The 114,740-nt window shown below is 41.3% G+C and carries 112 protein-coding genes, 3 tRNA genes and 1 pseudogene (2 of these 116 cut by a window edge); 61 read left to right on the forward strand and 55 right to left on the reverse strand.

The genetic code is table 11. From position 1 onward, the window contains the following. Window positions 1–157 carry the 3' portion of an inorganic phosphate transporter gene (locus FTT70_RS01110; protein WP_136144404.1) on the forward strand. 1,460 nt of this gene lie to the left of the window's left edge, so only the last 157 of its 1,617 coding nucleotides appear in the window; the start codon falls outside the window, past its left edge; it ends in the stop codon at window positions 155–157. 125 nt (window positions 158–282) lie between these two features. Here the strand turns inward: FTT70_RS01110 and FTT70_RS01115 are convergent, their stop codons facing one another. From FTT70_RS01115 to FTT70_RS01125, 3 genes are all read right to left on the reverse strand, one after another. After that, complete coding sequence (locus FTT70_RS01115; protein ID WP_136144403.1) at window positions 283–1,830, reverse strand: hypothetical protein; 1,548 nt, start codon at window positions 1,828–1,830, stop codon at window positions 283–285. Between the two features lie 252 nt (window positions 1,831–2,082). Next, entirely contained in the window at window positions 2,083–2,277 is a 195-nt protein-coding gene (locus tag FTT70_RS01120; protein ID WP_004972042.1) for a hypothetical protein, read from the reverse strand. A gap of 317 nt (window positions 2,278–2,594) precedes the next feature. Beyond that, window positions 2,595–3,212: a rhomboid family intramembrane serine protease gene (locus FTT70_RS01125; RefSeq protein ID WP_004972041.1), complete on the reverse strand. Its 618-nt coding sequence runs from the start codon at window positions 3,210–3,212 to the stop codon at window positions 2,595–2,597. A 157-nt stretch (window positions 3,213–3,369) separates the two neighbouring features. Here FTT70_RS01125 and nfuA point away from each other — a divergent pair, with 157 nt between their 5' ends. Next, window positions 3,370–4,008 carry a Fe-S biogenesis protein NfuA gene (gene nfuA, locus FTT70_RS01130; protein ID WP_096900978.1) on the forward strand — a complete coding sequence of 213 codons (639 nt, stop codon included), beginning with the start codon at window positions 3,370–3,372 and terminating at the stop codon, window positions 4,006–4,008. Between the two features lie 73 nt (window positions 4,009–4,081). Here nfuA and FTT70_RS01135 read toward each other — a convergent pair whose 3' ends face one another. Both FTT70_RS01135 and FTT70_RS01140 read right to left on the reverse strand, forming a co-directional pair. Further along, complete coding sequence (locus FTT70_RS01135; RefSeq protein ID WP_131261614.1) at window positions 4,082–5,095, reverse strand: hypothetical protein; 1,014 nt, start codon at window positions 5,093–5,095, stop codon at window positions 4,082–4,084. An 18-nt stretch (window positions 5,096–5,113) separates the two neighbouring features. Next, entirely contained in the window at window positions 5,114–6,175 is a 1,062-nt protein-coding gene (locus FTT70_RS01140; protein ID WP_180168188.1) for an alpha/beta fold hydrolase, read from the reverse strand. A 299-nt stretch (window positions 6,176–6,474) separates the two neighbouring features. On the opposite strand from FTT70_RS01140, the gene FTT70_RS01145 reads away from it, so the two are divergent. Then, window positions 6,475–7,089: a carbonic anhydrase gene (locus FTT70_RS01145; RefSeq protein ID WP_004972031.1), complete on the forward strand. Its 615-nt coding sequence runs from the start codon at window positions 6,475–6,477 to the stop codon at window positions 7,087–7,089. A gap of 39 nt (window positions 7,090–7,128) precedes the next feature. Here the strand turns inward: FTT70_RS01145 and FTT70_RS01150 are convergent, their stop codons facing one another. After that, window positions 7,129–7,758 (reverse strand): arylesterase, encoded by a 630-nt coding sequence (locus FTT70_RS01150; protein WP_004972029.1) that lies wholly within the window; start codon window positions 7,756–7,758, stop codon window positions 7,129–7,131. A 12-nt stretch (window positions 7,759–7,770) separates the two neighbouring features. Here FTT70_RS01150 and FTT70_RS01155 point away from each other — a divergent pair, with 12 nt between their 5' ends. Together FTT70_RS01155 and FTT70_RS01160 are read left to right on the forward strand one after the other, a co-directional pair. Next, window positions 7,771–8,520 carry an ABC transporter ATP-binding protein gene (locus FTT70_RS01155; RefSeq protein WP_004972026.1) on the forward strand — a complete coding sequence of 250 codons (750 nt, stop codon included), beginning with the start codon at window positions 7,771–7,773 and terminating at the stop codon, window positions 8,518–8,520. 1 nt (window position 8,521) lies between these two features. Beyond that, the gene (locus FTT70_RS01160; RefSeq protein ID WP_004972024.1) at window positions 8,522–11,011 is read left to right on the forward strand and encodes an ABC transporter permease; all 2,490 of its coding nucleotides are present in this window, start codon (window positions 8,522–8,524) and stop codon (window positions 11,009–11,011) included. 46 nt (window positions 11,012–11,057) lie between these two features. Here FTT70_RS01160 and FTT70_RS01165 read toward each other — a convergent pair whose 3' ends face one another. After that, complete coding sequence (locus tag FTT70_RS01165) at window positions 11,058–11,873, reverse strand: rhomboid family intramembrane serine protease (protein WP_096900974.1); 816 nt, start codon at window positions 11,871–11,873, stop codon at window positions 11,058–11,060. 76 nt (window positions 11,874–11,949) lie between these two features. On the opposite strand from FTT70_RS01165, the gene mtgA reads away from it, so the two are divergent. Together mtgA and ppk1 are read left to right on the forward strand one after the other, a co-directional pair. Beyond that, window positions 11,950–12,624 carry a monofunctional biosynthetic peptidoglycan transglycosylase gene (gene mtgA / locus FTT70_RS01170; RefSeq protein ID WP_004972019.1) on the forward strand — a complete coding sequence of 225 codons (675 nt, stop codon included), beginning with the start codon at window positions 11,950–11,952 and terminating at the stop codon, window positions 12,622–12,624. Window positions 12,625–12,757: 133 nt separating this feature from the next. Continuing rightward, a complete protein-coding gene (gene ppk1 / locus FTT70_RS01175; RefSeq protein WP_096900973.1) occupies window positions 12,758–14,839 on the forward strand; it encodes a polyphosphate kinase 1 in 2,082 nt (693 codons plus the stop codon). A gap of 121 nt (window positions 14,840–14,960) precedes the next feature. Here ppk1 and FTT70_RS01180 read toward each other — a convergent pair whose 3' ends face one another. The 5 genes from FTT70_RS01180 to rubA form a co-directional block, all read right to left on the reverse strand. Beyond that, window positions 14,961–15,596: a LuxR C-terminal-related transcriptional regulator gene (locus tag FTT70_RS01180; RefSeq protein ID WP_096900972.1), complete on the reverse strand. Its 636-nt coding sequence runs from the start codon at window positions 15,594–15,596 to the stop codon at window positions 14,961–14,963. A gap of 364 nt (window positions 15,597–15,960) precedes the next feature. Beyond that, entirely contained in the window at window positions 15,961–16,866 is a 906-nt protein-coding gene (gene oxyR, locus FTT70_RS01185; RefSeq protein ID WP_180168189.1) for a LysR family transcriptional regulator OxyR, read from the reverse strand. Between the two features lie 13 nt (window positions 16,867–16,879). After that, complete coding sequence (locus FTT70_RS01190) at window positions 16,880–17,818, reverse strand: alpha/beta fold hydrolase (protein WP_154320942.1); 939 nt, start codon at window positions 17,816–17,818, stop codon at window positions 16,880–16,882. 56 nt (window positions 17,819–17,874) lie between these two features. Then, entirely contained in the window at window positions 17,875–19,053 is a 1,179-nt protein-coding gene (locus tag FTT70_RS01195; RefSeq protein WP_096900969.1) for an FAD-dependent oxidoreductase, read from the reverse strand. 72 nt (window positions 19,054–19,125) lie between these two features. After that, entirely contained in the window at window positions 19,126–19,290 is a 165-nt protein-coding gene (rubA, locus tag FTT70_RS01200) for a rubredoxin RubA (RefSeq protein ID WP_004972007.1), read from the reverse strand. A gap of 484 nt (window positions 19,291–19,774) precedes the next feature. Between rubA and FTT70_RS01205 the strand changes: the two genes are divergently transcribed. Continuing rightward, on the forward strand, window positions 19,775–20,317 hold the full coding sequence (locus FTT70_RS01205; protein WP_004972003.1) for an adenine phosphoribosyltransferase: 543 nt from the start codon (window positions 19,775–19,777) through the stop codon (window positions 20,315–20,317). A 110-nt stretch (window positions 20,318–20,427) separates the two neighbouring features. Here the strand turns inward: FTT70_RS01205 and FTT70_RS01210 are convergent, their stop codons facing one another. Next, window positions 20,428–20,934, reverse strand: coding sequence for a YqiA/YcfP family alpha/beta fold hydrolase (locus FTT70_RS01210; protein WP_026438299.1), 507 nt, complete (start codon window positions 20,932–20,934; stop codon window positions 20,428–20,430). Between the two features lie 316 nt (window positions 20,935–21,250). Between FTT70_RS01210 and lysS the strand changes: the two genes are divergently transcribed. Next, the gene (gene lysS / locus FTT70_RS01215) at window positions 21,251–22,777 is read left to right on the forward strand and encodes a lysine--tRNA ligase (RefSeq protein ID WP_096900968.1); all 1,527 of its coding nucleotides are present in this window, start codon (window positions 21,251–21,253) and stop codon (window positions 22,775–22,777) included. A gap of 73 nt (window positions 22,778–22,850) precedes the next feature. Here the strand turns inward: lysS and FTT70_RS01220 are convergent, their stop codons facing one another. From FTT70_RS01220 to FTT70_RS01230, 3 genes are all read right to left on the reverse strand, one after another. Continuing rightward, window positions 22,851–23,132, reverse strand: a complete 282-nt coding sequence (locus FTT70_RS01220) for a HigA family addiction module antitoxin (RefSeq protein ID WP_004971994.1) — start codon at window positions 23,130–23,132, stop codon at window positions 22,851–22,853. Then, a complete protein-coding gene (locus FTT70_RS01225; protein ID WP_096900967.1) occupies window positions 23,129–23,437 on the reverse strand; it encodes a type II toxin-antitoxin system RelE/ParE family toxin in 309 nt (102 codons plus the stop codon). Before FTT70_RS01225 ends, FTT70_RS01220 begins: the two co-directional genes overlap by 4 nt. Window positions 23,438–23,563: 126 nt before the next feature. Further along, window positions 23,564–24,094 (reverse strand): hypothetical protein, encoded by a 531-nt coding sequence (locus FTT70_RS01230; protein WP_096900966.1) that lies wholly within the window; start codon window positions 24,092–24,094, stop codon window positions 23,564–23,566. A 354-nt stretch (window positions 24,095–24,448) separates the two neighbouring features. Between FTT70_RS01230 and cysD the strand changes: the two genes are divergently transcribed. Together cysD and cysN are read left to right on the forward strand one after the other, a co-directional pair. Further along, entirely contained in the window at window positions 24,449–25,357 is a 909-nt protein-coding gene (cysD, locus tag FTT70_RS01235; protein ID WP_026438300.1) for a sulfate adenylyltransferase subunit CysD, read from the forward strand. Between the two features lie 144 nt (window positions 25,358–25,501). After that, on the forward strand, window positions 25,502–27,118 hold the full coding sequence (gene cysN, locus FTT70_RS01240; RefSeq protein WP_096900965.1) for a sulfate adenylyltransferase subunit CysN: 1,617 nt from the start codon (window positions 25,502–25,504) through the stop codon (window positions 27,116–27,118). Window positions 27,119–27,219: 101 nt separating this feature from the next. Here the strand turns inward: cysN and FTT70_RS01245 are convergent, their stop codons facing one another. Continuing rightward, window positions 27,220–27,687 (reverse strand): GNAT family N-acetyltransferase, encoded by a 468-nt coding sequence (locus FTT70_RS01245; protein ID WP_131261606.1) that lies wholly within the window; start codon window positions 27,685–27,687, stop codon window positions 27,220–27,222. A 281-nt stretch (window positions 27,688–27,968) separates the two neighbouring features. On the opposite strand from FTT70_RS01245, the gene FTT70_RS01250 reads away from it, so the two are divergent. From FTT70_RS01250 to FTT70_RS01270, 5 genes are all read left to right on the forward strand, one after another. Next, entirely contained in the window at window positions 27,969–28,445 is a 477-nt protein-coding gene (locus FTT70_RS01250; RefSeq protein ID WP_180168190.1) for a hypothetical protein, read from the forward strand. A 157-nt stretch (window positions 28,446–28,602) separates the two neighbouring features. Further along, entirely contained in the window at window positions 28,603–29,181 is a 579-nt protein-coding gene (gene pnuC, locus FTT70_RS01255) for a nicotinamide riboside transporter PnuC (protein WP_004971981.1), read from the forward strand. Between the two features lie 12 nt (window positions 29,182–29,193). Continuing rightward, the gene (locus tag FTT70_RS01260) at window positions 29,194–29,478 is read left to right on the forward strand and encodes a hypothetical protein (protein WP_096900962.1); all 285 of its coding nucleotides are present in this window, start codon (window positions 29,194–29,196) and stop codon (window positions 29,476–29,478) included. A gap of 165 nt (window positions 29,479–29,643) precedes the next feature. Beyond that, window positions 29,644–30,141 carry a DUF2505 family protein gene (locus FTT70_RS01265; RefSeq protein WP_004971978.1) on the forward strand — a complete coding sequence of 166 codons (498 nt, stop codon included), beginning with the start codon at window positions 29,644–29,646 and terminating at the stop codon, window positions 30,139–30,141. A gap of 258 nt (window positions 30,142–30,399) precedes the next feature. Continuing rightward, a complete protein-coding gene (locus FTT70_RS01270) occupies window positions 30,400–30,819 on the forward strand; it encodes a DsrE family protein (protein WP_004971976.1) in 420 nt (139 codons plus the stop codon). A 60-nt stretch (window positions 30,820–30,879) separates the two neighbouring features. On the opposite strand, the gene mobR is transcribed toward FTT70_RS01270, so the two are convergent. Beyond that, window positions 30,880–32,553, reverse strand: a complete 1,674-nt coding sequence (mobR, locus tag FTT70_RS01275; protein WP_180168191.1) for a phenol degradation transcriptional regulator MobR — start codon at window positions 32,551–32,553, stop codon at window positions 30,880–30,882. Between the two features lie 417 nt (window positions 32,554–32,970). Here mobR and FTT70_RS01280 point away from each other — a divergent pair, with 417 nt between their 5' ends. The 9 genes from FTT70_RS01280 (at window position 32,971) to FTT70_RS01320 (ending at window position 41,216) form a co-directional block, all read left to right on the forward strand. Beyond that, window positions 32,971–33,264: a phenol hydroxylase subunit gene (locus FTT70_RS01280; RefSeq protein WP_004971972.1), complete on the forward strand. Its 294-nt coding sequence runs from the start codon at window positions 32,971–32,973 to the stop codon at window positions 33,262–33,264. Between the two features lie 19 nt (window positions 33,265–33,283). Beyond that, window positions 33,284–34,288 carry an aromatic/alkene monooxygenase hydroxylase subunit beta gene (locus FTT70_RS01285; RefSeq protein WP_004971970.1) on the forward strand — a complete coding sequence of 335 codons (1,005 nt, stop codon included), beginning with the start codon at window positions 33,284–33,286 and terminating at the stop codon, window positions 34,286–34,288. Between the two features lie 11 nt (window positions 34,289–34,299). Continuing rightward, window positions 34,300–34,566, forward strand: a complete 267-nt coding sequence (locus tag FTT70_RS01290) for an MmoB/DmpM family protein (protein WP_004971969.1) — start codon at window positions 34,300–34,302, stop codon at window positions 34,564–34,566. A 92-nt stretch (window positions 34,567–34,658) separates the two neighbouring features. Then, on the forward strand, window positions 34,659–36,185 hold the full coding sequence (locus tag FTT70_RS01295) for an aromatic/alkene/methane monooxygenase hydroxylase/oxygenase subunit alpha (RefSeq protein WP_004971966.1): 1,527 nt from the start codon (window positions 34,659–34,661) through the stop codon (window positions 36,183–36,185). 117 nt (window positions 36,186–36,302) lie between these two features. Beyond that, the gene (locus FTT70_RS01300) at window positions 36,303–36,665 is read left to right on the forward strand and encodes a phenol hydroxylase subunit P4 (RefSeq protein WP_104853300.1); all 363 of its coding nucleotides are present in this window, start codon (window positions 36,303–36,305) and stop codon (window positions 36,663–36,665) included. A gap of 68 nt (window positions 36,666–36,733) precedes the next feature. Then, a complete protein-coding gene (locus tag FTT70_RS01305; RefSeq protein WP_180168192.1) occupies window positions 36,734–37,795 on the forward strand; it encodes an NADH:ubiquinone reductase (Na(+)-transporting) subunit F in 1,062 nt (353 codons plus the stop codon). Window positions 37,796–37,942: 147 nt separating this feature from the next. After that, window positions 37,943–38,863: a catechol 1,2-dioxygenase gene (gene catA, locus FTT70_RS01310; protein WP_180168193.1), complete on the forward strand. Its 921-nt coding sequence runs from the start codon at window positions 37,943–37,945 to the stop codon at window positions 38,861–38,863. A 158-nt stretch (window positions 38,864–39,021) separates the two neighbouring features. Then, window positions 39,022–39,894: a transporter gene (locus FTT70_RS01315; protein WP_180168194.1), complete on the forward strand. Its 873-nt coding sequence runs from the start codon at window positions 39,022–39,024 to the stop codon at window positions 39,892–39,894. Window positions 39,895–40,145: 251 nt separating this feature from the next. After that, the gene (locus tag FTT70_RS01320) at window positions 40,146–41,216 is read left to right on the forward strand and encodes an ArsO family NAD(P)H-dependent flavin-containing monooxygenase (protein ID WP_373685732.1); all 1,071 of its coding nucleotides are present in this window, start codon (window positions 40,146–40,148) and stop codon (window positions 41,214–41,216) included. Between the two features lie 139 nt (window positions 41,217–41,355). Here FTT70_RS01320 and FTT70_RS01325 read toward each other — a convergent pair whose 3' ends face one another. Together FTT70_RS01325 and FTT70_RS01330 are read right to left on the reverse strand one after the other, a co-directional pair. After that, the gene (locus FTT70_RS01325) at window positions 41,356–42,048 is read right to left on the reverse strand and encodes a pirin family protein (RefSeq protein ID WP_180168196.1); all 693 of its coding nucleotides are present in this window, start codon (window positions 42,046–42,048) and stop codon (window positions 41,356–41,358) included. A 204-nt stretch (window positions 42,049–42,252) separates the two neighbouring features. Further along, window positions 42,253–43,500 (reverse strand): L,D-transpeptidase family protein, encoded by a 1,248-nt coding sequence (locus FTT70_RS01330; RefSeq protein ID WP_026438156.1) that lies wholly within the window; start codon window positions 43,498–43,500, stop codon window positions 42,253–42,255. 80 nt (window positions 43,501–43,580) lie between these two features. Between FTT70_RS01330 and FTT70_RS01335 the strand changes: the two genes are divergently transcribed. From FTT70_RS01335 to FTT70_RS01360, 6 genes are all read left to right on the forward strand, one after another. Continuing rightward, entirely contained in the window at window positions 43,581–43,733 is a 153-nt protein-coding gene (locus FTT70_RS01335) for a hypothetical protein (RefSeq protein ID WP_180168197.1), read from the forward strand. Window positions 43,734–43,772: 39 nt separating this feature from the next. After that, window positions 43,773–44,843, forward strand: coding sequence for a uroporphyrinogen decarboxylase (gene hemE / locus FTT70_RS01340; RefSeq protein ID WP_180168198.1), 1,071 nt, complete (start codon window positions 43,773–43,775; stop codon window positions 44,841–44,843). A 76-nt stretch (window positions 44,844–44,919) separates the two neighbouring features. Then, window positions 44,920–45,753, forward strand: a complete 834-nt coding sequence (locus FTT70_RS01345) for a DUF817 family protein (RefSeq protein ID WP_180168284.1) — start codon at window positions 44,920–44,922, stop codon at window positions 45,751–45,753. Window positions 45,754–45,908: 155 nt separating this feature from the next. Then, window positions 45,909–46,379, forward strand: coding sequence for a DUF3015 family protein (locus tag FTT70_RS01350; RefSeq protein WP_168417733.1), 471 nt, complete (start codon window positions 45,909–45,911; stop codon window positions 46,377–46,379). Between the two features lie 95 nt (window positions 46,380–46,474). Beyond that, window positions 46,475–48,424, forward strand: a complete 1,950-nt coding sequence (locus FTT70_RS01355) for a DUF4105 domain-containing protein (RefSeq protein WP_180168199.1) — start codon at window positions 46,475–46,477, stop codon at window positions 48,422–48,424. Between the two features lie 105 nt (window positions 48,425–48,529). Beyond that, on the forward strand, window positions 48,530–49,885 hold the full coding sequence (locus tag FTT70_RS01360; protein ID WP_096900955.1) for a diguanylate cyclase: 1,356 nt from the start codon (window positions 48,530–48,532) through the stop codon (window positions 49,883–49,885). Window positions 49,886–49,983: 98 nt separating this feature from the next. Here the strand turns inward: FTT70_RS01360 and folE are convergent, their stop codons facing one another. Together folE and FTT70_RS01370 are read right to left on the reverse strand one after the other, a co-directional pair. Continuing rightward, entirely contained in the window at window positions 49,984–50,532 is a 549-nt protein-coding gene (folE, locus tag FTT70_RS01365) for a GTP cyclohydrolase I FolE (protein ID WP_171062567.1), read from the reverse strand. Window positions 50,533–50,625: 93 nt separating this feature from the next. Next, window positions 50,626–51,315, reverse strand: a complete 690-nt coding sequence (locus FTT70_RS01370) for a Smr/MutS family protein (protein WP_178318577.1) — start codon at window positions 51,313–51,315, stop codon at window positions 50,626–50,628. A gap of 85 nt (window positions 51,316–51,400) precedes the next feature. On the opposite strand from FTT70_RS01370, the gene FTT70_RS01375 reads away from it, so the two are divergent. Then, window positions 51,401–52,912 carry an HNH endonuclease domain-containing protein gene (locus FTT70_RS01375; RefSeq protein WP_178318578.1) on the forward strand — a complete coding sequence of 504 codons (1,512 nt, stop codon included), beginning with the start codon at window positions 51,401–51,403 and terminating at the stop codon, window positions 52,910–52,912. 48 nt (window positions 52,913–52,960) lie between these two features. On the opposite strand, the gene trpC is transcribed toward FTT70_RS01375, so the two are convergent. From trpC to FTT70_RS01390, 3 genes are read right to left on the reverse strand one after another with little or no spacing between them, the layout of a single operon-like run. Continuing rightward, a complete protein-coding gene (trpC, locus tag FTT70_RS01380; RefSeq protein ID WP_180060795.1) occupies window positions 52,961–53,764 on the reverse strand; it encodes an indole-3-glycerol phosphate synthase TrpC in 804 nt (267 codons plus the stop codon). A gap of 21 nt (window positions 53,765–53,785) precedes the next feature. Further along, window positions 53,786–54,832 (reverse strand): anthranilate phosphoribosyltransferase, encoded by a 1,047-nt coding sequence (gene trpD / locus FTT70_RS01385; protein WP_004971918.1) that lies wholly within the window; start codon window positions 54,830–54,832, stop codon window positions 53,786–53,788. Between the two features lie 17 nt (window positions 54,833–54,849). Continuing rightward, complete coding sequence (locus FTT70_RS01390) at window positions 54,850–55,434, reverse strand: aminodeoxychorismate/anthranilate synthase component II (RefSeq protein WP_218952753.1); 585 nt, start codon at window positions 55,432–55,434, stop codon at window positions 54,850–54,852. An 894-nt stretch (window positions 55,435–56,328) separates the two neighbouring features. Between FTT70_RS01390 and glnA the strand changes: the two genes are divergently transcribed. The 3 genes from glnA (at window position 56,329) to ubiA (ending at window position 59,333) form a co-directional block, all read left to right on the forward strand. Next, entirely contained in the window at window positions 56,329–57,744 is a 1,416-nt protein-coding gene (gene glnA, locus FTT70_RS01395; protein WP_179994655.1) for a type I glutamate--ammonia ligase, read from the forward strand. A gap of 207 nt (window positions 57,745–57,951) precedes the next feature. Beyond that, the gene (locus FTT70_RS01400; protein WP_004971911.1) at window positions 57,952–58,440 is read left to right on the forward strand and encodes a chorismate lyase; all 489 of its coding nucleotides are present in this window, start codon (window positions 57,952–57,954) and stop codon (window positions 58,438–58,440) included. A 14-nt stretch (window positions 58,441–58,454) separates the two neighbouring features. Beyond that, window positions 58,455–59,333 carry a 4-hydroxybenzoate octaprenyltransferase gene (ubiA, locus tag FTT70_RS01405; protein WP_178318581.1) on the forward strand — a complete coding sequence of 293 codons (879 nt, stop codon included), beginning with the start codon at window positions 58,455–58,457 and terminating at the stop codon, window positions 59,331–59,333. A 107-nt stretch (window positions 59,334–59,440) separates the two neighbouring features. Here ubiA and FTT70_RS01410 read toward each other — a convergent pair whose 3' ends face one another. Beyond that, window positions 59,441–60,313, reverse strand: coding sequence for a LysR family transcriptional regulator (locus FTT70_RS01410; protein WP_180168200.1), 873 nt, complete (start codon window positions 60,311–60,313; stop codon window positions 59,441–59,443). A 224-nt stretch (window positions 60,314–60,537) separates the two neighbouring features. Here FTT70_RS01410 and FTT70_RS01415 point away from each other — a divergent pair. Together FTT70_RS01415 and FTT70_RS01420 are read left to right on the forward strand one after the other, a co-directional pair. Then, a pseudogene (locus FTT70_RS01415) lies at window positions 60,538–62,283 on the forward strand (FAD-dependent monooxygenase). A 196-nt stretch (window positions 62,284–62,479) separates the two neighbouring features. Next, a complete protein-coding gene (locus FTT70_RS01420; protein ID WP_096900950.1) occupies window positions 62,480–62,737 on the forward strand; it encodes a hypothetical protein in 258 nt (85 codons plus the stop codon). A gap of 16 nt (window positions 62,738–62,753) precedes the next feature. On the opposite strand, the gene FTT70_RS01425 is transcribed toward FTT70_RS01420, so the two are convergent. The 7 genes from FTT70_RS01425 to FTT70_RS01455 all read right to left on the reverse strand — a co-directional run bounded on the left by FTT70_RS01425 (window position 62,754) and on the right by FTT70_RS01455 (window position 65,859). Then, on the reverse strand, window positions 62,754–63,197 hold the full coding sequence (locus FTT70_RS01425) for a DUF2726 domain-containing protein (RefSeq protein WP_004971902.1): 444 nt from the start codon (window positions 63,195–63,197) through the stop codon (window positions 62,754–62,756). A gap of 78 nt (window positions 63,198–63,275) precedes the next feature. Further along, window positions 63,276–63,351 (reverse strand) — tRNA-Asn (locus FTT70_RS01430). Window positions 63,352–63,468: 117 nt separating this feature from the next. Further along, a complete protein-coding gene (locus FTT70_RS01435; protein ID WP_004971899.1) occupies window positions 63,469–63,771 on the reverse strand; it encodes a hypothetical protein in 303 nt (100 codons plus the stop codon). A gap of 217 nt (window positions 63,772–63,988) precedes the next feature. After that, window positions 63,989–64,064, reverse strand: a tRNA-Asn gene (locus tag FTT70_RS01440). Between the two features lie 6 nt (window positions 64,065–64,070). Beyond that, window positions 64,071–64,146: transfer RNA gene (locus FTT70_RS01445), tRNA-Asn, on the reverse strand. Window positions 64,147–64,292: 146 nt separating this feature from the next. After that, window positions 64,293–64,919, reverse strand: coding sequence for a superoxide dismutase (locus FTT70_RS01450; RefSeq protein WP_026438302.1), 627 nt, complete (start codon window positions 64,917–64,919; stop codon window positions 64,293–64,295). A gap of 181 nt (window positions 64,920–65,100) precedes the next feature. Further along, entirely contained in the window at window positions 65,101–65,859 is a 759-nt protein-coding gene (locus FTT70_RS01455) for a Nif3-like dinuclear metal center hexameric protein (protein WP_004971895.1), read from the reverse strand. A gap of 167 nt (window positions 65,860–66,026) precedes the next feature. On the opposite strand from FTT70_RS01455, the gene FTT70_RS01460 reads away from it, so the two are divergent. Continuing rightward, entirely contained in the window at window positions 66,027–67,205 is a 1,179-nt protein-coding gene (locus FTT70_RS01460) for a trypsin-like peptidase domain-containing protein (RefSeq protein WP_004971893.1), read from the forward strand. 350 nt (window positions 67,206–67,555) lie between these two features. Here FTT70_RS01460 and FTT70_RS01465 read toward each other — a convergent pair whose 3' ends face one another. The 3 genes from FTT70_RS01465 to FTT70_RS01475 form a co-directional block, all read right to left on the reverse strand. Then, the gene (locus FTT70_RS01465; RefSeq protein ID WP_180168201.1) at window positions 67,556–68,542 is read right to left on the reverse strand and encodes a Tim44 domain-containing protein; all 987 of its coding nucleotides are present in this window, start codon (window positions 68,540–68,542) and stop codon (window positions 67,556–67,558) included. 115 nt (window positions 68,543–68,657) lie between these two features. Beyond that, window positions 68,658–70,049, reverse strand: a complete 1,392-nt coding sequence (radA, locus tag FTT70_RS01470; RefSeq protein ID WP_104853204.1) for a DNA repair protein RadA — start codon at window positions 70,047–70,049, stop codon at window positions 68,658–68,660. A gap of 149 nt (window positions 70,050–70,198) precedes the next feature. Continuing rightward, window positions 70,199–71,554 carry a sodium:alanine symporter family protein gene (locus tag FTT70_RS01475; protein ID WP_096900947.1) on the reverse strand — a complete coding sequence of 452 codons (1,356 nt, stop codon included), beginning with the start codon at window positions 71,552–71,554 and terminating at the stop codon, window positions 70,199–70,201. A gap of 359 nt (window positions 71,555–71,913) precedes the next feature. Here FTT70_RS01475 and FTT70_RS01480 point away from each other — a divergent pair, with 359 nt between their 5' ends. The 10 genes from FTT70_RS01480 (at window position 71,914) to FTT70_RS01525 (ending at window position 82,727) form a co-directional block, all read left to right on the forward strand. Further along, window positions 71,914–72,153: a lipoprotein gene (locus tag FTT70_RS01480; protein WP_004971884.1), complete on the forward strand. Its 240-nt coding sequence runs from the start codon at window positions 71,914–71,916 to the stop codon at window positions 72,151–72,153. Between the two features lie 25 nt (window positions 72,154–72,178). Further along, entirely contained in the window at window positions 72,179–73,423 is a 1,245-nt protein-coding gene (lysA, locus tag FTT70_RS01485; RefSeq protein WP_180168202.1) for a diaminopimelate decarboxylase, read from the forward strand. A 12-nt stretch (window positions 73,424–73,435) separates the two neighbouring features. After that, window positions 73,436–74,281: a diaminopimelate epimerase gene (dapF, locus tag FTT70_RS01490; protein ID WP_168460183.1), complete on the forward strand. Its 846-nt coding sequence runs from the start codon at window positions 73,436–73,438 to the stop codon at window positions 74,279–74,281. Window positions 74,282–74,412: 131 nt separating this feature from the next. Next, window positions 74,413–75,039 carry an alpha/beta fold hydrolase gene (locus FTT70_RS01495; RefSeq protein WP_180168203.1) on the forward strand — a complete coding sequence of 209 codons (627 nt, stop codon included), beginning with the start codon at window positions 74,413–74,415 and terminating at the stop codon, window positions 75,037–75,039. Then, window positions 75,039–75,953 (forward strand): site-specific tyrosine recombinase/integron integrase, encoded by a 915-nt coding sequence (gene xerA, locus FTT70_RS01500; RefSeq protein WP_180168204.1) that lies wholly within the window; start codon window positions 75,039–75,041, stop codon window positions 75,951–75,953. Before FTT70_RS01495 ends, xerA begins: the two co-directional genes overlap by 1 nt. A 282-nt stretch (window positions 75,954–76,235) precedes the next feature. After that, window positions 76,236–76,607 (forward strand): hypothetical protein, encoded by a 372-nt coding sequence (locus FTT70_RS01505; RefSeq protein WP_096901040.1) that lies wholly within the window; start codon window positions 76,236–76,238, stop codon window positions 76,605–76,607. Between the two features lie 546 nt (window positions 76,608–77,153). Continuing rightward, window positions 77,154–77,903: an electron transfer flavoprotein subunit beta/FixA family protein gene (locus FTT70_RS01510; protein ID WP_096901145.1), complete on the forward strand. Its 750-nt coding sequence runs from the start codon at window positions 77,154–77,156 to the stop codon at window positions 77,901–77,903. An 18-nt stretch (window positions 77,904–77,921) separates the two neighbouring features. After that, on the forward strand, window positions 77,922–78,854 hold the full coding sequence (locus FTT70_RS01515; protein ID WP_131261593.1) for an electron transfer flavoprotein subunit alpha/FixB family protein: 933 nt from the start codon (window positions 77,922–77,924) through the stop codon (window positions 78,852–78,854). Between the two features lie 403 nt (window positions 78,855–79,257). Continuing rightward, a complete protein-coding gene (gyrA, locus tag FTT70_RS01520; protein WP_180168205.1) occupies window positions 79,258–82,233 on the forward strand; it encodes a DNA gyrase subunit A in 2,976 nt (991 codons plus the stop codon). 68 nt (window positions 82,234–82,301) lie between these two features. After that, on the forward strand, window positions 82,302–82,727 hold the full coding sequence (locus FTT70_RS01525; RefSeq protein WP_096901142.1) for a DUF3887 domain-containing protein: 426 nt from the start codon (window positions 82,302–82,304) through the stop codon (window positions 82,725–82,727). Window positions 82,728–82,754: 27 nt separating this feature from the next. On the opposite strand, the gene FTT70_RS01530 is transcribed toward FTT70_RS01525, so the two are convergent. The 7 genes from FTT70_RS01530 to FTT70_RS01565 form a co-directional block, all read right to left on the reverse strand. Next, window positions 82,755–83,855 (reverse strand): ABC transporter permease, encoded by a 1,101-nt coding sequence (locus tag FTT70_RS01530; protein ID WP_096901141.1) that lies wholly within the window; start codon window positions 83,853–83,855, stop codon window positions 82,755–82,757. Next, on the reverse strand, window positions 83,852–84,982 hold the full coding sequence (locus FTT70_RS01535) for an ABC transporter permease (protein ID WP_004971855.1): 1,131 nt from the start codon (window positions 84,980–84,982) through the stop codon (window positions 83,852–83,854). Before FTT70_RS01535 ends, FTT70_RS01530 begins: the two co-directional genes overlap by 4 nt. After that, window positions 84,982–86,112 carry an HlyD family secretion protein gene (locus FTT70_RS01540; RefSeq protein WP_131261183.1) on the reverse strand — a complete coding sequence of 377 codons (1,131 nt, stop codon included), beginning with the start codon at window positions 86,110–86,112 and terminating at the stop codon, window positions 84,982–84,984. Before FTT70_RS01540 ends, FTT70_RS01535 begins: the two co-directional genes overlap by 1 nt. Before the next feature lie 11 nt (window positions 86,113–86,123). Continuing rightward, a complete protein-coding gene (locus FTT70_RS01545; protein ID WP_004971852.1) occupies window positions 86,124–87,605 on the reverse strand; it encodes a TolC family protein in 1,482 nt (493 codons plus the stop codon). 398 nt (window positions 87,606–88,003) lie between these two features. Beyond that, window positions 88,004–88,817, reverse strand: a protein-coding gene (locus FTT70_RS01555; protein WP_180168206.1) for an IS5 family transposase whose coding sequence is annotated in 2 segments (ribosomal slippage) — window positions 88,004–88,429 and window positions 88,431–88,817 — 813 coding nt in all. Because the reading frame shifts where the segments join, the coding sequence is not laid out codon by codon here. Next, window positions 88,807–89,121 carry a hypothetical protein gene (locus tag FTT70_RS01560; RefSeq protein ID WP_035310653.1) on the reverse strand — a complete coding sequence of 105 codons (315 nt, stop codon included), beginning with the start codon at window positions 89,119–89,121 and terminating at the stop codon, window positions 88,807–88,809. The genes FTT70_RS01555 and FTT70_RS01560 overlap by 11 nt, the downstream gene beginning before the upstream one ends. Before the next feature lie 255 nt (window positions 89,122–89,376). Beyond that, a complete protein-coding gene (locus FTT70_RS01565) occupies window positions 89,377–89,820 on the reverse strand; it encodes a hypothetical protein (RefSeq protein WP_131261181.1) in 444 nt (147 codons plus the stop codon). 255 nt (window positions 89,821–90,075) lie between these two features. On the opposite strand from FTT70_RS01565, the gene serC reads away from it, so the two are divergent. Next, window positions 90,076–91,155 carry a 3-phosphoserine/phosphohydroxythreonine transaminase gene (gene serC, locus FTT70_RS01570; protein ID WP_004971842.1) on the forward strand — a complete coding sequence of 360 codons (1,080 nt, stop codon included), beginning with the start codon at window positions 90,076–90,078 and terminating at the stop codon, window positions 91,153–91,155. A gap of 95 nt (window positions 91,156–91,250) precedes the next feature. Here the strand turns inward: serC and FTT70_RS01575 are convergent, their stop codons facing one another. After that, entirely contained in the window at window positions 91,251–91,391 is a 141-nt protein-coding gene (locus tag FTT70_RS01575; protein ID WP_004971840.1) for a hypothetical protein, read from the reverse strand. Window positions 91,392–91,880: 489 nt separating this feature from the next. After that, window positions 91,881–92,813 (reverse strand): hypothetical protein, encoded by a 933-nt coding sequence (locus FTT70_RS01580; RefSeq protein WP_019837949.1) that lies wholly within the window; start codon window positions 92,811–92,813, stop codon window positions 91,881–91,883. Between the two features lie 239 nt (window positions 92,814–93,052). On the opposite strand from FTT70_RS01580, the gene FTT70_RS01585 reads away from it, so the two are divergent. Continuing rightward, window positions 93,053–93,520: a YaiI/YqxD family protein gene (locus tag FTT70_RS01585; RefSeq protein WP_004971836.1), complete on the forward strand. Its 468-nt coding sequence runs from the start codon at window positions 93,053–93,055 to the stop codon at window positions 93,518–93,520. Window positions 93,521–93,532: 12 nt separating this feature from the next. Further along, window positions 93,533–94,444 (forward strand): DMT family transporter, encoded by a 912-nt coding sequence (locus FTT70_RS01590; protein WP_104853213.1) that lies wholly within the window; start codon window positions 93,533–93,535, stop codon window positions 94,442–94,444. A 76-nt stretch (window positions 94,445–94,520) separates the two neighbouring features. Here FTT70_RS01590 and FTT70_RS01595 read toward each other — a convergent pair whose 3' ends face one another. Further along, a complete protein-coding gene (locus FTT70_RS01595; RefSeq protein ID WP_004971830.1) occupies window positions 94,521–95,084 on the reverse strand; it encodes a PilZ domain-containing protein in 564 nt (187 codons plus the stop codon). Between the two features lie 25 nt (window positions 95,085–95,109). Between FTT70_RS01595 and FTT70_RS01600 the strand changes: the two genes are divergently transcribed. From FTT70_RS01600 to FTT70_RS01610, 3 genes are all read left to right on the forward strand, one after another. Continuing rightward, window positions 95,110–96,345 (forward strand): lipoprotein-releasing ABC transporter permease subunit, encoded by a 1,236-nt coding sequence (locus tag FTT70_RS01600; protein WP_004971828.1) that lies wholly within the window; start codon window positions 95,110–95,112, stop codon window positions 96,343–96,345. After that, window positions 96,338–97,021, forward strand: a complete 684-nt coding sequence (gene lolD, locus FTT70_RS01605) for a lipoprotein-releasing ABC transporter ATP-binding protein LolD (protein ID WP_180168207.1) — start codon at window positions 96,338–96,340, stop codon at window positions 97,019–97,021. Before FTT70_RS01600 ends, lolD begins: the two co-directional genes overlap by 8 nt. A gap of 133 nt (window positions 97,022–97,154) precedes the next feature. Then, window positions 97,155–99,590 (forward strand): DNA internalization-related competence protein ComEC/Rec2, encoded by a 2,436-nt coding sequence (locus tag FTT70_RS01610; protein WP_180168208.1) that lies wholly within the window; start codon window positions 97,155–97,157, stop codon window positions 99,588–99,590. Here FTT70_RS01610 and FTT70_RS01615 read toward each other — a convergent pair. After that, complete coding sequence (locus FTT70_RS01615; RefSeq protein WP_178865707.1) at window positions 99,547–100,536, reverse strand: lysophospholipid acyltransferase family protein; 990 nt, start codon at window positions 100,534–100,536, stop codon at window positions 99,547–99,549. The genes FTT70_RS01610 and FTT70_RS01615 overlap by 44 nt on opposite strands. 127 nt (window positions 100,537–100,663) lie before the next feature. Here FTT70_RS01615 and sppA point away from each other — a divergent pair, with 127 nt between their 5' ends. Together sppA and FTT70_RS01625 are read left to right on the forward strand one after the other, a co-directional pair. Continuing rightward, a complete protein-coding gene (gene sppA / locus FTT70_RS01620; protein ID WP_179989048.1) occupies window positions 100,664–101,686 on the forward strand; it encodes a signal peptide peptidase SppA in 1,023 nt (340 codons plus the stop codon). Next, window positions 101,683–102,501 (forward strand): alpha/beta fold hydrolase, encoded by an 819-nt coding sequence (locus FTT70_RS01625; RefSeq protein WP_004971819.1) that lies wholly within the window; start codon window positions 101,683–101,685, stop codon window positions 102,499–102,501. Before sppA ends, FTT70_RS01625 begins: the two co-directional genes overlap by 4 nt. A gap of 89 nt (window positions 102,502–102,590) precedes the next feature. On the opposite strand, the gene purN is transcribed toward FTT70_RS01625, so the two are convergent. Both purN and purM read right to left on the reverse strand, forming a co-directional pair. Further along, window positions 102,591–103,220: a phosphoribosylglycinamide formyltransferase gene (gene purN / locus FTT70_RS01630; RefSeq protein WP_178865704.1), complete on the reverse strand. Its 630-nt coding sequence runs from the start codon at window positions 103,218–103,220 to the stop codon at window positions 102,591–102,593. A gap of 10 nt (window positions 103,221–103,230) precedes the next feature. Beyond that, a complete protein-coding gene (gene purM, locus FTT70_RS01635; RefSeq protein ID WP_104853216.1) occupies window positions 103,231–104,301 on the reverse strand; it encodes a phosphoribosylformylglycinamidine cyclo-ligase in 1,071 nt (356 codons plus the stop codon). A 134-nt stretch (window positions 104,302–104,435) separates the two neighbouring features. Here purM and cxpE point away from each other — a divergent pair, with 134 nt between their 5' ends. The 4 genes from cxpE to FTT70_RS01655 all read left to right on the forward strand — a co-directional run bounded on the left by cxpE (window position 104,436) and on the right by FTT70_RS01655 (window position 110,787). Further along, on the forward strand, window positions 104,436–105,656 hold the full coding sequence (cxpE, locus tag FTT70_RS01640; RefSeq protein WP_180168209.1) for a chloramphenicol efflux transporter CxpE: 1,221 nt from the start codon (window positions 104,436–104,438) through the stop codon (window positions 105,654–105,656). Between the two features lie 14 nt (window positions 105,657–105,670). Next, a complete protein-coding gene (gene hda, locus FTT70_RS01645; RefSeq protein WP_004971812.1) occupies window positions 105,671–106,375 on the forward strand; it encodes a DnaA regulatory inactivator Hda in 705 nt (234 codons plus the stop codon). A gap of 122 nt (window positions 106,376–106,497) precedes the next feature. Next, the gene (gene rbtA / locus FTT70_RS01650) at window positions 106,498–108,315 is read left to right on the forward strand and encodes a rhombotarget A (protein WP_180008347.1); all 1,818 of its coding nucleotides are present in this window, start codon (window positions 106,498–106,500) and stop codon (window positions 108,313–108,315) included. A 57-nt stretch (window positions 108,316–108,372) separates the two neighbouring features. Next, window positions 108,373–110,787 (forward strand): CSLREA domain-containing protein, encoded by a 2,415-nt coding sequence (locus FTT70_RS01655; RefSeq protein ID WP_257229343.1) that lies wholly within the window; start codon window positions 108,373–108,375, stop codon window positions 110,785–110,787. A gap of 100 nt (window positions 110,788–110,887) precedes the next feature. On the opposite strand, the gene FTT70_RS01660 is transcribed toward FTT70_RS01655, so the two are convergent. The 5 genes from FTT70_RS01660 to FTT70_RS01680 all read right to left on the reverse strand — a co-directional run bounded on the left by FTT70_RS01660 (window position 110,888) and on the right by FTT70_RS01680 (window position 114,168). Further along, window positions 110,888–111,289, reverse strand: a complete 402-nt coding sequence (locus tag FTT70_RS01660; RefSeq protein WP_004971806.1) for a DUF3106 domain-containing protein — start codon at window positions 111,287–111,289, stop codon at window positions 110,888–110,890. After that, window positions 111,279–111,599: a hypothetical protein gene (locus FTT70_RS01665; protein ID WP_004971804.1), complete on the reverse strand. Its 321-nt coding sequence runs from the start codon at window positions 111,597–111,599 to the stop codon at window positions 111,279–111,281. The genes FTT70_RS01660 and FTT70_RS01665 overlap by 11 nt, the downstream gene beginning before the upstream one ends. Continuing rightward, window positions 111,596–112,210, reverse strand: coding sequence for an RNA polymerase sigma factor (locus FTT70_RS01670; RefSeq protein WP_180168286.1), 615 nt, complete (start codon window positions 112,208–112,210; stop codon window positions 111,596–111,598). The genes FTT70_RS01665 and FTT70_RS01670 overlap by 4 nt, the downstream gene beginning before the upstream one ends. A 156-nt stretch (window positions 112,211–112,366) precedes the next feature. After that, the gene (locus tag FTT70_RS01675; protein WP_004971802.1) at window positions 112,367–113,143 is read right to left on the reverse strand and encodes an RNA methyltransferase; all 777 of its coding nucleotides are present in this window, start codon (window positions 113,141–113,143) and stop codon (window positions 112,367–112,369) included. A 50-nt stretch (window positions 113,144–113,193) separates the two neighbouring features. After that, complete coding sequence (locus FTT70_RS01680; RefSeq protein WP_004971801.1) at window positions 113,194–114,168, reverse strand: class 1 fructose-bisphosphatase; 975 nt, start codon at window positions 114,166–114,168, stop codon at window positions 113,194–113,196. 177 nt (window positions 114,169–114,345) lie between these two features. Between FTT70_RS01680 and FTT70_RS01685 the strand changes: the two genes are divergently transcribed. After that, entirely contained in the window at window positions 114,346–114,531 is a 186-nt protein-coding gene (locus FTT70_RS01685) for an NF038105 family protein (protein ID WP_004971800.1), read from the forward strand. A 156-nt stretch (window positions 114,532–114,687) separates the two neighbouring features. Here FTT70_RS01685 and pal read toward each other — a convergent pair whose 3' ends face one another. Further along, window positions 114,688–114,740: the end of a peptidoglycan-associated lipoprotein Pal gene (gene pal / locus FTT70_RS01690; RefSeq protein ID WP_004971799.1), read on the reverse strand. 517 nt of this gene lie beyond the right edge of the window; the window shows 53 of its 570 coding nt (coding positions 518–570); its start codon lies beyond the right edge, outside the window; its stop codon occupies window positions 114,688–114,690.

Here is a 114,740-nt window from a genome sequence, read left to right on the forward strand (position 1 = left end):
CGTACTGAACAGTGCGGTGGCAGGTACCATGGTGGCAAATAAATCGGGTCTGAATTTCCAAATGGTGCGTACAATTCTTTCGGCTTGGATTTTCACTTTACCTGCGACAATTTGCTTATCGGGTAGCTTGTTCTGGTTGTTCTTAAAAGTGTTTTAATCCATTCAAAACTTTTTGAGTGGTTGAAAAAGCGCTGTGATGATACAGCGCTTTTTTATACCTGCAGATTAGTCTAAAGAAATATTTGCAGGCAAGTTTTTGAATAGATAGATTAGCGGTTTACATTACTTTTTAAATTTTTGGATGACTTTGTCCAGAGGTAATTTATCTGCAGCAAAGCCATAGAGCGCAGCGAAAGGTAGGGCAGTTCGTGCCAAATACGCCACGCGCCACAATCCACCATGGTTCGCACCTTCCATCATCAATTCGAGCGGATGCTCAAGTTTCACTTCAGGATTGGCTGCCGAGTTTGGATTGCGTAAGTCATGAATCCACAATGCCGCCATAATCGCATTGGTGGTTTCAGGGCTAAATGCTTCAACATCAAACAAACTTGCGCCACTAAATGCTGCTTTGAGTAATGGATTTTTGGTCACAGAGTGTGTGGTGGTCGAAGGTGCAATATTGATGCTGACATGCTGTCCTTGATGACGCGCTAAAATTGCACGCCATTGCTGGATGCGTTTTGCTAAAGCATAGTTTGGCCCTTGTTCAACCACCAAACAGTCGGCAATACCATAATGTTGACCATTGTCTGAAGCAATTAAATTATGCAGATTCTTTTGGAAGAAATGACTGCGTGAAATGGTTTCAATACTTTTGGTAAGTAGCTTTTGCCCTTGCGAACGCTGCTGAAACTTCTCTGCCGATGCGCTAATCACTTCTTCAGGAACGGCATAAACATCGGTTGGGGTACACATAAACATAAGGCTGCTATCAGCTTTGTGTTCGCTGACATATTGCATAATCGCATCCATTGCCATCGCAACACGCACGTGTTTTTCACCATCTAAATAGGCAATGGCTGCTAAATCTAGCGTTTGAGGTTTTTGAGCTAACCATTGTGCAATTTCTGGGGTTTGCGTTAGCAGATTTACACCCAATTGTTCTGTTAAAACGTCAAGTGGGGTATCTGCCGCGAGTTGTGTTGTACTGGGTGCGTATAAGGTGGCATTGCCTTGTTGCACAGTGCTTAAAATTTTATTCCACACACGGCTATTTGGTAAATCGACTGCAATAATATTGGCTTTCCATTTGGCTAACCATGTGAGTGGCCCTGCTTCTGAAGCTGCGCCAAATAGCACCATGTTACGGTCAGACAAATCAAACCATTCAGGATGCGCCACCGCTGCATTTAACGCTTCGGCATGACTTGGTTCAATAATGCCTGCTGCTAGCCAAATTGCAACTTGATCTAGCAGAGCTTGACCTTGTAACTTTTGCCCACGATACGGCACATACCATTCAGGTGCTGCTTGGCTGCTGCCTTGTAATTTAAAGGTATGTAAAGTTTCAGTAGGCAAGTGCATGACATCTTTCAGCACATATTTTTGCTCATGACGATAAAACTCAAAACATTGATGGGCTTTTCTTAATCCATCTTCTGCAATTTGAATTGCGTTAGCTTGTTCACGAATACCATTGGTCACGAGGGCTTTAAAGTATTTTGGATAGTGCTTACGCCAGTTTTTTTCTGCCAAAGCATCAACTGAGCTTTGATGATCGACTGTGGCTAAGGCTTCGGCAATAATTTGTTTGCCTGTGCTTGAGGTGCTGGGTTTATGGTTTTCTGGATGAATTGGAAACTGTAAGCCATCGTAAGAAGTGGACATGCAAAAACTCGCAAACTAAATTGAAATTAATATACAGATGTATACATTATCTATGCCAAGTTACGATATTGGGTAGCAAAAACTACCAAAATTGAGTGAAATTTGAATAAAAAAACCTTCACGAAGCGTAAAGGTTTTTAATATGAATGAGATGTTATTGGGATTTAAAGGTCAGTGTTTAAATGTTTAGGTTCTAATCATAAATGAGTCTGATGCTGTATCAACAATGTTTTATTCACTCAGACCAACAGCTTAACAACGTCCTTTTTTCGCCTGACCTGGAGGACAAAAATCACCATCACCATGCGGATGTTGGTGTGGATAATAGCCTTTCGGATAGATCGTGCGGTCAGGATCAATCACCACACTGCCTTCAGGGGTATGTACGGCACAGGCGCTTAATCCTAAACTAAGTAAAAGGGCGCTTAGAAGTGCAAACTTTTTCATGGCTGACTCCTGATTGCTTGATAGTTTTAGTCTTTATATTCTTAATATAAGTGCTTGTCGAGTAACTGCATGTTATTTGTTGTGTGCTTTATGCTGTATTGGATCATTCAGATGCTTTCATCAATCAAAAATACTTATCAGCAGTTCATAAAATGACGATTGAAAGTCGTTTTTCCCAATGAGAGAGGCTGAAGATGAGAGGCAATAAATGATGGTGTTAAGCGGATTTATGAAAGCAGTCTATTGACGGATTTGAAAACTCTTTAAAGTAGCAACGACTCAGTGGTAGATGTACCGAGTCGTTATAGTTTCAAAAGTTAAAACGGCAGTTGCGCCAGTTTATTCAGGAAGTGAGGCAAGATGCGTGGTTCAATTAAAATAGTCACAATCACACCATAGGCCGCACCCCATAAATGCGCACTGTGATTAATATTGGAATTGCCGCGTTTACCCGACCAAATGCTATACGCTACATACAGTATTGCAAAAATAATGGCAGGCACTGGAATAAAGAACACGAAAATCAACTTCCACGGCTCAAACAAAATATAGGCAAACAACACCGCAGATACAGCACCAGATGCGCCTAAGCTGGCCCAACGATGGTCATTTTTATGCTTTAAATAACTTGGAATAATCGCGGCGATTAAACCACCCAAATAGAATAAAACAAAGCCTAAATCATAGACGTATTGGCGATAAAAACTTTCAATAATGCTGCCAAAGAAAAACAGGGTAATCATATTGAACAGCAAATGCGCACCATCGGCATGCACAAAACCATGGGTAATGAAGCGGTCATATTGACCACGTTGCATAGCAGGCGGCCAAAAAATCAGACGATTCATTAATTCTTGTTTGGAAAACGCCAACATAGACACAATGACCGTAATAATGATAATGGTCACGGTATGATTAAAAGGTAAATCGAGCATAAACGCCTATTCTTTTACTTGAATTCTGCTGTAATAATGCATCAAAACTGAGTTTGAGTCGAACTTTAGGAATAAATCCGACAATTTTGGTTGATTTTTTTTTATTCCCCCGCATCTTCAGTTAAAATAGCCACTTCAGCTTGAGGAAATTATTGTTATGTCGACTGAGAACAGCAGCACAGCAGTTGTAGATGAAATTCCAAACTTATTGATTACGCCAACTGCTCAAGAGTATTTGAAGGATTTATTGGCAAAGCAAAATACACCGGGTATTGGTGTGCGTGTTTTTGTGGAAAATCCTGGTACACCGCGTGCTGAATGTTGCATGGCTTATAGTGCGCCCGATGAAGTTGTACCTACAGACTACAAACAGGAATATCCAGACTTTCCTGCATTTATTGATACGCCGTCTATTCCGTATTTATTGGATGCCGTAATTGACTACAACAAAGACCGTTTTGGTGGTCAATTGACTTTCCGTGCACCGAACTCAAAAGTGCCACGCGTAGGCCCAGATGCTTCGGTAGAAGAACGCATTACTTATGTTTTACAGTCTGAAATTAACCCAGGTTTAGCAGGGCATGGTGGTAACTGTGCTTTGGTTGAAGTGGTTGAAGATGAAGAACACGGCTTAACTGCAGTATTGAAATTTGGTGGCGGTTGCCAAGGATGTTCAGCGATTGATGTGACTTTAAAGCAAGGTGTTGAAACAACCTTGAAACAACACGTACCTGAATTGATGCGTGTGGTGGATCAGACTGACCACAGTCAATCTGAAGGTGCTTATTTTAAATAAGCTCTAAGCCTCGCTTAAAAATAACCTCCTAAATTTTAGGAGGTTATTTTTTATCTGAAATTGTCAACAGACCCTATTCATTCGTTTGTAGATTTAAAATTTGTTGTGTTTTTTCAGAATAATAAAATTCCTCTAAATAATGGCGCGCACGTTGCTTTAAATAGCCTTCAGCGATCATTTTTTGAATGACTGGATTTAACAGTTGTTGTAATTGATGTTGGACTAGCGCTTCATCAATATTTAAGTCGTGCAATAACAAATCAAAAGGTCGTGCTTGATTGCGTACATACCACGCATACACACCATCATGCACTTGCTGTTTCAAATAGTCACTTTGGCGTAAATGATCCCAAATTTCATGTCCTAAATTGACAGTTTGAGATAGGTCTTGCACTTCAATATAGTTTTTTAAAACGGAAAGTGGCAAATCTTTAATTTTGTGCCATAAATTGGCTTGGAAGTGATACAGTTTTTCATCGTCAAAATGTTGATTAAGCACCGACTCGCTCATTTGAGTCAGCTTCTGCACATTTTTTTGCAAATAATGCTGAATGGTCTGGTCTAAATTGGTATCGGTAACACTTTCCAAAACCGATTTACCCATTTTCATAAAACGCGATACGCCAGGCACGCTTTTGGCGATCACCGAATTATCCATATAATCCTGAATGGAGTGTTGAATGAGTTGGGTAATCATAGCGGCAAAGGCAGGATTATTCACCACGGTTTTAATCAAACGCTGACGATGTCCACTTTTACTTGCAACATATTGTGCAATTTTGTCGATGGTCAGCACAGGTATCACATCGGCAATTTTACTGCTGTCATTAACAGGGTGTACCAGTGCAAAACGAATATGCTCAGCAATTTGTTCCACTAAAAATGAACTGGCAGGTGTATTTAAAATTTGATGTTGAATCAGTTGATGAATGGCTTCAGATGTCCATAAATCTTGTAAGCTTTGTTTGCGAAACCATTGGTAAAACTGCACAAATTCAGTTTGTACCATTTCACTTTGGTTAAATTCTTGATCTAAAAAATCAAGCTGAGCTTCAATTAGTTGCTCAATGATGGGATGTTTCTGCATGAAGGTTTTATATAATAATTAATTTAGAGGAATCAGTTTATCAGCAAGTGGGTTTTTTAGGTTCTGAGTTTTAGCCAGAAACGGCAAATAATATTGTGCGACTTGTTTTTCAGCTTCCAATAACGGCATGTGTCCAACATTATTAAGAATCACAGGTGTTTCGGCGCGTTTGAGTAAAGATTGTAATTCCTTCGCCACTTCAACATTAATAATGCGATCTTGCTTACCCCATAAAATCAGGGTCGGTGCTTCAATTGATCCTGCTAAACGTGCAAATGAGTCTGGAGTATAAATACGGTTGAGTTTGACAATTTGCTCAATTGCTTTACGGGTTTGTTCTGAGCGAGAAATCAGGACTTCTTCTTGCGCATTTTGAATTTGTGAGGTCATGGCAGGCGGGCTTTGCATGATTTGTTTGGCGACGTCGGCTAAATCGCCATGTTTGCTCACAATTAAGTCATTTAAAGATAATGGATTTTTGGTGTAAGGCGTATTAGCAAGTTTATAAATGCCTGCACTATTGAGTAAAAATAAACTTTGCGTATCAAAAGGATATTGCGAGGCATACACGGTTGCAATTGAGCCGCCTAAAGAATGTCCTGCCACGTGTAAGTTTTCTTCACAGTCAATTGCTTCAATAAATTGACGCAGTTGTGAAGTTACATTCGGAACTGAATTATCAAAATTGCTTGGAGTTTTGGTGTCACCGCTATTGGGTAAATCTGGAATAATCACATGATAATGTGGGGTTAAAAATTGCGCGACACGGTTCCAATTATCACGTGTGCCTGCCAAACCATGAATCAATAAAATTGTGGGTTTGCTGTGCGAGCCACCTTCGTTATAGCTCCAGACGACATCTCCAACACGAATGCTTTTAGAGCTTAGTCCTGCTTGTTTGCGCTGTTGCTGAAAATGATTTTGTAATAGTTTAAGTTCAGTTGCGTTGCTGTTACTGGCGTTATTGTTTTTTGTGAAGGTATATGGATTGGGCGCAGCGCTTTGCACAAGGCAAGATGTACTTAGTCCCAAAGCCAATAAAGTCGTATGTAGATAACGTGATCGAATAAATTTCATCATGAAAACGTCTTCCCCTGACGAACCCAAAACAGGCTCCAATAATGATAGGCACTAGCTCTTAGGTCTAATTGCACAAGTGTATTCTGTCTATTGTAGGCGTTTAAAAATGAAAGTCATCCCTTGCTTTTTTGATCAAAGCTTTGAAATTGGTAGAAAATGTGACCTATCTCAATAAAAAGTGAAAAAATTTATAACAAAAATGAATAAAGAAAAGCGCAGCTGCATATTTTTTTGCAAGTGACATTCATAAAAACTGGCTTTAGAATATCGCAACTTCAAAGATCGGTGGTAAATCAAGAATGCTAACAGCTCAAGAAGCTTTAGAACGTCTTAAACAAGGAAACCAACGTTTTGTTTCTGGTGATACCAGACATCCGAAGCAATTGTCGCACCAACAGCGTGCAGAAATGGCAGAAGACCAAAATCCATTTGCCATTATTTTAGGATGTTCAGATTCACGTGTTCCTGCAGAAATGGTATTTGACCAAGGATTGGGTGATCTTTTTGTAATTCGTGTTGCGGGCAACGTGGTTGCGCCATCACAGGTAGGTAGTGTTGAATTTGCGGCAGAGCGTTATGACTGTGCTGTGGTTGTTGTCTTAGGACACAGTCACTGTGGTGCAATTCAAGCGACAATTGATACTTTAATGTGCCCAGACTGTCCACCATCGGCAAATTTAATGTCGATTGTGAACCGTGTTCGCCCTTCAGTTGAAACCTTAATGCAGACTGAACTGAAAAATGATTTGGCGAAATTGTCTAAGCATGCAGTACGTTCCAATGTATTTGCATCGGTAAATCAATTGCGTCATGGTTCAGCAGTTTTAGAAAACCTGATTGAACAAGGTCAGTTGAAAGTAGTCGGTGCAGAATATTCACTGGAAACAGGTGAAGTGGTTTTTTTTGATTTTTAATCCGAACCGCACAGCAATTAGATTTTCCTCAAAGGCGCTTTATAAAGCGCCTTTGATATATGGATAAGCATTATTTAGCAAAATAGGCTGAGCTTTGGCATTTGGATGAATTAAATCTTTTTGCATCAATTGCTTATTGCCCGCAATACCTTCCATAAAAAATGGCAGTAATTTGACTTTATATTGCTGACTCACCACTTTATAGTTATTTTCAAATGCTTTGCTATACGCCGAGCCGTAATTTGGCGGCATTTTCATCCCAAAAATCACCACTTTCGCTTTGGCTTTTTGGCTATGCTGAATTAAGTTCGCTAAATTTTTTTGAATCATTTGTGGCGGTTGTCCACGCAAGCCATCATTTCCGCCTAACTCAATGACTACAACGTCTGGACGATGGGTCTGCAGCAATTTAGGCAGACGCGCCAAAGCACCACTGGTGGTTTCGCCACTGACACTTGCATTGACCACTTTATGCTGTTTCGGATACTGTTGTTCTAAACGTTTTTGCAATAAGTGAACCCAACCTTGTTGTGGTTGTATGCCGTAACCTGCACTTAAGCTGTCACCTACAATCATAATGGTTTTTGCAGATACCACGAATGGGCTGAAACATAGTCCAAGCAGCAACACACGCGGGAAGACACGACTAGTTAGATTGCGATTTTGCATAATGGGAAACGTATGACTCAAAACACTAAAGAATCTAATATCATGCCACAAACGATTATTTCTGCCCAAAATTTGACACAAAAGATACAACTTGCACAAAAACAATTGACCATTTTTGAGAATTTAAACTTCGATATTCAGGAAGGTGAACAAGTGGCCATTACAGGTCGTTCGGGTTCAGGAAAATCGACCTTATTGGGTATTTTGGCAACATTAGATCAGGCCAGCAGTGGAAAATTGGTGGTATGTGGTGAGTCAATTGCAGAATTAAACGAAGAACAACGTGCAGAAGTTCGTTTAAAGCATATTGGTTTTGTGTTCCAGTCATTTCAGTTATTGCCGCATTTGACGGCACTGGAAAATGTGATGTTGCCACTACGTTTGCAGGAAAAATTTAAATATGCAGAGGCAGAACAAAAAGCCCTCAACTTGCTGAAACGTGTGGGTTTAGAGCGTCAGGCACAGCAAACGCCGAAAGTGCTTTCGGGAGGCGAGCAACAACGTGTCGCCATTGCGCGTGCTTTAATTCGTGAACCTAAAATTATTTTTGCCGATGAACCGACAGGAAACTTGGATGGTGAAACTGCAACTGAAATTGAGCAATTGTTATTTGAATTGAACCGTGAGTTGGGCACAACTTTGGTGTTGGTCACGCATGACCCGAAACTGGCGGCACAATGTCAGCGCCATTACGCTTTAATTGATGGGCAATTGGTTGAGCAATTTGCAGCTAAGCCAACCGCTGCCATAACAGGAGGATGAAATGAACGCATTATTTCATCCACTGTTAAAGCAGAGTTTTAAAAGCAGTGGTGTCTATTTACTGATTATTGCGCTGACTTTAGCGATTAGCGCGACCACAGCCTTAAAGTTTAGCAATGAGCAAATTCAAAATGCTGTAGCGTTGCAAGCGGCAGAAATGTTGGCGGGTGATTTAGTCCTGAGCGACAATGAACCCATTGCACAAGACTGGCAGGATCAGGCGACTGCACATCAGTTACAACAGTCGCATGTGACTGTATTTAGTTCGATGGCACATACTCAAGCACAATTTGTGATGGTGAATGTCAAAGCGATTGAGCACAATTTTCCGTTACGCGGTGAATTACGGGTCAGTCCTGCAGCGGACAAGATTCAGTCTGGCGAAATTTGGCTCAGCCAACGTGCTATGGATTTACTTCACGTTAAACTGGGTGAAACAGTAAATATTGCCGATGCAGCATTTACCGTAACTGCCAAAATTGAACATGATTCTAATCAGGAACTCGGTTTTTCAGGTTTTTCGCCGACAGTGATTATTTCACAGGCCGATGTAGCACGTACCCACGCGATTCAAGTGGGTAGCCGCATAGATTACCGTTTGTTGTTGGCAGGCAGCGCCAAAGATACACAAAATTTTGAGCAGTATTTTAAAACACATACACAACAGCCTGCACAGGCACAGCAAACGGCCAGTCCTGAACAAAACTTTGAAGAACAAAGTAGTTTAAGACTACGCAATGCCAGTGAAGGCAATACTCGCTTAATGCGCCCCATTGCCAATTTAGATACCTTTTTACAGTTAGCGAATATCCTGACCATTTTATTGTGTGGGATTGCGATTGGTTTGACCAGTCAGCGCTATGTGCAACAAAATCAGGATCATATCGCCTTATTACGTTGTATTGGTGCAAGTAAACGACAAATTTTAGCCGCTTATTTGGCTTTGCTTGCTTTGGTCTTAATTATCGCTATGGGCATTGGCAGTATTTTGGGCGTGACGTTGGGCTATGCTTTGTTGCAAATCATGCTGCAACTGATTCCGCACCTGGAAATTCAATTTTCAGCCATGGCAATGTTGCTTGGGCCATTGCCAATCGCCATGCTCACCAGTGCTGTGGTGTTGTTGGGTTTTGTGCTGCCTAATTTATTGCAATTGCTGAATACCGCACCGATTCGCGTGATTCGCCAACAAGACAAAAGCATGCGCGCTTGGTGGTGGATGTTGCTTACAGGGACGCTAAGTCTAATCGTATTTTGTGTGGTCTTGACCGAAAGTTTAGTGCTTAGTACATGGGTGATTGGTGCGATTATTGCGCTGTGCGTATTGCTGTATGGAGTGGTGTGGAGTTTATTAAAATTATTGCGTCATTCTAAAGGCAGACTCGCAGCGTATATTCGTGCGCCTGCTGTCACGGCATTTCAAATTACTGCATTGGCTTTAGGATTAAGTTTAATTACGGTACTTGCAGTGTTGCGTACCGACCTGCTAGATCGTTGGCAGCAGCAATTGCCCGAAGGAACACCCAATCAGTTTGTTTACGGCTTGCCACCGTTTGATATGCCTGAGTTTCAACAACAATTAACGCAGCAGCAGTGGCACAGCACGCCACTTTATCCAAATATACGCGGGCGTTTGGTCGCCAAAAATGATCAACCTTTTGCCGACGCCTTAATTCAGCAAAGCAATACGTTAAGACGCGAACTCAACCTGACACAGTCTGACCGTTATCCTGCCGATAATATCATTGTAAATGGGCAAGCCAATTTCAGTGCAGTGGGACAAGTGTCAGTAGAAGCAGATACGGCTGCCGAGTTGGGCATTCAAATTGGTGATCGACTCAGTTTTAGTTTGCCTGAAGGCATACTTGAAGCCGAAGTGATTAATCTGCGTACGGTGGAGTGGGAAAGCTTTAGTCCAAATTTTTTCTTTATTTTTTCACCGCACACTATGGATGAAAATGCAGGCAGTTATTTGGGCAGTTTCTATGTGCCTGAAGCAGATAAACCGAAACTAATTCAATTGATTCAGCAATTTGCCAACACAGTGTTTATTGATGTCAGCCTAATTTTGGATGAAATTAAACGCATTGTGAATGTGTTGGTGCAGATCATCACCATTTTAGCCATTTTGGTGAGTGTGTCTGGGCTGTTGGTATTAATCGCGTGTTTAAACTTGCTGATGGATGAGCGCAAACGCGAAGTCGCATTACTGCGTTCTTTTGGTAGTTCTAAACAAAAACTCAAACGTATGTTGAGTCTGGAAATCGGTTTTATGGGCTTTATAGCGGGAATAGTGGCGTGTTTATTTGCCGAAGTCATTAGTGCTGTTGCCAGTTACCGCATGGATTTAATGCTGCAACCACATTGGGAAATCTGGCTGATTTTGCCTGTATTTATGACCGTGCTGTGTGCCTTGATTGGACGTTATCGTTTAAGTTATTTATGCGATATTCCGCCACTGCAAAGTTTAAGGGAGATGAATCAGTCCTGATTCATCTCTATTTGATGTTGTTTTACTTGCTGTAAAGGTTGATTGTTCAACCCAGACTGCGTTGCATCATGCTAAGCAGTTCTTGCCAAAGGGGTTGAATTGGAGCAAGCAGTTTATGGCAATACCAGTAAAATGCAGCACAACCCAATGGTGCAAGGAGCATCGCAAAACTGTTCACTAAGTTACTGTGTTTGCTGCGTTGTCCAAGGTACCAAATGATTGTCATGGCTGCGCCCATGAGCATGCCGCCAATATGTGCAGCATTATTAATGCCACTGATCATAAAGCCCATACCTAAGTTCAGTGCCATCACCATCACCAAAGTCTTGCCATCCAACAGAAATTTTTGGCGAGGTAATTGGGGCAATAACGCCAATACCGTCAGTGCAGCTCCAAGTCCCATCACTGCACCCGATGCACCTGCACCCACGCTAGGTAACAGCTTTGGATTAGCGACACCTTGTTCGAGCAGGGTATAGCTGTCTTGAATGCTGACATAGCCACTAAGCAGGCTACCCATCAAACCTGCGCAAACATATAACACTATAAAATAGACACGCCCAAACAACTGTTCACTGACGCTGCCAAAAATATACAAGGCCCACATATTTAACATTAAATGTACTAAACCGAAATGAAAAAACATGCTGCTGAACAGGCGAATGGGTTCCGCCAAAAAGGTTAAAGGTGCATAATCAGCACCCCAGCGTATTGCATCTTGCGGGCTAGGATTGCTAATGTTCATGCCGTTGAGCACTTGCCATGCAAACAAAGCCACGTTTATTGCAATCAGGGCTGCGGTAATCCACCACAGGTGAATTTCAACTTTATTGTTGCGCAGGTTTGGGGGATGTTGGGACATATATTTGAATATTGTGTCGTAGTGATCAATCTAAGCTTAACACGAAAAAATAACGCTTCAGGAGCCATGCACCAAGATGAAAGCTTTTTTTATACGAACTTTGTTAATTCTTGTCAGTGTGGTGCTTTTGGTTCAATTATGGATTTTTAGCAGCTTGGTGTGGTGGCGTACGCAGCCTGTGCAATCGACCATGATGATGCGTTTGGATTATTGGGCTGAACCGAGTAAGCCTATACAACATCAATGGCGCGACTATGACCAACTCAGTGATAATTTAAAGCGAGCTGTGGTGACTGCCGAAGATGGCAAATTTATGCAACATCATGGCTTTGACTGGGAAGGTATTCAAACTGCGCTGGAACGGAACAAAGATGAAGGCAAGGTTGTTGCAGGTGGTTCCACAATTTCTCAGCAGCTCGCCAAGAATTTGTTTTTATACAATAAGCGATCTTTTTTGCGTAAAGGGCAAGAAGTTGTGGCGACATGGATGATGGAACGCATGTGGTCAAAGCAGCGTATTTTAGAGGTCTATCTCAACTCGGTAGAATTTGGCGATAATATTTATGGTGCCGAAGCTGCGGCACAGCATTATTTTGGCAAAAGTGCAAAAAGTTTAAGCCGTGATCAAGCAATTTTCTTGGCTGCGATTTTAACCAATCCAAAATATTTTCAGGAACATCGTAATGCGGGGGCATTAAAAGCCCGTAAACAGATGGTGCAGCGCTATATGCGTTATGCGGAAATTCCCTAAATTGAGCGAAAACAAACTATAAAATGTGAAAATATCCACAAAGCCTAATTTTTTAGGCTTTTTTTATGAAAATGTCACAAAATTGAAGCATACTTGTAGCAGTGCCAAACATTTTAAAAAAGCATAGGTGGGTATGAATACGGCAACAGGCGCGACTCCTGCGCAAACAGAATATACATATAATGATCGCTACATTAACCGCGAACTGTCTATTTTAGATTTCCATTTGCGCGTGCTTGAGCAAGCTGTCGATCCGTTGCATCCTTTGTTGGAACGCATGAACTTCCTGCTGATTTTTTCACGTAACTTGGATGAGTTTTTTGAAATTCGTGTTGCGGGCATGATGGAACAATTGGACTTGGGCAATGAAAGCCGAAGCCCAGATGGTTTAACACCTAAACAAGTGTTAGATCAAATTTCTAAAACAGCACATGCTGCTATTGAACGCCAGTACCGTATTTTAAATCAGGAAATTTTGCCAAAATTACGTGAAGAAGACATTTGTTTCTTACGTCGTGGTGAATTAACCCCTGCACAATCGGCATGGGTGAAAAAATATTTCCAAGAGCAAGTTGCCCCTGTATTAACCCCAATTAGCCTAGACCCTGCACATCCATTTCCACGTTTGGTCAATAAAAGTCTGAATTTTATTGTGACTTTAGAAGGGAAAGATGCTTTTGGTCGTCAAATTGATTTGGCGGTTGTTCCTGCACCACGTTCATTACCACGTGTAGTTCGTTTACCCGATGAACTTACAGGCGGTAAAGAGCACCACGTCATGCTTTCAGCAATTATTCATGAGCATGTGTCTGACTTATTCCCGGGCATGACTGCGACTGGATGCTATCAATTCCGTGTGACCCGTAATGCAGATTTGGCGTTAAATGAAGATGTAGAAGACTTGGCCAAAGCCCTAAAAGGCGAATTAAACTCACGCCGTTTTGGTCGTGCGGTACGTTTAGAAGTAACGCACAACTGCCCGAAAGCCATTTATGATTATTTGCTAGATGAGTTCGATCTTGAAGAAGAACAACTTTATAAAGTAGATGGCCCAGTGAACTTGGCGCGTTTATTGTCTAATTTTAAACGTCCACATTTACGTTATGATTCACATACACCCGCCATTCCAAAGGTGTTAAAAAAGTCTGAAAATATTTTTTCAGCGATGCAAAAGCAAGACATTTTATTACACCATCCGTTTGAATCTTTTGCACCCGTGATTAACTTGCTGCGTGAAGCTGCACGTGATCCACAAGTCTTGGCAATCAAACAAACTTTATATCGTAGTGGCGCAGATTCTGAAATTGTACAAGTGCTTGCAGAGGCTGCACGAAACGGTAAAGAAGTGACTGCGGTGATTGAACTGCGTGCACGTTTTGATGAAGAATCTAACATTGCTGTGGCTAACGTGTTGCAAGAAGCGGGCGCTGTGGTTGTGTACGGTATTGTGGGGTATAAAACCCACGCCAAAATGATTTTGGTGGTGCGCCGTGAAAATAATAAATTGGTGCGTTATGTACATTTAGGCACAGGTAACTACCACGCAGGCAATGCGCGTATTTATACCGACTATGGTTTACTGACCACAGACAAAGAGCTGTGTGAAGATGTGCATCGTATTTTCCAAGAGCTAACAGGCATGGGTAAAATGGCAAAACTGAAAAAGTTGTTGCATGCACCATTTACCCTGCACGCACAGTTGGTGAATTATATTGATGAAGAAATTGCCAATGCTAAAGCAGGTAAGCCCGCACAAATTATTGTGAAAGTGAATGCACTGACTGAAATGCAATTGATCAATAAATTGTACGAGGCGTCTCAGGCGGGTGTGCAAATTGATCTCATCATCCGTTCAATTTGCTGCTTGCGCCCAGGTTTGCCGGGCTTATCGGAAAATATCCGTGTGCGTTCGATTGTCGGACGTTTCCTTGAACATACCCGTGTCTATTATTTCTCTAATAATGGCAATCCACGTATTTATTGTTCAAGTGCTGACTGGATGGATCGTAACTTATTTAACCGTGTTGAAGCGTGTTTCCCAATTGAAGATCCTGCCTTGAAAAAGCGTATTTATGAGCAAGGTTTATTGACCTACATGCAAGACAATCAACAGGCGTGGTTGTTGCAGGGTGATGGAACTTGGGTGCGTGTAAAAGCAGCTGAGGGTGAAGAGCCACACAATGCGCAGCGTATACTGACCGATAGTATTGTTTAGTTTAAAGCATTTATAACAGGTAAAAAGAGCGATGCCAGACATCGCTCTTTTTTGTTTCTAATTAATTGTTTGATGCTTATTTAAGACTTATATTTTTGATTGATATTTATTGATCAATAATTTAAGAAAAACAGCACATCGCATCATCCGCATTCATAATTTTGCGATAAATACTTTTCACATAACCATGCACCAGTTGTTCTGAAGCATTCAGGTTGGCAGCAACTTGTTGTGAAGGTAAACCTTGTCCTGAAAGCGCCAATATTTCATGTTCAGTTTTAGAGAGTGCCAAAGAATGACCATGTGCGACAATGGATTGTTCGCAGGCTAAGATTTCATTGGCTAAGTTGCCGTCTAGCGGTGAGCCGCCACGTAAAATGGTGCGAATCTGGTTTTGCATGCCTGTTGCAGATTGGTCGCTAAAGACATAGGCTGAAATGCCTAAATGAATAGCTTGTAGCAATTGTTTTGGCATACTTGAAGGCAGCACCGCCACAATTAAGGTGTCTTTACGGAAAAGTTTGAGATTTTGGATAAAATCAATTTGAGCTTTTGACCAAGACTGTAAATTGATAAATACCAAATTAGGCAAATGTTGCTGCACCATCAGCACTGCATTTGCGAGCGATGGGCTGCAAAGTAGAACCTCTTTAGGGTAGCCAAAATTTTGTAAAATGTGGCTTAAATTTTGTGATGCTTCTACCTGATCATCAATCAGCAGAACAGGCACAGGTAAAACGAGATCTCTGTGAATCATGCCAAATACTCCTGTGCTGTTCTATAAATAATTTTGATAAATAGATTGTGCGTGATATTGCTGTAACTGAATATCCTTAAATATAGTGATTTTTATATAAAAAGGGTAAATATAAGTAATTGTTGCTGAATATGTTTTTTTGAAATGTGTTGAAAATGTGAGTAATGTAACTCGATACCGTTCTTTCGTTCAGTGGTAAGAGTGAATTGTTGAATTTGTGATGAATCTCACATTTTAAAACTTATTCATATTTATAAGTCACTTAAATCATAGTGAACTGCAAAAACAATACGCATTTTTGAACGAAAAATAAAAAAGGAGCCATGTTGGCTCCTTAATGAAATGTTGGATCGTGTGTCTAAATTTAGACTGTGTTTTGAGTGATTTTCTGTAAAATCTGCAGCAAAACGTCAAATTCACTTTGTAATGGCGTGCTTTTACGCGTCACTAAAGCCAAAGTACGGCTTGGTGCAGCCTCAATACTTTTGATCTGTAAATCTGGATTCGATTTGATCATGGCATTATGAATTGCAATTTCAGGCAATAGGGTAAAGCCTAAATTTGCAGACACCATTTCAACCAAGGTCGGCAAAGAGCTGGCTTTTAAACGATGATCGTTTTTGCGTTCACCAATCGGGCAAGCACTTAAAGTGTGATCACGTAAGCAATGACCTTCTTCAAGCAGCATTAAACGCGATAAATCCAAATCATCTAAAGAATTGGCCTGCGCCGATTTTTGATCGCCCTTGTGATAAACCAAGAACAAATCTTCTTTAGAAATTTCAGCCACTTTCAAACCACGCGTATCGAATGGCAGGGCTAACACCACCATATCTAAATTGCCGTGTTCCAGTTTTTCGACAATTTTTTCACTTTGCGCTTCGTGTAAATGCAATTGAATTTTAGGTAGCTGCTTATGCACTTCATCTAACAGTTGCGCCAAAATAAATGGGGCAATGGTTGGAATCACGCCTAAGTGTAAATCACCTGTGAGAGGCTCACTCATTTCACGGCTTAAACGCATTAAGTCCTGTGCATCTGCTAACAGAACACGGGCGCGTGCTACGACTTGTTCACCCAATGGGGTTAAACGTACATTCTGTCGATCACGTTCTACCAGTACGCCGCCAAGCAGGCGCTCCAGTTCCATGATCCCGCCAGACAAAGTCGACTGAGTTACAAAAGAACGGCGAGCCGCTTCTGTAAAATGTAACGTTTCAGACAGTGTAACGAGGTATGACAGCTGTCTTAAAGATGGTAATGCAGCCATAGTGTCCTAATGATTATGATTTAAAGTGGTGAGCAAACAGTTCGCTAAGATGAGGAATAAAGTGTGGAGGAATATCATGCCCCATTCCTTTGATTAATTCAAACTTAGCGCCCGGAATCGCTTTCGCAACAGCCTTACCATGCCCTGGTGGGAGCAAACGATCTTGCGAACCATGTACCACAAGGGTAGGTTGCTGAATTTGTTTGTCCAGTTGTAGCAACGAGCCTGTACATAATATTGCTAAAAACTGTTGAAGTACACCCGCAGGGTAATAACTTCGCTGATATAATTTGCGTGCAGTTTGCATCGCTTCGAGTTGATTCACATAGCCTGGTGAGCCTATCACCTTAAAGAGTTTTAAACTATGATCAACAATGCCATTTTCATCTTGCGATTTTGGTCTTTCTAGCAAACTGAACAGTTGTTTCGGAAATGGTGGTGGTAAAAAAGGCTGGTTATTACTGGTAAATAATAAGCCTAAATTATTCACGCGATCTGCATATTTGGCAGCCAAAATTTGGGCAATCATGCCGCCCATAGAAGCACCAATCACTTCGGTCTTTTCAATGCCTAAGCGCTCTAATAGCAATGCAGCATCATCCGCCATATCAAATAAGTTATAAGGTGCACCGTGGTTTTGCAGACCTAAGCTAAAACGTCCCATCATTTTATAGGTGTTCAGACGCGGGCCTTTGTGGCGAATTTTGGATGACAAACCAATATCGCGGTTGTCATAGCGAATGACACGATAGCCCTGATCAATCAGTGATTTACAAAAGAAATCGGGCCAGTACAACATTTGTGCGCCTAAACCCATAATCAGCAAAATAGGTGGATCTTCAGTTTTGCCGCCCACTTCGACATGCAGCTGAATTCCGTTGCCTAAATCGACTTTGGTTTCGTGCATAAATGCCGTATAGGGCGATGTGGTGAACTGAAGTGCACTATTCATGTTGTGATCCTCATGTCAGGCAAGGGCGAAATCAATCGCCCTTTATTGTTTTTATTTTATTCCGATACAGGCAATAAGTCTGGCACTAATTTGGTCAAACTCAAGCGTTGTTTGGCCGCTGTTGCGCCTAATAGGACAAAGCCACGTAAGGTATCGGTTTGGTCATAGGCTCTGGCAATCATGCCATCGTCAAATTCTTCGGTATGCCAGTTGACATCTACCCCTAGTGGCGCAGGTAAAACGGTCAGTGGTGCAGCAGGTGTTTTCACTGCAACAGGCATGGCAGGGTAGTGTACCTGAGTAGTTTCACCATTTAAGGTTTTGGCTAAGGCACGTGCTTGCTGCATGATTGGCATCACATACGGCAATAAAATACCATTCACTTCCGCACAGTCACCTACTGCATAGATATCAGCTTGGCTGGTTTCAAGTTGCGCATTGGTTAAGACCCCACGACTGGTTTCGATGCCTGCTGTTTTAGCCAAAGCAATGTTTGGTTGTAAACCAATGGCAGACAGTACCACATCGGCAATTAAAGACTGACCACTGGTAATGGTCACTAAATAGTCGTCATTTTTAATTTTCGAAACTTTTTCAACGGTTGTACCCAATACAAAATGGATACCCGTTTCTTCTAGGTTTTGTTTAAAAGCACTGGCTACATAATCCGGCAATAAACGACCTAGTGGTTGTGGTGCAAGGTCAATCACCGTGACTTGGTGTCCTGTTTGCTGCAAGTCATTGGCAAATTCACAACCAATTAAACCTGCACCTAAAATCACCACACGTTTGTCTTGACGTTGTTCAAGCTGTTGGCGAAATGCGGTGTAATCACTTAAATTATTTACCACATGAATGTCATCACTGCCATCGCCCGCAATGGCTAAACGTACAGGATTCGCACCCACTGCCAAAACCAATTTAGAATAAGGTTGTTGGCTGCTTACACCCTCTTTTTCTAATTCAAGTACATGCGCTTCTGCATCAATTGCTTTAACCCAAGTGTGGGTTTCAATACGCATATTGAGTTGGCTTGCCATTTTAGCTGCATCGCCCAATGCAATTTGAGCAGGGGCTTTATTGCCCGCCAATGCGTTAGATAAAGTTGGTTTGGCATAATTGGCAGCATCATCTGCACAAATCATGACTAACTCTTGTTCTGCATTTAGCTTACGAAACTCGCGTGCAACAGTATAACCTGCCATGCCTGAACCAATAATAACGATAGGATGCATAAGGTGTACTCCAAATGAGGGCATAGAAATTGGCGTTAAAAAAAGACCATCGGACATGGTCTTTTCGTGGTCTTAAACTTCAATCATTTCAAAATCAGCTTTTGAAACGCCGCAGTCTGGGCAAGTCCAGTCATCAGGAATATCTTCCCATAATGTACCTGCCACAATACCATCTTGAGGCCAGCCTTCTGCTTCGTCATAAATCCATCCACAAACGATGCATTGATACTTTTTCATTCAATTCTCCATAAACCGATCTTTAAATTTCCAGATCAGCAAAAAACTTATCTACGACTAGTTGTATGATATATCTATTTGATTAAATTTTTACGCAGTTATACGGCTAAAGTAAAGTAAATAAGCGATTTTAATCTGTGCTTTTATAGAATGAATAGCTGCATGGGACATAACCGCGCAGAAAAGACCTCTTTTGATATAGATACGGCATTGTAATGAGAGAATGGCTGCAGGAAAAATCACGTTTTTATGCGTTTAAATGCCATTTAAGACCTTGGTCGTACAGTAAAAGTCTTATATTTTTGCTATTTTATTATGGAATAAATATATATTAATATTTTTAAGTATATTAAAGTTTATATAAATCAAAACCTTGTAGTGTTTTGATGCGTGATTGATGGCAGTCTTGCCGATTCGATCACTAGCCTTATGTGAAAATAAACGGTAAAATTCAACCATTCTTTAGTCACATTTCTGATCTTCCATGAGCAATTTGTCTACTTTTTTGTGGTCGCATATTCGTACAGTTCCTCATTTTCCAAAACCAGGCGTAGATTTTTATGATTTAACGCCTTTGTTTATGAATAATTTGGATTCATTAACAGATGCTTTAATTGCCAGCATTCCTGCAGAAAAATTAGCTGAAGTTGAAAGCTTTATTGCAGTAGAAGCACGTGGTTTTGTATTGGCGAGCCTTTTGGCACAGCGTACAGGCAAAGGTTTGGTACTTGTGCGTAAAGCAGGTAAATTGCCACCACCAGTTGTGGGTGTGGGTTATAGCTTAGAATACGGTTTAGACCGTTTAGAAATGGCTGCCGATGTGCAAGCGCAAAAAGTCATTATTGTAGATGATGTATTGGCGACAGGTGGCACTTTAAAAGCAGTGAAACAATTGGCTGAAAAATGTAATCATCAAGTTTTAGGTGCAAGCATTTTCCTAGACTTACCAGATTTACACAAAAATTTAGGTTTAGATATTTGGTCCGTATTGGACAATAAATCTAAACCAGAACAAGCAGTGGCTTAATCCTTTTAAGTTATTGTAACTGCTGTAAAAAAGCCTGATCTCCATAGTTGTGATCAGGCTTTTTTAATGGGTGATGTTTAATTGATTATTTTTAATGGATAGCTTTGACTTTATTTGGCAAGATAAGCTTGTTCGATTTGCTGAATACAAGAATTAATATTTTCTGGATGCAATAAGCGATGATGCCCAGACTCAAAAGTAGAGGTCTGCATATAGTTTTCTAAAAATGCTTGCGCGGCATGCATATCCAAAATTTCATCGCCCAATTCTAAATAAGCCAATTGTGGAATATCGTGCTGCAAGTCATCATCTGAAATTGCAGGATAGTCATTGCGAAACGTGGGAGCTAAACTTGGATTTGCCACCACACACGGAATATGGTGCGACAAAGACATTTTGAGTGCCCAATAGCCGCCTAGACTATGTCCCACCAAAATTTCAGGCTTAATTTTTTGAATGATATTGTGATAAAAATCGGCAACAGTTTGATAATTTAAGTTGCGATAATCGACATTGATACAAAATTTTTGTTTTGCATCTATGGCATGGAATTTAGTCGACTCCCGCGAGGAATCTAATCCATGTAAAAACAAGACTTTTAAAGCACATGTATTCATTGCCAGATTCACAAAGTTAAACATCTTGAGTCAAACTGAGCCTAAAGATAAAGTGGATAGAAAATAAAATATTTAGACTGATACATCAGCAGGTTTAAAAACAGCAAAATACGGTCTTTTTCATCTATTTTCTGAACAATATTGTAGTGCGCTTAGCCTGAGAAAGAAGTTAGCTTTTGGTCTAAGTCTACAAAAAATCACAAAAGCAAGTGGCAATTTAAAAAATAAATTGCTCGAGTCAGAGAAGGCATACGAAATCGTGTCTAAATCTGCTATTCTATTGAACTTCTTTTTTTAGTAATTATTCGAGGCAGAGATGACGCAACATAACGCTCAATCGACTTCTGAACCCACTATTTCCGAAAACGATTTAATTGCGCAGCGTCATGCCAAGTTAAAGCAAATTCAAGAACAAGCGCAGGCGAAGGGAACTAGCCCTTGGCCAAATACGTTTAAGCGTGAAAACTACGCAGAAGATTTGCAGGCACAATTCGCAGAAGTTTCTAAAGAAGAAATTGAAGCAGGCGAAAAAGTGTATGTGTCTGTAGCAGGTCGTGTGATGTTGAACCGCGGTTCATTCATCGTAATTCAAGACATGACAGGTCGTATTCAGTTGTATGTGGCGCGTAAAGAACTTAGTGCTGAAACATTAGAGACGATCAAGAGCCTAGATTTGGGCGATATTATCGCAGTGAAAGGCTATATTGGTCGTTCAGGCAAAGGCGATTTATATGTTCATATTCAACATTTTGAATTGTTGACCAAATCTTTACGTCCATTACCAGACAAATATCATGGTTTAAGCGATACCGAAGCGAAATATCGTAAGCGTTATTTAGACTTAATCGTAAATGAAGACACCCGTAAAACCTTTGAAATTCGTGCCAAAGTGGTTTCGGGTATTCGTGCATTTTTAACTGAACAGCGTTTTATGGAAGTTGAAACGCCAATGATGCATGTGATTCCTGGCGGTGCATCGGCACGTCCATTTGAAACGCATCATAATGCTTTAGATATGCCGTTATTCTTGCGTATTGCGCCTGAATTATATTTAAAGCGTTTAGTGGTTGGCGGTTTTGAACGTGTGTTTGAAATTAACCGTAACTTCCGTAATGAAGGGGTGTCTACACGTCATAACCCTGAATTTACCATGATCGAATTCTACCAAGCTTATGCCGACTATAAAGATTTGATGGCATTGACTGAGCAAATGCTAGAAAAACTGGCTTTGGATATTTTGGGTACTACCGATGTGCCGTATGGCGATGAAGTGTATAGCTTCAAAGGCCCATTCAAGAAAATTTCTATGTTTGATGCCATTCTTGAGCATAATCCACAATTCACGCCAGAAAATGTTAATGACCGTGATTTCTTGGCTAAATTTGTGCAGGAAGAATTGAAAGAACAGGTGAAGCCTGGTTTTGGTTTGGGCAAACTACAAACCATCGTGTTTGAAGAAACCGTAGAAACTCAATTACGTCAGCCGACTTTCATTACAGAATATCCTGCAGAAACGTCGCCTTTGGCACGTCGTAATGACGATAACCCACACATTACTGACCGTTTTGAGTTCTTTATTGGTGGTCGTGAATTGGCGAATGGTTTCTCAGAATTAAATGACCCGATTGACCAAGCTGAGCGTTTCCAAGCACAGGTTGCAGAAAAAGACGCAGGCGATGATGAAGCGATGCATTACGATGCAGACTTTGTTGAAGCTTTGGAATACGGCTTACCACCAACTGCAGGTGAGGGCATCGGGATTGACCGTTTGGTAATGTTGTTTGCCAACGCTGCGAGTATCCGTGATGTGATTTTATTCCCACACATGCGTCATAAAAACTAAGTTTTAGCGCATCGTTGACGACATAAAAAACAACCTGCAGAAATACAGGTTGTTTTTTTGTTGTAACTTAAAGTTAAACACTTGCCACCAATTTTTTGATCATAGGTCGCTGGCGTTGACTGGCAAGCCATAAATCATGCTGCATTTGTAAATTCAACCAAAACTCTGGTGAGGTTTCTAAGGCTTCACTCAAACGAATCGCCATATCTGCAGAAATTCCAGTATGACCATTCAAAATGCGAGATAGGTTTGCACGTGTCACTCCAAGTGCTTGAGCCACTTCAGTCACAGAAGTTTCACCAATATATTCGCGCAACATTTCGCCCGGATGAGGTGCATTAAACATCATATTCATCTTTGTACTCCTGCGCTAGAAGCTATGTGATAATCCAAATAATCTACAATGTAGACATCACCATCTTCAAATTTAAAAATTACACGCCAATTACCATTTACTGTTAGTGACCATTGATCTTGTAGATTTCCACTCAATTTATGTAAACGCCAATTGGGTGGAGTTCGCAAATCATTCACCGTAGATGCAGCATGTAGTGCTGCAAGTATTAAACGTAATTTTGTAGAATGCGCTGCTTGAATACCTGCTGTTGAACCAGTTTGGAAAAAAGCCTGAAGACCTTTATGTTTAAAACTCTTAATCAAGCCTTAGTATCCAAGTGTATTGTGTATATGTACAGTATACGATAATTTCGAGTTTAATCAATCAACCAGTTTTGGCGGGGTTTAAGTGCATCTTGCGTAATCCGCAGAAACTTAAAGTGATGATGCTTATAACAACGCCGTTTGAATCCGTACTTTCATCTCTAAAGCTTGCTGCAAAATATGCGCTTTCATCCAAGTTACTTGTGTACCCATGGGGTTGGTTTTAATAGCAGTGTTTAAGAAATCCAGTTTTTCTTGCGAAAATAATTGCGTTTCAATCGCTTGATGCAGTTCTGCCGTGGTTGCATTTAAAGGCACATCTACCAAATAAAAACCTTTAGGATAATTATAAAATGCATACATTAAGTTAAAGGCTTTTTGTTCGGCCTTTAAATTGCCCGCACCAATTTCATAGCTGCGGTCTTGATTGCTATGCGTCACGCCTATTAAAAAGGAGAGTTGTTGATCACGGCAACGCAAACCAAATTGCAGCCCAATCTGATCTGCACTGAGTTCATGTTGCACAAAAACATTCAGCATTGAAGCATCATCGTTTAAAGGCTCTTGTAGGACGAGTAGCTCAGGGCTGTGCTGATACAAAAAACCAGCCAGCTGCGCCTGTTCAAGTTTGGATTTGATCTGTTCAATCTGTGGCATGGGAGCATCTTAAAAATAAAAAAATATGTTTTTACTTTAAGCATTTTTTGTTCATGCTTGAAGCACTGAATTAGATGAATAATCTATGAAGTTATTCAAAAATGAGCAGCTTGTAAGCGCGATTTGTATGTATCAAACGTAGCGAGAATGACGTTAAATTTCAATATATGATGGAATAAACTATTGATTAAATAAAACTTATACTGCTTATTGGTTTTCTTTTATATGAGCTTTTTGCATATAAATATAATAAAACAAGCAATAGTCTGCATAACTAAGTCACTATAATGAAAATCAAATTCTATCTGTGTTATTCGTACACAAGTTTAAGTACATCTGGTGTGATCAATGTCAATAAATCAGGAAAGACTTACTCATCTTAAACAGCTTGAAGCTGAGAGTATTCATATTATCCGTGAAGTTGCAGCCGAGTTTGAAAATCCAGTCATGTTGTATTCGATTGGTAAAGATTCAGCGGTAATGTTGCATTTGGCTTTAAAAGCATTCTATCCAGCGAAACTGCCATTTCCACTGTTACATGTGGATACAGGCTGGAAATTCAAAGACATGATCACTTTCCGTGACAACATGGCAAAACAGCACGGTTTTGACTTGATTGTTCATCAAAATAAAGAAGGGGTAGATGCCAACATTAACCCATTCGATCATGGCAGTTCTAAATATACCGACATCATGAAAACCCAAGGCTTAAAACAAGCTTTAGATAAATACGGTTTTGATGCGGCATTTGGTGGCGCGCGTCGTGATGAGGAAAAATCACGTGCCAAAGAACGTGTTTATTCTTTCCGTGATGCAAAACATCGTTGGGACCCGAAAAATCAGCGTCCTGAATTGTGGAATTTGTATAATGGCAAGGTCAATAAAGGCGAAAGTATTCGTGTGTTCCCATTGTCTAACTGGACTGAATTGGATATTTGGCAATACATTTACCTCGAAAGTATTCCATTAGTACCGTTGTATTTGGCTGCAGAACGTCCTGTCGTTGAGCGTAGCGGCACTTTAATTATGGTCGATGACGAACGCATGCCGTTGCTAGAAGGTGAAGTTCCACAAATGAAATCGGTACGCTTCCGTACTTTAGGTTGTTATCCACTTACGGGTGCAGTCGAATCAGAAGCGAATACCTTGCCTGAAATTATTCAGGAAATGCTATTGGCAACCAGTTCAGAGCGTCAGGGTCGTATGATTGACCACGATGAAGCTGGCTCGATGGAAAAGAAAAAGCAAGAAGGTTACTTCTAATCTCTCCTGAAAAATCTCCCCAAACCCCTCTTTATAAAGAGGGACTTATAAAAAGCGGAGCAAAGCCTCCCTTTATAAAAGGGAGATTTAGAGGGATTAAAGATTAAAAAACCGATTTCTAAAAAATATGTGGAGCTTTGAGCAATGTCTCATCAATCGAATTTAATTAGCCAAGATATTTTGGCGTATTTAAAACAGCACGAAAACAAAGATCTACTGCGCTTTTTAACTTGCGGTAACGTAGACGATGGTAAATCGACATTAATTGGTCGTTTGTTGTATGACTCAAAATTGATTTATGAAGATCAATTACAAGCCGTGACTCGTGACTCGAAAAAAGTCGGCACTACGGGCGATGCACCTGATTTAGCTTTATTGGTCGATGGTTTGCAAGCCGAGCGTGAGCAGGGCATTACCATTGATGTGGCTTATCGTTATTTTTCTACTGAAAAGCGTAAGTTCATCATTGCCGATACACCTGGGCATGAGCAATATACACGTAACATGGCAACAGGTGCATCGACTTGTGACTTGGCGATTATTTTGATTGATGCGCGTTATGGCGTACAAACTCAGACCCGTCGTCATACTTTTATTTCTAGTTTATTGGGCATTAACAATATTGTGGTTGCCATCAATAAAATGGATTTGGTGGATTATTCAGAAGCACGATTTAACGAAATTCAGACGGAATATGCGAACTTTGTGAATCAACTGGGTGATCGTAAACCATCGAATATTATTTTCACGCCAATTTCTGCCTTAAATGGCGATAACGTGGTGAACAAGTCTGAGCATACCCCTTGGTACACAGGCGATACTTTAATGGGAACATTGGAGTCGGTAGAAATTAACCGTAACTCGGCTCAAAATGATTTCCGTTTCCCTGTGCAGTATGTCAACCGTCCAAACCTTGACTTCCGTGGTTTCTGCGGCACGATTGCTTTGGGCGATATTCATGTGGGTGACCGCATTGTGGCATTGCCATCGGGCAAAAGCTCGACAGTAAAAGAGATTGTGACTTTTGATGGCAATCTTGAACATGCAATTGCAGGTCAAGCAGTTACCCTAACACTGAACGATGAAATTGATATTTCACGTGGTAATGTGTTGGTGCGTGAAGATCAAGTGCGTCCTGAAATTTCACGTGCTGTAAATGCCACTGTGGTGTGGATGGCTGATCAGCCACTATCTATTGGCAAGCTGTATAACTTAAAAGTGGGTACACAAACTGTGCCTGCAAAAGTCACAGCCATTCATTACCGTACCAATGTGAATACTTTGGAACAGGTGCAGGTTGAACAGCTTGAACTGAATGCAATTGCCAATGTCACCATCGAATTTGATGCGCCTGTGGTATTTGACCGTTATCAAGACAGTCGTTATACGGGTTCGTTTATTTTCATTGATCGTTTAAATAACGTGACCATTGGCGCAGGTATGGTTGAAGCTTGCGTAGAATGGACTGCACACAGTACACCTGTAACAGCCGAAGACCGTGCTGCACGTTTGGGTCAAAAACCTGCAGCGGTATGTGTACCAAGCCAAGCACTTGAACAGGCACAAGCACTTGAAAGCTTGCTGATTCAGCAGGGTATTGTTGCCATTGCCAAAGCAGGTTTAGATGCTGCGCAGGTTGCATTACTCCGCGAAACGGGCATTGTGGTCATTAGTGATGTAAACAGTGGTGCAGATGCAGAGTTGACTGCGACAGCTACAGAAGAACTGGCAGAAAAAATTATTGCCCTAGTTCGCTTATAAAATTAGATTCGTTTATAAAATCGAATCCACATCCCCAAAAAACCGCTTTCACCTGAAAGCGGTTTTTTTATGTGCGTTCACTATATTGGAAAGTTTGTTTTTTAAGTGTGCTCTAAGGGTTCGCCATTGAGATGTTTGAGCATGGGTGTGAAGTGCCCATAGCTAATTTTTTGAGGTTGTATTTCAAAGCCATTTTTTTCATAAAAACTTAAAGCAGTCTGTGTGCTAAATACACTCATGTGCGATACATTTTTGCGCTTTAAATCGCTTATTGCTTCAAATAACAAGGCTTGACCAATACCGCGTTGTTGTACTTCGGGGGCAATGGCATGTTGTAAAATTTGCCCGCGATCACTCATCATAATAAAGCCAACCACCACATGCTGTAAGACATAGACCCAACAATTGTTGTAATGCAGCAGCATTAAAATATTTTCATAGCTTTTATTTTCTAGCCATGCCTGAATTTTGGCTTCATTGCGTTGATGATCTTGAATACAAGAGCGAATACTGGCGTGTAATACCGCAACCAAATTGGCGACATCTTGAATTTGTGCAGCTCTAATCATCTAGGCTTAGGGTGATAGATAAAAACAAGGCTCTATTGGAAGCGAAAAGTGTTTAAAGAAATAGCAGAAAATTGTTGTGTTTTACTGCGTTATACTGCAGCACAAGTCCTATTTTTAAGGCAATCGGTATCATTGTGTAATTGAGCATTGCACTTTTTAGCGATGCATGGATGGAATCATCTGTTAAAGCATAAGCGTTGAAGCGTGCAGCAGCGAATAGACGCTAAGCCCTGAAATGGTTATACTTTATTGAAACGCCTGAAATAAGAGCGAAGACCAAGATGGCAAAACTATTGTTATGGATTTTGTTGTTGATTGCCGTATATGCAGTCTGGAAAGTCTGGTTCAAAATAAAAATTAATCGTACTTTTCAGCAAAGCTGTCAAGATATTGCCAATATTGTCCAAGACCCGATTACCCACAAAGCACCGCGCCCTGTAGAAGAGGTGGTGGAAGAAGTTGCCGAATACAAACAGCAATTATTTGATGATATCGCAGAAATATTTTTAAGCTTAAAAGTATCTAGTCGTGACCCTGAAGATGCCGAAACTATTCAACAAGAAGTGCTGAATAAAATGCCTGCCAAAGCACATACGCAAATTCGTCAGTTAGACTTGGGGGAGTGGTCAATTTACTGGAGTTTTTACGAGCAATCCCTTGAATATTTTGTCGGCAAATACGGAGTTTTTATTACCCATGTAGACCGCTTTGGGCAAGAGCATAAATACAATAATTCAGAGCAGTTTCAAACAGATTGATTTTCATGCCTGATTTTCTGTTTATGATTTTACAGAGGTTTCTTGAAAATTAATTGCAGCATCTTCTTGTCAGTTAAGTGTTTGGTTAAATGTTGAGTTTTGCGCTATTTTCCCGAAAAGAGGTATCATGCCTTTTTCTTTTACATAGGCAGCATCAATGTCAGTTTTAGAAATCATTGCTGTGTTGATTAGTGTTTTAGGCGTGACCTTAACCATTAAGCGACATATAGCTTGCTGGGTGGTGAATTTTATTGCCTGTTTGCTGTATGCCTATTTGTTCTTTGAATATCAATTGTATGGCGAAACGGTATTACAAACCCTATTTATGGGCATGGCTGTTTATGGTTTTTTCCAGTGGAAAACTGCACAGCAGCAAAAACAACATATCATCATTCAAAGCTTGCCACTCTCTAAAATGTGGCTGCAAATTGCACTGAGTAGCATACTGGGTTTACTGTTTGGGCTAAGTTTAAAGTGGTGGACGCAGGCTTCACTGCCTTTATTGGATGCACAACTGGCAGCTATGAGTCTATTGGCAACCTATTGGACCAGTCGTAAATACTTGGCTACATGGGTGTTATGGATTGTGGTCGATTTGGTGTATATCGGCATGTTTATTTACAAAGAGTTGCTGTTAACGGCTGTGTTATATGCAGGTTTTGTGGTTCTTGCTTATTTGGGCTGGCGTGAATGGCATAAAATCCGACAACAACATGCGGCACATTCTGCGGTGTGATGGCGTGTAGCGATGAGCAATTTAATTGATTTTAAACAGGCGCAGCTTAAACAATTTGATTTATTGGCATTGGATATTTTAGCGTATCCTGAGCGTTATTTACAGTTTGATTCGATTGCAGATTTTTACCAAGCCCAGTGGTTAGATGATTTCCCCAAAGGGACGACATGGTGTTCCACAGGACTAGATGATGGCGCAGAACATTTTTATGCCAAAATTGAATTTTATGGGCATTATTTAACTATTTATAGCCATGAAACCTATGCCGCTGAATTTGGCATCATTCACACAGAATAGACAAAATAGAGTCAATGACAGCAGGCGGAAAAAACACTTTAATAGCCTGAAAATAAAGTTGTATTTAGGATATAAAACAACTTATACCCGTTGAGCATCAGCCAAATTATATTGCACGATGATGCTAGACCTACTCCATCAATAAACAAAATAAAAGGAACTCAAATGGCTCATCAATTTACTGTAAACGCCACCATTCATGGCGTTTCAATTGACGAATTTAAGCGTTTAGTGGCAGATGTTGCTTTGCATGAAGCAGTCTGCAAGCGTATTCCTGGTGAAAATTTGGAAATTTTAGAATCTAAAAAGAACGGTGATATTTACACTTTACGCCGTGCTTATAATTTAGATGTGAATATTCCAGATATGGCTAAAAAATTATTAAAAGATGCATTTCGTTTAAAACGCAATGATGTGACCCATTTAACGGCGCTTACTTCTACCGTGGAGCTTGGTGCAAACTTGCCTTTAGAAGCTAAAGGCGAGCGTAGTGTGACAGGCAACCATGAAAAAATTGATATTCAATTAAACTGGACAATTAAGGTTAAAGTGCCATTGATTGGCGGCATGTTGGAAAAACATGCAGAAGGGGAAATCCGTCGTTTCAGTGAGTTGGAAATTGGGATTGTGGAAGATGAGCTTAAGAAAAATTTAGCGGCTTAACCCTTCATTTCTACTAGAAAAGATTGCTCTTAAATACATGCTTGGCGCTGCCGTTTTCGGTGGCGCTTTGTTTTTTGGACGTATTGAATTGTGATTGTTGATGCTGGGGTCATTTTACAGTGATCAATTTTTGATTTTTGAAAAAGTTTAGTGCTTGGCTTTATTGCATACAGACTATCGTCTTAATTTATTATTTAAATATAGTATATTTATTATGCTAATATTTTGACCAGATTTAAATTGAGTGTGAGTTCTGCCATGAAATTGATTCAGTTGTTATGTTTATCGGTTTTGCTGACCTTTGCCAGTCTATCTCCAGCAATGGCAGAGAGCAAAAAAGATCCACTTTTTGTCTTGCTTACCAGCAGTGATGCGCACCGCACCAAAATGGCAATTGGCATGAGCAATAACCAATTTGGCAAAGGTCATCCACTGACGATTTATTTGGTCGATCAAGGCGTAATGTTGGCATCTAACCGCTTTGAACATAAATATGCAGAGCATCAGAACATGCTGAAAAGTATTATCGCCAAAGGTGGTGATGTGTATATCTGCAAAATGTGTATGGAGCAGTACGGTGTTGTTGAAGGTGACTTAATGAAAGGTCTGAAATATGCCAATCCAGATGCTATGGGTGAAGCAATTTTCCGTCCAGGCACTCAGACACTGAGCTGGTAATTCGGCTGCTTGAAATGCAAAAGCCTTGTTGAAAAACAGGGCTTTTTTATTGCGGAATTTCTAGCGCATGGCGTATTTTTTTAAACGATAATCCAGTGCAGCGCGGGAAATTCCCAATAAGCGTGCCGCTTCAGATACATTGTGTTTGGCTTTTTGCATCGCGGTGATAATCAGTTGTTGCTCATGCTGTTCTAAATCAAAACCTTCGGTTAAAAGCGTGTCTAAATCTACGCTGTCTTGCTCATCTACAGTATGGTCGCTGTGCATTTGCGGAAACAGGGCATTCAGTTTAATCAGTTGTTGATCTTCCGTCAGTAGTACCGCACGTTCGAGCAGGTTTTCCAGTTCACGAATATTGCCAGGCCACGCATAGCTTTGCATAAAGTCAGTGGCTTTTTCACTGACGCCTTGAATTTGTTTGTCATACATTTTTTCAAAGCGTTTTAAGAAATGTGCAACCAATAATGGTAAATCTTCACGGCGTTCACGCAGCGGTGGAATCTGCACAGGAAAAATGTTTAAACGGTAATATAAATCGGCACGGAAACGACCTGCTTTAACCGCTTGTTCTAAATCTTCATTGGTTGCAGCAATCACGCGAACATCAATATGACGGGTTTGCGAATCTCCAACGCGTTCCACTTCACCTTCTTGTAGCACACGCAGCAAAGCCGCTTGAGCGCGTGGCGAAAGTTCAATCACTTCATCTAAAAAAATAGTACCGCCATGGGCGCGTTCAAATTTACCTAAGCGTGATTGATGTGCACCTGTAAATGCACCTTTTTCAACACCAAACAGTTCAGATTCAATCAGTTCAGGCGGAATTGCCGCACAGTTGACCGCAACAAAAGCATGTTCTTTACGCTGACTCAGTTCATGCACACCACGGGCAAAGGCTTCTTTCCCGACCCCTGTTTCACCTTGCAGCAAAATGGAAACTTTGGCACCTGCGGCTTTTTTGAGTAAGTCACACACCCGCTGATAAGCCGCCGATTGTCCGACTGAGCTGAACATGCTGTAGTCATTTTTACTGGTGGCATAAATCGACTTTTTCAGTTCATACAATTCGGCTTGCAGTGCAATGAGTTCCTGTTCCATCGGTTCAGGCGACATGAACTGAATCAGCTCATCGGCATTTTCCCATTCACTGAGTTGTTTACCAATAATACGGCAATGCTCACGCCCGCAGGCTTTACATTCCACTTCCTGATAAATAATGGTCATGCCTGTGGCAAAACTGCTGTAACCGCAAGCATAGCCCAGCAGCATCCAGCAGGAAGGTTCGTGACTCAGTCCAAATTGCTCAACATGCACATCGGCTTCAAAAGAGTTATGCCAGTTTAAGTCTGCATAAAACTGTTTTTTCTTTTGATTTAAAATCAATTGATTGGCAGAAACTTGCACCATGCCACGAATACCGTGCATTTGCGGCCCTGCCATAAAAGCCTGTTCTTCATTTAAACCTGGGCGCATTTTAGTAGTGACTTCTGCATCTTTCAGACCTGCCTGATAGCCCAAACGAATAAAAAAGCGTTTGGTGCGTTCCATTCCAATCATATTGGCAAGGTCTTTACGCAAATAGCCCATGATGCTGGTATGCATCAGCAACATGCGATATTCATCAAACCAGATTTGTCCACGCTCAGTGTCAAAATGTAGTTTGGAAAGCAGGTCGTGAATTTCCTGAGGATGACCTGCATATTTGCCGCTGCTGTCGTATTTTACTCGTACCATGCGCCGTGTTTAATCCATTAAATTCGAGGCTGTTTAGCCATCTTATGCAAATTCGTGAAAATTCAATAATACCTAAACAGCATCATGCCAAACCTTAAAGGTATTTAGTTGTATCTATATGTTTTTGTTGTTTTTATTCCGTCTTTATCATAAGCGAATTGCATAAAGCCCAAGGGTAAATTTTTGTATCTGTACGGGCTGTATTTCATCAAATCATGAAATCTTAAATTTTTTAAACATCAAAATTCATCAAATCATGAAATCCAAATTCTTATAAAAACACTCAGATTTTTTAAGTTGCTGTTTTTCAATGTTTTTATAAAGTTGGCACGCTTGTTGTAATAGTAAAAGTAAGCAACAGATGCATGAAGCAACTGAAGCAAGTTCTGAATGAATCAGATCTTGTAGGAGAACAATATGAAGGATGCAACAGGCGCATTGCCCTTAACCAAATATATTCGGGTAACGGGCGATATTAATGCCGCATTTGTCGAGTTCGACTTTGCCATTCACGATCCCACTTTATATGTGGAGTTGGTGTTACCGCAGCAAGCATTCCGCGAGTTCTGCGCAACCAATCAAGTGGTGGAAATGAGCGAACAACAGCAAGCCGTGAATGATGCTGAAGAAGACAAATGGCGTTACGGCATTGAACACGACACTTTAGTCGGTGCACAGCGATACAACATTGATCATGAAGATCAACACTGAATGCTTAAGGAGATAAGCGATGACTTTAGAAATTAAAACAGCGGGTATTGAGCCAATTCGTCAAAACTATGCCTATATTGAGCGCCGTTTTGGCAACAAGCCAGCCACCCGTTATCAGGAAGTCAGTTTTGATATTCAGGCGGAAACCAACTTTCACTATCGTCCGCTGTGGAAACCTGAAAAAACCTTAAATGATAAAACCCATACTGCAATTGAAATGCAGGATTGGTACGCATTTAAAGACCCGCGTCAGTTTTATTACGGAACTTATGTGCAGCATCGTGCGCGTTTGCAGGACATTGCCGAAAGTAACTTTAGCTTTTTTGAAAAGCGTCAGTTGGCAGAGCATATTTCTGAAGATGTCAAAGCCAAAGTGATTGCCTTGTTTTTGCCGTTTCGTCATATCGAACAGACTGCCAATTTACACATGATGTCGGGCAGTGCTTATGGTTATGGCACGGTGCTGACCCAAGCCTGTATTTATGCTGCGATGGATCGTTTAGGGATGGCGCAGTACATCTCACGGGTTGGTTTGGCACTCGATGGCAACACGGGCGAATCTTTAATTCCAGCCAAACAAGCATGGATGCAGGATGAAGCATGGCAAGGACTGCGCAAGCTGTGTGAAACCAGTTTGATCGAGCAGGACTATTTCAAACTGTTTTTATTACAAAACTTGGTGATTGACAGCTTTATGAGCGAATTGGTTTACACCCAATTTGATCAATGGCTGGCACAGCATCAAGCACGTGACTTGGCGATGCTGATGGAATTTATGCAGGAAGCCATGGCAGATTTACGCAAATGGTCAGACAGCGTATTTAAAACCGCAGCTGCAGAATCTGCACATAACAAACAATTGTTGAGCCAGTGGTTAGCCGAATATTTACCTGAAGTGAAAGCGGCATTTGCAGCGTGGGCAGCTGAGGCGTTGTCTGCAGATGCAGTCGACATTGCAGAACAAAAACTGCTGGAACGCAGTAAAAAAATTGGCATCGAACTCGAACAAATTTTGCAGGCTTAAGGAGAAGCAGCATGTCTAAGGTTTATCTCGCATTACAGGACAATGACACGTCGCGCTACATCATTGAAGCGATTGAAGAAGACAACCCAGATGCCACGATTCAATATCTGCCAGCCATGATTCGGGTAGAAAGCGAAACAGGTCTGATTGTTAAAGCAGAAACGGTATCTGAAAAACTTGGACAAGATTGGGATATTCAGTCTTTACAACTCAACATGATTACGTTGGGCGGCAACGTCGAAGAAGATGATGACAGTTTCCGTTTGCACTGGAACTAGGAATAAGGATGTGCACTGAGCCAATTTGAGTACAGTGCCGCCAGAACATATTGCTGCATAGATTGCCGCTAAAAAATTTAAGGATGATGAGCATGAATTCACAAGTTAAAACCCCAGCAAAAAAACTGAATGCCAAAGACCGTTATCGCGCACTTACTCGTGACTTGGATTGGGACTTTTCTTATGCAGACCGCAAAGAAGCCTTTCCATACGAAGAATTTGAAGGCATTAAAATTACAGACTGGTCTAAATGGGAAGATCCATTCCGTTTAACCATGGATGCTTACTGGAAGTATCAGGCAGAAAAAGAGAAAAAACTTTACGCCATTTTTGATGCTTTTGCACAAAACAACGGTCAAATGAACGTGACCAATGAGCGTTATTTGAATGCCATCAAACTGTTTTTAACTGCGGTAACTCCGCTTGAATATCAGGCATTCCAAGGTTATGCACATGTAGGGCGTCAGTTCAGTGGTGTAGGCGCACGTATCGCATCACAAATGCAGTCGATTGATGAATTACGTCACGTGCAGACGCAAATTCATGCCATGAGCCATTACAACAAATTCTTTGATGGTTTTCAGGATTGGTCGCACATGCATGACCGCGTTTGGTACTTGTCTGTACCAAAATCTTTCTTTGAAGATGCGCGTTCAGCAGGGCCGTTTGAGTTCTTGTTAGCCATTAGCTTTGCCTTTGAATATGTATTGACCAACTTGTTGTTCGTACCGTTCATGTCAGGTGCAGCACACAATGGCGATATGGCAACGGTCACCTTTGGTTTTAGTGCACAGTCCGATGAAGCACGTCACATGACTTTAGGTCTAGAAATCGTGAAATTCTTGTTAGAACAACACGAAGATAACGTGCCAATCGTACAGGAATGGATTGATAAGTGGTTCTGGCGTGGGACTCGTCTGTTATCTATAGTTGGCATGATGATGGACTACATGCTGCCAAACAAAGTGATGTCGTGGAAAGAAGCGTGGGAAACCTACTTTGAAGAAGCGGGCGGTGCGTTATTTAAAGACTTGAGCCGTTACGGTATTCGTATGCCGAAATATTCAGAAGTAATTACCAAAGAAAAAGAACACGTGTCGCATCAAGCGTGGTGGATTTTCTATAACTTCGGTCATGCAGCAGGTTTCCATACTTGGATTCCAACCGATCAGGAAATGGATTGGTTATCTGAAAAATATCCAGACACCTTTGACAAATACTACCGTCCAAAGTGGGAGTTAGCACGCAAGATGGAAGCAGAAGGCAAGCGTTTCTACAGCGCAGGCTTACCGCAATTGTGCCAAATTTGCCAAGTGCCAATGACTTTCACCGAAATGGATGGCGATCCGACCATGTTTACGTATCGTGAGTCTGTTTATAAAGGCGAGCGTTACCACACCTGTTCAGATGGTTGTCACGATATTTTTGAACGTGAACCTGAAAAATATGTGCAGGCATGGTTGCCAGTGAACCAAATTCTACAAGGCAACTGTGGTGGCTTAGATTTGGAAAACATGCTGCGCGAATATTATCGCTTCAATGTCGGTGCAGATAACTTGGATATTGAAGGTTCACCAGACCAGCAACGCTGGAAAAAATGGAAAGGTGATGCGGCTTAACGCTCATTCACTATCTAAAGTAAATATCTAAAATTTAAGTTATTTCAAGATTCAAATTTAAAAGGATTTCGGTTTGAGTCATTTGCGGCTCAAACCACCCCAATACGGAGAATGACCATGTCAGTACGCGCTATTCGCCCAGATTACGACTTTGAACCACGCGACCTACAAAAACACTATGGCGACAACATTTTGGTGTATGTGGGTTGGGATCATCACACTTTATATTGTTCTGCACACGCCATGTTGGTTTCGCCGCAGCAAACCTTTCAGGAATTTTTGGATCAGCAAATGCAGGCGGGTTTCCATCAACATCCTGACTTTGAAAACATTAAATGGGATGAAGTGCAATTTACTTTAAACAAACAGGTAATTCAGCCACGCCCTGAACAGACCTTGGCAGAAATTGGCTTCGATCAAAAATCACTACTGCGTTTTGTGACCCCAGGACTGAATGGGTACAAGGGCGCACACGTTTAAAACAGTAAGATCACAACAAAATAAAGACAGCAAAGCACAGTCAGTAAGTACAAGACAGGAGGTCGCAGATGAGCTATCAAGTCACAATTGAGCCAATTGGCACAACCATTGAGGTTGAAGAAGATCAAACCATTTTAGATGCCGCGTTACGTCAAGGCGTGTGGTTGCCATTTGCTTGTGGGCATGGCACTTGCGGCACTTGTAAAGTCCAAGTCACCGATGGTTATTATGATGTCGGCGAAGCGTCACCTTTCGCGCTGATGGATTTGGAACGTGAAGAACACAAAGTGTTGGCGTGCTGCTGTAAGCCTGAATCAGACATGACCATTGAAGCCGATGTTGATGAAGACCCAGATTTCTTGGGATATTTGGTTCAGGATTATCAGGCCAAAGTCCTTGAGGTAAAGGACTTATCTCCAACCATTAAAGGTGTGCGTTTGCAGTTAGACCGTGCAATGGATTTTCAGGCAGGGCAGTACATTAACGTGCAATTCCCAGGCATTGAAGGCACACGTGCGTTCTCAATTGCCAATGCGCCAAGTGAGCTCGGCATTATTGAATTACATATTCGTCATGTGGTGGGCGGCAGCGCAACGACTTATGTGCATGAGCAGCTAGCAGCAGGTGATGAACTAGAAATTTCAGGGCCGTACGGACAATTTTTTGTGCGTAAATCGGATGATCAGGATGCGATCTTTATTGCAGGCGGTTCAGGTTTATCTAGCCCGCAATCTATGATTTTAGACCTGCTTGAATCGGGTGATACTCGTACCATCTACCTGTTCCAAGGGGCGCGTGATGTTGCGGAATTATATAACCGAGAACTGTTTGAGAAATTGGTCAAAGACTATCCAAATTTCCGCTACATTCCTGCCTTGAATGCACCAAAGGCAGAAGATCACTGGACAGGGTTTACAGGCTATGTGCATGAAGCAGTTGCCGACTATTTTGAGCAGCGCTGTGGCGGACATAAAGCCTATTTATGTGGCCCACCGGTGATGATTGATGCAGCAATTTCAACCCTGATGCAAAGCCGTTTATTTGAGCGTGATATTCATACCGAGCGCTTCTTAAGTGCTGCCGATGGGGCAAGCGGTCAGTCACGTTCAGCATTGTTTAAACATATTTAAAACAGATTAGAAAAACACTTAAGGACATCGTTCAGTGCTGAAGCAAACCGCTTTGGCACTGACTTAAACCAACACTGGAAGGCAGTGTCAAAAGCCAAAAATAGCACTGTTCAATTCTACAGTGCCAAAATAGCCAAGGAGCATTACATGGACCGTCAACAAATTGATACTTTAGTGAAAGAAATGAACGTCGACACCGCGACAGGCCCTGTCGATCAGCGTGTGCAGCAAATTGTAGTACGTTTGGTGGCAGACTTATTTCAAGCCATTGAAGATTTAGACATCCAGCCTTCTGAAGTATGGAAAGGTCTGGAATACATTACCGATGCAGGCAAAGCCAATGAGCTCGGTTTACTTGCAGCAGGTTTAGGTCTTGAACATTATCTAGATTTACGTGCCGATGAAGCCGATGCCAAAGCAGGCGTAACAGGTGGTACACCACGTACCATTGAAGGGCCACTGTATGTTGCAGGTGCACCTGAATCAGTCGGTTTTGCGCGTATGGATGACGGTTCAGAATCAGACCATTTAGATACCTTAATTATTGAAGGTACGGTCACTGACACACAAGGCAACATTATTGAAAATGCTAAAGTCGAAGTTTGGCATGCAAATGGTTTGGGCAATTATTCATTCTTTGACAAAACCCAGTCTGACTTTAACTTACGCCGTACCATTTTCAGTGATGCTGCAGGTAAATATGTAGCGCAAACCACCATGCCTGTTGGTTATGGCTGCCCACCAGACGGCACGACTCAAGCTTTATTAAACAAACTGGGTCGTCATGGTAACCGCCCATCTCACGTACATTACTTTATTTCTGCACCAGGTTTCCGTAAATTGACCACTCAATTTAACATCGAAGGCGACCAATATCTTTGGGATGACTTCGCCTTTGCTACCCGTGAAGGTCTTGTTGCCACAGCAGTAGATGTGACTGATCCTGCAGAAATCCAGCGCCGTGGTTTAGATAAGCCATTTAAACACATCACCTTTAACTTTGAATTGGTCAAAGACGCAAACAACGCACCATCAACCGAGGTGGAACGTCGCCGCGCAAGCGCATAAACTTCCTTCCCTAACGCTGACTTTCCAAACTTTCCACAGCGTATTCCAGCATCATCAAGCCATTTGGTGATGCTGCTCTCTTCAGTTTCAAGCCAAGGTATGAATGATTCAACATGGCCAGCAAACTTCATCAAAACTTGCATTGAATAGGATGTTCTATGAAAAACAAAATTTGGGCATTCATGTTATTGAGTGGCATGGCAACGCACGTCTGTGCAACTGAAAACGGTTTAGACTCGTTTGCACTGGGTGCAGAAGGCATTGCAGCAGGTGCTTTGCCACCACCTGGGGTGTATTTGCTGAACTACTACCAAAATTACCATGCCAGTGAGTTTAAAGATGGCCCCGACAATTTCCATGTCGATGTGAATGCTTTTATTCCACGTCTGGTATGGATGACCCCTCAACAAATTGCAGGCGGGCAATTAGGGGTATATGCAGCACAGCCTTTGGTCAATTTACGTTTAAATGTGATGGGCATGTCAGACTCTAACAGTGGTCTGGGCGATTTAATGATAGGTACTATGCTTGGTTGGCATAAAGGTAACCATCACAGTATTGCAGCTCTTGAAGGTGTTTTGGCTACTGGTGATTATGATAATGCCAATCCACAACGTCCTGTAATTGCGAATTTAGGCAAGAATTATCACACCATTCGACCAATTTTGGCTTACTCGTATTTGCAGCCACAAGGTTGGGAGTTTTCGACCAAACTGTCTTATAGCTTCAATACTGAAAATGACGATACTAACTATCAATCGGGTGATTATTTTGCTGGGGATTATGCAATCGGTTATCAGTTAAATGATAAAGTGAAATTGGCACTAGAGGGCTATGTGTTTAAACAAACCACAGATGATGAAGTGAACGGTGCCAGTATTGGCAATAAAGGACAGGCGTTGGCATTTGGCCCCGCAATTCAATATAAGCAGGATAACTGGTCATTAGAGGCGAAGTTCCTGAAAGAAACCGAAGTGGAGCATCATCCTGAAGGACATTCCACCACCTTGAAAATGGTGTGGGCGTTTTAAGGTCTAACTTTATCTCGCATTTGCTCTTGCAGCCTTGCAGTACAAAGCCAAGTTCTAGGACTTGGCTTTGCTTTTTTGGACATTCTTTTCTAAAAAGCTTGTTCTGTGGACTGAGTGTTAAATCAATGCTGTGCTTTATGTGTGTACTCTGCCCAAAAATGATCTAAAAGCTAGAGCAAAGATCATAGAGTAAACTGTTCACACAGGGTTAGAATCAAACATAGCATGTGCGTCTTGTATGCAGGAGAGTCATTTTGAGTCAAACAATTGATACCGATGTGATTATTATTGGTGGTGGACAAGCTGCATTAGCCACGGCTTACTTTTTAAAACGGCAAAAAATCAATTTTCTGATTTTGGATAATCAAACGCAAGCGGGCGGTGCGTGGCAACATGCGTGGGATTCTTTGCAGTTATTTTCTCCAAATACATGGAGTTCTTTGTCGGGTTGGTTAATGCCAAAAACTGAACAGGAATATCCGAAACGATTAGAAGTGATTGACTATTTAACAGCGTATGAAACACGCTATCAATTTTCTGTGTTGCGTCCTGTGCAGGTCGAAAAAGTCCTAACTGAAGGCAATGATTTAATTGTTTGTTCGGCACAGCAAAGCTGGCGTGCCAAAGCCGTTGTAAGCGCCACTGGAACGTGGAGTCAGCCTTTTATTCCTGCTTATACAGGATGCGAACGCTTTTTAGGCACACAAATTCATTCAGCCCATTACCGCAATGCCGATGCATTTCAGGGCAAAAAGGTCATGATTGTCGGTGGCGGGAACTCAGGCGCACAAATTTTGGCAGAAGTGTCTAAAGTGGCCGAAACCTTTTGGGTTACACAGCAGCCGCCAAGTTTTTTAGCCGATGATGTAGATGGTCGAGTTTTATTTTTACGTGCCACGGAGCGCTTAAAAGCCCAGCAGGAAGGTCGCAGTATTGAACAACCAATGGGTGGTTTGGGTGATATTGTGATGATTCCAAGTGTCAAAGAAGCACGGCAACGTGATGTCTTACATGGTCTGCCGCCATTTGATTATTTAACCGAACATACTGCAGTTTGGGCAGATGGGCGCGAACAAGAAATTGATGCCATTATTTGGTGTACAGGTTTTAAGGCAGCATTGTCGCATTTACAAAGTTTGAATGTGGTCAATGCACACGGCACAGTCGATGTATCGGAGAATCGAGCGCTGCAACAGCAAAATTTATGGTTGGTCGGTTATGGCGATTGGACAGGCGCAGCTTCGGCAACTTTAATTGGTGTTTCCCGAACCGCACGGAATGTGGCTGAGCAAATTGCTGTGTATTTACAGACAACAGCGTAAAGTCATCATCGTGACAAAAACTGTGTTTAAAAAATGAATCATGCAATTTCAGCCATAAAAAAGCCCTCTGTAAAAGAGGGCAAGAGGGGTAGCTCAAAAAATTTACACACCTTAATTATGAGGATGTGATAGTCAGGACTTACTGTTTTGGTAAATCAAACCAAATGAACTGGCTGTCTTCTTTGGCTTCAATCACAGCATCTTCAGCAAATAACAAGGCATCGCCAGCCTTAACCGTTTGGTCGCCAATGCTGATTTCACCACGAATCACATGCACATAGTTAACAGCTTGTGTTGCAGTAACATCTAGTTGCTTTCTTGCTTGCAATACTGCAGCTTTCACTTCTGCTTGTTGGCGTATATGCATTGGTGCATTGTCATTCGGGCCTACAATCAGGTGCCATTGGTTCGGTTCAGCATTTGGGTCACGCTGAATTTGTTGGTAAGTCGGTTCTGCATTGCGTACATTGGGTTGAATCCAAATTTGCAACATGTGCACTTCTTCATCACCATTGTTAATTTCGCTATGCTGAACGCCCGTCCCCGCACTCATCAACTGCCATTCACCTGCACTGATATGACGCTCATTGCCCATGCTGTCACGGTGGGAAATCGTACCATTTAAAACACAGGTCAAAATTTCCATATTGTCGTGTGGGTGTGTACCAAAACCATTGTGCGCTGCAATACGGTCATCGTTAATGACACGTAAAGCACTCACACCCATATATTTCGGGTTATACCAGCTACCAAAAGAGAAACTGTGTTTGGTGTCTAACCAACCCATTTTGACGTGACCACGTTCTTCGCTACGGTGTAAATAAGCATTCATGATCATGCTCCTATCATTTTTTTAACTTAAAGCCATCTTATGCTTTTTTATGTTGCCAACCTACAGCCGTTCTGCAACATGCCGTTCTAAAATTGCAACATTTAGGGTGGTGATCTGTAAAAGCATACTTTTTTCAAACATCAAAAAACCCACGTAAAACGTGGGTCATTCGCTGCCTAAGCAGGGGGATTATACGGTGTGCGATTATTCAAGGAATTTCACAGTCACACCAGAACGTACTTTACGACCTAAGTCATTGGCATCCCAGTTTGTTAAACGAATACAACCGTGTGATGCTGTTTTTGAAATAGTCGATGGGTTTGGCGTACCATGAATACCAAAGGATTTTTTACTCAAGCCAATCCAGATATTACCTACAGGGCCATTCGGGCCAGGTGGTAAAGACAGTGGTTTTAAGTTTTTACCCTGAATAAAGTTACTTGGTGAATAGCTATACCATGGGTTTGGCGCAACACCTGTAATTTTATAGGTACCTGTTGGTGATGGTGTATCTGCACTACCAATGGTTGCAGGGAATGAACCCACCATTTGGTTTTGCTTATTGAACAAATACAATTGTTTTGCGCCTTTGTGCGCCACAATCAGGTGAATGTCTTCTGGTAAGTCATTGCGGACATTGGTCACCAATAACTTTTCACCCGCTTTGTTAAATGTCGCATTTGGATTTAATTTCTTTAAGAAATTTTCATCCATGTGGAATTTTTCACCTAGCATTTCGCTGACACGGGTGTAGTACAAGCCTTTCATTTTGGCTTGTTCTGCATAGTCATGTGGAATGGACTTAGCATACGGACCTTTTAGGTCAGCTTCAGTAATTGTGTATTCTACAAATGCAGGACGTGAACCTTGACGTGCCACCAAAGCATCCCAAGTTTCTTGGGTTAAAATACCTGTAGGTTTAATGCCGTTCATTTGCTGGAAAGATGCAATGGCTTTCAGGGTATTTTTACCACTGGTACCATCAATTGCACCCGGAGAAGCATGGGCATTATTCAACATGACATGCGCACGCGCATACACTGGAAATTGACCTTTGCCAATATTTTCATACCAAGTGGCATTATTAAGACCGTCTAAAGTCCACGAAGCTTTTGGTGCTGCAGTGGTTGTGGTTTCAACAGGCTGGCTTGGCGTGGTTGTGGTCGGTGCTGCACCTACATCGGCAGTGGTATCTTCAGTTTTGTGTAGATCATCTAAGGTTTGTGATGCCTTATTTAAATCATTTTGTTCTTGTTGCGTAATAGCAGTATCGGTTGCATTGAGCGTGCTTTGTGCTGCAGAAGCTTCTGTTGCTAAAGGATCAATTGGATCTTCAACCGCAGTATTGCTGATCACTTGTGGATTTAACGGTTGTTCAGCAGTAGATGCAGCAAAAGTAGTTCCTGCAAAAATGCAACTTAAACTCATTGCGAGTATTGTGCGAACGAACATGTAATTCAACCTTGAGAATTATTCATTTACATAGATAAAAACTAGCCAAGTATTGCAGAAAAACTAAGGAGATGCAGTAGTTGTTTTGTGTAAATGTGCAAGAGGATGATGCTTTTACCGATGCTTTTGTTTATGTGATGTATTTCACACAAATAAAAATTGAAATTGCAAGTAAAGTTCAGGATAAAAAAGACCAACCAGAAATGAAGTTATTAAAACTTCAACCTTTTTGATATGATGGCTGCAAGATTGAAAATGAGTTGGGAAAGTAAATGACGACCTTAAAAAATGATCGTTTTCTTCGTGCCTTATTACGTGAGCCAGTAGATTGCACGCCCGTATGGATGATGCGTCAGGCAGGACGTTATTTACCAGAATATCGTGCCACACGTTCGCAGGCAGGAGACTTCCTTTCTCTATGTAAAAATACAGAATTTGCATGTGAAGTGACCTTGCAACCACTGCGCCGTTATGAATTAGACGCTGCGATTTTGTTTTCAGATATTTTAACCGTGCCAGATGCTTTAGGTTTAGGTCTGTATTTTGAAGCAGGCGAAGGGCCAAAGTTTCATAAAACTGTACGTACTGAGCAAGATGTTGCCAATTTACCTAAATTCAATGCCAAGTCAGATTTAGACTATGTCATGAATGCAGTATCGACCATTCGTTCTGCTTTAGGCGGACAAGTACCTTTAATTGGCTTTTCAGGCAGTCCGTGGACATTAGCAACCTATATGGTAGAAGGCGGTTCAAGTAAAGATTTCCGCTATACCAAAAACATGATGTATGCACAGCCTGAAGTATTGCATGCGCTGTTAGGTCGTTTGGCGGATGCAGTGACTGAATATTTAAATGCACAAATTGATGCAGGCGCGCAGGCAGTTCAAATTTTTGACAGCTGGGGCGGTGCATTAGCACATCGTGAATATATTGAATTTTCACTGAACTATATGCAGAAAATTGTGTCAGGTCTGCAGCGTGAAAAAGATGGTCGTAAAATTCCTGTTATTTTATTCACTAAAGGTGGTGGTCAATGGCTTGAGCCAATGATTGCAACAGGTGCAGATGCCTTTGGTTTGGACTGGACAACACCATTGAATGTGGCACGTCAAACTGTGAATGGCCGTGCGGCTTTACAAGGAAACTTAGATCCTGCCACTTTATATGGTTCACCTGAAGCGATTGCCAAAGCTACTCGTGCAATGCTGAATGATGCTTACGCCAATGGTGAAAAAACTGGTTATGTGGCCAACTTGGGTCATGGTATTACCCAATGGGTTGATCCTGAACGTCCTAAAGTGTTTATCGACACCGTACATGAATACAGCGCTAAATATCTATAATAAAAGCAATTGTATAGATCAGTTAGTTGCAGATGGAAATATGTAGCGTGAGCTTCAGTTGGGTCATCAAATTATGATGTGGCGAACATGGCTGAAGTCAGGGTTTGAATTTTCGACTAAGGCAGCTTCGGCTGCCTTATTTGGAATTTTATTGCTGATTGCATTTGCACTCACAGCACCTATGGCCAGTCAGGAATATTTTGGCTTTTTTCGTTACGACTATTTGCTGTTTTATGCCTTAATTATTCAGGTTTGTCTTTTATATTTAAAACTAGAATCTTGGGCTGAAGCCAAAGTGATTGCCTTATTTCATATTTTGGCAATGATCATGGAAATTTTTCTGACCCATCCACAGATTGCTTCGTGGCAATATCCGCAACCTGCTGTGTTTAAAATTATGACTGTGCCGCTGTTTGCAGGCTTTATGTATTCAGCAGTTGGAAGTTTTTTTGCACGTTCCTTGCGTTTGTATCGGGTATCGTTACTGAATTTGCCAACTTTTCCGAATATGCTGGCTTTGGCGGTTTTGTCTTATATTAATTTCATGAGCAAATTTTTTATTCCAGATATTCGCTACGGCTTATTTGCGTGGAGTGTGCTAATTTTCTGGAAAACCAAAATCCGTTTTCAATTGCAACAGCATCAATTGCAGCTGCCAATGTTACCTATATTGTTGCTATTGGCATTTATTATTTGGGTGGCAGAGAATATCAGTACCTTTTATCAAATTTGGCTATATCCAAGTCAGGTCGATACGTGGCACATGGTGGGTTGGGGCAAGTTGGGGTCTTGGTACTTGTTGCTGCTATTGAGTCTGGTTTTAGTCATGCAAATACTTGGTATTCGTGATGCTCAAGGACGATGGACACTTAAAGATGAGGCTCCGAAAACAGACTCAATTCAGAGATGATCTTACGCTACAAAAATAATGCATGACTTTGGTATAAATGTTTTGCGTTCTTAGTCGCATCTCGCTATCTTAAAGCGGTGTAATAAAAGTTACACAAAGCAATAATAATGATTCGAAGCATAACTTTTCGGATAATAAATTTCTGGAGTACGACTATGATGAAAAAATTAGCATTGGCTGCAGTGTTGGCAGTGGGTTCTACAGCAGCATTTGCAGACCGTGATGCAGGTTGTGGTATCGGTTCACAAGTTTGGGCAGGTCAGTCTGGTAAAGTGGCTAAAATTTTAGCAGCAACCACCAACGGTATTTTTGCTAACCAATTATTTGGTATTACATTTGGTACTTTAGGTTGTAGCGGTACAGGTACAGTAACTGCACAAGTCGTGACTTTTACCAATGAAAATGCTGAATCATTGGCACGTGATATGGCAGTTGGTGAAGGTGAAAGCTTAAATGTATTGGCTGAATTGCTAAGCATTAAAGCTGAAGATAAAGCACACTTCTTTACAGTTTCTAAGCAAAACTTTGCTTCTATCTACTCTGCAGAAAACCAAACGTCTTTAGAAGTTCTGGCTTCTTTACAAAACGTAATGGCAAATGATGACGTATTAAAAGCATACGTTTAAGTTTGAATGAAAGCCCTGTGTAATTGCAGGGCTTTTTTATACCCAAATACAATGTTGAAATTCAAATTTGCCTATAAAAAACATATAAGATGTCCATGAAATTTTTTGTCTTGTGTACTGCTGCTTTTTTATCTCCTACGGTTTTTGCTTTATCTTCTGAAATATCAACCAGCCTGACTCAACAACTTTCTCCAAGTTCTGTGGCACAAAGGGCTGAAACTTTAGCCACATCTGCAAGCAATTATGTGCAAAAAGCCAAAGATTTGCACTTAGCAGAACAGGTGACTTGGCAGCGCTTAATGTATGCGCAGCAAGGCAAAAGTGAAGTGCAATATGCGGGCTATTTTGTGTCAGAACAAGGTGGAAGCAATTTAGACCAAGAGTTACTTCGCAATGTGCAGGCATTATTTGAAATAGCGCCTGCCAATCAATCGGTGCAGTGTAAATTTCCTGCACGCAGTCGTTGGCTGATTGAACAATTAAATATTCCTCAACAGGACTTAGCACAGGTGCAATGCCCTGAATTGGATGAATGGATTGGGCAAATTAAGCCCTATAAAGCAGTGCTGATTTATGCCACAGACTTTATGGGCAATCCAAGTTCTATGTTTGGGCATACCTTATTGCGCTTGGACCCGAAAGATCAAAAACAATTAAATCTTATATCCTATGCCGTGAATTATGCAGCAACCGTCACTGGCAGTGAAGGTTGGTCTTATGCGTGGAAAGGGCTTACAGGGCAATATCCGGGTGAATATTCACTGATGCCGTATTACCGCAAAGTAAAAGAATATGGTGATTTAGAAAGCCGAGATTTGTGGGAGTACGAACTGGCACTGAATGAGCAGGAAACCACATTTTTGGTGCAGCACATTTGGGAAATGAAGCATGTGCAATTTCCGTATTATTTTATCAGTGACAATTGTGCCTATCGCTTATTGGGCTTAATGGATTTGGTGCGTCCTGAGCTAAATTTACAGCAGCAGTTTAAAGTCGCATCTATTCCAATTGAAACACTAAAAGCTGTAGAGCAGGAAAATTTAGTGGCAGATGTTGTCTATCGTCCTGCTTTGGAAACTCAGTTATTGGCGCAAGCCAGACAACATGGTACAACTTTGGCAAAAACTGCCCATCAAGTGGCCGAAGCAGAACCTGAAAATGTGGCGGCAATTTTGCAAAATTACAGCCAAATCGATCAAGCTAAAATTCTGGAAATGGCTTATGACGATTTGTATCTGAAACTGATTGGACGCAAAATTGAAGCCAAAATTGCACAACCGCGACTGAGACAAATTTTAAGTTTAAGAAGTCAGATCAATTTAGAAAAACAACGTCAGGATGTCGCACGCCCTCAGGTCGATCCTGTGCAGGGGCATCATGCACGAAGCTTTGCTGTGCGTACTGGCGAGGTGCAAGGCGAGCATTTTGTAGAGTTGAGTCATCGACAGGCTTACCATGACTTACTTGATCCGCAAGGTGGTTTTCGTACAGGGACGCAACTCAACTTTTTAGAAGCTTCTGTGCAATATCGTGAAGACCGCTTAAAACTGAATCAGTTAGATTTACTCTCGGTGAACTCTTATAACCCAATGACCGCATTTAAAACACCACTTAGTTGGGGCTTTAATTTGGGTTGGCAGCAAGAAGCCCTGAATTCGCACGGGGCTTTTAGCGAAACGGAACAGCATGGTGTTTTAAGTTTAAAAACACATTTTGGTTATAGCGTGGCTAATCAAGCGCGTGAACATTTGTGTTATGTGCAAATTCAAAATCATGTGCAAGCGGGTAAGGCTTTAGACAAAGGCTGGCGTGTTGGAATTGGCCCAACACTGGGTTGTCAAAATATCTGGTCAGCACGCATGAATAGTTTGGTTCAGCTTGAATTACCGTATTGGGAAGATCGTCACCAATGGCAATTTAAGCTGAACAGCCAGTTGCAATATGTACTCAACCCGCAGCATGTGTTGCGATTGGGTTGGGAATATCAACAACAGGACAAACAGGACTGGAACAAGACCAGTTTAGGCTATGTGCATTTTTTTTAAAGAGCTGTTGAATTTATACTGAATTGTAAAAAACCAGCTAAACAAGTTGAGTTGCTGGTGAAACCCGTTAAAATTTAGCAGTTTCTTTTGGCTGGGTTGTTGTGGATGTATCAAGAGTGTACGCATGAGCTTGCAGAGCAATGGAAGTCAATTTGCGAGCAATTTAAGCCAGAAGATTTGCAAGCGACATTCCAGTTTATTCAAGCACATGCAGAAGATTTTGTGATCGAGTTCTATCAGCAAATGTTGCTTGAAGAACATGCGACAGAATTTTTGTCTGCAGAGATGGTGAAGAATCGCTTAAAAAACTCTTTATATCAGTGGCTAATTTCCAGTTTTGAAGTTCCGTTTCAACACAATTATAACGAGATTGTAGAAAAGCAATTTAAAGTGGGCGATGTGCATGCACGTGTACAAATTCCATCTTGGCTGATTATTCGTGGTGTGCGCGTTATTATAAAAAAGGCTTTTGAGTTTTTTGCAACAGAAGCCAATAGCAACTTAAATCAGTTTAATTATTTAAGCCAAATTTTGTGCTTTGCCACAGAAATTATGTGCCGATCTTATGAAATGAAGGTCGAAGTACATAATGATATGAAACATACCTATCGCTTATTTTCTGCCATGCAAGATGTCGCCGTGCATAAAGACCGACAACGCGGGACTTTGCTGGATTGGGAAAATGAGCTGATGTTTCAGGTGGTGTCCGATCACACCAAAATGACGCAACCGATTTTATCTAAAACAGAATTTGGCTTATGGTTTATTCATAAAGCGGCTTATGCCTTTTCAAGTTCGGAACAAGTACAAACTATTACCGAATTTATTTATCAGGTGGATGAATTAATTCAGAAAATTGGTCAATGTGAAAGTCAGGCACAGGCAATTGAAATGATTCAATCCATTCGTGCCAAGAATCGTGAAATTTTGCATTTAGTCGATCAAATTTTTCAGGTGTCTGAATATATCAGTTCAGGCAATGATGCCTTAACTCAACTGCTCAACCGCCGTTATTTAAATACCATCGTGTCCCGTGAAATTAATTTTTCACGAAAAAATAATTCGCCTTTAACATTGTTGGCGATAGATGCCGATCATTTTAAATCAATTAATGACCGTTATGGACATGCAGCAGGAGATGATGCATTACAGTTTTTAGCTGATGTGATTTTGCAATATGCAAAAGGCAGTGACTATGCCTTCCGAATTGGCGGCGAAGAATTTTTACTGTTACAGATTGATACCACCATTGATCGTGCCTTGGTAGTCGCTGAAAATATTCGTAAACGTGTCGAAAAAGCCACATTAAAAACATCAACAGGTGAAGAATTTAACTTTACCATTAGTATAGGTGTGCATGAATATGATGGGCATCCAGACTATCAACGTTTTTTTGAAGAAGTGGATAAAGCCTTGTATATGGCAAAAAATAATGGACGCAACAATGTGTCTGTAGGTTGAATCTGAAGATGTATCAAGCTAATTTTTTAATCTAAAACCCAAAAATCCCGAACATAAATTTCGGGATTTTTTATTTGATTGAGGAACTTAGCCACAATTTAAAAACTCTCAGGCACCGCACTTAAAAATTCACGACGGGCTTCTTTATCTGTTTTAAAGTCACCTACAAAAGATACGGTACGTGTGGTCGATTCCTGTTTGCCTACACCGCGCATCATCATGCACATATGGGCTGAATCAATCACCACAGCAACACCGCGTGCTTTGGTCACTTCAGCCACAGCTTCCGCAATTTGCTGAGTCAGATTTTCCTGAATTTGCAAACGACGTGCAAACATTTCGGTAATACGGGCAAATTTAGACAAGCCTAAAACATTACCTTCAGGTAAATAGGCGATATGCACGCGACCATAAAATGGCAATAAATGATGTTCACACAGTGAGTAGAACTCAATATTTTTCACCAAGACCATTTCACGGTTGTCGGATGGAAATACGGCATTATTGGTCACTTCGGCTAAGGTTTGGCTATAGCCCGAAGTTAAATACGAAAAAGCTTTAGCAGCACGCATCGGCGTATCTTTTAGACCTGGACGATTAAGATCTTCACCAACGGCGGTTAGGATGTTTGCGTAGGATTGCTGCATAGACATAAGACGTGTTCACTTACACTGATATTGAACAAGGTCGGCATTGTAACAGAAAACTATTGCAATGCCTTGTTTAAAAGATGAAACCGATTATTGTTTAAACTTTGGGTTCTTTTCGCTGCGTTTAAGCAACACTAAAACTGCACCAGTGCCACCTTGTTTTTCAGGCGCACTCACAAAAGCCAAAACATCACGATGCTGACGCAGCCAGCCATTTACATAAGTTTTTAAAATGGCTTCAGGGCCTTTGCCATGCACAATTTTAATCACGTTCTGGTTTTCATCTTTAGCCATTTGAATGATTTGCAAAACGGCTACCCGCGCTTCTTCTACCGTACAACCGTGCAAATCAACAGCTTCAAACCAGCGTAAGTTGCCTGCTTTTAAATCTTCAAAGACTTTATGTTGCAAAGTTGCAATGCGATAGCTCAGCGAAGCTTGGCTGCCCACAGGGTTAAGCATGGCTTGCGTATCGGACAGCAAGGTATCATCGGTTTCCATAGGGCCTATGGCTGCTGCACGTTTGGCCAGCGTTTGGGCATCTGGTTTTTTCTTGGCAGTGTGTTCGATTTTTGCAATATTGCCTGCGTCCATTTTTTGAACGCCTTGCATTTGCTGACGAAACAAAGCGAGATCATCTTCCTGTTGTTGCTCAGGCGTCTGAACTTTGGGTTCAGACGGCTTGGCAATACTTGAAGTATGAGGCTGAGTGATTTGCTTTTTAAAAGATTTTAGTAAATTGTACTGTTCTTTAGAAAGAGAGGAGTCGTGTCTACTCATAATCAAACAAAAATAGAAATGATGATTTATACTATATGATTTTGGCTTTTATTTTTACAAAATTTATTTTTGATTGAGGGAATCTATGAAACGACAAATTTCTGAGCAAGATAAGAAGTTAGTCCAAGAACAACAACGTAATCAAAATGGTTCCTTGAGTTGTTTTATTTCTGGGGAAATTATCGATTTAATCAATGATGAGATAGAGTACGATCACATTTTACCTTATGCGAAACAGGGAGATACTGATTTAGCCAATATCCGTATTGTTAAAAAAATATATAATCGAAGAAAGTCTGATCAGTCTTTATATGAGGTTAGAGATAATCTTAAACTTGAGCAATTGTTTATTGAAAAAAAGAATAAAATAAAGTTGCAAGATATTTTTAAGCTAAAAGATATTGAACAAAAGTCCCTTATTTTTACGAAAAAAGAGCATTCTATTATTATTGATGATGGTGTCGATAAAAAAGAATTTTATTTATTGTTTGATAATATTTTAGAAGTTGAATACTTCTACGGTAGAATCCCGGTCAAATGGCTTGAAAACGATGATCAAGAAGGTTTGCAACCGAGAGTTATTGATTATAAGAGATTAATTTCTCTGAGAAATCATCTTAAATTTCATCCACAATTAGCACCATCTATTGCGCGTTTAATTGATCGTAAATTTAAATTGTTTGATGGTCAGCATAAACTGGCAGCACAAGTCCTCAATAACAATACAGAAGTAGATATTAAGGTTTATGTATCGCCTGATGATACAGAAAAAGCTAAAAAATTGTTTGATGACTTGATGATCACTAATTTAGAAGCACATTCAAAGCACAAACAAATTCCATTTTATACCTCTACATTGTTAGATCGTTTATCTGTTATTTATAAAGAGATGCTAGATGAATTTACGGCGAAAAAAGCGGTCGGGCAGCATTCAGAAGAGAATTTCATTAAGTTTTTAGTGGCTGAAAAACAACAGAATAAAAAAGATGCGAAGGAAATGCTTAAAAGTGCAATTATGGATAACGCAATTGAACTTTCTGCATTAAGACCTTTTATTGCGGAAGCATCTAAGGATGCGGCATATCCTTTGTCGATTGATTTGCTCAAAAAAACAATTTTTAGCAATACCCTATATTTGGAGCCATCTTCTGCAAATTTTAAAGCGGTCAATGATTATAGAGATACAGAGCTTGAAAATTTTAAAGAACTTGCACAATTGCTAGTGCAACATGGTTATTTGAATAGTTGGGTACAAAATATCAGAGGGAAAGAGTTAACTGATCTTGAGCTCAAATCACGCCGTATTTGGCATAAAGGTGCTGTATCAACCTGGTCACCTTATTTAGAAAGTATTTTAGGTATGGCTTTTAATTTTATGACGCATGATGAGCGCAAAAAGCTATTGTATCGCGATCTCATGACGAGTGACCAAAAAGAAAGAATTAAAGCTTGTTTGCAAAGATTATTTAATCATCCTTTATGGGATGAACCTAAAGGTGAAATTGATAGTTTACTAGTTTCATCAACTAAACAGAACGAGTTGTTTGATCGTAAAGGTTTAACAGAAATCTATGTTTTAACAGGACAAAGTAAATAAAAATGAAGCATAACCAAGCGATTTTCATATCGCTTGGCTAGATCGATTTTAAGCATCAATATGCCCAAATAAATCACGGAAAGCATGGTCAGGACGTGCTTGTTTCATAAAACTTTCACCGACCAAGAAGCTGTGAATATCATGGTCTTGCATCATACGGACGTCTTCTGGTGTGGCGATACCACTTTCCGTGACCAATAAACGTGCAGGTGGCAACAAGTTTTTTAAACGCAATGAGGTATTTAAATCGACTTCAAAGGTTTTTAAATTTCGGTTATTGACCCCTAAAATACAACGCTCTGAAAGATTTAAAGCACGTTCCAATTCAGTTTCATCATGCACTTCAACCAACACATCTAAATGATGTTCAAAAGCCGTTTCCGACATTTCTTCCAACTGTTGGTCAGATAAGCAAGATACAATCAATAACACACAGTCTGCATGTAAGGCACGTGCTTCCACCACACCATACGGATCAATCAAGAAATCTTTACGCAGAGCAGGCAAGTTACAGTGTGAACGGGCAATCTGAATATTTTCATCTGCACCCTGAAAGAAATCGACATCGGTCAGTACAGATAAACAGGCTGCGCCTGCGGCTTCATATTGCTGTGCAATTTCGGCAGGGTCAAAGTTTTCACGAATAATGCCTTTAGATGGTGATGCTTTTTTAATTTCCGCAATCACCGCTGGGCGTTTGTTATGCAAGGCTTGTGCAAAGCCACGTGCAGGTGTTGCTGCACGTGCCAATTGTTCTAGGTCTGCATAACTGCGTTGTTTTAAACGCTCGGCAAACTCTTCTTTTTTACGTTCTACAATTTTACCTAAAATGGTATTGCTAATATCCACCATGATGCACCTTCCTGATTTGCTTTATGCTTCGTACTGTTTGAGCGTTTTGGTAAATTCAGACAACACGCCCATTTTTTCCAAAGCTTGTCCACCATAAATAATGTCATGTGCCAAAGCGACACCTTGTTTGTAGCTTGTAGTTAGACCCGAAACATAGATACCCGCACCCGCATTGAGTGCAATCATATTGGCCGCTTTTTCGCCTTTGTCTGATTTGTTTTTGCCTAAAGCATCTTTAATCAAACTCAAGCTTTCAGCAGAGTTTTCTACAATCAGTCCTGTTAAAGTTTGAGATTCAATTCCCACGCTTTCAGGGGTAAGTTCCCATTCGGTAATTTCACCATCTTTGAGTTCTGCAACATAAGTGCTCGAAGCAAGGCTAATTTCATCTAAACCATCTTTAGAATGCACCACCATGACATGCTCAGCACCGAGCTGTTTCATCACTTCTGCAATCGGGCGGCATAATTCATTGCTAAACACCCCAATGACAAAACGCTTTACACCCGCAGGGTTAGTCAATGGCCCAAGCAAGTTGAAAATACTGCGAATACCCAACTCTTTACGCGGGGTAACCGCATATTTCATGGCTTTGTGATGATTCGGTGCAAACAAGAAACCTACGCCCATTTCACGAATACAGCGTTCAGTTTGTTGCATGTTTAAGTCAAGATTAATGCCTGCTTGCTCAAGTAAGTCAGATGAGCCTGATTTGGTTGAAACCCCACGGTTACCGTGTTTGGCAATGGTTGCACCTGCAGCTGCAATGACAAAGGAAGAGGCGGTAGATACGTTAAATAGGTTTTGACCATCGCCACCTGTGCCGACAATATCCACGAGGTAAGGAATATCGCTGACATCAATTTTGATGGCAAATTCACGCATTACACGTGCAGCAGCAGTAATTTCATCAATGCTTTCGCCTTTTAAGCGTAAGCCCATCATCAATGCACCAATTTGAGCGTCTGTTGCTTCGCCCGACATAATCGCGCGCATCACATCTTCCATTTGAGGCTGAGTCAGGTGAATTTGTTTTGTAATATGGTTGAGTGCTTGTTGAATATTCATGTGATTTGACTCGCTCATTATGCGTAAATTTCCAAAAAGTTTTTAAAGATTTGATGACCGTGTTGGCTCAGGATCGATTCGGGGTGAAATTGCACGCCTTCAACAGGCAAAGTTTTGTGCTTCACGCCCATAATTTCTTCCATCGAACCATCTGCTTCTTTGGTCCAGCATGTCACTTCCAGACAATCTGGCAAGGTTGCTTGATCAATCACCAAAGAGTGGTAACGGGTTGCAGAAAATGGTGAAGGCAGATTGCTAAAAATACCTGTGTTGCTGTGGTACATATCCGATAAACGACCATGCATCACGGTTTTAGCGCGCACAATGTTTCCACCAAAGGCTTGTCCGATACTTTGGTGTCCTAAACACACACCCAGTAACGGAATTTTGCCTGCAAAATGCTGAATTGCAGGAATAGAAATCCCTGCTTCAGATGGAGAACAAGGGCCTGGGCCAATCACCAAATACTTGGGTTGCCATCGCTCAATATCTTTTAATGTCACGGCATCATTACGAACGACTTTTACTTCCTGATTTAACTCGCCAAAATACTGGACGATGTTGTAGGTAAAAGAGTCATAGTTGTCGATCATTAAAAGCATGAGCTAACCTATTGAAAATTGAACACTTTAAGTGCTAAAGAGTCTGAGATAATTTGCTTTATTCCTGCGCCTATAATGAGAAAGGACTTTATTTTTCTTGTCGAAAAGAAGGTGGAATAAGGAAGCACTTATCATCATAGCAAAAAATAAGCATTTTCTGCGGACTATTTATATGATAATCGCTGTTAAGGATTATCAGCAGAGTGCTGCATTGAGTTTTTTTCAATGTGAATTCAGTGGTATTCAATCTTTTAAGAAAATAAACGAAAGCAATTTTCTAGGAAATCAAAAAATGTTCATCGGGCTGTCATAGACAGGCTACAAACTATATGACTGTACCGATAAGATTGTTGTTGCGCTAAAAAGTTGCATCTCCTATGCGTAAAAATTAAAAGGCTAAGCCAACTAAAACTTTAAAAACGTCAAAGAAAATATTGATGCTTGCTATGCTGTTTTTACGTGGATGTCGCTTAGAAATTAGGTGGGTTTATAATTTTTAAAGTATGTTGTTATTTTAGCTGAATAAAATAACAACATTTGCAGCACGCAATTTATTAGATAGAGCAATCATTATATAGATCAGAACAATTACTGCCGCGAATTGAGCGAGTTTGGCTGGTGTTTTTAGTGGCACAGTTGCAGAAGCTTACAAAAAATGCACTAAAATAGTGCTTTGTTTTGGCGTTTTTTATCAAAACAAATGAACAGTGTTTGAATATGGTGCAATTCGTATTTCTGACAGTATAATAGCGTCAAAGTAAATTATTTAAATGATGTGTTCTCATACGGAATTCATGGTTTTAGCATTGCTTTTAAAAGTTGGTACGCTAATTGCTTAATAACTACCAACTACTAACACGCACTTTCGAGTGCAACAAAAAACATCGGAGCAAAATGAGCATGGCGAACAAGGTCCTTCAACTCATCCAAGAAAGTGGTGCAAAATGGGTCGATTTCCGCTTTACAGATACTAAGGGTAAAGAGCAGCACGTAACTTATCCTGCAGACAGTATCGATGAAGATACCTTTGAAGACGGTAAAATGTTTGATGGTTCTTCAATTGCTGGCTGGAAAGGAATCGAAGCATCAGACATGATCTTACGCCCAGATGCTGCAACTGGTTTCATTGACCCGTTCTTTGCTGAGCCAACAGTGGTTGTGACTTGTGATGTCATCGAACCATCTACAGGTCAAGGCTATGATCGCGATCCACGCTCTATTGCTCGCCGTGCTGAAGAATATTTAAAATCGACAGGTATTGGTGACACGGCTTTCTTTGGTCCTGAACCAGAATTCTTCGTATTTGACGAAGTAAAATGGGACATCGATATGTCTGGCGCGCGCCATACATTAATCGCAGAAGAAGCAGCATGGTCTACAGGTAAAGACTATGAAGCTGGTAACTCAGGTCACCGTCCACGTGTGAAAGGCGGTTATTTCCCAGTACCACCAGTAGATTCTTCTCAAGATATGCGTGCAGATATGTGTGCAAAAATTGAAGAAATCATGGGGCCTGGTCGTGTAGAAGTACATCACCATGAAGTTGCATCTTGCCAGTTAGAAATTGGTGTGAGCTTCAATACTATGGTGCGTAAGGCTGACGAAGTGCAACAGTTCAAATATGCAGTTTGGAACGTTGCGCATCAATATGCAAAAACTGCAACCTTTATGCCTAAACCAATGGTAGGCGATAACGGTTCAGGTATGCACGTACACATGTCTATCTCTAAAGATGGCAAAAACTTATTCGCAGGCGATGAATACGCAGGTTTGTCAGAAATGGCGTTGTACTTCATTGGCGGTATTATCAAACATGCCCGCTCTTTGAACGCGTTGACTAACCCATCGACCAACTCATATAAGCGTTTAGTACCGCACTTTGAAGCACCAATTATGTTGGCTTACTCAGCGCGTAACCGTTCTGCATCTATTCGTATTCCTTACGTGTCTAGCCCGAAAGGCAAACGTATTGAAGCGCGTTTCCCTGATCCAATGATGAACCCGTACTTAGGTTTTGCGGCATTGTTGATGGCGGGTCTTGACGGTATTCAAAACAAGATTCACCCAGGTGAAGCTGCAGATAAAAACTTGTATGACCTTCCGCCTGAAGAAGAAGCAAAAATCCCAACTGTGGCACACAACCTAGAAATGGCGCTTGATGCTTTGAAAGAAGATCACGACTATTTATTAAAAGGTGGTGTATTCACCAAAGACATGCTTGATGCTTATATCGAATTGAAAACTGAAGATGTACGTCGTTTGAACACGACGACTCACCCAGTTGAATTTGATATGTACTACAGCTTGTAATACATCAAAAATCTTAAATTTGAAAAACCCGCTTCGGCGGGTTTTTTGTTTTAGATGGTGCAATCATGGTTTTGAATTGGCATGGATTTTATCAAAATATAAGAATTCGCTTAATTTTTTTGGATAATTGCAGGGAATTGCGCCATCGGTCACAAAACTTTGCCTAAATTTGGGCTACACTAGGCTATCTTGTTAAGGTGGCGGAACATGCGAACACAGCCTATTTTTCCCAAGCAGGCAAATCTGCCTTCTGAATTAAAAACATGGCTATATGCAGCAGGTTCTTTGACCCAACAACTGACTCAGCTCGCAGGCGGACAATTTAAAGTTGAACCACTGCAGCAATCTTTTCAGCGTTTAAATTTACAAGATGCCCAGTGGATGCAAATGCCACATTGGCACACTTCATGGGTGCGTGAAAGCTATTTATATGGGTGTGATGAACAGCCATGGGTCAAAGCCAAAAGTATTTTTCCGATTCTAAGTTTGCAAAGCAAAGCCCGTTTATTTCAGCATATTGGCAATAAACCCATTGGCTGGTTTTTATTTCAGCGTACCAATCCGTTGTGTCAAAGGCGTGTGGTTTTGCTCGATGAAGGCTGGACACGACAGAGTTGCTATACTTGGCATGGCTGTAAATTTATTGTGCAAGAAACTTTTTTACCGCGTTTTGAGCAATTTATTCAACAACATTAAGATACGAGATTGGTATGGCATTGGCACAGCAGATCACGTGGCGTGAGCGTTTAGAAGCATATTATTATTTGTGTCGTTTCGATAAACCGATTGGCACAGAACTGGTGTTTTGGCCAACCATGTGGGCCTTGTGGATTGCTAATCAGGGCATGCCGTCTATCGGGATATTAATCCCTATGATTCTGGGCACAATTTTTATGCGCGCTGCAGGCTGTGCCATTAATGACTTTGCTGACCGTAAGGTGGATGGTCATGTGGAGCGTACCAAAACACGTCCTTTAGCCACGGGTGTGATTAGTGCCAAAGAAGCCATTTATGTATTCTTAGGTTTGGTTGCACTAAGCGCAGCCATGTTGTTATTTTTACCAATTGAAACTTTCTATTGGTCATTTGGGGCATTATTTTTAGCGTTTATTTATCCATTTATGAAACGCTACACTCATTTACCGCAAGTGTTCTTGGGAGCGGCATTTTCATGGTCTATCCCTATGGCTTATACCGCTGTAGGTGCAACGCCTGATCTTACTTGTTGGTTATTGTATTTTGGCAATTTGGCGTGGACTGTGGCTTATGACACTCAATATGCAATTACAGACCGTGAATATGATTTGAAAATTGGGGTGAAATCTACCGCAATTTTATTTGGTCGCTATGACATTCAAATTATTTCATTGTTGCAAGCGGGCAGTGTACTTTTGATTGGTACGGCATTGTGGTTAGAAAATTTACTGATTCCGTTTGGTTTAGCGGCATTACTGGTTGTGGTTGCAGACTTTATATACCAATGGAGTAAAACCAAAGATAAAGACCCGCAACGCTGTTTTTGGGCATTTCGTCATAACCGTTGGGTAGGGCTGATTATTTTTGTGGGAATTGTATTGGCTTTAATGTAAACCCTTTCATTGAATAAAAAATCTAACAAAGCATCTGATGATATTGCTGGTCAGATGCTTTTTTTATAGATATTTTTGCCGTATTTTTCTTGTTAAACCATTTGCGACTAAACCCTTTTTAACTCCTGAGTAATAAGTTGCAAAACCAGATTTTGATTTTGCTTACAATAATTGGCATATAAATTTAAAGCTTGCACTTCAAAATTGGTATCTAAAATCACCACATGATCGGCTAAAAAGCGTAATAAATATTCAGGCACAAAGCTGTAGCCCATGCCCAGATTAATTAAATTAATATGCTGCAAAACATTGGTTACCCAAAGCAAGCGTTCTGTAGGCATCTGCTCCACAGGAATGGCGTGGGTGACGTGCTCATAAAAAACAGGCGAGGCATTTTGTTCGCACATAATTAAATTGTGTTGCATTACATCTTGCACACTCAAGCAAGTTTTATGCGTCACAGACTTTTGCCCCGACACCAAATAAATCTTTTCGGTCAAAATATGCAGGTTTTCAAAATCTTCATGTGTAATTGCATAGCGGGTAAAAGTTAAATCGAGTTCAGCATTTTTTAAACGCTGAATTTGCTCCAAACAAGTCAGACTTTGAATGTGAATTTGCAAATCAGGAATTTCACATTTTAAGCGTTCCAAAATTAATGGTAGAACTTTTAGCTCCGCTACATTCAACAAACCAATATGAATTTGATTGTTTTTTTGATGGGCAACTTGACGCGCTGCAGCAATGGCTAATTTTGAGTTTTCAATGGCTTGTAGGGCATAGGGTAAAAAAGCACTACCTTCATCGGTCAGTTGAATTTGTCGCGCAGAACGATCCAATAATTTTACACCGACTTCTTCCTCCAAATCTTTAATTTGCTGGCTTAAAGAAGGCTGTGTGGTAAAGAGTTTATCTGCCGCCTTTGTGAAACATTGTTCTTCTGCGACTGCAGCAAAATAACGTAAATGCCTCAATTCCATTCGCTTTGCCTATCAACCCGCATCTATCTACCGCAATTGTAAACCAAAGCAGTTTTGCCGATACAGCATTCTGCATATCGGTCAAAAAATTCAGTACAAAGTCAAACTAGTGCTAAAACCAATCCATCTATAGTTTATACGCATACAAATAGGCGCACTTTTTGACTGGATTACACTGCAGCGCAAGATGTTTGCAACAGATTTGGCAGTGAAAGGAGTCCAGTATGTCGACACATTACGATACCGATGTTTTGGTAATTGGTACGGGGCCAGCGGGTTCAACCCTTGGCTTAGCTTTGGCGAATTATGGCATCAAAGTACAATTGTTCACCCAGTTTAACTGGTTAGCCAATAGCCCGCGTGCACATATTACCAATCAACGGGCGATGGAAGTTTTACGTGATTTAGGTATCGAAGAACAAGTTAAAGCCATTGCAACACCGTGGCAACAAATGGGCGAAAGTTTGCTTACCACCAGTTTGGTCGGTGAAGAAATTGCACGTATGAGTTGCTGGGGAACAGGTGATGAACGTCACGGTGATTATATCAAAGGCAGTCCATGTCCTTTTGTCGATTTAATTCAGCCAAAAATGGAAACATTATTGGTAAAAAATGCAGCCGAGCGTGGCGCAATTTATAATTTCAATACCGAATATTTATCACATACCCAAGATGAACATGGAGTTACCGCAACTTTTCAGAATAAAATCACGAATACAGAATTTAGTTTACGTGCCAAGTATTTGGTGGGGATGGACGGTGCGCGTTCTAAAGTGGTTGAAGAATTGCAATTGCCTTTAGAAGGTGTAATGGCACGTGCGGGTACAGTTTATGTGACTTTTAAAGCCGACTTGAGTAAATATGTGGCGCATCGACCTGCAATTTTACAGTGGATTGTCAATCCTGAAGCCAGTTTTGGTGACTTGGGCATGGGCTTGTTACGTGCCATTCAACCTTGGAATGAATGGATTATGGGCTGGGGTTTTGACATCAGCAAAGGTGAGCCTGAGGTAACCGAAGCACAAGTTCGCGCACGTTTGAATGCCTTTGTGGGCGAAGAAATCCAAGAAGTTGAAATTGAAAAAGTATCCTATTGGTATGTCAATCAAACTTGGGCCACCCAGTATTCGGTTGGACGGGTATTCTGTGGTGGAGATGCCGTGCATCGTCATCCACCTTCGAGTGGTTTAGGTTCTAATACTTGTATGTAAGATGCTTTCAATTTGGGTTGGAAATTGGCTTATGCGGTGAAAGGTTGGGCAACGCCTGAACTCTTGGCATCATACAGTGATGAACGTGCGCCTGTAGGTAAGCAAATTGTCGCGCGTGCTAACCAGTCCCGCTTTGATTATAAACATCTAAAAGAAGTTTTTGGCTTTGATGATGGCGTTAGCACACAAGCTGAAATGCTGGATCTTATTTTTGCAGAAACCGCAGAAGCAGCCCAAATTCGGGAAAAATTGTATCAGGCACTGGCAATTAAACATTATGAATTTAATGCGCAGGGAGTGGAGTTGAATCAGCGTTATGTATCTAATGCCATGCTTGCTGAAACTACCACTGAAACGTTTTTACAAGACCCGCAATTGTACTTGCAAGCCACTACACGCCCAGGTGCAAAAGTCCCACATACGTGGTTGATTGATGCCAAAGGTCATAAACATTCAACTTTAGATATTGTCGGTAAAGGTCGTTTTACCTTGCTGACAGGTTTGTCAGGCAAAGCATGGAAAACGGCTGCAGCAGAACTCAACTTGGCCTATTTAGATGTGATTCAGATTGGTGCGCATGAGCATCTAGATGTGTATGCAACATGGCAGCAAAAGTCTGAAATTGCCGATGCAGGTGCAGTGCTTGTACGCCCAGATGGTTATATGGCTTGGCGGATGCAAGACACGCCATCTGCAGATTTTGACCATTTGGCGTGTTTGAAACAGGTTTTGTCGCAAATCCAATTATGTATTAAATAGACAGCTTTGACTGTTCAGCAATACTTTGTTTATGAACTGCCCACAGCTTGTACGCAGGCTGTGGTTTTTTATCTATTGATTGATTCAAAGAAAGTTGTAGATGAATAAACGTGCAAAAGCCACAAGAAACTTTGTGCCTACACTCGATTTTGATATATTGAGCTTCATTTTGATGCGTTTGAAATAGGAATATATGATGTCACAGTCTGAGCAGCAAAGTCCTGAAAAAAAGCCAAGTCTAAAAAAGATGATTATCTTGGCAAGCTTAGGTTTGTTGATTCCTATCTTTTTGGTCAGCATGGCATTTTTAGCAGTCAATAGTGATGCCAAAAATCAGGAAAAATATAAACAACAGCAGGCAGAAATTATTGCGCGTATTGAAGCGCGTGAAGCTGCAGCACAGCAAGCGAAGCAGGCGGGTCAGACACAAGCTGCTTCAGAAGCTACACCTTAATATCGAGTTGATGATTTCAACTCAAATCTGATTGTAGTTGTCTGATACTTGGAATCTCGGTGTATCGGACAACGCGATAACCTGCCTCGTGAAACATTGCATCCCGTTCTGCATCTTCCTGTTCTTTGCCAATATGTGAGGGGTCATCTAACTCTATAATTGCAATGACCTGCATTTCTGCATTTAAGATCACAAAATCAGTCACTTTACGATTAAACAGCGCACGAATTTTATAGTGGTTGTTGGTGATTAATGCGCTAAACGCCACTTGTGCCAAGATGTGATGCTCAGGAAAAGCTTGTTTTAAACGCATAAACATTCTGCGTTCAAAAGCAGTCATCATCGGTTTAGGATAAAAGTTTTTCTTGGGGAAAAATAATTGCTTAAAAATTAAGATAAACAGGGCAAGGCTAGCCAAGCTGCCAATAAGCAAGAAAGTCGATTGACTGGATTCAAACATAGATGATGCGGTGTCGTTAGACCCTAAACAGCAGGAATAAAAAACCCACGTCATAATGCGTGGGTTTTTTAAGAATTTTGGCTCTCCCACCTGGGCTCGAACCAGGGACCTGCGGATTAACAGTCCGTCGCTCTACCGACTGAGCTATGGGAGAATCTGACACGCATTCTATGTGGGTATCTGTTTTTGGTCAAGCTGGAATTGAAAAAAAACCGTAATTATAGATTAACTGCTTTAAAAATAATCATCTAGCTTTGTTTCAACGCAGTTTTTAGAGTGCTTGAATGGCTTTTATATAATCTTCGCGTGTCTGTGGTGGGTTGGTTTTACGACATAAGTTAATTAATTGCAGCATCTCTTGCTGAGTCATTTCTGTTTTCACTTGGCTTTGAATTTGTTTTAAGGTGGCTTGTTGTTGTGCGTTCAGATCACGACTGCATTGATACAGACGTTCATACATGAGTGTCGCAGCAGTTTTATTGCTTTCAGATTTTTGCGTACATTGAAAAATTGCAAAAATCACCACAATCAGAATTGTCCAAAAAATCAGGGATTTTAACCAAGGCGCTTGCATGGGCTTTCAAGTTTTATTGTTGTTGATGAACCTAAGTTAGCGAAAAAATAGAGTCATCACAAGAGGGGATAGCCCGATCTTCACTGTATGGTTTTAATTTTGATTTAAGGGGAGAGTGAGGCCTGTTCCATTCGTTTAGAACATCATATCCACTATAAAAACAATAAAAATTGCAAAAAAAAATCCCACGTCATACTGCGTGGGATTTTTAGAATCTTGGCTCTCCCACCTGGGCTCGAACCAGGGACCTGCGGATTAACAGTCCGTCGCTCTACCGACTGAGCTATGGGAGAATAGATTGGCTCTCCAACCTGGGCTCGAACCAGGGACCTGCGGATTAACAGTCCGTCGCTCTACCGACTGAGCTATTGGAGAATCTGTGGGGCATTTTAGGGATGAAAGTTTAAGTCGTCAACACGTTCATCATCAGAAATGTATTGTTTGCTTTATAAATATTCATTTCATCTGCAAAAATAAAAAAACTGCCCATAAAGAGCAGTTTTTCTACAGAAAAATAGAAATTATTTTTCTACACCAGCATCTTGACCTGCGTATTTCGCATTTGCGTAATCCCAGTTTACAAGGCTTTCTAAGAAAGTTTTGATGTAAACAGGACGTGCATTACGGAAGTCGATGTAGTAAGCGTGTTCCCAAACGTCAATCGTCAATACTGCAACTTTGCCGTGCGCCATTGGTGTGTCAGCATTTGAAGTTTTCATAATAGAAAGTTTGCCATTCACTTCGTCAGCTACTAACCAAGCCCAACCTGAACCGAATTGAGTTGTTGCAGCAGCAGCAAATTCTTCAGCAAATTTTTCGTAAGAACCGAAAGCTTCATCAATTTTAGCAGCCAAAGCACCAGTAGCTTTACCACCACCGTTTTTAGCCATACAGTTCCAGTAGAACGTGTGGTTCCAAACTTGCGCTGCGTTGTTGAATACACCAGCTTTAGCTGCATCGCCTGCAGTTGCTTTGATGATTTCGTCTAAAGTTTTACCTTCAAGCTCCGTACCCGCGATCAAGTTGTTCAGGTTCACAACATAAGTGTTGTGGTGTTTGTCGTGGTGGAATTCTAAAGTTTCTTTGCTGATGTGTGGAGCAAGATCTTCGTAACCGTATGGTAAAGCCGGTAAAGTAATGGTTGTCATGTTTTCAATTCCTTGCATTTTGCTGGGTTTTAACATTAAGTGGCTCTATTGTAATAGATTTCGAGATCAAATTGCGCATTAGGTATAAATAACCATACAGAATAAGACTCGAATGTATACATCTAAAGACTATGTTAAACACAGATGTCATTTGAGTGAAATCGTTGGGTGAAACGGTGTATTAAATTGGGTTATTTAATTCAAAATAACTATACTCAATATTAAACTGTTCTGAAATAGCTTTTGCGAGTCGTTGTACACCATAGCGCTCAGTCGCGTGATGTCCGCAGGCATAATAATGCACGCCTAGTTCTTTGGCTTCATAATAGGTGCGTTCACTGACTTCGCCCGAAATAAAGGCATCACAACCTTGTTCTGCCGCTTTGCCAATAAAATCTTGTGCTGCACCCGTGCAGAACCCTACTTTTTGAATCTGACTTTTTTCGGCAGGAAGATGAATGGTTTTAAAGCCTAAACGCGCTGTGAGATAGTCACGAAATTCGGTTGCGCTCATGGCTTGCTTTAAAAAACCAATATTACCAATAGGATGACGTTCACTCGGGTCTAGGGCTTGCAAATTTTCTAATGCCAAACATTCAGCAATGGCAGCATTATTGCCTAGACTTGGGTGTGAATCGAGCGGTAAGTGATAACCCACCAAAGAAATATCATGCTGGATTAAACTTTTGATGCGTTTACCGCGCATGCCTGTAATTGGGTAAGGTTCGCCTTTCCAAAAATAGCCATGATGTACCAACAGTAAGTCTGCATTTTGGGCAATAGCAGCATCAATAGCCTCTTGAGAGGCAGTCACTGCACATAAAATTTTTTGAACTTCAGACTTACCTTCAATTTGTAAACCGTTGGGCGCGTAATCTTTAAATTCATGTGTATTTAAAGTTTGATCACACCATTGAATAATTTCTTTTAGCTGCGCCATAACTTTCTCAAATTGCTCATATTTAGCCAATATCAAAACATATTTTGTATTGTAACTAAAGCAAGACAAAACTCTTGGGCTTTTTTATGTTTCTATTTGTGTTTCGTTTTACAATAGCTCATTCAATGACTTAATCATCAAAAAAAATTTACTTAGAGGTACAAAACGTGCGCCGGACCTTTACCTGGTTACCTTGGGTGTTACTCATTCTGGTTATTATTGGCTTTGTGACTTGGCAACAACTGCAAAAACCGAAAGCGCCTGTGGCTGCCGATGGGGTCAAAATGCCTGCCGAGAAAGTTGAACCATTAATTGATACAACACGGACAGGTGGGGTGGTGTCGTATAGCGCTGCGGTTAAAGTGGCAGCGCCTGCGGTGGTAAATATTTTTACCACACAAAAAGTGAAACAAATGGATCATCCATTGTTAAATGACCCTGCATTTCGTGAATTTTTTGGCAATCAGTTACCCGATCAATTTAAGCAAGGCCCAAATGAAAACAGTTTGGGGTCTGGGGTCATTGTTCGTCCAGATGGTTATATTTTAACGAATAATCATGTGATCGCGCAGGCTGAACAAATTGTCGTGGCTTTGCACGATGGACGCCGTGCGGTTGCAAAAGTTGTTGGAACTGACCCAGACACAGACTTAGCGGTTATTAAAATTGATCTAGAAAAACTGCCTGTATTGCCATTTAAACTGAGTGGCAATGAAGTGGGCGATGTCGTACTTGCGATTGGTAACCCATTTGGTGTGGGACAAACCGTGACTCAAGGGATTATTTCTGCGACAGGACGTTCTGACTTGGGTATTAATACCTATGAAGATTTCATTCAAACCGATGCAGCAATTAATCCAGGTAACTCAGGTGGTGCATTGATTGATGTGGCAGGGAATTTGATTGGGGTAAATACGGCAATTTTCTCGCAATCAGGTGGTTCATTGGGCATCGGCTTTGCAATTCCTGCACAAGTCTGTCAGCAGGTTTTAAACTCGATTTTAAAAGATGGACGTGTGGTTCGAGGTTGGTTAGGTATTAGTTTGTTGCCTGTGCAACAAGACAACATTTTAGAACCTGCACAAGGCGGTGTAGTGGTTGCTGATGTACTGCGCGGTGGCCCTGCAGCAGAAGCAGGTTTAAAACGTGGTGACAAAATTTTAAAAGTGAATGATGAAGCGATTACTTCAACCTCGCATTTAATTAATTATGTTGCTGCACAAGCACCGCATACGACGGTGACTGTTTCAGTTGAACGTGGTGAAGAAGCCTTAGATTTGGAAGTCGCAGTCGGTGAGCGCAAAGTTCAAAATACCGATAAGCAATTTATTCCATTGCCTGAATAATAGATTTAACACTAACAATTTAGCCTTGCCCGTTTGCAGGGCTTTTTTGTTGGCTAAGTAAATGGAGATCGACTGGAAATAACCAAAGTGATACGGATAACGTGATTTGATTTATCTCTGGGTAGATACAAAGAGAAGGTGGGCTAAATAAACTGTATTGATGAATGATGATACTTTTTGATAGATCTAATCAATCGAGGGTTTGGTTTTGTGTGGCAAGTGTGGATGTATTCGGTGTTGATGTCTTAGAAGATTTAAACGTGCTGTTTAAACATGATGGGTCTCAACTTAGATAAAGAAAGGCATAAAAAACAGCAACCGAAGTCGCTGTTTTTCTAGATCCATTGAAATTATTGCTCTTGCTGAATACCTGCCACTAACCAGTCTTGATTAGAGCCTGCAGGTTTTACAAAGTGCCAAATTTCTGTAAATGGTTGCGGTAAGCTGTTCAGGTCTTCGCTGACTGTACCTGTAAAGCGTACACTTATGACATATTGACCATTTTCAGTTGCAGAATCGACCACCATGGCATTCAAGTTAGAAAACTCTGCTACATCTTGGTCTTGGTTTGCCATAATGTCCTGATACATCGACTGATATAAATCAGGAGTTAAATAACGCTGAATTTCTGCGATATTACTGGCTGTGTTCATAGACTGAATATGGTTAAAACGCTGACGCGCTACACGTAAAAAGGTTGCAGGCTCTGAACCATCAGGCAATTGATTGCCACTGTTGGTATAAGCTGCACCAAATGGCGCGTTATTATTGGCAGCTTGACCAAAAGCCGCTTGGGTAGAAGCGGCAGAACCCCCAACAGATTGACCAAAAATATTGGTATTGTCGTTACGTGGCGCTGCAGCAGGTGGTGTTTGCGCAAACGGTGCCTGATTGGCACCGCTATTTGGCGCATACGGATTAGGCGTTAGTTTTTTTTTTGCGCCCATCTTACGGAAAATGAAGAAGGCAACAGCAGCAGCGAGTAAAATCCAAATCCAGCTTGGAATACCGCCTTTTTCCTCTTGCGCTTCGGCAGCACTTGCAGCTTGATCATCGGCCAAGGCATTGGCAGCAACCGCACCAATTGCCGCACCTGCAACACCTGCAGCAACCATACCACCTACGCCTGGACCAGATTTTTGCTGTGCTGGTGCAGTTGTTGGTTGTTGTGCTGGCGTTGTTTGACGAGGTTGTTGGTAAGACTGAGTTGGAGCAGCCGAACGACTCATGCCATGGCTTTTACCGCCACCTGCACGTTTTGCTTCTGCTGCTAACGGAGCTACCAATAAAGTCGCTGTGAGCATTGCTGCGATCAAACCACGCTGTCGAACTTCCATCAAATTTTCCTATATTAAAATAAAGTTAAGCTGTGTATTTATGCAGGCATTTGCTGCGAATTTCAATATAAATATGATATTTTTTCTTGAAACTGAAAAAATATCATCCAAGGATTTAACCTAAGTTTTCACTTAAATTCATGGCTTCAGTTAAGGCTTCATGCAAACGCGCCACCGCAATAATTTGCACACCTGCAATGGCTTTTTGTGGGGCATTGCCACGCGGCACAATAATATATTTAAATCCGTGTTTAATAGCTTCTTTTAAGCGTTCCTGACCATTTGGTACTGGGCGGATTTCACCCGATAAACCGACCTCACCAAATACTGCCAATTGTTGTGGCAGGGCTTTGCCACGCAAGCTAGAAGCACAGGCAAGTAGTACAGCAAGGTCTGAACCTGTTTCAGTAATTTTTAAGCCGCCGACCACATTCACATACACATCTTGCCCTGAAGTTTGTACGCCGCCATGCCGATGCATCACCGCCAATAGCATATTCAGACGGTTTTGTTCCAGACCTAAAGCCACACGTCTAGGCTGACCATGTGCATCATCCACCAAAGCTTGTACTTCAACTAAAAGTGGTCGCGTTCCTTCGCGGCTAATCATGACAATAGAACCTGGAATTGCCTCATCATAACGGCTCAAAAATATCGCAGATGGATTGGCAACCTCGCGTAAGCCTTTATCGGTCATGCCAAAAACGCCCAGTTCATTCACTGCACCGAAACGGTTTTTGACTGCTCGAATCATACGGTAGCGTGAGTCTGACTGTCCTTCAAAATACAAGACGCAATCGACCATGTGTTCAAGGACGCGCGGCCCCGCTAAAGCCCCTTCTTTGGTCACATGACCGACAATAAACAGCGCAGTACCACTATTTTTAGCAAAACGAGTCAGCAAGGCAGCTGATTCACGAATTTGTGAAACACCACCTGGAGCAGACTGCAACGTTTCGGTATATAAAGTTTGAATCGAGTCCAGAATGGCTACCGCAGGGCGTTCATGCGCCAAAACTTCACAAATCCGTTCGACACAGGTTTCTGCCATGACTTTCAGTTGATCGGTGGGTAAGTCTAAGCGTTGAGCGCGTAACGCCACTTGCGAAAGAGATTCCTCACCTGTGATATATAAAGCGGTGTTATTGGCAGCCGCCATGTGAGTCGCAGTTTGTAGCAAAATGGTCGATTTCCCGATACCAGGATCTCCACCAATCAGTACCACAGAGCCCGTAACCAAACCGCCACCCAAAACACGGTCAAATTCCCCAATGCCTGTTGTTAAACGGGTTTCGTGCGATACAGACACTTTATTAAGCGTGGTAATGGCGGCCGCTTGTCCTGCATAGCCACCGCCCATTTTAGGTTGGGCACGATGCGTCACCGCAGGGGCAATACTGACCTCATGAAGTGAGTTCCATTCCCCACATTCTGAACATTGACCTGCCCATTTAGGATGATCTGCACCACATTGTTCACAGCGATAGACACTTTTTACTTTTGCCATAACCCAGTCATTGCATCAATTAAAAACTGACTACAGCATACAGAGGAATGTTCGCGAAATGAATGTTATCTGGATTTTTCATGGAAAATCATACAACCACGTGGGTGATTGTATGATTTGAACGGAATAATTCAATGAATTGGGCTTATTTAATACAACTCGCCAGATTTGCGCTTCGCAATAAAGTCTTTGGATTCTTTGGCAATCACACCAGACAGTAACAACAAGGCAATTAAGTTTGGTACAGCCATTAAACCATTAAAGGTATCGGCAAATAACCAGACTAAATCTAGGGTGGCGATGGTGCCAATGAACACTGAAGCAATATAAATTAAGCGGTAAATCAACACGTATTTTTCGCCGAATAAATAAGTACAGCATTTTTCACCATAATAGCTCCAACCGAGAATGGTGGAATAGGCGAAGAAGATGATCCCGAAAGTGACGACCCAACCACCAAAGCCTGGCAATAACTGGTCAAAAACCTGTGTGGTGAGTACAGCACCTGTTGCACCACCAAAGCTATTACCTGCCATAATGAAGCCCATTACCAAAACAATCCCCGTGATGCTACAGACAATAATGGTATCAATGAAGGTACCTGTCATAGACACTAAACCTTGACGCGCAGGGTGGTCGGTTTTTGCAGCCGCAGCAGCAATTGGGGCAGAACCCATCCCTGCTTCGTTGGAGAATACGCCACGTGCAACCCCGTAACGAATTACTGCACCAATTGCACCGCCCGCAACTGCTTCACCAGTAAAGGCATCACGGAAAATTAGCTCAAATGCAGGCACGACAAGGTGTAAATTATTCAGGATAATAATTAAACCGCCTGTAACATACAGAATGGCCATAATCGGAACAATCACCGAAGATGCTTTGGAAATCGAGCTAATTCCGCCCAAAATCACCAATGCAGAAAATACGGTAATTACCACGCCAGTAATCCAAGTTTCTACACCTAAGCTATTTTCAACTGCTAAAGCTACGGTGTTGGATTGTACTGAACTACCAATTCCAAACGAGGCGACTGTGCCAAAAAAGGCAAAGATAATCGCGAGCCATTTCCATTTTAGTCCGCGTTCAATGTAGTACATTGGGCCGCCTGACATTTGCCCTTTTTCGTTTTTAATACGGTATTTAACCGCCAAAACACCTTCACCATATTTGGTCGCCATACCAAACAGGGCAGTCATCCACATCCAAAACACTGCACCCGGGCCACCGAGGACGCAAGCCGTTGCAACACCTGCAATATTTCCCGTACCAATGGTGGCAGAGAGTGCAGTCATCAGTGATGCGAAATGTGAAATATCGCCCGGTTCTTTTTGCGCTTTGTCGTGTTTGCAAAAGACTTGTTTAAAAGCCAGTGGCAGCATGCGGAATTGCCAGAACAATAAGCGGAAGGTGAGGAAGACGCCCGTTCCCACAATGAGAACCAGCATGTATGGACCCCAGACCCAACCGCTTAGGGTTTCCATCATCGATTGTAAATTTTGCATAAATTTCTTCTTATAAACGCAGTGTATAAATGCTTAGTTTGTGACTGTAGTTGAACAGTTGTAAAAATTAAGCAAGTGATATGCCAGTCTTTAAAACTTCCTGTTAAAAGAACTTGGTTTTAAGCACGTTATATTTTTTGCATAGTTTTTAGATTTTGACAATTGATGCCTTGAAATAAAATTGACTTTATCTGTGTCAGAAGTCGCAATTTTTCAGACCTGATAAGGTCAATCTATGCCAGCAGAATAGTAAGTAAGCTAGAATTTTTACTAAGCTCAATATAATCTCTCTGCATTAGCACTTTGGTCGCGGCAGTGATCGCGTTATACTTCATCGAAAATATTTTATAGGTGGTCAGATGCGTACCGTCATTTGCTGCATGAGTGTTTTGCTTACAACAGTGGTTTTGGTCGGTTGTGGTCAGTCAGGTACATTACAGTTACCCAATGACCCAAATTACGACAAACGCGCAAAATATTTGTTATATCCAGATGCTGCGCCTAAACGTGCAACGCAATCGGCAACATCGTCAGACACAGCCGTACCTGTGCAACAGCAGTTTGCTGCACCTGCTGCATCTACATCGACTACACCTTAACGCTTTCTAGATAAAGGATACATTCATGAGTTTTACCCGCATTCAAGGGGTTTTGCACGCCGAGCAATGTTCGCTACAACAACTCGCACAGCAATTTGGCACACCACTCTATGTTTATTCAAAAGCGACTTTTGAAAAGCATTATTTAGATATGGATCGTGCTTTCCACTTTATCGATCATCAAATTTGTTTTGCGGTAAAGTCAAACTCGAATCTTGCGGTATTGAATGTATTGGCTAAGTTGGGTGCAGGTTTTGATATTGTGACAGGCGGTGAATTGGCGCGTGTTCTCAAAGCAGGTGGTGATGCATCGAAAATTGTTTTTTCAGGTTTAGGTAAAACTGAAGCCGATATTCAAAAAGCGTTGGACGTTGGGATTGCCTGCTTTAACGTAGAATCACATGCAGAATTAGACCGTATTCAAAAAGTTGCGGCAAGCATGAATGTCAAAGCGCCAATTTCATTAAGGGTTAACCCAGATGTGGATGCCAAAACCCATCCTTATATTTCGACAGGTTTAAAAGAAAATAAATTCGGGATTCCTTCAGATTCTGTGTACAGCACCTATGAATATGCTGCGTCTTTGCCAAACTTGGATATTGTCGGCATAGATTGTCATATCGGTTCACAATTGACCGAAACACAACCCTTTGTAGATGCTTTGGATCGTGTCATTGTGATGATTGATACCCTAAAAGAAATGGGTATTCAACTGAAACACATTGATATTGGCGGTGGTTTGGGTGTGACCTATAAAGATGAAACACCACCAAGCGTTGAAGAGTATGCCAATGCTTTGCGCCCAGCTTTAGAAAAGTTAGGCCTTAAAGTATATATGGAGCCAGGCCGTAGTATTTCTGCCAATGCGGGTGTATTGCTGACTAAGGTTGATTTATTAAAACCGACCACACATCGTAATTTTGCAATTATTGATGCAGCAATGAATGACTTAATCCGCCCTGCATTGTATGAAGCGTGGATGGATATTCAGCCAGTGACGCCACGTACCGATGTTGAAAGCAAAGCATGGGATGTGGTGGGTGCAATCTGTGAAACAGGAGATTTCTTGGGTAAAGACCGTGAATTGGCGATTGCTGAAAATGACATTTTGGCCGTGATGGGTGCGGGTGCATACGGTTTTGTGATGAGCTCTAACTACAACACTCGTGGTCGTGCGGCCGAAGTGATGGTCGATGCAGATCAGGCACACTTAATCCGTGAACGTGAAAGCATTGAATCTTTGTGGGAAAGAGAGCGTTTATTGCCATAAGGGGAATTCGAGATGTTATTAGAATTTACCAAAATGCATGGTTTAGGCAATGATTTCATGGTGGTTGATCTCATCAGTCAGCGGGCGTATTTGGATGCACTGACGATTCAGCGCCTTGCAGACCGCCACTTTGGCATTGGTTTTGATCAATTGCTGATTGTGGAACCGCCTGATTTGCCGAATGTGGATTTTAAATATCGCATTTTCAATGCCGATGGCTCTGAGGTGGAGCAGTGTGGCAATGGTGTGCGTTGTTTTGCACGTTTTGTGCATGAACGTCAGTTGACCACCAAGACCAAAATCAAGGTGCAGACCAAAGCGGGTATTGTAGAACCTGAACTTGGTCAAAATGGTTGGGTGCGGGTGAATATGGGCTATCCTAAATTCTTACCGCAAGAGATTCCTTTTATTGCCGATAAACCAGATAATTTATATGACATCGCTTTAAAAGAGGGTGCTGCTTTGACCATTGATGTGGTGAATATGGGCAACCCGCATGCTGTGACCATTGTGCCTGATGTTCTGACTGCAGATGTTGCAGGGATAGGCCCTCAAGTGGAATCACACGAGCGTTTCCCACAGCGTGTTAATGCAGGCTTTATGCAAATTATTGACGAAAAACATGCACGTTTGCGTGTTTTTGAGCGTGGCGTAGGGGAAACTTTGGCTTGTGGCACAGGTGCCTGTGCTGCAGCAGTGTCAGGTATGCGTCGTGGCTTATTGGCCAATTCAGTTGAAATTGAACTGGCTGGTGGCAAGTTGCAAATTGAATGGCGTGAGGGAGATGTGGTGTGGATGACAGGCCCAACCGCAAACGTCTACCATGGCCGTTTAGATTTAAGTTATTTTCAAGGTTGATGACGTACTCGAATAAGCATGCGTCATAAATCTGCCGAAAAGCACTATTTTATAATAGTGCTTTTTTTGTATCTTGCAGTACTGTTCGGGTATGCTGTATTAAAAGTTATTCTAAAAATTTACAACGCTATATGCCGCAATTGATCTTTTTACCAGGCGCTTCAGGCAATACCGCATTTTTTCATCCTCTAATTGAAAAACTGCCTCAGTCAAATGCAAACATTGTGGCTTATCCAGAATTTGGACATCAGCCTGCACATCCATTTGTACATGATTTTGATAGTCTACAGACTTATGTGCTGGATCAGATTCCAGCTGATAGCGTTTTAATTGCACAGTCGATGGGCGGTATTTTTGCTGTCGCTGCAGCCTTACAATATCCAAAAAAAATTAAAGGACTGGTATTGGCTGCGACATCAGGTGGCATAGATTTGAGTAGTTTTCAGCTTGAAGATTGGCGACAGGCTTATCAAAATCAATATTTGAATTATCCAGACTGGTTTGTGGGAGCAAAGGCCAATTACACGGCTGAACTGTGTAAGATTCAAATTCCAGTCTTATTGTTGTGGGGTGATCAAGACCTTATTAGTCCAATCGCGGTAGGTGAGTTTTTGCAGCAACAACTCCCACAAGCTGAGCTAAAAATTGTTCAAGGCGGTGATCATTTGTTTATAGAAGAACACGCAGATCAGGCGGCCAAATATATCTCTGCTTATTTATCTCAGTTGGATTTAGGCGCTCAATTGGAGCCTAAGTAATGTACGATCCGCAGCAATTACTCAGTATGTGGCTCAAAGAGCGAGAAATACAGCAGCAGTCGCCGCATACTTTAAAAGCCTATGCACGTGATTTAACCGATTTTTTTTCATTTTGCGAGCAGCAAGGGCTCAGCTTGCAGGATGTTGAAGCTTCCGATTTAAGACATTATTTGGCGCAAAAAGTAGAACAGCAGCAGCTGAATGGCAGTAGCTTGCAACGTATGTTGTCAGCAATTCGTCAGTTTATGAAATGGGCCGAGCAAGGGCAGTATTTACAATTTAATCCAATTGATAATTTTCAGCTAAAACGTCAGCCACGACCTTTGCCGGGTTTGATTGATATTGAAACGATTCATCAAATTTTGGATCAGCCTGAACCTGAAACTGAAGTACAACAACAAATGTGGCGACGCGATAAAGCGATTTTAGAATTGCTCTATTCGAGTGGTTTGCGCCTAGCAGAGGTACAAAGTTTACGTATCCGCGATTTAGATTTTAACCGTCAATTGCTGCGCATTACGGGTAAAGGCAATAAAACCCGTATAGTGCCTTTTGGTCGCAAAGCCAAAGATGCGGTGATGCAATGGCTGCAGATTTACCCTTTATGGCAGGGCGATTTTGTACCCGATGCAGCATTGTTTATTACTCAAAAAGGTGAACCTTTAAAAGCACGCCAAATTGAAAATCGGGTGAAGTTTCAGGCGCAGCGTGCGGGCGTTAATGTCGATTTGCATCCGCACTTATTGCGACATTGTTTTGCAAGTCACATGCTGTCGAATAGTGGGGATATACGTGCAGTCCAAGAAATGCTTGGGCATAGCAATTTAAGCACCACGCAAATTTATACCCATGTCGATTTTGATCAGTTAGCGCGAGTTTATGATCAGGCACATCCACGTGCGAGTAAAAAGTAAAGCTTTACCTAAAGTCGGCATTATTTTTGCAAGTTAAAATATAGCTATTTCATACTGCAAATATTTTTCTCACAGTCAGTTGTAAAGCCTTTGTGCTGTACTTAATACTTTAAGTAAAAGCGCTTTCACCAAGATGTCATTGCAACTATTGTAGAATAATAAAAAAGTGCGTTATGCAGTATAAAGAAGCAGAAAGAGTGGGTCACACGAATAATAGACATGGATGACATTATTTTTTGTTCCACTGCATAACACTTTGGATATCAAATGATAGGCAAAACCATGATTTCGAATCTTCAAGAAAAATATGAACAATTAAGCCCAAGCCAAAAAGAAATTTTTGCAGGTTATGGCTTGCGTCAAGTGAAACATTTTGTCGAAATAAGCTTGCCGATGATCGAGCAAGAACTACCTGCCGATTGTTTGGTGCAGGGTATTAATGCTGAAGGTAAAATGCAGGCGATTCATCCGCAAACGCAACAAAGCTATTTATGGATTTCAGATCAGCAGTGGCAAGCACGCCCAAATGCAAGCAGTAAAATAGATGTAAAAGAAGATTTTATTGCAGTTTGGGAAATTTTTAATTTACAGGCCTATGAATTGATAGATTTAAGTCATATCCACCGTGACTTTTTAGAAACTCAGCAAGTTTAAGCTGAGTTTTTTTATGTCCTTTATCTGGGAGGTGGCGTGGTGAAAGCGCATAAATATCCATCAAAATAAAACAGATTGTTTATTTCATACCCAATAAACTGCTGAATACAGTTTTGTGAACCAGCAGTCACATTTTAAAAGAGCATTTATATCTGAAAAAATACTGCAAAAAATAAAGTTTTCTATCTTTAATGACAGTCAGATTATGGGGTTTTATGTAAGGAACTTTGCTTAAATTGTAGGCGGAACTCAATTTGAATTGCATTTCAATCAATCTTGTTGATGAGGGAAATAAATAAAAAACATAATATAAATCAAAGCTTAAAATTGCTTATATAATCGTCGCTTGGTTTGTTAATTTTTAGAAATAAAAAAGTATGAACGCATCGTTCAGTTAATTTTCGGCATTTTTAGCCTTGTTTAGACAATTCTGACTTGACCGAAATGCCGATCACATAGCAAGATAGGACACCTAAAAAATTTAAAGCGAAGAGTTATTATTAACTTTTCTCAATATTTACTTTTGCTAAAACAGCCGAGGATTACATGAAGGCTCTTGTTGCTGTAAAACGTGTGGTAGATGCCAACGTTAAAGTTCGCGTTAAGCCGGATAATAGTGGAGTTGACCTAACTAACGTTAAGATGTCAATTAACCCATTCTGTGAAATCGCAGTGGAAGAAGCGGTTCGTTTAAAAGAAAAAGGAACTGTTTCAGAAATCGTAGTGGTATCCATTGGTCCTAAAGAAGCGCAGGAACAAATTCGTTCTGCAATGGCGCTTGGTGCAGACCGTGGTATTTTGGTTGAAACAGCCGATGAGATTGGTGCACTTGAAGTGGCTAAAATCTTAAAAGGTGTTGTTGAACAAGAACAACCACAACTTATTTTATTGGGTAAGCAAGCTATTGATGACGACTCTAACCAAGTTGGTCAAATGCTAGGCGCTTTACTTGGTGCAGGTCAGGGTACTTTTGCTTCAGAAGTAAAAGTAGATGGCGACAAAGTTCAGGTAACACGTGAAATTGACGGTGGTTTACAAACTGTTGAGCTTGCACTTCCTGCAATCATCACCACTGACTTACGTTTGAATGAGCCACGTTATGCGGCACTTCCAAACATCATGAAAGCACGTAAAAAACCGCTAGACACCAAATCTCCTGCAGATTATGGCGTTGCAACAGGTACTAAGCTGAAAACTGTAAAAGTTGAAGCACCTGCTGAGCGTAAAGCGGGCGTACAAGTGAAATCTGTAGATGAGCTTGTAGAAAAATTGAAAAACGAAGCGAAAGTGATCTAATACAGAAGGATAAAAATCATGAGTATTTTAGTTATCGCTGAGCACGACAATAAAGCACTAAATGGTGCAACATTAAACGTTGTTGCTGCAGCTCAAAAAATCGGTGGTGATATCACTGTATTGGTTGCGGGTTCTGGTGCACAAGCAGTTGCAGACCAAGCAGCTAAAGTTGCAGGCGTAAGCAAAGTATTACTTGCTGACGATGCGGCTTATGCAAACCAATTGGCTGAAAACGTAGCAAAACTTGTTGCAGAATTAGGCAAAGGTTATAGCCATATCCTTGCTGCCTCTACAACAACAGGTAAAAACATTTTACCGCGTGCGGCTGCACTTCTTGACGTTAGCATGATCACAGACATCGTCGCTGTAGATTCTGCAAAGACATTCAAACGTCCAATTTATGCAGGTAACGCAATTGCGACTGTAGAATCTTCAGAAGCGATTGTGGTGGGTACTGTACGTGGTACAGCATTTGACCCTGTTGCTGCAGAAGGTGGTTCAGCAGCAGTTGAAGCTGCTGCTTCACAAGGTGATGCGGGTATTTCTAAGTTCGTATCTGAAGAAATTGTGAAATCAGAGCGTCCAGAGTTAACAGCAGCGCGTATTGTGGTTTCAGGTGGTCGTGGTGTAGGTTCTGGTGAGAACTATCACAAAGTGCTTGATCCATTAGCGGATAAACTTGGTGCAGCACAAGGTGCTTCACGTGCAGCAGTAGATGCTGGCTTCGTACCAAACGACATGCAAGTAGGTCAAACAGGTAAAATTGTTGCACCTGATTTGTACATCGCTGTGGGTATCTCTGGTGCGATTCAGCACTTGGCAGGTATGAAAGACTCTAAAGTGATTGTTGCAATCAACAAAGACGAAGAAGCACCAATTAATGCAGTAGCAGACTACTGGTTAGTGGGTGATTTGAACACTGTTGTTCCAGAGTTAGTATCTAAAATCTAATTACTGAACACAGTCAAAAACGCCTCTATGTGAATAGCATAGGGGCGTTTTTTATTGTCTTTTTTAATTTAGATGCAGTGATTGGTTTTAAGTACATTATGTGAACTTAGCGTATATGTGGGTACATATCGAGCAAGTATATGTTGAAGATATTTTGACGTGACTCTTAAAAATATGACGCACTTTTGTTTCTTGGGTGTGAATATTTTTTTGCCTAAAAAATCACCGTTAAATTTAAGTAAATTAACAAGATTAAGATCATCTCTGAAGCACAAAAACACAGGCGTATATGCTATAATTTTTCGCTAGTTTTTATTTTTAGCCTGCATTTCAGGCTAATCATTTGCAAGTTTTACGACATATAAAATGCAAGCAAAATTTGTTTGCAGAATAAGGAGTATGCATGAGCGTATCGGAAATTAGACCGATTGCCATTGAGGATGAACTCAAGCACTCGTATTTAGACTATGCGATGAGCGTGATTGTGTCACGTGCGCTGCCAGATGTACGAGATGGTCTAAAACCTGTGCATCGTCGTGTGCTATTCGCAATGCACGAATTGGGCAATGACTACAACAAAGCTTACAAAAAGTCTGCCCGTGTAGTCGGTGACGTCATCGGTAAATATCACCCTCACGGTGATTTTGCAGTTTACGAAACAATTGTTCGTATGGCGCAAGATTTCAGTTTGCGTTATCAATTGGTCGATGGTCAGGGTAACTTCGGTTCGATTGATGGCGATAGTGCCGCAGCCATGCGTTATACCGAAGTCCGTATGCGCAAACTTACTCATGAACTGTTGGCCGATTTAGAAAAGGACACTGTCGATTGGGAAGATAACTACGACGGCTCTGAGCGTATTCCTCAAGTGATGCCTACTCGTATTCCAAACCTATTGGTCAATGGTGCTGCAGGTATTGCTGTAGGTATGGCGACCAATATGGCACCGCACAACATGACTGAAGTGGTGCATGCATGTTTGGCTTATGCAGACAACCCAAATATTTCAATTGAAGGGTTGATGGAACATATCACAGGTCCAGACTTCCCTACAGGCGGTATTATTTACGGTAAATCAGGCATTGTTGATGCTTACCGTACAGGTAAAGGCCGTTTGCATATTCGTGGTAAGTACCATTTTGAAGAAGATCAAAAATCTGGTCGTACCACCATCGTCTTTACTGAAATCCCTTATCAGGTCAACAAAGCCAAAACCATTGAGCGTATTGCTGAACTGGTGAAAGAGAAGAAACTCGAAGGTATTTCAGAATTACGTGATGAGTCTGATAAAGAAGGGATGCGTATTGCAATTGATCTGAAGCGTGGTGAAAATGCTGAAGTGATTGTGAATAACCTGTTCTTAAATACGCAGTTAGAAAACTCATTCAGCATCAACATGGTCTGCCTAGACAATGGTCAGCCAAAATTGATGAACCTGAAAGATATTATTGCGGCATTTGTTCGTCACCGCCAAGAAGTAGTGACCCGCCGTACCATGTTCGAGTTGCGTAAAGCGCGTGAACGTGGACACATCTTAGAAGGCTTAACCGTTGCGTTGGCCAATATTGATGCCATCATCGAAACGATTAAATCTTCTGCCAACCCAGCCGAAGCGCGTGAGCGTTTACAGGCAGGCGAGTGGGCAGCAGGTGGTGTAGTTGCGTTATTGGAAAAAGCAGGTTCAGTTTCTGTACGTCCAGATGAAATTGAAGGCGAAGACCCTAACCGCCCGTTTGGTTTAGAGGGTCAGGTCTATCGTTTATCACCTGCGCAAGTGACCGCAATTTTAGAATTACGTTTGCATCGTTTAACAGGTCTAGAACAAGACAAATTACATGCAGAATATTCTGAAATTTTGGCACAAATTGCTGAATTAACTGCAATTCTAAATGATTTTAATTTGCTAATGGGCGTGATTCGTGAAGAGTTGGCGCAAGTTTTACAACAATATGGCGATGCACGTCGTACTGAAATTGTAGAATCTCGCATTGATTTCTCGCGTGAAGATTTAATCCCAGAAGAACAAGTGGTACTGACAGTATCACAAACAGGTTATGCAAAAACTCAACCATTGTCAGATTACGCAGCGCAGCGTCGTGGTGGTCGTGGTAAATCTGCAACGTCGATGAAAGAAGATGATTATGTGCAGCATTTAATCGTGACATCTAACCATGCAACGGTGCTGTGCTTTACCGATGTGGGTAAAGTTTACCGTCTGAAAGTGTTTGAAGTGCCACAGGCATCGCGTGGTGCGAAAGGTCGTCCAATGGTGAACTTATTGCCATTAGATGCCAATGAAACCATCACCGCGATTTTACCTGTCATTGATGCACCGAAGAAATTTACCGAGCGTTTGGCAGACTTCCGTAGCTATGTAAAAGCCAATGCTACACATATACAAACCAACGCAATCATTGCTGCACATTATGCAGAATTAGAAGCTGCCTTTGCTGAATTAGCAGATGGTGATGATTTATCTGATGCATTGCGTGTGCAATTGAAACAATTGGGTGTAGAGCTTTCTGCAACCGATTTAGACGATGAGATCATTGCAGAATTTGCATCACAAGCAGAAGCCTTGCGTAAAAACTTTTATGTCTTTATGGCAACGGCATCAGGTACAGTGAAACGTGTTGAATTGGAACAATTCAGTAACGTACGTTCGAATGGTTTACGTGCCATTGAATTGAATGAAGAAGACACTTTAATTGGTGTTGCAATTACCGATGGCGAACAGCAAATTATGTTGTTCTCCAATGAAGGTAAAGCGATTCGTTTTGCTGAAACCGATGTACGTTCAATGGGTCGTGCGGCCAAAGGCGTACGTGGTATGCGTGTCAGCTTCGGTTCAGCACAAGTTGAAGATGTAGAAGATGTAGAAGTCGATGGCGATGATGAAGACAGTTCAGATTCAGCACTCATCAGCCGTATCGTATCGCTAGTCGTAGTACCAGAAACAGGCGAAGTTTTGTGTGCTTCGGCGAATGGTTATGGTAAGCGTACACCTGTAGACGACTTCCCAACCAAAAAACGTGGTGGTAAAGGTGTGATTGCCATTAAGACCTCTGAACGTAATGGTGAATTGGTCGGTGCAGTTGCTATTGATGAAAGCAAAGAACTGATGCTGATTTCTGATGGCGGTACATTAGTGCGTACTCGCGCTTCTGAAGTGGCGCAAACAGGTCGTAATGCACAAGGTGTACGTTTAATCCGCTTGGGTGAAAACGAAACACTGGTGGGTGTAGAAGCGATTGAAGCTGTTGAAGAAGACGAGTTTGTTGAAGCGATTGAAGGTGCAGAATCTTTAGTGGCTGAAACGGATGCAGTTGCTGAAACTGAGCAAGTGGAAAAAGACGGTGAAAATTCAGTAGAAGAATAAGTTTTTTACTGATAAAAAGGGCGCTTCGGCGTCCTTTTTTATAAACGTTGACTGCATAAGGGTAAGCGATGAAAACCAAATTAATGTTGTTGGCAGCAGCGGTTGCATTGAGTGGCTGTAATTCAATGGACAATATTCCAGATCCGAGTCCTGAACAGGAAAAGGCGGCACAGCTAGCCTATGAGGATTTGCGTGATGGGAAGTATGACGAGTTTTTGGATCAGTTAGAGCCGCAGTTGCAAACCCAGTTTAAGGACAATGAAAAGCTGATGAAACGCTTTTCACGTTCAATTCCTCAAGGTGAATACAAGTCTAAGACTTTAATGACCAAAGAGATTGAAGAAGCAACCAATCAGCTTGGGCAATATAAGGTCAGCTATGAAATTGCCTATCCGGAAAATCTGGTTCAGTATGATGTTAGTTTTGACAAGCCGAATGGTAGCAACAAGATTCGTAATTTCAATATTCAAGTCTTTGGCGAATCGGGTAAATAAGTGGAATAGGAGCATTGCTATAATGCTCTATCTGCTTTGATGACCAGAAATTAAACGTCGATAAGCCAAAAAAAAGCACAAGCTACCGATCATTCCAAGATAGAGCAATTTAGGCAAGATCAGTGTTGTAGGCACACCCATCTGATTGAGTTGAATAAACATCTGCACAATTTGGGTAGAGGGCAGGATTTCGCCAACGACTTGCATCCAGGTGGGCATGGCAGCATGCGGCCAGGCCGCACCAGATAAAAAGAACAGTGGAATAGAAGTGAATACAATGACATGCCCCGCACGTTCCGGCAGATCCAGAAAACTAGCAAATAAGCAGGTCATGCCAATTATCGTGTAGATAAAAACCGCAACAGCCAGCAGCATCCCGAGCAGGTTGCCACCGCGCGGATAATCAAATAGCCAGAAGCTAAAGCCGAATAAATAGAAACATCCCAGACAACCAATGGTGAAGACCGCTAAACACATCCCAATCAATGCATTTGTGTTTAATTCTATTTTTCTTTCCCGATATACCAAAATCAGCATACTCAAACCCAAAAGAATGGTTTGGTGGATAATTAAAGGTGCAACCGCAGGAAAGACATAGCTGCCATAGCCGGACAGCGGATTAAATAAAGGAATTTGATGCACAGAAAGGGCAGGTGAAAAATCCGAGACCTTGCCAAAGCGTTCAGTATAATCTGCCAAAGTTTGCTCAACTGATGTGGCTAAGCCCAGACCAATTTGTTTGGTTACTAAAAAGTTGGCTGTACTTAAATACAGGCCAATGCCACCTGTTTCACCATGCCTTAAGCTTTGCGATAAATTGTCCGGCAGAAGTAAAATACCATCGGCTTTTTGTGATTCCACCCATTGTTTGGCCTCGGAAAAATTGCCGGTAATCGCCTCAATCTCCACATTGGGGCTTTGTGCCACTTGACCAATAATACGGGTGCTTAAGTTACTTTGTTCTTCATCGACAATAATAATCGGTAAGGCTTCAGCCTGCTGTGCCTGATAAGCGGTTGGATAAAAAAAGCTGTAAAACAAGACGGATAGAATAAGCGTGGTAAAGATCGTGCCGTGACTGACAATATCCTTAAAGCTTTGCAGATAGTAAAACCAGAGGGATTTCATTGGACTGCTCCTTTAACTATTTTTTTAAGAAACAGATAAGCCAGCAGAGCGTAAACTAGGGCATAGATCAGCAGCATGAATCCAGCTTGCAGTGAAATATGCAATGGACTACCAATCACCCATTGTTCAGTTTGTAATTTGGCATAGGGCGTAAACGGAATAATATTGGACCAGAACTGGGTGAATAGGGGCGCATTATTTAAAGGTAAAGTCACACCGGCAAAACTTAAAGATGAACCACCATAGACCGCAATGATGCCAAAAGATTTACTTAAATCTTTGGTTGCCAGAACCACTGCACTGCTTAAAAATGCATAAGCGCTATATAGCAGAAATTGTGCCGATAGAATCAGAGCGAGCGAGCCGGCAACAAACCAGCCGCGAATTTCAATCAGCCAGAACATCCAGATCCAGGTCCATAGACTAAAAATAGCCACATAGATCAGGTTCTTAGACAGCAATGCCATCCAGATGGATGAGTTGCTAATCCAGCTTGTTAAGGTCTGCCGCTTCAGTTCCTGACCGACGGAAAATGCCACACAACAACACAGCAGTAAATGCAGAATTGCCGGAATGACATAGGGTTCCAGATAGAATTCATAATTCAGCTGCGGATTATACAGCGGAGATATTTTAATATGCGGTGACGGTGCTTCGAGAGAGGGGAGTCGGTTGCCCAGATATTGCTGTCCGCTAAATTCAGCGAGTGCTTGTAGGGTACTGACCAGCATGGCCGAGGAAATGGTATTTCCAATACTGAAATAACTCTGGTTAAAAGCAATACTGATGTCAGCATCCTGGGCACGAACCAGACGTTGCTCGGCACCGCTTGGAATATGGATATAACCCCAAATTTTATTTTGATTTAACAGGCGCTCAATTTCAGCTGTTTGTTCCGACACCGTAGCAATTTTAAGAGTATGATTCAGCGCCACATGTTGATAAATGCTTTGACTCAGCGCACTCTGGTCTTGATCAATAATCGCAATCGGTAAATGATCCGATTTCCCTTGAGCAAACATGCTGCTGAATAAAATAATCACCAGTGCAGGTGCCAGCGTGACCAGACACAGATCCCATTTTTCGCTGAGCAGATAGCGCAGTTCGCGCCATATACCCGTCCACATTATCGGGTCTCTTTCAGTTTAAATAACACGCTCATCCCGACTTTCAGTTCAGAAATCGCTGGTGTGGGTACAAGATGCAGCTTAAAACTGCGCACATCATAACCGCCGGTTTGACGTGTGGTCTTAATGGTGGCAAATTCACCTTCAGCACTGATCTGTCTAATTTGAAAAGTGGCGGTTTTATCTAGGGCGGGAATATAACCTTTAATACTGCTCATTTTCTGAAATGGGGCATATTGGTCTTCACGAATATTCAGGCTCACCCACATTTGATCTTCAATCAGGCTGACCACAGGGACTGCGGTGGCTACCAGCTCCGAGACTTTGCCATAGGTTTTAGACACCGTTCCGTTTACAGGTGCTACTAATTGGGTTTCTGCTTCTAAAGCATTGGCTTCATCCAGCGCAGCCTGGGCAATATCTACTTGTGCATCGGCAGAACTCTTTTGCTGCGAGGTGCTGCCACGTTTGGCACGTGCGTATTGCTGATACGCTGCTTCTGTCATTTGCGCCGCTGATTGACTGGCTGCATACAATTCATCACGGCGCTGGCGTGAAATCACACCTTCCTTCAATAAATTTGCACCACGCTCATAAGAAACTTTGGCTAAATTTTGCTGTGCTTTCAGCGATTGCCAGTTGGCATACAGACTGGCGATATTTTCTTCCTGCGAGCCACGTTCAGCAGTCGATTGTAAGGCCAGCGCAGATTGTAAAGCCGCTGCGGCTTGCTGTTTTTTGGCCTGAATTTCCGGGCTGTTTAAGCGCACCAGTACATCGCCTTTTTTGACCCGCTGACCTTCTTCTACATAGATTTCTTCAATACGGCTTGGCACTTTGGTCGCCACCTGAACTGTTTCAGCTTCTACACGACCCTGCAATTCAAGCGGAGCCGGTTGGTAGCTTTTCCACAATCCAAAAGCGATGACTGCCAGCAGAACTGGAATCAGGGCGAGCAATAAATATTTTTTCTTTTTAGCGATTTCAGGAGCTTGTTGTTGCTCGGTCGAAGTCGTCGCGTTGTTTTCTATTTCAGTTTTTGTTTCTACCTGTTGCGCAGGCGATTTTTCTGTATCGCTGGATGAAGCCACTTCATTCACAGGATCATTGGGTTTTTGATCTTCGTTCATGTTCGGCTCCATTAGCGAATATAGTGGGTGTTGGCATGTTGAATGTAGGTTGGAAATTCTGCAATCGAGCCATGGCTTTGTAATAGTGTGGCCAGTGACATCACATATTTGTAAGCATTCAAGGCAGTTTCAGCTCGTAGTCCGCTCAGCATATTTTGTGCATCGATGACCTGTGTGGCGGTGCCCGTATCTTCTTTAAAAGACAATTCTTGGATGCGTAAATTTTCCTGTGCGGCTTTCAAGTTTTGTGCCAGAAGTACATCACTTTGCTGTGCACTAAGTGCTTCGCTATAAGATTTATAAATCAGATTTTCAATTTCCTGCTGGGTGCGTGCAGTAAGCAGTTCTGTTGCAGAGCGTTTGAGTTCGGCAGCCTGAATATTCTTGTTTTTATCGATCCCGGAAAACAGGTTATAGCGTGCGGCAACCCCGACAATCCAGTTTTCATTTTGATCCAGACTATATTCGCCAAAAGCAAATACATTTGGTTTTTTCGCTGCTTGCTGGGCTTTCACATTGGCTTGGGCCAATTGGGTATCCAGCTGCATTTTTTGAATCAGCGCAGAGTTCTGACTAAAAGTTTTTAGCAGATGATTTAAGGCCTGTGGCTCGGTTTTATTGACAAATAAAGGCGTCGAAAGCTCAGTGATGCTACTTTCCTGAAGCAGATTATTCAGCTGGAACAGCGCAGCATTCAAATTGGCCTGCGTATTTTGCTGGCTGCGCTCGGCATTATTACGTGCCACTTCAAATTGCATACGCTGGCCTTTACTGATAAAACCTTGCTGTTCCATTTTTAAGGCATTGCGATAATGCTGCTGCATGGCATTCAGATTAAACAGCGCAGCTGCATGCAATTGCTTTTGGAGCTGCACATTAAAATAACTTTGAATCAGTTCAAAACGCTGCGTATCTTGCTGCTGTTTGTTGCTGAGCTGACTACGACCGACCTGAATATTGGCAATTTCTTTGGCACTACGGGTGAGGCCTCCAGTATATATTGGCATAATCACGGAAACAGTGGGGCGAATCACCTGATCCTCAAGGATGACATTAGACGTATCCGGAATCAGACCAACTCCGCTATGAATAGTATTGTTAAGTCCATCACGCAGTGGATCGGTAATACCTGCAGGTAGATCCACGCCATTACTGGCCTCCCACTCATTAAGCCGGCCATTCACGCCTTGAGAGAGTGAATTCTCCAGATTATTTTTAAATTGCTTTAATGGAATATCGACTTCACTGTGAAAGGCATAGGCACGAACATTCAGGTCGACACGTGGCAGACCTACGCCTTTTACTGCTTCAGCTTCAAGTTTTGAAGCCTGTTCCAGACTTTGATAGGCTTGGCTGCTATAAGAATTTTGCAACAACTGACGTTCAGCATCCTGAAAGCTGATGCTCTGTGCATGAGCAAAGCTGCCATACATCATAGATGCAAGCAGATTTAAACCCCAGACAAGCTGTCTTTTATTTTTCTTTAAGTTCATAAAGTCGCTAAACTGATATAAAGCCGGTAATGTTATCCCGCTAGTATAAATCAAAGGTTCGCAGATAGAACTAGTGTAAAGTTATAGTATTGTTTCTTGTACATTTGTCTATAAAAAGCACGCTTATGCGTCCTCTAATCTTCTTTTTTTACCTTTTCTTTTTAAATAGCGTTTTTTAGCTACTTTTTCTCTATATTCTTTTAAAAGTCTTGGATTTTTTGCGATTAATTCATCCATATTGCTTTTTCCCCCCTCGAAATTCAGGATGTTGCTCTCGCATTTTTTTTACATTCACTCTTTTCTCGCCAGATTTTAAAGAATAAATAAAGCTTGCTGAAGCATCTCTACGTAAAACTTCTTCTTTAAATAAAGGGGTGGCAATAGATCTCTTGCGAAAGTTAATTTAAGAGCATCCAATTCACCATTCCAGCAATTAAATTCATTCTTAGACCAAATCGTTTCCGTCTATTTCTATGGCGTTCTGTTAATATCCGAAAATGTTTAAGTTTGCCGTTGATATGTTCAATTGTGATCCTACGCCGACTGATTTCTTGGTTGATCTGTTTTGCTATTTGGGGTAATGATAAATTGTTAGGTTTCTTGATTGGAATGAGTAACTTACTCTTAATCTGATGAAATCCTTTATAGGCTAAATCTGCCATGATATAAGGATAAATAATCATCTCCTTCAAATGCTTACGCGCAATGTTCAGATCGTGTTTTCTGCCATCTTCAATCTGTATACTTATAATTTGCTTTAATTGGGGGTTAAAAATGACCTGTGTTTTTAGCGTATGTTTCTTCTTTTCACCACTATAGAATTTTCTTTGTTTTTTTGGGACGCTCAATCTGTGACTCAGTAACATCAACGATTACATAATCCCCCTCATTAAACTTTTGATTCCTTTTCGGCAATGCGAAAATCCGTGATTGAATCAGAGCATTTTCAACTTTCTGAATCGTACGATTCACATTACTTTCAGCTAGGTTATAGTCGGCGGATAACTCAATTTGAGTTCTATAACAGCGTAAGTAATTTAAAGTTAACAACAATTGATCCTCTAAACACAACGAATGAGGTCTTCCAGATTTTTTCTTGGCAAGTTCAGCATGTTGTAACACTGATACCATTTTTAAGAATAATGGACGAGGAACTCCAACAAGTCGTTTAAATTCTTCATCATTAAATCTTGTTAAATTTTCATATTTCATGAGATGAGTATAAACAATTTTTTACTTTCGCAAGAGGTCTAATATTAGTGAAAAAATAATTAGTTTTATAGCTAATCATAGATTCCAAGATATTTTGAGGTAACAAAATTACAGGTCCAACAACTTTATTAGGCCCCCAAGGAGCGTGAGGAAGTGAAAATTTTGATTTTTTCCATTCGTTATCGATTGCACAAAAGAAATGAATAGCCTCTTTTGTTTCAGTCGTTTCTATACCTAATTTTTCACATTGTTCTAATGTATATTCTGCAAAATGTTTAAAGCAAATATTAGGGTTTGTTGACAATTCGTCTATGTTTGCGGCATGAGAGATATATCTCGCAAGTTTTTTTAGCTGCTATAAGGCATGGGACAGGAAATTTAGTCATTTTAAATGACTGGCACATAACGCAATAGCAGCAAAAAATATGCTCGCCCTGAAAGGCTGTGGCTAAAACTTTCTCAGATTGCGTTATGAAACTTAGCAATAATCTCGCTATTCCTTGCGTTTCATGCCTGATCTGCTCAGTTTTAGCCTACAGCGCAAGCCATTTATGAAATGTCAACAGACCCTAGTCGTTATATCTGAAATAGTGTCCAGACCTATACCATCTGCAACTAATATTAATTCTTCAAGATCTTCTAATAAGCCTGTCTGAGCTGCCTGAGAAGACTTTAAGCATGTGAGTATATATTCAACTTTAATATCGTGTGATCCTTTGCCATTTACTCCTTCTTTAGTTGCACCAATGCCAGTATATTTGGGCTCAGGAAAATGGGAGCATAATTTTCTTGCTTTAATTTCATCTTTTTCTTTAAGAGCTTCCATTAAACATTTCATAAAATTTTGCTGAGTAGTCAGAGCAGACTTGGAATGTATGTTCTCACAACGAGTTAAATAATAACTATCAATGTATAAGCGAGTATCTGTTTCCAGATTAGGGTCAAAGAAGTCAACTTCAAGTAAATTTTTATCTACCTTAAAGTGATTGAGGAATGTTGTCATTGTTTATTTCTCCTTTAATATTTATTTAAAATATCATTTAATTAGGAGTAGTGGGTGGTTTTTTTGATCAATTTGCGACAGATATTGTCGCACACATTTCAACCTCTTTTTTTGATTTAGTAAATTTATCCCTCGAATCTACATTGATTTTTTGACTCTATCTTGGCTCATAGATTGAAATAATTTTGTGCAAGACCCTGCCAGATATGGTTAAATGCCATCATTTTATTGTGTTTCACTCTGAAAGGAAAAATCATGCGCGCGTACAACTTCTGTGCTGGTCCTGCAGCATTACCGACTGCCGTACTTGAAAAAGCTCAAGCTGAAATGCTTGACTGGCATGGCAAAGGTCTTTCGATCATGGAAATGAGCCACCGTAGTGCCGACTATGTTGCCATGGCTGAAAAAGCGGAAGCAGACCTGCGCAAACTCATGAATATTCCTGAGAACTACAAAGTATTGTTCTTGCAGGGTGGTGCATCGCTACAATTCTCTGCGATTCCATTGAATTTGTTGGGTAAAAACAACAAGGCAGATTATATCCACACGGGTATTTGGTCTGAAAAAGCCTTAAAAGAAGCGCAGCGCTATGGCGATATTCATGTCGTTGAAGCGGGTATTCAGATTGAAGGTAAGCATGCCATTAGCGAACAAAGCCAATGGAACTTATCTGCCGATGCTGCCTATGTGCATTATGCAGATAACGAAACAATTGGTGGTTTGCAGTTTGCCAATATTCCAGAAACAGACAAACCGTTGGTATGTGATTTCTCATCAAGCATTTTATCTGCACCTTTAGATGTATCTAAATTTGGTCTGATTTATGCAGGTGCGCAAAAAAATATTGGCCCAGCAGGCTTAACCATTGTGATTGTACGTGAAGATTTGCTTGATCAAGCCAAGCCTGAAATTCCAAGCATTTTGAAATATTCAGCACAGGCAAAAAATGATTCCATGGTGAATACACCTGCAACTTATGCATGGTATTTGTCTGGTTTAGTGTTTGAGTGGTTATTGCAAAACGGTGGTGTAGATGCGATTCATCAAGCTAACCTAGAAAAAGCGAAATTATTATACGGTTATATCGATTCAAGCGATTTCTACGCGAATCCAATTTATAGCGCAAACCGTTCAATTATGAACGTTCCGTTTACTTTGGCTGATGCCGCACTGGAAAAACAATTCTTGCAAGAAGCTGAAGAAAACCGTTTGTTGAACTTGGCAGGTCACCGTTCTGTAGGTGGTATGCGCGCAAGTATTTATAATGCAGTGCCATTAGATGGCGTACAAGCTTTGGTTAACTTTATGGATGACTTTGCAAAACGTCACGGTTAATTGATAGTAGTAAAAAGCAAAAACCCAGCTGAATTAGCTGGGTTTTTTTTATAGAAATAGGTGAAAAGTCATAGAGGCTTGTTGATAAGTGAAACTCAGAACACAAAATAGTGTAAGCCGTAGGCGGAGAGCAGCATGCCTAATGCAAAAAATAGGCAAGACATCGGGTCGAGCTGATAGCGTTGCTCAAGTTGATGTTCTACATGCTGTAAGTTTTCTTCTTGCACGATTTTCATAGATATTATTTTCCGATGATCTATTTATCGTTAAATATTTAAATACGGCTATATTTTTAGCATAAAAAATTGATTAAATAAAGTACTAATTTTATTTTAAATATAATATCTGCCAATAATGAATTAATTCTGTGTTGATTTTTAAAATCCGCACCACTCAAGGCTTTCAGATTATCTACGGTGCTTGGTGCAGATGTTTGGGTTTTAAAATAACTTATCCACATATACGATTTAAAATATGGCTGATTTTGAATTTATAATAAATTTAAAGCTGTGGATAACTGCGTTTTTTTGAATTTAAAATGCTTAAATAAGCATCAATATATTCATACTATCAATAGCACGCTTTTAACAATCAAAAATTGATTATAAGCCATCAGTGAAATAAGTATTGAAAGTTCCTTCTCCCTGAGGAGAAGGCGAGGATGGGGGGATGATGAATATGAATTTATTATTTAGACAGCTACTTTGAGGTTTATTTTTAATAAACTACTGTTTTATATTGTGAATATTGGCTTGAATCCAAATATTGCCACGAATGTATTGTCCAATTTCAAAGTTTTGGTGCGCAGGATTTTTAGTTGCAAGACGAATTAAAATCGCAGGCTGATTTTCATCATGAATTAGAGTGACATCATAAACAGTATAGGCTTGATTCATGAATTCAAAACTGGTTTTACCAACAACATTGCCCTGAAACCAAGCTTCATCTTCCTGACCGATATTTTCGCCATATAAATATGCGACCATTTTAGAAAAATCCACCGTTACAGGTGCTTTGTCATCTTCGGACTTAGGTTGCCATGCGTCAATTTGTTCTTGCAGATTGGCAGGTGCAACACCATCATTGGCTGCTAAAATATCATTCAGCGCACGATGGTGTTTAATTGACGCAGGATCATCGACCACCAATTGTTCGCCTTCAGCAACAGCTTCAAGTTCATACGCCCATGCGTTTAAATGCACCCAGTAGGTTTGATCTTTTTGGTATTGTTGATGGTTGACGCTGTATAAACTGTCAAAAGCATAGACAATACTGTTGTTGCCTAAATTGAGTCGAAGCACCGCTTGAGTGTTAGATTTGCAGCTAATGATACGTTCAATTTTAGCTTCAACTTTGTAAGGACTTTCAAAGCAAGGGAAAGCCGTTTTTACAGCTTGTGGTTTGTTATTTTCAACCGCAATCACTTGTGTCAATTGAATTGCCTCTTTGCTTGGGCCTTGAATCAGCCATGTGCTTTGATCCATTTCTGCTTCTTGGCGGCATAAACCCATTGGCATAATTGGTGCATCTAGAGCCAGTCCTAACCATTTTGGAACTTCGGTGCAGGGTTCATCCGTGAGTAAATTCCAATGTTCAACATGGCTGCCGAAGTTCTGATCTTCAATGCGGATGATTTCTGGTCTATTTTGATTGTTCATAAGCACTTTGAGATGTTGGGTTCTTTTCTTTACTCTTAGATCGAGGGTTATTTCGATTTTTCAAGTCTTTGGCTGAAATTTCATGTAATGCCACTGCATTTGTACAGATTGTGGACAGCGATGCAGCAGAAACAAAATCACATCCATCTACACTTTAGCATGCAATTCTGAGCATTTTAAACATACTGCAATGTAATGAGTTTGATACACTAGTCGCATATTATTATCAGGGTTGCACAGTGCTGCCATTTAAACTTTGGGTTGATGCAGATGCATTACCTAAAATTCTAAGAGAAGTCATTTTACGTGCTTCAGATCGTTACCAACTTGAAGTCACTTTTGTTGCCAATCAATCGGTCGGGATTACGCCTTCGGTACGGATTAACTCTATTCAAGTGATGCATGGTGCCGATGCCGCCGATCAGGAAATTGTAGATCGCATGAAGGAACACGACATTGTGATCACGCAGGATATTCCACTAGCGGCACAAGTGATTGAAAAGGGCGGAATAGCGATTCATCCACGTGGTGAAATTTATACTGTTGCCAATGTGAAAGCGCGTCTGCATTTGCGTGATTTTATGGATACTTTGCGTGGTGCAGGCGTACAAACAGGTGGGCCAGCACCTATTTCAGAACGTGATAAACGTGAGTTTTCAAGTAGTCTAGATCAAACCATCCAAAAGCAAAAACGTAAAACTGCTTAATACGAGTCACGCATGCCTTCTAAAACCAATATTATGATGACCTATGCCTTATTGGTTTTCATTTGGGCAACAACGCCTTTGGCAATTGTCTGGAGTGTGTCAGATTTACACATGCTTTGGGCTTTGGTGCTACGTTTTTTCATTGCTTTGCCCTTAGCTATTATTTTATTGCTGCTGTTAAAAGTGAAATTTCCACATCATCTACAAGCGTGGCATAGTTATTTGGCAGGTTCGTTTAGTCTGATCGGTTCACAAATTTTCACCTACATTGCCACCGCTTATTTAAGCTCAGGCATTATCGCCCTGATGTTTGGTCTGACCCCCATCATAGCAGGTTTGATTGGTCGTTTTGTGTTTCAGTTGCATTTGGCACGTATTCAATGGATCGGAATGACAGTGTCCATTTTAGGGCTTGGCATCATCTGCTTTGGCGGCGAAACACAGCATGTGCATCCTCTGGGTATTGTTTTAATGCTGTTTAGTGTATTGACCTACACCATGTCTATTTTCTGGGTGAAAAAAGTTAATGCGCAAGTTGAACCTGTAGCACAGGCAACTGGCTCGATTTTGGTATCAACCATTGCGGCTTTATGTATTGTGCCGTTTATTTGGCAATATGTACCGACTAGTTTGCCGAGTCTTAAATCTATCGCAGCTTTACTTTATACCGTGATCATGGCTTCTTTGATTGCAATGTTCTGTTATTTTAAATTGGTGCAGAATATTCAGGCGACCACCTTATCTTTAACCACCGTCATGACGCCAATGATTGCTTTGTTGATTGGTGCTTTACTCAATCAAGAAGCTTTATCGGTCATGGTATTTGTGGGCGCTTTGGTTTTATTGTCAGGCTTAGTGCTGTATTTTTATCGTGATCTTAAAGCAAGTCGGGCATTGGCTCAGAAAATCAAAACACCATCCTAACGATATGCAAAGATGGCGTTATCCACATGATTTTATATACGCGAACATGCAGAAATGATTTATTTTATTTCTTAGATTATGCTTGTTTTAAAGCAACGGCTTCTGCAAGTTTGACGCGATCTTGAGGGTGTAGAGTAATAAAATACGCCCCAGTACGATATTGTCCATTTTCTTCTTCACGGCTGTAAACCACTTGCGCGGTTGCGGCTATATGGAAAAAGTTTTCAGGATGGCTGAGCGTGACATGAATATAACTGCCCGTGTTTAATTCACGTTCACTATAAAAACTGAAACCACTTTCTGAAAAATTGACCTGTTCAGGGATAGGTAACATGCTTTGTACAATTGCATCGTATAAAGACCCTGTAATAAGGTTTAATTTTTGGTTGAATAAGGATAAGATTCGAGCAATTTGTTGATCTTTTTCAGTTAATTGTTCTAATTCGTAGTTTAATGCATGATCAAATTGATCTAATTCTGCGAGTAGTAGAAAATAACGCGGTAAAACAAAATTAGCATCGTAAGGGTCGTTCAGCGCAACATCGTCAGAAATGATCTGGTAATTGATTCTCAGGGCAGCATCAATTCGTGACATGACACGACGTTCAGACGCGACGCTTTGATGCTGTAAATTTTCCATAATGTATTACCTCGGACTTGATGGTATGTTTAAACCAATCTCGCTATATATAGGGTTGAGATATACGCGCGCTCGGCGCAGTAACCACTTTATTTCTTTTATTGCCTTAGTTTCGATGATCGGTCTAACTTTGGGTGTTGCCGTCCTCATTACCGTACTTTCAGTGATGAATGGTTTTGATCGTGAATTAAAAAATCGTGTCTTGGGCATGATACCTCAAGCCACTGTTTCATCAACACAAATTTTAACAAATTGGCCAGAACTTGCAACGAAAGTTGAGCAACATAAGCATGTTGTTGGTGCTGCACCATTTACGCAATTGCAAGGCATGTTGACTGCACAAGGGCAAGTGTCGGGCATTATGGTCACGGGAATTGAACCCGAATACGAAAAGAAAGTATCCATCATTCAAAACCACATGGTTGCAGGCAGTATCGATAATCTGCAAAAGGGTGAGTTCGGTATTGTTTTGGGCAAACAAATGACCGATGCCTTGGGTTTGGGTTTAAACGACAGCATTACCTTGGTTTTACCTGAAGCGACGCCATCACCTGCAGGCGTTGTACCGCGTTTTAAACGCTTCAAAGTGGTCGGTATTTTTAGTATTGGTGCAGAAGTCGATTCGATGATGGGATATATCGCCCTGAATGATGCTTCGACTTTGCTGCGTTTACCCGATGGTGCGCAAGGTGTACGCTTAAAACTGGATGATATTTTTGCTGCACCACAAGTATCTCGAGATATTGTGCAAGAGCTACCTGCCAACTTTTACGCTTCGGACTGGACTTATACTCACGGTAACTTGTTTAGCGCCATTCAAATGGAAAAGGCGATGGTGAGCCTATTGTTATTCCTAATTGTTTTGGTGGCTGCATTTAATATCGTGTCTTCTTTGGTGATGGTTGTGACCGATAAAAAATCGGATATTGCGATTTTAAGAACTTTGGGTGCATCACCAAGCACGATTACCAAAATTTTTATGGTGCAAGGTACGGTCATTGGGGTTATTGGTACGGTTTCAGGTGCAATCTTGGGGATTATTTTCGCGTCTAGTATCAGTGGTTTTATTGCATGGTTGAATAATGTATTAGGGCTAAATTTATTTGATGCTTACTTTATCAACTACTTACCTTCATATTTAAGATGGCAAGATGTGGTGGTGATTGTGAGCTTGTCGTTAATTTTAAGTTTCTTGGCGACGATTTACCCTGCGTTACGTGCCGCGAAAATTCAACCAGCAGAGGCATTGCGTTATGAGTAAGATTGTTCTGGAAGCCAAGCAAGTTTCTAAACACTTTACCGATGGCAAAACCACTGTTGAAGTGATTCGTGGTCTAGATTTACAAGTTCAGCAAGGGCAGTTTGTGTCGATTGTCGGAGCGAGTGGTTCGGGCAAAAGTACCTTATTGCATGTGTTGGGTGGTTTAGACCGTCCAAGCACAGGCGAAGTATTTTTACATGGGCAGCGTTTTGACAATTTAGGCGAAGCTGAACGCGGCTATTTGCGTAATCGATACCTCGGTTTTGTTTATCAGTTTCACCATTTATTGCCTGAGTTTAGTGCGCTTGAAAATGTGGCAATGCCGTTAATGTTACGTGTAGGCACAAATTACAAAGAGGTGAAGGCACAGGCAGAGTATCTGCTTGAGCGAGTCGGTTTATCGCATCGTTTAACCCACAAACCGGGTGAGCTTTCTGGAGGGGAGCGTCAGCGTGTTGCGTTGGCACGTGCATTAGTAACAAAACCCGCACTCATGCTTGCCGATGAACCCACTGGAAATTTAGACCGCAAAACTGCAGTTAAAATTTTTGAATTGCTGCGTGAATTACGCAGAGAGTTTAATATGGCGATGTTGATTGTGACTCATGATGAAGAGTTGGCAAAATCTGCCGATACCATTTTGCACATGCAAGATGGTGTTTGGGTAGATGCTTAAGGGGCATAGTTCGTAAAGCCACTCAAAAGCGATTGCGTTTAAAACAGTAATTGCTGGAATAAGATTGTTTTGTTGAAGCCCACTTCGGTGGGCTTTATGATGCATGCCAATAAAAATAATAAGTTTAATATTCATGCTGCAATTGATGGGACTAGCTTGGGTGATTGGGATCGCCTGTGTCGGAATACGCTCTTCTTCTTTTTCAATACATACACTGACTGCCATGCCCAGCGCAATGGTTTTACTGATTCTATGCTGTGCCATCGTGCAGTATTTGTTGCAAGCTCGCTTATCTTCAATCTATTGGAAATGTTTGAATGTAGGCGTAGCAGGTGTTTTGAGTTTTGTTCTTGGTTTGATCTATGCCGATACGCAGATGCAGCAGCGTTTGCAATGGCGTGAATTACAACCTGAATTTGCCGAAGTCGTGGTTTATGTCAGACAGTTAAATCAACTGAATGACAACAGCATTTCACAAAGGGTTGAGGTGTTAAACCGACATCCTCAAACAGTGACGTGGTTGGCAACTTTGACCCAAGCTCAGGCAGATCAAGAGCAAAATTTAGAACTTGGGCGCTATTACAAATTAAGTGGAAAAATTCGCCCTGCACATAGTTATGCCACAGCAGGTGCATTTGATGTAGAGCGGTGGTATTTACAACAAAATATTATGAGTGGTTTTCGAGTAGAGCAGATTCAGCCTATCTCGGCTGAACAGATTTATGCCATGGGGTTTACACAACATTGGCGTGCTCAACAAACACTATGGGCAAAATTTCGATTATGGATTGAACAGCAGCGTTATCAAATTCGAGTGTTTATTCAGCGGCAACCTTTGCAGCATCAAGGTTTAATTCTTGCATTACTCACAGGAGATAAAAGCCTATTAGATGCAGAAACCGAAGCGCAGTTTCAGCGTTTTGGAATTAGCCACTTATTGGCTATTTCAGGGCCACATGTGCTGATTTTTGCAGGCATGCTATGTTGGGCATTACGTCAGCTGATTAGGTATTACCGTCCGCATTGGTATTTGTGGATGCCTAAACAATACTTGCTCATGTTGCCATTTTTAAGTTGTGTATTGCTGTACACCGCCTTTGTCGGTTTTGAAATTCCTGCATTAAGAACCTTGCTGATGTGCAGTCTAGTGACAGTAATGTTAGTGCTGAAGCAGAAGCTTCAAGGCTTTGCCTTGCTGATTTATAGTGCTGCCTTATTATTATGGTTTGATCCTTTAAGTGTACTGTCTGCTGCTTTTTGGCTGTCTTACGGGGCCTGTTTTATTCTACTGCGTATTTATCAGAGCTTGAGTGCGCAACCACGTATAGAGCTGAATCGTTGGCAGCAACTGAAACATGCCAGCAAAATTCTAATCGAGTCGCAATGGAAAATTTTTATTGCCTTATTTCCTTTGGTGATTGTGTTTTTTAAACAAGTGGCGTGGATTGCACCGCTTATTAATATCATCGCAATTCCATTGATTGGTATGCTGATCGTGCCTTTAGATGTTTTGGCAGGAATTTGCTTTTTTATTTTTGAACCCTTGGCGTCAATACTGTTTCAATTAAATGATCTAGCTATGGCTTTGTTGCGCTTGATTTTTCGGGGGATGGAAACCGTTTTTGTACCACGGTTACATACTTTGTCGATGTCTGCAGCGGTGTATGTCTGTCTATGTTTAGGCTTATTTCTGCTATTTTTACCACAATCGGTATTGCCTAAAACTTGGGCAATCTTATGTTTTGTTCCACTGATTATAGTCGATAGCCAACGACAACCATTTGAATTAACAGTACTCGATGTGGGGCAGGGACAAGCTTTATTTTTACGTTCAGGTCATTACAACATGATGATTGATGTGGGCGGTTCTTATGATGAAAGTAAGTTTAGTATTGGACAGCAAATTTTACGTCCATTTTTAGCGGTGCATGGTATTAAACAACTGGACTTGGTGGTTTTAAGTCATTTAGACCAAGACCATAGTGGTGCATTTCCTCATTTGCAAAATGAAGTCAATATTCAGCATGTCTTTGCCAATCAGACCGTAGATGTGGCAGTAAATAGCAAGTTTAATTTGTGTCAGCAAGGGCAACAGTGGTCTTTACCACATCAGGTACAGATACAAGTTTTATCTCCTAAACCGAGTCAATTACCCTATGCCGCACAGCAACAAAATGAGTTGTCATGTGTGTTGTATATTTCAGTGCCATCCGCACAGCCATATCAGCATTTTTTAGTGATGGGCGATGCAGGTTGGGCAACTGAATATCAATTGTTGCAGGAATATCCTGATTTAAAAGTAGATGTGTTAATTTTGGGTCATCATGGGAGTAAGCACAGTTCTGCCTATGATTTTTTAGCACATTTTAAACCCAAATTGGCCGTGGCATCTGCAGGTTTTGATAATCGTTATGGACATCCTAGTTCTTTAGTTCAGCAACGCTTAGCTGCGCTCAATATTCCGTTCATGAACACCATACAACAGGGCAGCGTACGTTTTTCTGTAGATGCACAACAGCGTATGCTTATACAGCCGTATCGGCAGCAGAAATTGTGGTTGCAGCGTTAGTTTGGTTCTGTGTCTGGGCACGTACAGCCTGCACATCTGCCAAGGCTTCTTGCACAGGTTTATGATAGACCCCGCGTAAATCTGGATGGGCTTTATAGCGTTTATAACTCCAGTGATAATGTGTAGGATAACGACGGATCAAATCTTCAATTGCACGGTGAATAATAGCTGTCCCTGCATTGGCATCACACTGATAAATGTGCTCATCTATCGCTTCGATATACATATCAAAGCCTTGATCTGCATTTCTTAACGCATATAAGAACAAAGCTTTTGCTTTAGTTTTCTGAATCAATTTGGCGCTTAAATTACTCGATTCCAACGGAATACCAAAAAAAGGAATCATCTCACCACCTATATTTGGGGTATGGTCTGGCAAAATGACAGTGGTTCCGCCTTGTTTGAGTGCTTTAAAAATTTGACGTACCCCAGATTCATCTGTTGGGACTAAATGTGCCTGTTCACGGCTACGTGCTTGGCGCACAAAATCATCTGCCGCAGGGTTTTTGACAGGTTTATACATGATGGTCATTTGCGTATATTGAGCGATCCACGCATTCATAATTTCCCAAGTGCCAAAATGCGGCACAATTAAGACCAAACCCTTTTGTGCAGCCAGTGCATCTTGTAATAGTTCTAAACCATGTACCTGATGGATTCTTTGAATATTTTTTTGATTGCTTGATCCCCAAATATGAAAAAACTCAAAATAAGAGGTCAGTTCGTTACGAATTGCTTGCTGGATAATCTGTTCGCGTTGTTGTGAGTTCAGCTCAGGAAGCGCAATTTGTAGATTGAGTTGAATGGTTTGAGAGGTTTTACTCAAACGCAGTGTATTGACCAAAAAAGCCAAAGATTTTGCAAAAAAACGCGCAACTGTTAAAGGTTGTCGACTGACAAAATCAAGCAGGCGCGATAAAGCCGTTGTCGGTGCAGGTTCGGTCATAACGACAGCATCAATTGATAGAAAGGATAAAGATGTAAAATATTATAGGAGAAAATACAGGCTTTAGACAGTTTTTGCCAATTCCGTGTATATAATGGAGCAAATTTACTATTTTTTGGATTGTTTCATGTCCGATTGGCCACCAAAACCACAAAATGAATCACAACAAATATCTCCACAAGCACAGCAGCCCACAGGCAATGAGTGGAAACTATTAGAAAAAGCTGTTTTAGCTTCAGTTGAAGAACAACGTCGTGCACGTCGTTGGGGGATTTTCTTTAAGTTTTTAACTTTTGCTTATATATTTTTACTGTTGGTGATAATGGGCAAAGGGTGCAGTACCACGACCACGAATCCATCGGCAGCGAGTCCACATATCGCGGTGGTGGATATTGTTGGCACAATTGCATCTGATAAGCAAAGTGTGAACAGCAATGACACCATCAAGTCACTGAAAAAAGCCTATGAAAACAGCAACAGTCAGGCGGTGGTGCTAAATATTAATTCTCCGGGTGGTTCACCTGTGCAGTCAGATGAAATCTGGCAAGAAATTCAATATCTGAAAAAACAGCATCAAGGGAAAAAACTCTATGCCGTGATTGGCGATACTGGCGCTTCAGGTGCGTATTACATTGCTTCCGCTGCAGATGAAATTATTGTCAATCCATCAAGTTTGGTGGGTTCAATTGGCGTGATTATGCCAAATTATGGGCTGAGCGGTTTAATGCAGAAGATGGGTGTGGAAGATCGTACTATGACCTCAGGTGAAAATAAAGCCTTATTGTCGATGACACAACCTGTTGATCCTGAACAGAAAAAACATGTGCAAGCCGTATTAGATAATGTGCATGGCCACTTTATTCAAGCAGTGAAAGATGGACGCGGCGCGAAACTGAAATCACAAGATCCTGCGATTTTCTCAGGTCTGTTCTGGACAGGTGAGCAAGCCGTGACTTTAGGCATTGCCGATAAGATTGGCAGTTTAAATAGCCTGAAGCGTGATTTAAACCTAGATAAAACAGTGAACTATACCATTGAACACAGTCCTTTAGACTCTGTGTTGGGTCGTATGGGTGCAGCAGTGGGAGAGGGCTTTGCCACTTCTTTATCTCAACATATTCAGACTGAGCAAAACGTGAAATTACAATGAAACCACTGATTCATTTTGCGCATGCCAATGGCGTGCCATCGAAGGTTTATCAAAAACTGTTTGATTTACTTAAAGATGATTACGATGTGATTTACGTCCCTTTGTTGGGGCCAGATAAGCGTTATCCGATTGATAATCATTGGCAAAGCTTAACCCAACAAGTGATTGACAGTGTTGTACGTCAAGCTCAGGGACGTAAAGTGATTGCGTTGGGGCATTCTTTAGGTGCAGTGTTGTCGTTTCAAGCCTCTTTACAACGCCCTGAATTATTTGAACAAGTGATCATGCTTGATCCACCTTTAATTATGGGTAAAGCATCGGTGTTTTTACATTTTGCCAAAATGTTTAAGCTTAAAGCAGTAGATCAACTGTCGCCTGCATCTTTGTCTTTGCGCCGTCGTGATCATTGGGAAAGTCGTGAGCAAGCAGCAGACTTATTGCGTCCGAAAGGTTTTTATCAAGATTTTGATGCCGACTGTTTTCAGGCTTATATCGAGCATGCTTTGACTGATGACCATGTACGAGGCGGGGTGCAATTGACCATTCCAAAAATGGACGAGGTCAATATTTTTAGAACCAATCCATCACTGTGGTGGTTACCGCAAGCAAAACTGCAAGTGCCGACAGAATTGGTGATTGCAAAAAAAGGGCCGTTCTTAAAAGCAGGTTTCCCACAAATTACCGCCAAGAAATTCAACATTGCTTATCAGGTGGTTGAAGGTGGACATATGTTCCCTTTAGAAAAACCTGAAGCGACGGTGCAGTTGATTAAAGATTTGATTCAAGCACAGCAGAGTAAAGCTGCTTCTGTTTAATTCAGTCTGAACCAAATACGAACCATAAAAAACGCCTGATCAACAGGCGTTTTTTCGTATATATCAAAAGCTACATACTTAAAGAATATTTAAAAATTGCAAAACTGCACAGGTTGTTGTATCAGTTGTTGGCGATACATCACACCTTGCGCAGTGTGCTGAATGGTTCCGTTACAAATCCATTCAACCACTTGCGGATAAATCAAATGCTCCAACACATGCACACGGTTCGCCAAGCTTTCGGCATCATCGTGGATGTTTACTTGCAACACACCTTGTGCCAGTGCTTGACCTGCATCTAATTCAGCAGTGACATAATGCACGGTACAACCATGTAAAGTATCGCCTGTATTGAGTACACGTTGATGGGTGTGCATGCCTTTATAATGCGGCAAGAGTGAAGGATGAATGTTGAGCATTTTACCTTCCCAAGCATGCACAAATTTGGCACTTAAAATACGCATAAAGCCCGCAAGCACCACCAAATCAACATCCCAATCAAGTAATTGTTGATGCATGACATCATCAAATAATTCACGACTCGGATATTGTTTGTGCTCAATCACTGCAGTTTGAATCCCTGCTTGTTGAGCGCGTTGTAAAGCATAAGCATCAGGCTTATTGGAAATAACCCCAACAATTTGCCCTGAAAGATTGGCATCTATCAGGGCTTGTAAGTTACTTCCGCTGCCTGAAACGAGGACAGCTATTTTGATCATCTGAGTCAAATCACGCAAAAATTACGCGAATTTTTTCATCTGCGCCTTCAACGGATTCGGCGTTGTCTTGAATATGACCCATCACCCAAGCTTTTTCGCCAAGGCTGTTGAGAAGTTCAACTGTTTTGTCTGCATCGTTGGCATCTACAACAACAACCATACCTACACCACAGTTAAAGGTGCGATACATTTCAAACTGTTCTACACCGCCTTCACGTTGTAACAATTTGAACAGTTCTGGCCATTCCCAAGATGATTCGTCAATCACTGCTTGCGCACCATTTGGCAATACACGTGGTAAGTTACCTGGTAAACCGCCACCCGTAATGTGCGCCATAGCATGCACATCAACTTGTTTGCACAGTTCAAGCATTGATTTGACATAAATGCGTGTTGGTTCCATGGCAACGTCAGCCAGTGGACGACCATCAACCAGTTGAGTTAAATCAACATTTTTTACGTCTAAAATTTTACGAAGTAAAGAGTAACCGTTTGAGTGTGCACCTGAAGAAGCGACACCAATCAGAACGTCACCAGCTTTTACTTTAGAGCCATCAATAATTTTGCTTTGCTCAACCACGCCCACACAGAAGCCTGCAAGATCGTAATCTTCACCTTCATACATGCCTGGCATTTCAGCAGTTTCACCACCTACAAGCGCACAGCCTGCAAGCTCACAGCCTTTACCAATTCCTGTAACAACATTGGCTGCAACGTCTACATTTAAGTGACCTGTTGCATAGTAGTCTAAGAAGAATAAAGGTTCAGCACCGCACACCAGTAAGTCATTTACACACATTGCCACCAAATCTTGACCAATTGTGTCATGGCGGTTTAGGTTCAACGCTAAACGTAATTTAGTTCCTACACCATCTGTGCCAGATACGAGCACAGGTTCTTCATAACCTTTCGGAATTTTACAAAGTGCGCCAAAGCCGCCTAATCCACCCATCACTTCAGGACGAGTCGTGCGCTTAGCGACAGATTTGATACGATCGACTAACGCGTCGCCCGCTTCAATATCGACACCAGCATCTTTATAGCTTAAACCAGTGGTTGGGTTAGAAGTTGAGTTGCTCATAATGAAGTCTCCGCATTCGCGGGGCGATTATACCTGAATATACGAAACTCTTATGTTATTTATGCGCTAAAATGCTATCTTTATTCAAATATTTTAACTTCTATAACGAATAAACTGAAAAAAGGCGAATTTCTATGGTCGATCGTACCTTGCGTCGCATTTTTATCCTGTCTGGGATAGTTCTGCTCCTTTGGGTGCTGTACTTATTAAAACCGGTTGTCATTCCTTTTGTTGTTGCATTTTTCATGGCTTATTTATTTAGCCCATTGGTTGAACAATTTTGCAAAGTCGGTTTGCCACGTTGGCTATCTATCAGTTTGGTTTTTATTGGGATTGGCATCGCGCTGACTTTGGCAGTTTGGTACATCATTCCTTTGGTTTGGAAGCAGTTGATGATTGCGCGTGACAGTATTCCTGTCGGTATTAACTGGATCAATTCGACCTTCTTGCCGTGGGTGTCTTCGACTTTTCATATTGAAGAAATGGAAATTGATACCTCGCACATGAGCAGCATCGTCATGGATTATGTGCAGACCAATTACAGTGCTGATAGCATTCAAGCAATGGCCTTGCGTGTTGCACAGTCTGGACTGAATTTTATCCAGATTGGGGGTACGGTCGTACTCATTCCAATTATCGCTTTCTATTTCTTGTTGGATTGGCAGCGCATGCTCGATAGTTTACGCCGTTTAATTCCACGTCCGTATGAGCAAAGCACGTTGACTGTGGTGCAGGAATGTCACAGTGTTTTAGGTGCATTTGTGAAAGGTCAGTTTTTGGTGATGATTTTGTTAGGTGTGGTCTATGCCACAGGCCTACAACTGATTGGTTTAGAGGTTGGCTTAATTATTGGCATGATTGCTGGTCTGGCCAGTATTATTCCATATTTGGGTTTTGCTGTAGGAATTGTTGCTGCAATCATTGCCACTTTCCTGCAATTTGGGATTGATTGGATGCAATTGGTCTTGGTGCTGGTGGTGTTCATGATTGGGCAGGCCGTGGAAGGCTACATTCTGCAACCATTTTTATTGGGTGACAAAATTGGACTTTCACCTGTTGCGGTGGTTTTCGCAGTTTTGGCAGGTGCGCAGCTCGCAGGTTTTATGGGGATGTTGATTGCCTTGCCAGTTGCTGCGGTGATTGTGGTCTTGCTGCGGCATTTGCGTGATTATTACGAAAAAAGTTACTTATATGGACAGCCTGTGGTGGTGTCTGAAGATGCAGTATCGGGTGATATCAGTATTGAAACCTCACAAGTGCATATTGATATCGAACTTGATCCTCATGCTGCAAATTCACTGCAACAGACTGAAAAATCAAGTAAGATAAAGCCCTCAGATCAGCAAAACTCCTAGGTGATTACAATTCTATGCGTCAACTGCAGTTAGATATCGAGCCTCAATTAGATGCACGGATCAGTGATTTTTCTGGTCCGGGTTGGGGGCATGTGATTGATGCAGTTCGACAGCTTCATGCAGGATTGGTCAATCGCTTTTATGTCTATGGTGGTGCGGGCACAGGCAAAAGTCATTTATTGTCTGCAATTTGCGATTCCTATTTAGAAATTGGCAAATCAGCTATTAAAGTATCCTTACTTGAATTATTGGATGCCCCAACAGAAGCAATTACCTCTTTAGACCGTTATGATTTGGTTGCTTTAGACGATATTGAAGCGATTAGTGGTGTACCACATTGGCAACGTGCGGTGTTTCACTTAATCAATTACAGCAATGAGGTTGGTGGTCAGTTGGTGTTTTCATCACGTTTTGCACCGATTGAATTAAAGCTTGAATTGCCCGATTTGCAATCACGTTTGACGCAGGCAGTGAGTGTTAAAGTGCCTTCAGGCAGTTTGTATGCAGACCGACAAGCTTTAGTGAGTTCCGTGTTAGAGCGTCGCGGGATTATCATCGACCCACAAATTATTGATTATTTGTTGTTACATGGCCCACAGCAGACCTCGATTTTGCTGCAAAGCCTTGAACAGTTGGTGCAATTACTTAAAGGAGAGAAAACGAAATTAAGTGGAGCAAACCTGCGTCAGATTTATGCTTTAATTGACGAATATCGGTAAAAATTAAAATTACTTGAGAATTTGCGCAAGCTATGCCAAATTATTCGGAAAATAATTCGAAGTTGCAGGGAATTTGCAACTAAAGAAGAAAAAAAACAAAGAAAATTACAAGGAGTACGCTTATGCTCAAGCAGAGCATCGGCATTGGTATGCTGTTTATCGCAGGTCATGCATATAGTAGTAATATCATTGTCACCACCACTGCTGACACCAAAGCAGATGATCAACAATGTTCTTTGCGTGAAGCCATTGAGTATATTAATTTAGGCATGCCCGAAGAAGGCTATTTGGGCTGTGGCGGCAAAAATGCCTCAAGTGTGATTTTATTAGAAAAGAAAGCCGTCTATCAAATTGATACTCAACTTAAAATTACAGAAAACCTTGAAATTAAAACCACCTATGACAGTAGTCTGAATGATAAAACTGCCCCAGGTTTGAATAATGCCACGATTCAGATGCGCGGCAATGAGCGAATTTTCCACATTGAAGATAGCAAGGATCGTTTCTTAAAAGTTTCTTTAAAAGAATTAACTTTACAGGGCTGCGGTGAGGAACGCTGTCGTCAGCAACAAGGTGGTCTGATTTATAATAATGAACATTTAATTTTAGACTATGTGAAACTGAGTCAGGGTGTAGCCAATCAAGGTGGGGCAATTTATAACCTCGCACAAATGACTGACGAGAAGATCCCTGCAGGTTTTATTGAGATCAAAAATAGCTTGCTTGAAGCTAACCAAGCGCAGGAAGGTGGCGTCATTTATACGCAATTCCCACGCTTTGTGATTACAACTTCAGTATTTAAAGGCAACAAAACCATATCAGTTGCTTCAGCCAATCTCTATTCTGCAGCAAGTTTGGCAGATGAAGAAATCAAAGCCTTTCCTAGTATGGGGAATATGATCGTGAGCAGTACTTTTACTGCAAATGAAGGCTATGTCATGAATGTGCTGGATGATATTGGTGTCAATAACATTAGCTTGATTGGTAACAGCCGTGGTGTGTATCTCAACGCACCTTTGGGTAAAGCCTATATTGCCAATAGTGTGATTTTGGGTAATCCACATCCTGTGAGTGTGAATACTGCAGCAAACTGTGTGCAAGCAGGTTCAGATGCAACAAGATTGCAAAATAATTTAGTCGGCGCAGGCTGTGGAGCAGGCGATAGCAACTATCTAAATACGCTATGGACTGCAAATTCGGTGCTTGCAGGTAATCTGCTTGAAGGTGCATGCCAAACCCTCAGTCAAGATAAAACGGCACTCTTTTGTCCATATCAAGTTCCTGAAAACTCATTCTTGGGCTTTATGCGCCCACGCGTATTGCTCAATTATAACAGCCTGAAAGATTCTGTGGTGTTGAATCAGGGGCAATTACAACTGGGGGATAATACGGTAGTCGGTTGTGCTGCTTCAGATCAGCGCGGTAAAAACCGTCAGTCAGATATTACCTTATGTGACCGTGGTGCAATAGAGGTGATGGTTCCTGAAACTATGGGGCTTATAGGTCAAGATATTTTGGCGGGTCAAATTGCTAAAATGTCGGTGAGTGATTTGTTGGGTGATAGTGATTTGGTGCCTAAAGAATTTTGTGATCAAGTCTATCCAAACAATCCGACAGGCCAAGCATGGCAAGCAGGTTGTGTGCAAATTGAGCAACTCGATACACGTTCTAAAGGAAAATTGACCGTAGATGAGTTGGGGAATTTGGTATATACCCCAGATTCTGCTTGGCATGGTGCAGATGTTTTTAAAATTAAATTAGTCACCAGTACCACACGTTTTAACAGCACAACACCTTATATGGAAGTGAAAGTCCAAGTTATTCAAGAACATGAAAATCGTATGGAAAGCGATAAAATAAAAGTTTCTGGCGGTGCATGGAGCGCTTACGGATTAATGGCTTTATTGGGCTTGTTGGGTTTACGCCGTAGAAAAGCATAAAGGATGAATATGAAAAATAATAAAAAAACACTATTAGGGATAATGGTGCTGTCTGCTATGTCGCTTATGGCAGCAGATAATCGTGTGATTCAGGTCACGACCTTTGAAGATCAAAATGGTGAAGACTTAAGCAAATGTTCATTACGTGAAGCGTTAGTTGCGGCCAAGCAGAATATTGCGTTCGGTGGATGTAGCGCAGGCAATACCAACCGTGGTGCAACCGATATGATTCAGTTGCAGGCTGGGGAATATATCTTAAACTCAGAATTACGCCCGCAATCTATGGTGCGTATTTATGGGGCGACAGCGGTCGACTATAACCAAGTAGATCCAATTACACATCGTTATCCTTCAATTGCACCGTTAAAAACCACTATTAATGCACATGGCAATAGCCGCATTATCAATACTTCAGATACCCAAGCCAGCGTGGCGCTATACGATGTCATTCTAAAAAATGGGAATGCCCATGGTGGTGGTAATGCAAACCCTGCAGATGCAGGCAAGGGTGGTGCATTATTTGTGGCAGGCCCATTAGCTGTGAACAATGTCGAAATTCAAAATTCGCATGCAGAACAAGGTGGTGCAATTTACGTTGTTGCTCATCAAGCGGAGCGTCAAGTCAATTTAGAAAATGCTTATATCCATGCGAACCAAGCCAAAGTAGGTAGTGTGTTGGCAATGGATTGTAGTGCCAACTTGGTCAATACACGCTCTATGGTGAAAATTGACCGCAGCAGTATTGTGAAAAATGGTGCTGCAAATAGTCTTAGTACTTTTGATCTTTGCGGCCAACCAGATCTTGCGTTGACTGCCAGTACGATTGCACAAAACCAAGCTGATACCAGCAAAGGTCATATCTTTAACTTAAGTAATGCAGAAAATCATCCGCTTAGCACTTTGTCACAGGTGTATTTGCAAAGTAATACCATTGTTGAAAATAAAGCATTGAGTACTTTGTTTTATGACAATTATCCACGTATTGTCCTCTCTTTTAATATGTTGGCCTTTAACCAAGGTAAATCTTGTCGTTATGCATTCCCTGCGAGCTTAGAGCAGGCGCGCAACATCAACACAATTCGCAATGCCTTATTCGCAATGGGATCAGCGACAGAGCAAGGCGAGTGTGATTTGCCTGAAACAGCAAATAGTTCTTATGATGGTGCTAAAAATTTGGATTTGACAGGGCTTAGCTTTGATCAAGTATTGCAGCCCTTGCAAGAACCATCTGCTTATAATTTATTCCTGCCGTTGTATTATCCAAAACTTGGTTCAGACCCTGCGAAAGATTTGATTGATGTAAACAGCATGGGGTGTAGTGATTATGAACAACGTGGTTTAGCGCGGGTGAGTAATGCAACTTTAACTTTAAATCCTGATGCAAAAAATACCTGTGAAATTGGCTCTGTAGAAGTGATGCGCTTAAATGCAGCCGATATTCAAAGCTTGCGTAATGTCTCTTATGAAAGTTTATTTGCCAATTATCAGCAACAAATTGACCGTATTCAGTCTGCGATAGATCAAAGTAAAGATGCTGCATCTTCGGTCGTTTCTCAATCGCGTACTGATTTGAAAACGATGCAGGATTTGTTGGCGAATACCAAAGCTAAGCAGCAATATCGTGCCATTTATGTTGATCCATTTGCGATGGCATTAAAGCAAGATGAACCAACTGCAGATGGGAAATTTGTTCAGTTAAGACAGCTTAATTCTGACAACTTTAGCATTAGCACTGAAGTATTGGGGATTGGTGCAATTTCGGGTTCAGGTACCACATTTAGTACCGATAAATTGACCCAAGATCCACTATTCAAATGTGAATGGGATGCACAGTTGCAACGGATTGTGATGTATCGACTGAATGATAAAGTCACAGAAGCAACCGATTCAGCGTATTGTAAATACACCATTACCTCAAAATTGGACAGTAATTTGCATTCTTCGGGCTTACTTGAAGGTAAATTTAGCAATATTGCCCCAATTGCAAAAGATGATCACATACGTATGGAATATGGGTCAGACTTGAAAGTTAGTTTTAATCCATTGGCGAATGATAGCGATGGTGGGGATGGTTCTATCAGCACTCTGAAAGAAAATACCAATAAGCCTGCATTCTATAAAGATAGTACAGGACAAGAACTGGCAATTCGTTTTAAGCAACTGCCTTCAGGTGTGATACTTACGGCAGATCGTCAAGCACCTTGTCCAGGTGATTATAAACGTGAAACCTGCTATGGAGGCAATATTCAGGTACAAGTGCGTAATAGCTTTAGCCCATTTGATTATGAGCTGAAATACACGATTTTCGATCATGAACTGGAATTATCGCCTGAAGCGACCATTACTTTAGAAAATACAGCGAAAAATACCAATTATGAAGCCAGTGGTGGCGGTGGGGGAAGCTTAGGTTTTTGGGGTGTGTTTGGTTTAATCGGATTGGCGTTCTATCGTCAACGTCCAAGAAAATCGTAATCTACCGACTCTTTATTGCAAAAGCCTCATCTGTTTTACACGATGAGGCTTTTGTTATTGGTGACTTCAAGTACTTTCTATTATCCATGAACAGATAAAATTAGTGACTCATTGCAGGCTGCTGATATTTAAGAATGTATTCCTGACGAATTAAAGGTCGTTGTTCAGGTGTTGCTTGTTGCAAGCGTTGTCCTAATTCACGACGTTCTTGCGTGCTCATTTTTTGCCAAGTTTCACGCATTTTTTGTTTTTCGCTATCAGGCAGTTGAGTAAACCAATCCATCCGCTGCTGTAAAGCTACGCTTTTTTCTGCAGGAATTTCTTTTAAGTTTTGATAGCGCTTAATTAAGGCCAATTGTTCTTCTTCAGAAAGAGTTTCCCAGGTTTCTGAAATTTGCGTATCTGCATCTTTGGAAAAAATCCAAAAACGCTCAAACCCTGCAAAACTGGTTTGTAAAAAACTGAGCGCACAACACGCAATCACAATTCGTTTAGCTGCCATGTGGAACTTTGTCCTCACCCAACACCATTAACATTTCTAAATCTTCCACCATTTGTGGAGAAAGTTTAGGAACAGATACAGCTTGATTCTGCGGCTGTGTGGTCATTTCCATTGAATTTGGCAAGACCACAAAACCTGCAATTGCCGCAGCCAATGCAAAACCTGACATTTTCCAAAGCCCATAGCGCGATGTTTTCTTGTCTTGAATATTGTCCAAGACATGATTCATGACCGCGGCTTTGTCTTGATGGTGGCGAGCCAATCCATCAAGTTTAGATGTCACTTGTTTTAAGAAATCATCTTGTTTCATTCTGATGATCCTCCCAGATACGGATTCATATGTGCCAAACTGTTGCGTAAAGCTTGAATAGCACGGTGATAATGCGTTTTTACACTGCCTTCAGTGCAGTTCATAATTTGTGCGGTGGTTTGCGTATTAAAACCTTCCCAAGCACGTAACATAAAAGCTTGTTGTTGCCGCACAGGAAGCCCCGCAATTGCTGCCTGAATTTCTTCTACAGTCACAGCTTGATCTAAAAACTCTGCAGGATTGAGTGCTTGCTCATCGACAATATCAAGTTGTTCAACATCGTCATCATCTAAACTGATTTTTTTGAACCATGAAAACGGTTGAGCGCGGCGAGCTTCTTTACGACGCCAATCTTGTAATTTGTTATTTAAAATGGTGTAAAACAGGGGATACCATTCCTCTGTGGCTTTGTCAGCATAAGATTTATGCAAGGAAATAAAGGCTTCTTGCACCAAATCCATAGCAATGCCGTGCTGTCCTTGCGTTGCACTTTCCATCATCACTAAGGCACGCCCCGTTACGTCTTGCATGAAATTCTTCAGACGTTGCTCAGCCGTACTCTTAAGAGCACTCAAATTTTCCGAGTGTGACGACTTCGGGTTTAAATCCATAGAGATGGAAAATCCTGTCATTGGATACCCACCATTATTTTTAACATCATATTTTTATAACGCTAAAAACAATGGTTTGGTTGACATTGCAAGTTATTATTTTCAGTCTAATCTATTTTTTTTGCAGGGCTAGTCTTTTTAAAATAAATTAACCATTTACAGACGTTGGCGTACCATTTCAAAGAAACAGATTGAGCCTGCAATTGCCACATTCAAAGATTCCTGTCCACCTGGTTGTGGAATACTTACCGCTTCTGCATGTTGTAAGGCATAATCGGACACACCTTGACCTTCATTGCCTAGAATCCAGACGCAAGCCTTACGCAGATTTTTGGAATAAAGACTTTCTGCATGGTGTGAACTGGTCACATATACAGGAATCTGAAATTGTGCTAAGACATCTTCGAGTTCAATATTTTCAAAGGTATGCAAGCTAAAGTGTGCGCCCATGCCTGCACGTAACACCCGTGGCGACCAAAGTGAGGCAGAACCTTTGGTACAAATAATTTGTTCAATACCTGCTGCTGCTGCAGAGCGCAATAAGGTGCCGACATTACCCGGATCTTGCACATTTTCTAAAATCAGTGTGTCTGCTTTAAAGTCTAAAGCTTGGCTTGAACTTGGCACGTCGACAATGGCTAAACAGGCAAGGGAAGTGCCTAAAGTGCTTAAATCTTTATATAAAGATTCGCCAATGACAAAGACCACGCCTGTGTATTTAGCCAAAATACGCTCATAGTCAGGATGGCTTAGTGCATGTTCGGTGGTAAAAATCGAATTGATTTTTTTATTTTCATGTAACCACGCCAGACACAAATGTGTACCTTCAAGTACCGTTTGTCCCTGTTTTTTGCGATAGTTATTTTGTTCAATTAAACCACGTAAGTGTTTAATTTTCGGGTTATCTTTTGATTCTAAAAAAATCGTAGGCATGCGATAAAATCCACAGCAGTCAGCGAATGGCCGACTGCTGTTGTTAAAAATTATTGATGGTAGCTGCTGACCAAATCGACTTCATTTTTTGAGCCAATGATGACAGGCACACGTTGATGTAGGTCTGTGGGTTGGATGTCTAAAATACGCACACGACCTGTGGTTGCCGCACCGCCTGCTTGTTCCATGAGCATACTCATTGGATTGGCTTCATACATTAAACGTAAACGACCTGCTTTTTTCGGGTCTTTTAAGTCGTATGGATACATGAAAACCCCGCTACGGCAAAGGATACGGTGAATATCGCCCACCATACATGCAACCCAACGCATGTTAAAGTCTTTTTCGCGTGGCCCAGTTTTACCAGCCAAAAGTTCATCAATATAGCGTTTTACAGGTGCTTCCCAATGGCGTTGGTTTGAAGCATTGATCGCATATTCTTTTGTATCTGCAGCAACTTGAATGTTGTCTGCAGTCACCAAAAACTCTTGGCTTTCTGGGTCAAAGGTAAAGAATACCACGCCTGCACCAACAGTGAGCGCCATCATGGTAGATGGGCCATACAGGACATAACCTGCAGCAACTTGTTGTGTACCTGCTTGCATAAAGTCTGCAGCTTGGGTCACGGCATTTTTTGCAGGTAAAATTGAGAAAATGGTACCCACACACATATTGATGTCGATGTTGCTTGAACCATCCAGTGGGTCAAATAACACTAAATATTGACCATTTTCCTGAGCAGGAGTGAATTCGTCTAATTCTTCCGACGCCAAACCACCCACATTAGGATGTTTTTGTAACGCTTCAATTAAATAATCATTTGAAATAACATCTAATTTCTTTTGTTCTTCGCCTTGTACGTTTTCATTTTGTGCACTGCCTAATACGCCCGCCAATGCACCTTTTTGTAATGTTTGGTCAATTGTTTTGCAAGTATTGGCTATAGTTTCAATCACTTGAGCAAGTTCGGGTGTTAAATTTCCAGTTTGTTGTTGTAGAAATTGGGAAAGGGTGCGGTATGACATGACTGGAAAACTCCGAATGACTGCAAAAATGAGGATAACAATATGCTGCAATAGTTTAGATGAGAACGCGTTAAAAGAAAAATTAAACTCGACTATTTGCTGTGATTTTACCCTTGCAAGTCCTGCAGAAAGTGCTATGTTGATGTGAAGGATTTAATTTGAGATAGGAGCACAGATATGACAACGTTAAAGTTTGATGCGACTCCAACGCCAAGCGAAGGGATTAGTTTAGACGATATTTCTGAGGACAAGATGAAAGCCGCTTGGAAAGATTACGAGTCTAAACCTGAATATAAAAAGTTTAACAAGCATGATTTGATTGAATCTATGCAAACTGCAAAAGCTGATGCCGAGTCGGAATAACTGAAGCAAAGCTGTATTTCTGCACTTATCTGTTAGTTTTTAAAATATTCGTTCGCCCAGTTTTTTATGTCATAAAAAAGCGCCCTTGTAATAAAGAGCGCTTTTTTCGTATTGGGGAAACACGTTCTAAACGAGTTTTTCCCAAACAGCAAATTATTATTTCAATAATGGTGGAACAGCTTCGTAGTTAATTTCTACGCGACGGTTTT

The sequence above is a fragment of the Acinetobacter sp. YH01003 genome (assembly GCF_013420525.1).
Taxonomy (GTDB): domain Bacteria; phylum Pseudomonadota; class Gammaproteobacteria; order Pseudomonadales; family Moraxellaceae; genus Acinetobacter; species Acinetobacter towneri.

What these genes read in the sequence shown, in the direction of transcription:
- FTT70_RS01115 (WP_136144403.1), bottom strand. Translation starts at nt 1,830, where the DNA reads ATGTCCACTTCTTACGATGGCTTACAGTTTCCAATTCATCCAGAAAAC.
- FTT70_RS01120 (WP_004972042.1), bottom strand. Translation starts at nt 2,277, where the DNA reads ATGAAAAAGTTTGCACTTCTAAGCGCCCTTTTACTTAGTTTAGGATTA.
- FTT70_RS01125 (WP_004972041.1), bottom strand. Translation starts at nt 3,212, where the DNA reads ATGCTCGATTTACCTTTTAATCATACCGTGACCATTATCATTATTACG.
- nfuA (WP_096900978.1), top strand. Translation starts at nt 3,370, where the DNA reads ATGTCGACTGAGAACAGCAGCACAGCAGTTGTAGATGAAATTCCAAAC.
- FTT70_RS01135 (WP_131261614.1), bottom strand. Translation starts at nt 5,095, where the DNA reads ATGCAGAAACATCCCATCATTGAGCAACTAATTGAAGCTCAGCTTGAT.
- FTT70_RS01140 (WP_180168188.1), bottom strand. Translation starts at nt 6,175, where the DNA reads ATGATGAAATTTATTCGATCACGTTATCTACATACGACTTTATTGGCT.
- FTT70_RS01145 (WP_004972031.1), top strand. Translation starts at nt 6,475, where the DNA reads ATGCTAACAGCTCAAGAAGCTTTAGAACGTCTTAAACAAGGAAACCAA.
- FTT70_RS01150 (WP_004972029.1), bottom strand. Translation starts at nt 7,758, where the DNA reads ATGCAAAATCGCAATCTAACTAGTCGTGTCTTCCCGCGTGTGTTGCTG.
- FTT70_RS01155 (WP_004972026.1), top strand. Translation starts at nt 7,771, where the DNA reads ATGACTCAAAACACTAAAGAATCTAATATCATGCCACAAACGATTATT.
- FTT70_RS01160 (WP_004972024.1), top strand. Translation starts at nt 8,522, where the DNA reads ATGAACGCATTATTTCATCCACTGTTAAAGCAGAGTTTTAAAAGCAGT.
- FTT70_RS01165 (WP_096900974.1), bottom strand. Translation starts at nt 11,873, where the DNA reads ATGTCCCAACATCCCCCAAACCTGCGCAACAATAAAGTTGAAATTCAC.
- mtgA (WP_004972019.1), top strand. Translation starts at nt 11,950, where the DNA reads ATGAAAGCTTTTTTTATACGAACTTTGTTAATTCTTGTCAGTGTGGTG.
- ppk1 (WP_096900973.1), top strand. Translation starts at nt 12,758, where the DNA reads ATGAATACGGCAACAGGCGCGACTCCTGCGCAAACAGAATATACATAT.
- FTT70_RS01180 (WP_096900972.1), bottom strand. Translation starts at nt 15,596, where the DNA reads ATGATTCACAGAGATCTCGTTTTACCTGTGCCTGTTCTGCTGATTGAT.
- oxyR (WP_180168189.1), bottom strand. Translation starts at nt 16,866, where the DNA reads ATGGCTGCATTACCATCTTTAAGACAGCTGTCATACCTCGTTACACTG.
- FTT70_RS01190 (WP_154320942.1), bottom strand. Translation starts at nt 17,818, where the DNA reads ATGAATAGTGCACTTCAGTTCACCACATCGCCCTATACGGCATTTATG.
- FTT70_RS01195 (WP_096900969.1), bottom strand. Translation starts at nt 19,053, where the DNA reads ATGCATCCTATCGTTATTATTGGTTCAGGCATGGCAGGTTATACTGTT.
- rubA (WP_004972007.1), bottom strand. Translation starts at nt 19,290, where the DNA reads ATGAAAAAGTATCAATGCATCGTTTGTGGATGGATTTATGACGAAGCA.
- FTT70_RS01205 (WP_004972003.1), top strand. Translation starts at nt 19,775, where the DNA reads ATGAGCAATTTGTCTACTTTTTTGTGGTCGCATATTCGTACAGTTCCT.
- FTT70_RS01210 (WP_026438299.1), bottom strand. Translation starts at nt 20,934, where the DNA reads ATGAATACATGTGCTTTAAAAGTCTTGTTTTTACATGGATTAGATTCC.
- lysS (WP_096900968.1), top strand. Translation starts at nt 21,251, where the DNA reads ATGACGCAACATAACGCTCAATCGACTTCTGAACCCACTATTTCCGAA.
- FTT70_RS01220 (WP_004971994.1), bottom strand. Translation starts at nt 23,132, where the DNA reads ATGAATATGATGTTTAATGCACCTCATCCGGGCGAAATGTTGCGCGAA.
- FTT70_RS01230 (WP_096900966.1), bottom strand. Translation starts at nt 24,094, where the DNA reads ATGCCACAGATTGAACAGATCAAATCCAAACTTGAACAGGCGCAGCTG.
- cysN (WP_096900965.1), top strand. Translation starts at nt 25,502, where the DNA reads ATGTCTCATCAATCGAATTTAATTAGCCAAGATATTTTGGCGTATTTA.
- FTT70_RS01245 (WP_131261606.1), bottom strand. Translation starts at nt 27,687, where the DNA reads ATGATTAGAGCTGCACAAATTCAAGATGTCGCCAATTTGGTTGCGGTA.
- FTT70_RS01250 (WP_180168190.1), top strand. Translation starts at nt 27,969, where the DNA reads ATGGCAAAACTATTGTTATGGATTTTGTTGTTGATTGCCGTATATGCA.
- pnuC (WP_004971981.1), top strand. Translation starts at nt 28,603, where the DNA reads ATGTCAGTTTTAGAAATCATTGCTGTGTTGATTAGTGTTTTAGGCGTG.
- FTT70_RS01260 (WP_096900962.1), top strand. Translation starts at nt 29,194, where the DNA reads ATGAGCAATTTAATTGATTTTAAACAGGCGCAGCTTAAACAATTTGAT.
- FTT70_RS01265 (WP_004971978.1), top strand. Translation starts at nt 29,644, where the DNA reads ATGGCTCATCAATTTACTGTAAACGCCACCATTCATGGCGTTTCAATT.
- FTT70_RS01270 (WP_004971976.1), top strand. Translation starts at nt 30,400, where the DNA reads ATGAAATTGATTCAGTTGTTATGTTTATCGGTTTTGCTGACCTTTGCC.
- mobR (WP_180168191.1), bottom strand. Translation starts at nt 32,553, where the DNA reads ATGGTACGAGTAAAATACGACAGCAGCGGCAAATATGCAGGTCATCCT.
- FTT70_RS01280 (WP_004971972.1), top strand. Translation starts at nt 32,971, where the DNA reads ATGAAGGATGCAACAGGCGCATTGCCCTTAACCAAATATATTCGGGTA.
- FTT70_RS01285 (WP_004971970.1), top strand. Translation starts at nt 33,284, where the DNA reads ATGACTTTAGAAATTAAAACAGCGGGTATTGAGCCAATTCGTCAAAAC.
- FTT70_RS01290 (WP_004971969.1), top strand. Translation starts at nt 34,300, where the DNA reads ATGTCTAAGGTTTATCTCGCATTACAGGACAATGACACGTCGCGCTAC.
- FTT70_RS01295 (WP_004971966.1), top strand. Translation starts at nt 34,659, where the DNA reads ATGAATTCACAAGTTAAAACCCCAGCAAAAAAACTGAATGCCAAAGAC.
- FTT70_RS01300 (WP_104853300.1), top strand. Translation starts at nt 36,303, where the DNA reads ATGTCAGTACGCGCTATTCGCCCAGATTACGACTTTGAACCACGCGAC.
- FTT70_RS01305 (WP_180168192.1), top strand. Translation starts at nt 36,734, where the DNA reads ATGAGCTATCAAGTCACAATTGAGCCAATTGGCACAACCATTGAGGTT.
- catA (WP_180168193.1), top strand. Translation starts at nt 37,943, where the DNA reads ATGGACCGTCAACAAATTGATACTTTAGTGAAAGAAATGAACGTCGAC.
- FTT70_RS01315 (WP_180168194.1), top strand. Translation starts at nt 39,022, where the DNA reads ATGAAAAACAAAATTTGGGCATTCATGTTATTGAGTGGCATGGCAACG.
- FTT70_RS01325 (WP_180168196.1), bottom strand. Translation starts at nt 42,048, where the DNA reads ATGAATGCTTATTTACACCGTAGCGAAGAACGTGGTCACGTCAAAATG.
- FTT70_RS01330 (WP_026438156.1), bottom strand. Translation starts at nt 43,500, where the DNA reads ATGTTCGTTCGCACAATACTCGCAATGAGTTTAAGTTGCATTTTTGCA.
- hemE (WP_180168198.1), top strand. Translation starts at nt 43,773, where the DNA reads ATGACGACCTTAAAAAATGATCGTTTTCTTCGTGCCTTATTACGTGAG.
- FTT70_RS01345 (WP_180168284.1), top strand. Translation starts at nt 44,920, where the DNA reads ATGTGGCGAACATGGCTGAAGTCAGGGTTTGAATTTTCGACTAAGGCA.
- FTT70_RS01350 (WP_168417733.1), top strand. Translation starts at nt 45,909, where the DNA reads ATGATGAAAAAATTAGCATTGGCTGCAGTGTTGGCAGTGGGTTCTACA.
- FTT70_RS01355 (WP_180168199.1), top strand. Translation starts at nt 46,475, where the DNA reads ATGAAATTTTTTGTCTTGTGTACTGCTGCTTTTTTATCTCCTACGGTT.
- FTT70_RS01360 (WP_096900955.1), top strand. Translation starts at nt 48,530, where the DNA reads ATGTATCAAGAGTGTACGCATGAGCTTGCAGAGCAATGGAAGTCAATT.
- folE (WP_171062567.1), bottom strand. Translation starts at nt 50,532, where the DNA reads ATGCAGCAATCCTACGCAAACATCCTAACCGCCGTTGGTGAAGATCTT.
- FTT70_RS01370 (WP_178318577.1), bottom strand. Translation starts at nt 51,315, where the DNA reads ATGAGTAGACACGACTCCTCTCTTTCTAAAGAACAGTACAATTTACTA.
- FTT70_RS01375 (WP_178318578.1), top strand. Translation starts at nt 51,401, where the DNA reads ATGAAACGACAAATTTCTGAGCAAGATAAGAAGTTAGTCCAAGAACAA.
- trpC (WP_180060795.1), bottom strand. Translation starts at nt 53,764, where the DNA reads ATGGTGGATATTAGCAATACCATTTTAGGTAAAATTGTAGAACGTAAA.
- trpD (WP_004971918.1), bottom strand. Translation starts at nt 54,832, where the DNA reads ATGAATATTCAACAAGCACTCAACCATATTACAAAACAAATTCACCTG.
- FTT70_RS01390 (WP_218952753.1), bottom strand. Translation starts at nt 55,434, where the DNA reads ATGCTTTTAATGATCGACAACTATGACTCTTTTACCTACAACATCGTC.
- glnA (WP_179994655.1), top strand. Translation starts at nt 56,329, where the DNA reads ATGAGCATGGCGAACAAGGTCCTTCAACTCATCCAAGAAAGTGGTGCA.
- FTT70_RS01400 (WP_004971911.1), top strand. Translation starts at nt 57,952, where the DNA reads ATGCGAACACAGCCTATTTTTCCCAAGCAGGCAAATCTGCCTTCTGAA.
- ubiA (WP_178318581.1), top strand. Translation starts at nt 58,455, where the DNA reads ATGGCATTGGCACAGCAGATCACGTGGCGTGAGCGTTTAGAAGCATAT.
- FTT70_RS01410 (WP_180168200.1), bottom strand. Translation starts at nt 60,313, where the DNA reads ATGGAATTGAGGCATTTACGTTATTTTGCTGCAGTCGCAGAAGAACAA.
- FTT70_RS01420 (WP_096900950.1), top strand. Translation starts at nt 62,480, where the DNA reads ATGTCACAGTCTGAGCAGCAAAGTCCTGAAAAAAAGCCAAGTCTAAAA.
- FTT70_RS01425 (WP_004971902.1), bottom strand. Translation starts at nt 63,197, where the DNA reads ATGTTTGAATCCAGTCAATCGACTTTCTTGCTTATTGGCAGCTTGGCT.
- FTT70_RS01435 (WP_004971899.1), bottom strand. Translation starts at nt 63,771, where the DNA reads ATGCAAGCGCCTTGGTTAAAATCCCTGATTTTTTGGACAATTCTGATT.
- FTT70_RS01450 (WP_026438302.1), bottom strand. Translation starts at nt 64,919, where the DNA reads ATGACAACCATTACTTTACCGGCTTTACCATACGGTTACGAAGATCTT.
- FTT70_RS01455 (WP_004971895.1), bottom strand. Translation starts at nt 65,859, where the DNA reads ATGGCGCAGCTAAAAGAAATTATTCAATGGTGTGATCAAACTTTAAAT.
- FTT70_RS01465 (WP_180168201.1), bottom strand. Translation starts at nt 68,542, where the DNA reads ATGGAAGTTCGACAGCGTGGTTTGATCGCAGCAATGCTCACAGCGACT.
- radA (WP_104853204.1), bottom strand. Translation starts at nt 70,049, where the DNA reads ATGGCAAAAGTAAAAAGTGTCTATCGCTGTGAACAATGTGGTGCAGAT.
- FTT70_RS01475 (WP_096900947.1), bottom strand. Translation starts at nt 71,554, where the DNA reads ATGCAAAATTTACAATCGATGATGGAAACCCTAAGCGGTTGGGTCTGG.
- FTT70_RS01480 (WP_004971884.1), top strand. Translation starts at nt 71,914, where the DNA reads ATGCGTACCGTCATTTGCTGCATGAGTGTTTTGCTTACAACAGTGGTT.
- lysA (WP_180168202.1), top strand. Translation starts at nt 72,179, where the DNA reads ATGAGTTTTACCCGCATTCAAGGGGTTTTGCACGCCGAGCAATGTTCG.
- dapF (WP_168460183.1), top strand. Translation starts at nt 73,436, where the DNA reads ATGTTATTAGAATTTACCAAAATGCATGGTTTAGGCAATGATTTCATG.
- FTT70_RS01495 (WP_180168203.1), top strand. Translation starts at nt 74,413, where the DNA reads ATGCCGCAATTGATCTTTTTACCAGGCGCTTCAGGCAATACCGCATTT.
- xerA (WP_180168204.1), top strand. Translation starts at nt 75,039, where the DNA reads ATGTACGATCCGCAGCAATTACTCAGTATGTGGCTCAAAGAGCGAGAA.
- FTT70_RS01505 (WP_096901040.1), top strand. Translation starts at nt 76,236, where the DNA reads ATGATTTCGAATCTTCAAGAAAAATATGAACAATTAAGCCCAAGCCAA.
- FTT70_RS01510 (WP_096901145.1), top strand. Translation starts at nt 77,154, where the DNA reads ATGAAGGCTCTTGTTGCTGTAAAACGTGTGGTAGATGCCAACGTTAAA.
- FTT70_RS01515 (WP_131261593.1), top strand. Translation starts at nt 77,922, where the DNA reads ATGAGTATTTTAGTTATCGCTGAGCACGACAATAAAGCACTAAATGGT.
- gyrA (WP_180168205.1), top strand. Translation starts at nt 79,258, where the DNA reads ATGAGCGTATCGGAAATTAGACCGATTGCCATTGAGGATGAACTCAAG.
- FTT70_RS01525 (WP_096901142.1), top strand. Translation starts at nt 82,302, where the DNA reads ATGAAAACCAAATTAATGTTGTTGGCAGCAGCGGTTGCATTGAGTGGC.
- FTT70_RS01530 (WP_096901141.1), bottom strand. Translation starts at nt 83,855, where the DNA reads ATGAAATCCCTCTGGTTTTACTATCTGCAAAGCTTTAAGGATATTGTC.
- FTT70_RS01535 (WP_004971855.1), bottom strand. Translation starts at nt 84,982, where the DNA reads ATGTGGACGGGTATATGGCGCGAACTGCGCTATCTGCTCAGCGAAAAA.
- FTT70_RS01540 (WP_131261183.1), bottom strand. Translation starts at nt 86,112, where the DNA reads ATGAACGAAGATCAAAAACCCAATGATCCTGTGAATGAAGTGGCTTCA.
- FTT70_RS01545 (WP_004971852.1), bottom strand. Translation starts at nt 87,605, where the DNA reads ATGAACTTAAAGAAAAATAAAAGACAGCTTGTCTGGGGTTTAAATCTG.
- FTT70_RS01565 (WP_131261181.1), bottom strand. Translation starts at nt 89,820, where the DNA reads ATGACAACATTCCTCAATCACTTTAAGGTAGATAAAAATTTACTTGAA.
- serC (WP_004971842.1), top strand. Translation starts at nt 90,076, where the DNA reads ATGCGCGCGTACAACTTCTGTGCTGGTCCTGCAGCATTACCGACTGCC.
- FTT70_RS01575 (WP_004971840.1), bottom strand. Translation starts at nt 91,391, where the DNA reads ATGAAAATCGTGCAAGAAGAAAACTTACAGCATGTAGAACATCAACTT.
- FTT70_RS01580 (WP_019837949.1), bottom strand. Translation starts at nt 92,813, where the DNA reads ATGAACAATCAAAATAGACCAGAAATCATCCGCATTGAAGATCAGAAC.
- FTT70_RS01590 (WP_104853213.1), top strand. Translation starts at nt 93,533, where the DNA reads ATGCCTTCTAAAACCAATATTATGATGACCTATGCCTTATTGGTTTTC.
- FTT70_RS01595 (WP_004971830.1), bottom strand. Translation starts at nt 95,084, where the DNA reads ATGGAAAATTTACAGCATCAAAGCGTCGCGTCTGAACGTCGTGTCATG.
- FTT70_RS01600 (WP_004971828.1), top strand. Translation starts at nt 95,110, where the DNA reads ATGTTTAAACCAATCTCGCTATATATAGGGTTGAGATATACGCGCGCT.
- lolD (WP_180168207.1), top strand. Translation starts at nt 96,338, where the DNA reads ATGAGTAAGATTGTTCTGGAAGCCAAGCAAGTTTCTAAACACTTTACC.
- FTT70_RS01610 (WP_180168208.1), top strand. Translation starts at nt 97,155, where the DNA reads ATGCTGCAATTGATGGGACTAGCTTGGGTGATTGGGATCGCCTGTGTC.
- FTT70_RS01615 (WP_178865707.1), bottom strand. Translation starts at nt 100,536, where the DNA reads ATGACCGAACCTGCACCGACAACGGCTTTATCGCGCCTGCTTGATTTT.
- sppA (WP_179989048.1), top strand. Translation starts at nt 100,664, where the DNA reads ATGTCCGATTGGCCACCAAAACCACAAAATGAATCACAACAAATATCT.
- FTT70_RS01625 (WP_004971819.1), top strand. Translation starts at nt 101,683, where the DNA reads ATGAAACCACTGATTCATTTTGCGCATGCCAATGGCGTGCCATCGAAG.
- purN (WP_178865704.1), bottom strand. Translation starts at nt 103,220, where the DNA reads ATGATCAAAATAGCTGTCCTCGTTTCAGGCAGCGGAAGTAACTTACAA.
- purM (WP_104853216.1), bottom strand. Translation starts at nt 104,301, where the DNA reads ATGAGCAACTCAACTTCTAACCCAACCACTGGTTTAAGCTATAAAGAT.
- cxpE (WP_180168209.1), top strand. Translation starts at nt 104,436, where the DNA reads ATGGTCGATCGTACCTTGCGTCGCATTTTTATCCTGTCTGGGATAGTT.
- hda (WP_004971812.1), top strand. Translation starts at nt 105,671, where the DNA reads ATGCGTCAACTGCAGTTAGATATCGAGCCTCAATTAGATGCACGGATC.
- rbtA (WP_180008347.1), top strand. Translation starts at nt 106,498, where the DNA reads ATGCTCAAGCAGAGCATCGGCATTGGTATGCTGTTTATCGCAGGTCAT.
- FTT70_RS01655 (WP_257229343.1), top strand. Translation starts at nt 108,373, where the DNA reads ATGTCGCTTATGGCAGCAGATAATCGTGTGATTCAGGTCACGACCTTT.
- FTT70_RS01660 (WP_004971806.1), bottom strand. Translation starts at nt 111,289, where the DNA reads ATGGCAGCTAAACGAATTGTGATTGCGTGTTGTGCGCTCAGTTTTTTA.
- FTT70_RS01665 (WP_004971804.1), bottom strand. Translation starts at nt 111,599, where the DNA reads ATGAAACAAGATGATTTCTTAAAACAAGTGACATCTAAACTTGATGGA.
- FTT70_RS01670 (WP_180168286.1), bottom strand. Translation starts at nt 112,210, where the DNA reads ATGGATTTAAACCCGAAGTCGTCACACTCGGAAAATTTGAGTGCTCTT.
- FTT70_RS01675 (WP_004971802.1), bottom strand. Translation starts at nt 113,143, where the DNA reads ATGCCTACGATTTTTTTAGAATCAAAAGATAACCCGAAAATTAAACAC.
- FTT70_RS01680 (WP_004971801.1), bottom strand. Translation starts at nt 114,168, where the DNA reads ATGTCATACCGCACCCTTTCCCAATTTCTACAACAACAAACTGGAAAT.
- FTT70_RS01685 (WP_004971800.1), top strand. Translation starts at nt 114,346, where the DNA reads ATGACAACGTTAAAGTTTGATGCGACTCCAACGCCAAGCGAAGGGATT.